Source organism: Xylanibacter caecicola (genome assembly GCF_013166515.1).
GTDB lineage: Bacteria > Bacteroidota > Bacteroidia > Bacteroidales > Bacteroidaceae > Prevotella > Prevotella caecicola.
The window spans coordinates 57,672-173,014 of sequence record NZ_JABKKJ010000005.1 but is presented as its reverse complement, the minus strand read 5'-3'; the positions used below and the strand labels follow the sequence as shown (position 1 = coordinate 173,014).

At 49.7% G+C, this 115,343-nt stretch carries 78 protein-coding genes and 1 riboswitch; of the genes, 50 read left to right on the top strand and 28 right to left on the bottom strand.

Features of this window, described 5'->3' with window-relative positions:
- Positions 1-54 precede the first annotated feature (54 nt).
- The 21 genes from HPS54_RS05090 to HPS54_RS04990 all read left to right on the top strand — a co-directional run bounded on the left by HPS54_RS05090 (position 55) and on the right by HPS54_RS04990 (position 32,066).
- On the top strand, positions 55-798 hold the full coding sequence (locus HPS54_RS05090) for an SGNH/GDSL hydrolase family protein (RefSeq protein ID WP_172344382.1): 744 nt from the start codon (positions 55-57) through the stop codon (positions 796-798).
- A gap of 7 nt (positions 799-805) precedes the next feature.
- Positions 806-4,054: a SusC/RagA family TonB-linked outer membrane protein gene (locus HPS54_RS05085; protein ID WP_172344381.1), complete on the top strand. Its 3,249-nt coding sequence runs from the start codon at positions 806-808 to the stop codon at positions 4,052-4,054.
- Between the two features lie 33 nt (positions 4,055-4,087).
- The gene (locus HPS54_RS05080; RefSeq protein WP_253951938.1) at positions 4,088-5,890 is read left to right on the top strand and encodes a RagB/SusD family nutrient uptake outer membrane protein; all 1,803 of its coding nucleotides are present in this window, start codon (positions 4,088-4,090) and stop codon (positions 5,888-5,890) included.
- A gap of 75 nt (positions 5,891-5,965) precedes the next feature.
- On the top strand, positions 5,966-7,126 hold the full coding sequence (locus HPS54_RS05075; RefSeq protein WP_253951937.1) for a glycan-binding surface protein: 1,161 nt from the start codon (positions 5,966-5,968) through the stop codon (positions 7,124-7,126).
- A gap of 6 nt (positions 7,127-7,132) precedes the next feature.
- A complete protein-coding gene (locus tag HPS54_RS05070) occupies positions 7,133-8,245 on the top strand; it encodes a glycoside hydrolase family 5 protein (protein ID WP_253951936.1) in 1,113 nt (370 codons plus the stop codon).
- A 2-nt stretch (positions 8,246-8,247) separates the two neighbouring features.
- On the top strand, positions 8,248-9,210 hold the full coding sequence (locus HPS54_RS05065) for a glycoside hydrolase family 5 protein (protein WP_420907313.1): 963 nt from the start codon (positions 8,248-8,250) through the stop codon (positions 9,208-9,210).
- 23 nt (positions 9,211-9,233) lie between these two features.
- A complete protein-coding gene (locus tag HPS54_RS05060; protein ID WP_172344378.1) occupies positions 9,234-11,774 on the top strand; it encodes a glycoside hydrolase family 2 protein in 2,541 nt (846 codons plus the stop codon).
- 4 nt (positions 11,775-11,778) lie between these two features.
- Entirely contained in the window at positions 11,779-12,789 is a 1,011-nt protein-coding gene (locus tag HPS54_RS05055; RefSeq protein ID WP_172344377.1) for a glycoside hydrolase family 5 protein, read from the top strand.
- 49 nt (positions 12,790-12,838) lie between these two features.
- Positions 12,839-14,179 carry a glycoside hydrolase family 140 protein gene (locus tag HPS54_RS05050; RefSeq protein WP_172344376.1) on the top strand — a complete coding sequence of 447 codons (1,341 nt, stop codon included), beginning with the start codon at positions 12,839-12,841 and terminating at the stop codon, positions 14,177-14,179.
- Positions 14,180-14,192: 13 nt separating this feature from the next.
- Positions 14,193-15,365, top strand: a complete 1,173-nt coding sequence (locus HPS54_RS05045; protein WP_172344375.1) for a glycoside hydrolase family 130 protein — start codon at positions 14,193-14,195, stop codon at positions 15,363-15,365.
- A gap of 3 nt (positions 15,366-15,368) precedes the next feature.
- The gene (locus tag HPS54_RS05040) at positions 15,369-16,718 is read left to right on the top strand and encodes an MFS transporter (RefSeq protein WP_172344374.1); all 1,350 of its coding nucleotides are present in this window, start codon (positions 15,369-15,371) and stop codon (positions 16,716-16,718) included.
- Between the two features lie 20 nt (positions 16,719-16,738).
- Complete coding sequence (locus HPS54_RS05035) at positions 16,739-19,324, top strand: alpha-L-rhamnosidase (RefSeq protein ID WP_172344373.1); 2,586 nt, start codon at positions 16,739-16,741, stop codon at positions 19,322-19,324.
- Complete coding sequence (locus HPS54_RS05030) at positions 19,321-21,252, top strand: sialate O-acetylesterase (RefSeq protein WP_172344372.1); 1,932 nt, start codon at positions 19,321-19,323, stop codon at positions 21,250-21,252. Before HPS54_RS05035 ends, HPS54_RS05030 begins: the two co-directional genes overlap by 4 nt.
- A 46-nt stretch (positions 21,253-21,298) precedes the next feature.
- Complete coding sequence (locus HPS54_RS05025) at positions 21,299-22,273, top strand: type I phosphomannose isomerase catalytic subunit (protein WP_172344371.1); 975 nt, start codon at positions 21,299-21,301, stop codon at positions 22,271-22,273.
- A 26-nt stretch (positions 22,274-22,299) separates the two neighbouring features.
- Complete coding sequence (locus HPS54_RS05020) at positions 22,300-24,261, top strand: DUF2961 domain-containing protein (RefSeq protein ID WP_172344370.1); 1,962 nt, start codon at positions 22,300-22,302, stop codon at positions 24,259-24,261.
- Between the two features lie 1,237 nt (positions 24,262-25,498).
- A complete protein-coding gene (locus tag HPS54_RS05015; protein WP_172344369.1) occupies positions 25,499-26,440 on the top strand; it encodes a PorP/SprF family type IX secretion system membrane protein in 942 nt (313 codons plus the stop codon).
- A 6-nt stretch (positions 26,441-26,446) separates the two neighbouring features.
- Positions 26,447-27,904 carry a T9SS ring complex lipoprotein PorK/GldK gene (gene porK, locus HPS54_RS05010; protein WP_216653035.1) on the top strand — a complete coding sequence of 486 codons (1,458 nt, stop codon included), beginning with the start codon at positions 26,447-26,449 and terminating at the stop codon, positions 27,902-27,904.
- Entirely contained in the window at positions 27,901-28,683 is a 783-nt protein-coding gene (gene porL, locus HPS54_RS05005) for a type IX secretion system motor protein PorL/GldL (RefSeq protein WP_172344368.1), read from the top strand. The genes porK and porL overlap by 4 nt, the downstream gene beginning before the upstream one ends.
- A 13-nt stretch (positions 28,684-28,696) precedes the next feature.
- On the top strand, positions 28,697-30,247 hold the full coding sequence (porM, locus tag HPS54_RS05000) for a type IX secretion system motor protein PorM/GldM (RefSeq protein WP_172344367.1): 1,551 nt from the start codon (positions 28,697-28,699) through the stop codon (positions 30,245-30,247).
- Positions 30,248-30,298: 51 nt separating this feature from the next.
- On the top strand, positions 30,299-31,339 hold the full coding sequence (gene porN, locus HPS54_RS04995; protein ID WP_172344366.1) for a type IX secretion system ring subunit PorN/GldN: 1,041 nt from the start codon (positions 30,299-30,301) through the stop codon (positions 31,337-31,339).
- A 112-nt stretch (positions 31,340-31,451) separates the two neighbouring features.
- The gene (locus HPS54_RS04990) at positions 31,452-32,066 is read left to right on the top strand and encodes a porin family protein (protein ID WP_172344365.1); all 615 of its coding nucleotides are present in this window, start codon (positions 31,452-31,454) and stop codon (positions 32,064-32,066) included.
- Positions 32,067-32,080: 14 nt separating this feature from the next.
- On the opposite strand, the gene HPS54_RS04985 is transcribed toward HPS54_RS04990, so the two are convergent.
- The 8 genes from HPS54_RS04985 to HPS54_RS04950 form a co-directional block, all read right to left on the bottom strand.
- On the bottom strand, positions 32,081-33,160 hold the full coding sequence (locus HPS54_RS04985; RefSeq protein WP_172344364.1) for a sensor histidine kinase: 1,080 nt from the start codon (positions 33,158-33,160) through the stop codon (positions 32,081-32,083).
- Between the two features lie 30 nt (positions 33,161-33,190).
- The gene (locus tag HPS54_RS04980; protein ID WP_172344363.1) at positions 33,191-33,865 is read right to left on the bottom strand and encodes a response regulator transcription factor; all 675 of its coding nucleotides are present in this window, start codon (positions 33,863-33,865) and stop codon (positions 33,191-33,193) included.
- Positions 33,866-33,899: 34 nt separating this feature from the next.
- Positions 33,900-34,559, bottom strand: coding sequence for a lipid-A-disaccharide synthase N-terminal domain-containing protein (locus HPS54_RS04975; protein ID WP_172344362.1), 660 nt, complete (start codon positions 34,557-34,559; stop codon positions 33,900-33,902).
- On the bottom strand, positions 34,556-35,284 hold the full coding sequence (locus HPS54_RS04970) for a glycosyltransferase family 2 protein (protein ID WP_172344361.1): 729 nt from the start codon (positions 35,282-35,284) through the stop codon (positions 34,556-34,558). The genes HPS54_RS04975 and HPS54_RS04970 overlap by 4 nt, the downstream gene beginning before the upstream one ends.
- Positions 35,262-36,890 carry an ArnT family glycosyltransferase gene (locus tag HPS54_RS04965; protein WP_172344360.1) on the bottom strand — a complete coding sequence of 543 codons (1,629 nt, stop codon included), beginning with the start codon at positions 36,888-36,890 and terminating at the stop codon, positions 35,262-35,264. The genes HPS54_RS04970 and HPS54_RS04965 overlap by 23 nt, the downstream gene beginning before the upstream one ends.
- Positions 36,890-37,933, bottom strand: coding sequence for an NAD-dependent epimerase/dehydratase family protein (locus HPS54_RS04960; RefSeq protein WP_172344359.1), 1,044 nt, complete (start codon positions 37,931-37,933; stop codon positions 36,890-36,892). The genes HPS54_RS04965 and HPS54_RS04960 overlap by 1 nt, the downstream gene beginning before the upstream one ends.
- 24 nt (positions 37,934-37,957) lie before the next feature.
- Entirely contained in the window at positions 37,958-38,593 is a 636-nt protein-coding gene (locus HPS54_RS04955; RefSeq protein WP_172344358.1) for a phosphatase PAP2 family protein, read from the bottom strand.
- Between the two features lie 105 nt (positions 38,594-38,698).
- Positions 38,699-41,005: a carboxypeptidase-like regulatory domain-containing protein gene (locus HPS54_RS04950; protein ID WP_172344357.1), complete on the bottom strand. Its 2,307-nt coding sequence runs from the start codon at positions 41,003-41,005 to the stop codon at positions 38,699-38,701.
- Between the two features lie 234 nt (positions 41,006-41,239).
- On the opposite strand from HPS54_RS04950, the gene priA reads away from it, so the two are divergent.
- The gene (gene priA, locus HPS54_RS04945; protein ID WP_172344356.1) at positions 41,240-43,510 is read left to right on the top strand and encodes a replication restart helicase PriA; all 2,271 of its coding nucleotides are present in this window, start codon (positions 41,240-41,242) and stop codon (positions 43,508-43,510) included.
- Positions 43,511-44,101: 591 nt separating this feature from the next.
- On the opposite strand, the gene HPS54_RS04940 is transcribed toward priA, so the two are convergent.
- Both HPS54_RS04940 and HPS54_RS04935 read right to left on the bottom strand, forming a co-directional pair.
- A complete protein-coding gene (locus tag HPS54_RS04940) occupies positions 44,102-45,604 on the bottom strand; it encodes an OmpP1/FadL family transporter (protein WP_172344355.1) in 1,503 nt (500 codons plus the stop codon).
- 425 nt (positions 45,605-46,029) lie between these two features.
- The gene (locus HPS54_RS04935; protein WP_172344354.1) at positions 46,030-48,084 is read right to left on the bottom strand and encodes an HD family phosphohydrolase; all 2,055 of its coding nucleotides are present in this window, start codon (positions 48,082-48,084) and stop codon (positions 46,030-46,032) included.
- A gap of 104 nt (positions 48,085-48,188) precedes the next feature.
- On the opposite strand from HPS54_RS04935, the gene gltX reads away from it, so the two are divergent.
- Positions 48,189-49,706, top strand: a complete 1,518-nt coding sequence (gene gltX, locus HPS54_RS04930; RefSeq protein ID WP_172344353.1) for a glutamate--tRNA ligase — start codon at positions 48,189-48,191, stop codon at positions 49,704-49,706.
- Between the two features lie 85 nt (positions 49,707-49,791).
- Entirely contained in the window at positions 49,792-51,009 is a 1,218-nt protein-coding gene (locus HPS54_RS04925; RefSeq protein ID WP_172344352.1) for a 3-deoxy-D-manno-octulosonic acid transferase, read from the top strand.
- 209 nt (positions 51,010-51,218) lie between these two features.
- Here HPS54_RS04925 and HPS54_RS04920 read toward each other — a convergent pair whose 3' ends face one another.
- Together HPS54_RS04920 and HPS54_RS04915 are read right to left on the bottom strand one after the other, a co-directional pair.
- A complete protein-coding gene (locus HPS54_RS04920) occupies positions 51,219-52,256 on the bottom strand; it encodes a DUF4435 domain-containing protein (RefSeq protein ID WP_172344351.1) in 1,038 nt (345 codons plus the stop codon).
- Positions 52,257-52,295: 39 nt separating this feature from the next.
- Positions 52,296-53,111 (bottom strand): AAA family ATPase, encoded by an 816-nt coding sequence (locus HPS54_RS04915; RefSeq protein ID WP_172344392.1) that lies wholly within the window; start codon positions 53,109-53,111, stop codon positions 52,296-52,298.
- A 623-nt stretch (positions 53,112-53,734) separates the two neighbouring features.
- Here HPS54_RS04915 and nadB point away from each other — a divergent pair.
- From nadB to HPS54_RS04890, 5 genes are all read left to right on the top strand, one after another.
- Positions 53,735-55,324 carry an L-aspartate oxidase gene (nadB, locus tag HPS54_RS04910; RefSeq protein WP_172344350.1) on the top strand — a complete coding sequence of 530 codons (1,590 nt, stop codon included), beginning with the start codon at positions 53,735-53,737 and terminating at the stop codon, positions 55,322-55,324.
- 210 nt (positions 55,325-55,534) lie between these two features.
- Entirely contained in the window at positions 55,535-56,461 is a 927-nt protein-coding gene (locus tag HPS54_RS04905) for a DMT family transporter (protein ID WP_172344349.1), read from the top strand.
- A gap of 88 nt (positions 56,462-56,549) precedes the next feature.
- Positions 56,550-57,716 (top strand): mechanosensitive ion channel domain-containing protein, encoded by a 1,167-nt coding sequence (locus HPS54_RS04900; protein ID WP_172344348.1) that lies wholly within the window; start codon positions 56,550-56,552, stop codon positions 57,714-57,716.
- Positions 57,717-57,996: 280 nt separating this feature from the next.
- The gene (locus HPS54_RS04895) at positions 57,997-60,576 is read left to right on the top strand and encodes a hypothetical protein (protein ID WP_172344347.1); all 2,580 of its coding nucleotides are present in this window, start codon (positions 57,997-57,999) and stop codon (positions 60,574-60,576) included.
- A gap of 23 nt (positions 60,577-60,599) precedes the next feature.
- Complete coding sequence (locus HPS54_RS04890) at positions 60,600-60,791, top strand: hypothetical protein (protein ID WP_172344346.1); 192 nt, start codon at positions 60,600-60,602, stop codon at positions 60,789-60,791.
- A gap of 219 nt (positions 60,792-61,010) precedes the next feature.
- On the opposite strand, the gene dacB is transcribed toward HPS54_RS04890, so the two are convergent.
- The 4 genes from dacB to HPS54_RS04870 form a co-directional block, all read right to left on the bottom strand.
- A complete protein-coding gene (dacB, locus tag HPS54_RS04885; protein WP_172344345.1) occupies positions 61,011-62,294 on the bottom strand; it encodes a D-alanyl-D-alanine carboxypeptidase/D-alanyl-D-alanine endopeptidase in 1,284 nt (427 codons plus the stop codon).
- A 121-nt stretch (positions 62,295-62,415) separates the two neighbouring features.
- Complete coding sequence (locus HPS54_RS04880; protein WP_172344344.1) at positions 62,416-62,610, bottom strand: hypothetical protein; 195 nt, start codon at positions 62,608-62,610, stop codon at positions 62,416-62,418.
- 20 nt (positions 62,611-62,630) lie between these two features.
- Complete coding sequence (locus tag HPS54_RS04875; RefSeq protein WP_172344343.1) at positions 62,631-64,361, bottom strand: hypothetical protein; 1,731 nt, start codon at positions 64,359-64,361, stop codon at positions 62,631-62,633.
- 131 nt (positions 64,362-64,492) lie between these two features.
- Entirely contained in the window at positions 64,493-64,765 is a 273-nt protein-coding gene (locus HPS54_RS04870) for a hypothetical protein (RefSeq protein WP_172344342.1), read from the bottom strand.
- A gap of 367 nt (positions 64,766-65,132) precedes the next feature.
- Between HPS54_RS04870 and HPS54_RS04865 the strand changes: the two genes are divergently transcribed.
- The 4 genes from HPS54_RS04865 to HPS54_RS04850 all read left to right on the top strand — a co-directional run bounded on the left by HPS54_RS04865 (position 65,133) and on the right by HPS54_RS04850 (position 69,319).
- Positions 65,133-65,687, top strand: coding sequence for a DUF3332 domain-containing protein (locus HPS54_RS04865; protein ID WP_172344341.1), 555 nt, complete (start codon positions 65,133-65,135; stop codon positions 65,685-65,687).
- Positions 65,688-66,045: 358 nt separating this feature from the next.
- Positions 66,046-67,980 carry a molecular chaperone DnaK gene (dnaK, locus tag HPS54_RS04860; protein ID WP_172344340.1) on the top strand — a complete coding sequence of 645 codons (1,935 nt, stop codon included), beginning with the start codon at positions 66,046-66,048 and terminating at the stop codon, positions 67,978-67,980.
- Between the two features lie 447 nt (positions 67,981-68,427).
- Entirely contained in the window at positions 68,428-68,790 is a 363-nt protein-coding gene (locus HPS54_RS12830) for a hypothetical protein (protein ID WP_216653033.1), read from the top strand.
- A complete protein-coding gene (locus HPS54_RS04850; RefSeq protein ID WP_172344338.1) occupies positions 68,771-69,319 on the top strand; it encodes an RNA polymerase sigma factor in 549 nt (182 codons plus the stop codon). Before HPS54_RS12830 ends, HPS54_RS04850 begins: the two co-directional genes overlap by 20 nt.
- A gap of 94 nt (positions 69,320-69,413) precedes the next feature.
- On the opposite strand, the gene HPS54_RS04845 is transcribed toward HPS54_RS04850, so the two are convergent.
- The 4 genes from HPS54_RS04845 to HPS54_RS04830 form a co-directional block, all read right to left on the bottom strand.
- A complete protein-coding gene (locus HPS54_RS04845) occupies positions 69,414-70,220 on the bottom strand; it encodes a TrmH family RNA methyltransferase (protein ID WP_172344337.1) in 807 nt (268 codons plus the stop codon).
- A gap of 54 nt (positions 70,221-70,274) precedes the next feature.
- Positions 70,275-71,702 carry an MATE family efflux transporter gene (locus tag HPS54_RS04840; RefSeq protein WP_172344336.1) on the bottom strand — a complete coding sequence of 476 codons (1,428 nt, stop codon included), beginning with the start codon at positions 71,700-71,702 and terminating at the stop codon, positions 70,275-70,277.
- A 545-nt stretch (positions 71,703-72,247) separates the two neighbouring features.
- Positions 72,248-72,883, bottom strand: a complete 636-nt coding sequence (locus HPS54_RS04835) for a BamJ family beta-barrel-assembly machinery protein (RefSeq protein WP_172344335.1) — start codon at positions 72,881-72,883, stop codon at positions 72,248-72,250.
- Positions 72,884-74,425, bottom strand: coding sequence for a glycine--tRNA ligase (locus HPS54_RS04830; RefSeq protein WP_172344334.1), 1,542 nt, complete (start codon positions 74,423-74,425; stop codon positions 72,884-72,886).
- Positions 74,426-75,204: 779 nt separating this feature from the next.
- Positions 75,205-75,300: riboswitch (TPP riboswitch) on the top strand.
- A gap of 69 nt (positions 75,301-75,369) precedes the next feature.
- Between HPS54_RS04830 and HPS54_RS04825 the strand changes: the two genes are divergently transcribed.
- The 4 genes from HPS54_RS04825 to HPS54_RS04810 all read left to right on the top strand — a co-directional run bounded on the left by HPS54_RS04825 (position 75,370) and on the right by HPS54_RS04810 (position 80,293).
- The gene (locus tag HPS54_RS04825) at positions 75,370-77,688 is read left to right on the top strand and encodes a TonB-dependent receptor (RefSeq protein ID WP_172344333.1); all 2,319 of its coding nucleotides are present in this window, start codon (positions 75,370-75,372) and stop codon (positions 77,686-77,688) included.
- Positions 77,689-77,934: 246 nt separating this feature from the next.
- Positions 77,935-78,534 (top strand): nicotinamide riboside transporter PnuC, encoded by a 600-nt coding sequence (gene pnuC, locus HPS54_RS04820; RefSeq protein WP_253951935.1) that lies wholly within the window; start codon positions 77,935-77,937, stop codon positions 78,532-78,534.
- A gap of 22 nt (positions 78,535-78,556) precedes the next feature.
- Positions 78,557-79,213 (top strand): thiamine diphosphokinase, encoded by a 657-nt coding sequence (locus HPS54_RS04815; RefSeq protein ID WP_172344332.1) that lies wholly within the window; start codon positions 78,557-78,559, stop codon positions 79,211-79,213.
- Positions 79,214-79,393: 180 nt separating this feature from the next.
- Entirely contained in the window at positions 79,394-80,293 is a 900-nt protein-coding gene (locus HPS54_RS04810) for a diaminopimelate dehydrogenase (protein ID WP_172344331.1), read from the top strand.
- Between the two features lie 181 nt (positions 80,294-80,474).
- Here HPS54_RS04810 and HPS54_RS04805 read toward each other — a convergent pair whose 3' ends face one another.
- On the bottom strand, positions 80,475-81,869 hold the full coding sequence (locus HPS54_RS04805) for a C1 family peptidase (protein WP_172344390.1): 1,395 nt from the start codon (positions 81,867-81,869) through the stop codon (positions 80,475-80,477).
- A 746-nt stretch (positions 81,870-82,615) separates the two neighbouring features.
- On the opposite strand from HPS54_RS04805, the gene dxs reads away from it, so the two are divergent.
- The 5 genes from dxs (at position 82,616) to HPS54_RS04780 (ending at position 90,659) form a co-directional block, all read left to right on the top strand.
- Positions 82,616-84,547: a 1-deoxy-D-xylulose-5-phosphate synthase gene (dxs, locus tag HPS54_RS04800; protein WP_420907312.1), complete on the top strand. Its 1,932-nt coding sequence runs from the start codon at positions 82,616-82,618 to the stop codon at positions 84,545-84,547.
- Between the two features lie 21 nt (positions 84,548-84,568).
- A complete protein-coding gene (gene trkA, locus HPS54_RS04795; protein ID WP_172344329.1) occupies positions 84,569-85,912 on the top strand; it encodes a Trk system potassium transporter TrkA in 1,344 nt (447 codons plus the stop codon).
- Between the two features lie 16 nt (positions 85,913-85,928).
- Positions 85,929-87,386 carry a TrkH family potassium uptake protein gene (locus HPS54_RS04790; RefSeq protein ID WP_172344328.1) on the top strand — a complete coding sequence of 486 codons (1,458 nt, stop codon included), beginning with the start codon at positions 85,929-85,931 and terminating at the stop codon, positions 87,384-87,386.
- 109 nt (positions 87,387-87,495) lie between these two features.
- A complete protein-coding gene (locus HPS54_RS04785) occupies positions 87,496-88,458 on the top strand; it encodes a type I phosphomannose isomerase catalytic subunit (protein ID WP_172344327.1) in 963 nt (320 codons plus the stop codon).
- Positions 88,459-88,505: 47 nt separating this feature from the next.
- On the top strand, positions 88,506-90,659 hold the full coding sequence (locus HPS54_RS04780) for an HRDC domain-containing protein (RefSeq protein ID WP_172344326.1): 2,154 nt from the start codon (positions 88,506-88,508) through the stop codon (positions 90,657-90,659).
- Between the two features lie 61 nt (positions 90,660-90,720).
- Here the strand turns inward: HPS54_RS04780 and HPS54_RS04775 are convergent, their stop codons facing one another.
- Genes HPS54_RS04775 through HPS54_RS04760 form a run of 4 tightly spaced genes read right to left on the bottom strand, consistent with a single transcriptional unit; the run spans position 90,721 to position 96,111 of the window.
- The gene (locus HPS54_RS04775; RefSeq protein ID WP_172344325.1) at positions 90,721-91,491 is read right to left on the bottom strand and encodes an ABC transporter ATP-binding protein; all 771 of its coding nucleotides are present in this window, start codon (positions 91,489-91,491) and stop codon (positions 90,721-90,723) included.
- A 30-nt stretch (positions 91,492-91,521) separates the two neighbouring features.
- Entirely contained in the window at positions 91,522-92,535 is a 1,014-nt protein-coding gene (locus HPS54_RS04770) for a S41 family peptidase (protein WP_172344324.1), read from the bottom strand.
- Positions 92,532-93,416: a DUF3316 domain-containing protein gene (locus tag HPS54_RS04765; protein ID WP_253951934.1), complete on the bottom strand. Its 885-nt coding sequence runs from the start codon at positions 93,414-93,416 to the stop codon at positions 92,532-92,534. The genes HPS54_RS04770 and HPS54_RS04765 overlap by 4 nt, the downstream gene beginning before the upstream one ends.
- Positions 93,403-96,111 (bottom strand): DNA gyrase/topoisomerase IV subunit A, encoded by a 2,709-nt coding sequence (locus tag HPS54_RS04760; protein ID WP_172344323.1) that lies wholly within the window; start codon positions 96,109-96,111, stop codon positions 93,403-93,405. The genes HPS54_RS04765 and HPS54_RS04760 overlap by 14 nt, the downstream gene beginning before the upstream one ends.
- A 713-nt stretch (positions 96,112-96,824) precedes the next feature.
- Between HPS54_RS04760 and ruvA the strand changes: the two genes are divergently transcribed.
- The 3 genes from ruvA (at position 96,825) to HPS54_RS04745 (ending at position 106,599) form a co-directional block, all read left to right on the top strand.
- Positions 96,825-97,430, top strand: coding sequence for a Holliday junction branch migration protein RuvA (gene ruvA, locus HPS54_RS04755; RefSeq protein WP_172344322.1), 606 nt, complete (start codon positions 96,825-96,827; stop codon positions 97,428-97,430).
- Between the two features lie 72 nt (positions 97,431-97,502).
- On the top strand, positions 97,503-104,996 hold the full coding sequence (gene sov, locus HPS54_RS04750) for a T9SS outer membrane translocon Sov/SprA (RefSeq protein WP_479272369.1): 7,494 nt from the start codon (positions 97,503-97,505) through the stop codon (positions 104,994-104,996).
- A 115-nt stretch (positions 104,997-105,111) separates the two neighbouring features.
- Positions 105,112-106,599: an alkaline phosphatase family protein gene (locus HPS54_RS04745; protein WP_172344320.1), complete on the top strand. Its 1,488-nt coding sequence runs from the start codon at positions 105,112-105,114 to the stop codon at positions 106,597-106,599.
- 321 nt (positions 106,600-106,920) lie between these two features.
- Here the strand turns inward: HPS54_RS04745 and HPS54_RS04740 are convergent, their stop codons facing one another.
- From HPS54_RS04740 to HPS54_RS04730, 3 genes are read right to left on the bottom strand one after another with little or no spacing between them, the layout of a single operon-like run.
- Positions 106,921-107,454 carry an RsmD family RNA methyltransferase gene (locus HPS54_RS04740; protein WP_172344319.1) on the bottom strand — a complete coding sequence of 178 codons (534 nt, stop codon included), beginning with the start codon at positions 107,452-107,454 and terminating at the stop codon, positions 106,921-106,923.
- 18 nt (positions 107,455-107,472) lie between these two features.
- Positions 107,473-108,315 carry a DUF3822 family protein gene (locus HPS54_RS04735; RefSeq protein WP_172344318.1) on the bottom strand — a complete coding sequence of 281 codons (843 nt, stop codon included), beginning with the start codon at positions 108,313-108,315 and terminating at the stop codon, positions 107,473-107,475.
- A complete protein-coding gene (locus HPS54_RS04730) occupies positions 108,278-108,757 on the bottom strand; it encodes a hypothetical protein (protein ID WP_172344317.1) in 480 nt (159 codons plus the stop codon). Before HPS54_RS04730 ends, HPS54_RS04735 begins: the two co-directional genes overlap by 38 nt.
- Before the next feature lie 108 nt (positions 108,758-108,865).
- On the opposite strand from HPS54_RS04730, the gene HPS54_RS04725 reads away from it, so the two are divergent.
- The 5 genes from HPS54_RS04725 (at position 108,866) to HPS54_RS04705 (ending at position 115,273) form a co-directional block, all read left to right on the top strand.
- A complete protein-coding gene (locus HPS54_RS04725; protein WP_172344316.1) occupies positions 108,866-110,311 on the top strand; it encodes an ATP-dependent DNA helicase in 1,446 nt (481 codons plus the stop codon).
- Between the two features lie 38 nt (positions 110,312-110,349).
- Complete coding sequence (locus HPS54_RS04720) at positions 110,350-111,756, top strand: DNA recombination protein RmuC (RefSeq protein WP_172344315.1); 1,407 nt, start codon at positions 110,350-110,352, stop codon at positions 111,754-111,756.
- 31 nt (positions 111,757-111,787) lie between these two features.
- Positions 111,788-113,083 carry an NCS2 family permease gene (locus HPS54_RS04715; RefSeq protein WP_172344314.1) on the top strand — a complete coding sequence of 432 codons (1,296 nt, stop codon included), beginning with the start codon at positions 111,788-111,790 and terminating at the stop codon, positions 113,081-113,083.
- A gap of 82 nt (positions 113,084-113,165) precedes the next feature.
- Complete coding sequence (locus HPS54_RS04710; protein ID WP_172344313.1) at positions 113,166-113,855, top strand: response regulator transcription factor; 690 nt, start codon at positions 113,166-113,168, stop codon at positions 113,853-113,855.
- A gap of 5 nt (positions 113,856-113,860) precedes the next feature.
- Positions 113,861-115,273 (top strand): sensor histidine kinase, encoded by a 1,413-nt coding sequence (locus HPS54_RS04705; protein ID WP_172344312.1) that lies wholly within the window; start codon positions 113,861-113,863, stop codon positions 115,271-115,273.
- Positions 115,274-115,343: the final 70 nt, after the last annotated feature.

Genomic DNA, 115,343 nt, shown 5'->3' with positions numbered 1-115,343 from the left:
TGATTTGAATTGTCATCGGGGAAAACACTTAAAAGTATATCAACCGTAACAACAATGATGCCACGAATATCACATATTATCGTCACTCTGATACTGTCGTTGTTTTTTGCATCGGGTGTAGAAGCCCGGAAGCGTATTGTAGTACTTGGTTCGTCGACAGCTGCCGGTGCCGGAGTGAGTTCACCGGATAAGGCATGGACGTCACGCGTGTCGGCATGGCTTGAAGAGAACCATCCCGGATGCACATTGATAAATCTTGCAAAGGGAGGATATACCACGTGCCGTATAATGCCGACGGGCACACCGTGCTATCAGGCACGTGAGCATCTGCTCTGTGTCGACACCCTGCGGAATATAGACAAGGCTTTGTCCCTGCATCCGGATATACTTATTATCAATATGCCGACAAATGACACTTCGCACGGTATAAGCGTGAAAACGCAGATGAAACATTTCCGGACAATTGTGCAGAAGGCGCGTAAGGCGGGCGTGGAGGTCTTCATTACAACGTCGCAGCCTCACAATTTCGGTGAAAAATATCAACCTCCGTATGTCGGAGGCAATAAGCCCGATGCCTCAAAACAGTATTACCGCAATTGGTTTGATGAACTGTCACGGAAAATAAAGTACAGATATGGCAGGCATGCCATAGACTTCTATACCAACATTGCCAGCCCGGACGGATTAGGATTCATATCTCCGGCATACGATTCGGGCGATGGGGTTCATCTGAACGATGCGGCTCATTATATATTTGCAAGGCGTGTGATAGACAAATTAATATATTCTATAAAATGAAAAACCTATGAACAAGAAACCAGAATTATTGTCTTTGTGCAGACGAGGTCTGTTTGAAGGCAAGCAGAGAATTCTCCTCGTGCTTTTGGTCATGATACTGAGCGTTACCGCAAGTTTCGCCCAGAGTATCAATGTCCAGGGACGGGTTATTGACAAAAACGGTGATCCGGTAATCGGTGCAAGTGTCATCGAGGTCGGAAGCAAAGGTAACGGTACTGTCACGGACATTGACGGAAAGTACAGTATTTCATTGAAGAGCCGTTCTTCGCAGATCTCATTCTCGGCAATAGGATATGAGACGGTGAAGGTAAGTGTGAAAGGACGTGCGGCTATCGATATCGAGATGAGAGACGATGTCAATATGATAGACGAACTTGTCGTTGTCGGTTATGGAAAGTTGCGCAAGAGCGACCTTACCGGTGCCATGGCTTCCATAAGTTCGGAAGAACTTATGCGTGGAACGCCGACTGACTTCGGAAGCGGACTGCAGGGAAAGATTGCCGGTGTACAGGTTAACCGCAACGATGGTGCTCCGGGTGCCGGTATCAGTATAACGATACGTGGTGCCAACTCTACAAGTACGAGTACACAGCCTCTGTATGTAATCGACGGTATACCGTTTGAGACGAGCGGAACTCCGAAGAGTGATGCCAATTCAGGTAACAATACCGTTGACAACCCGCTGTCTATGATTAACCCGAACGATATTGAGAATATCGAAGTGCTCAAGGATGCGTCTGCCACTGCCATTTATGGCTCGCGCGGTGCTAACGGAGTTGTCCTCGTTACAACCAAACAGGGTAAGGCAGGTGCACAGCGCATAGAGTTTTCAGCCAACTGGGGCGTCATGAAAATTTCCAAGAAAATAAAGATGCTCGATGCCTATACATACGCAAACTATGTAAATGAAGGTGTTGTCAACGGCAGCATATACGACGGTCTTGTTGCCGGCAACCCTGCCTATTCCGGCAAGTGGAGCTATCGTTATGACTCGGATAACAATCTTATTCCCGAGTCTGGAAGCTATCATCCGCTTCCCGAGGACTTCCTCACGCCCGGTTGGCATACAGACGGATATGGCAATACCGAGTGGGTTGAAGGTACGAACTGGCTCGACGAGGTTACACAGACAGGAACAGACCAGACATATAACCTCAGTATTTCAGGCGGAAGTGACAAGAGCAACTATGCTATATCCGGAAACTATACAAATCAGGAAGGTGTCATCAAGAATTCCGGCTATGAGCGTTATACATTCCGTACGAATGTAAACTCCAATCCGCTTAAGTGGCTTAAGGCTGGCTTGAACATAAACTTTACACATTCTGAAAACAAATTCTCAAAAACAAATTCATACGATTACAGTATAATCCGTTCTGCACTTATTTATCTTCCGACAATATATGTAGGTGACAAGTCGGATGCGGATACATATGCGTGGCTGTCTGCCAACCCGCGTACATACGTCAATACGGCAAAAGACGAGATGGTCACGACAAACATATTTACATCGGCATATCTCGAGGCGCGCCTCGCACCCTCTCTCTCGTTCCGCCAGAATCTCGGTATAAGCAACATAAACCGTGAGCGTGACACCTATTATAATAGGGAGACCGGTGAGGGTAAGACAGCCAAAGGACGTGCAGGAAAGGCTGACAACTGGAATACTCACATCACGTTGGAATCCATGCTTACTTTTGATAAGACTTTCGGAAAGCATCACCGCCTTAATGCTGTTGCCGCATTTACATACGAACGTAGCAATTGGGGAGGCAAGTCTATCACGGCAAGTAATTTCCCGACAGACCTTACACAGGATTATGACATGAGCGCAGCCATGACCATTGACACTCCGACGAGTGACCGCGGACGCTCTACCATGGTGTCTTTGCTCGGACGTGTGAACTATACTCTCATGGACAGATATATCGCGACACTCTCGTATCGTCGTGACGGTTCAAGCAAATTTGCCGAAGGCAACAAGTTCGCAAACTTCGCATCAGGCGCGTTGGCATGGAATATATCAGAAGAGAAGTTCATCAAGGATCTTAATATTTTCTCTAATCTTAAGCTCCGTGTCAGCTATGGACAGACCGGTAACCAGGCCTTGTCGGACTATATGACTATGGACAGGGTACGCGTGGCAAACTATCCGTTGGCCGGTTCTCTGAACGGTGGTTACACGTATGATACGGGAAGTGGTCCGCGAAACACCAAACTGCGCTGGGAGACAACAGATCAGTTTAATGTTGGTCTTGACATGGGCTTCATGCGTAACCGCTTGAGCATGAGCATGAACTGGTATCTCAAGGAAACAAACGACCTGCTTCAGACCATTTCAATTCCTACCAATACCGGATACAGAACGATGTGGACGAATAGCGGAAGCGTGCGTAACACCGGTTTCGAACTGTCCGGTAACTTCGTAGTAGTTGACACCCGTGATTGGGGACTGGAAGTGGATGCAAACATATCATGGAACCGCAACAGGCTATTTAACCTTCCTGCCGACCAGTATGCGTCACAGTTGTGGTACGGTGCAAGCCAGGTATTCATACAGCGTAACGACATGCCTATAGGGGCGATATACGGATATGTGGAGGATGGTTTCTATGACAATATAGCCGAGGTTCGTGCAGATCCGATGTACCGTACGGTATCGGACGCTGAAGCACAGCGCATGGTGGGTGAGATAAAATATGTAGATGTTGACGGAGACGGACAACTTACGGCAGACCGCGACCGAGTTGTCATAGGCGACACCAATCCCGATTATACCTACGGATTCAATATCAGCGGACGCTGGAAGAAACTCAGTCTTAGCATGTTCTTCCAGGGAACCCAGGGCAATGATGTCTACAACGGTAACTTGATGATGATAGGAATGTCAAGTATCGGAAATATTACAAGAGACGCGTATAATACACGCTGGACACCTGAAAATGCCTCGTTTGCAAAATGGCCTCGTGTTACGACTGCAATGACACGCAACATGCTTCTTTCAGACCGCTATGTTGAAGACGGCTCGTATTTCCGTCTTAAGACCGTAAGTCTTGAATACGACTTCGGACGTATAGCAAGAACGGTTGGATTGAGAGCATATTTCACGGCATCTAATCTCTTTACGATAACCGGCTATAGTTGGTTTGACCCGGATGTAAACGCTTTTGGTACCGATGCTTCACGTCGTGGCGTGGATATAAATTCATACCCGAATAACAGGAGCTTCTCTTTCGGTGTTAAGCTGACCTTATAATATACACCTGTACTAATCAATATAAAAATGATTATGAAAAGCAAAATATTTCTATCAGCCATGGCCTTTGCGCTTATGTCAGTTCCTGTATTTACTTCGTGTGAGGACTGGCTTGAAGAAAAGGCATATACGTTTGTCACGACAGATGACATTCCAAATAGTAATGAAGGTGCCGACTCGTGGACGCTCGGTGTCTATAACTCGTTGTTCTCGGACATGTTCATGTATGGTTCGTTTCCGCGCCCGTTGGATTACGACTGTGACTATATCTCAGGCGCAGTGTGGCAATTCTCGGAGTTTGGCAGCGGAAACTTTCAGGGCGGTACGTCACAGGCAGATGCCATGTGGAACGGCATGTATGCCCTAATTAACAAGGCTAATAAGGCTATTACCAACGTGAAAGCTCTTGACGGGGCAACGGAACTGCATCGTAACAATTGTCTCGGAGAACTTTATTTCCTTAAGGCATGGGCATATTTCATGCTGACGAGAGCCTATGGAGACATTCCTGTGCATTCTGTAAGTGTGGACGAGGAAGGTACGTATGACAACTTCCCGCGTATTCCGATAAAGGATGTATACGAGAAGACCATAATACCGCTTCTTGACGATGCCCGCACAATGCTCTATAAAAATACCACCGGAGCTTATACCCCCGGACGTGTCAATGCGGCTTCTGCTGCCGGGCTTGAGGCAAAAGTGTATGCAACGATGGCTGCCGGTGCAACTGCTGATGGTGAGGATATTGTGGTGAAGACGGGAGTACCTTATGTGGTACAGAATATAAACGGAACAGCCACTAAAGTATATACCGACCCTGTCAAGACATTGATGCACAAACGCGTTGTTGCCGGATATGAGAACTTTGACGCAAGAGAGTGCTGGCAGAAAGCATACGACCTTGCAAAGGCTGTGAAAGCCGGTGACTATGGCAAAATAGAACTTTCCGATTATGCAAACTTGTGGAGCAATTCAGGAAAGACAGCATCGGAGCACCTCTTCTCCTTGCAGACAATATCCGGAGACAATATGTATGGCACGTTGTTCTCTTATCACTACTGCGGCATGACAAATGCAGCCGGTCATATCGTAAACAGCCTTACGGTGGGTATGCGCTGGCACTGGTATATGCTGTTTGAAGAAATGGATCATCGTATCTATGAAGGAGTTCTTCACGCCTGGATACGTGATGGTTCTGACACAAGCTGGGGCGGAGGCTCATATTTCCCTAACTTCGGTATATGGCAGAAGAGAGTCGAAAACCGTGAAGCACCGTATGACAATACGGATGTGACGTCAAGCTGGCGTTGTGACGGTGCCGGATCAGAACAGTTCTTTGCTTTCCAGACAAAGTATCTTCAGCAGATCAGCGACCGTTCTCTGAGCCGTACAGATGCCAACTATCCGTTCTTACGCTATGCGGATGTGCTTCTTATTCTTGCTGAGGCTGCCAATGAGCTTAACGGTCCGACACAGGAAGCTGTTAACGCGCTTAATCTTGTGCGTGAGCGCAGTAATGCTACACCGCGTGATATAGAACAGTTTGAGGAAGGAACAATAGTGAAGGTTGACGGCGTTAATACAAAGATTTCTCCTAAGGCTTCGTTACGCTCCTCAATCATAGAGGAACGTGCAATGGAACTTGCCCTTGAGGGAGACCGTCGTTGGGACCTCATACGTTGGGGTATATATCTTCCTGCCATGAATGCTTTGGGCGGCGCCGATGAACCGGGAAACGTGAAAGAGCGTTCGGAAAAGCATCTTCTTTTCCCGATTCCTACTCTTGAAGTGCTGACGAACAAGGGTATTAAAGCCAATAATCCGGGCTGGAACTAATTAATGAAACGATTAAGTAAAACAAAACACGACAGAAGTATGAAATGTATATCATTTTCTATTATATGTGCCTGTATGATGTTTGGGTGTATTGCATGTGACGACATAACACAAGTGGATGAAGTCCTTGCAGGTGAGAATATCCCGAGTACCGGCGCTCCTGCCATTACGAAGATTGTGATGGCAAACGACACTACCGGAACGCCGATAGAGACGGCGGCATTTACTCAGGTGGTGCGCATAGAAGGAACAAATCTCGGCAACGTTACGTCGTTGAAGTTTAATGATGTTGATGTAGACCTGAGTGAAGTGTATTCAAGTTACGATGCAGTGCTTGCGAAGGTTCCGAGAGTGCTTCCCGAGACGGTTACAGACCGTGTATATGTATCAACAAAATTAGGCGAGACATCGGCTCCGCTGAAAGTAACGATACCCGAACTGAAGATACAGGGACTGTATTGTGAATTTGCACAGCCCGGAGATACTACGTATATACAGGGAAACGACTATGACCTTTACGGAATAACGGCAGAAGATGCTGTCGTTAAAGTGGGTGATAAGGATGTAAATGTGCTTGCAGCTTCGGAAACAGAACTTATGATACAGATACCCGGTAATGCAAGAATGGGCGACCCTGTAACTGTTCAGGGCAGTAAGATGGCAGAGCCTGTAACCTTAGACTATGCCAAACCGGGTGTTTCGGAACTGTTTGACTTTAATAACTGGCCGGGTGTAGGTGCATTTACCCATGCAAGCAAATATCCGTGGGCACCGAAGAACTTCTTGTACAGCAAGTTCTCTGCTGGACCTGATGACCCCAAACCTTTAGGTAGTGACGGTAAGTACATACGTTTTAAAGATCAGGTGAACGCTTGGGGATGGATGGTGTTCTGGGCCGGATACATCGATTTGCCTGCCGATGTGGCTGCCAATCCTCAGGATTATCAGATGCGCTTTGAGTTCTGGAATGATCAGAAATATCCTCTGAACTCCAATTACAGGATTATTTTCGGCAACTATCAGTGGTATCCGGGTGGTGACGGTATTGCTTTGAATACGAAAAATCAGTGGAAAACCATACGAATAGACCTTGACGAGGAAGATCCTGAGGGACATGTGCTTGTGCCGGCCGGAACCGACAGCAGCGTACGTTATTCGTTCATGATAATCTTCTCTCCAACTTCGGCGCAGACATATAATATAGCAATGACAAACTTCCGTTTCGTAAAAAAATAATCAGATATGAAGAATATTAAGTTTATCAATATAATTATGGTTCTGGCACTGATGTGTCTGGGACTGACGGCATGCGACAGTGATAATGACGGCAACGGTGAAGAAACCGGCGGAGGTACCGGTGGAGGAGGCTCTGTTGCTAAACTTGCGGAACCATATTTTGGCGTGAATATGTCCGGTGCCGAGTTTGCTGCCGTCTATCCGGGAGTGGATGGTACACATTACGGTTACCCGACCCGTTCGGATATAGAGTATTTTGCAAATAAAGGCTTTAAGCTGATACGTTTCCCGTTCAGATGGGAGCGTATACAGAGACAGCTTGGCGGTGAACTGGATCAGGTGGAACTCGCAAAAATGAAAGCTGTTGTCAGTGCGGCTCAGGAACTTGGGATTTATGTAATCCTTGATTTGCATAACTTCGGGCGTTATTGCACATACAGCAACGGTCATAACTCTGATGCCAACAATTATGCCATCTTGGGTTCCCGTACATGTTCTTCTGCTCATTTCTGCGACTTGTGGAAACGTTTGGCACAGGAGTTTATGGGATATACAAATATATGGGGCTATGATATAATGAACGAGCCTCATGATATGCTGAAGTCTTCTCCTTGGGACAAACTGGCTCAGGAATGTATAGATGCCATACGTGAAGTGGACAAGCAGACACCTATAGTTATTGAAGGCAATGAATATGCTTCGTCCAGCAAGTGGACAAACTTGAGTCAGGATCTTAAAGACCTTACAGACCCTTCGGACAAACTTATATTCCAAGCGCATGTGTATTTTGACAATGATGCCAGTGGCAAGTATGTCAAGAACTATGATCAGGAACAGGCTACGGAGAATATTGGTGTAGAGAGACTGAAGCCGTTTGTTGAGTGGTGTAAGAAATATGGCAAGCAGGGTTTTGTCGGTGAATACGGTGTGCCGGATGACGACCCGCGCTGGCTTGTCACTCTTGATAAGGCGTTGGAATATCTTTCGGAGAACGGAATAGGCGGTACATATTGGTCTGCCGGTTCGCGTTGGGGAGACTATTCTCTTGCAGTACAACCTGTAAACGGACAAGACAGACCCCAGATGTCGGTGCTTGAGAAGTATTTTAAGGCGAAATGATGATGTTTCTTATGAGCAGAATTAAGATTGTTATTATAATGTTGATGATGACTGTGGCTGCCTCTGCCGTTACTCCGGTGAAGAGGTGGGGGCAACTGCAGGTCATTGGTAATCAACTGTGTGACAGTAAGGGAGAGCCTGTCGCTCTTCGTGGTGTAAGCCTTGGCTGGCACAATCTGTGGCCTCGTTTTTACAATGCAAAATGTGTAAAATGGCTTCGGGATGACTGGAACTGTACTGTATTGCGTGCAGCCATGGGCGTCTGTATTGAAGATAACTACAAGGAGAACCCTGAGTTTGCTCTGTCGTGCATGAACAAAGTTATTAAGGCTGCCATAAGGAATGGAATTTATGTCATAATAGACTGGCACACTTATTATCCGGAAAAGGAAGAAGCCGTTAAGTTTTTCGGTATGATGGCAAAGGAATACGGCAAGTATCCTAATGTCATTTATGAAATATATAATGAACCTATGGAGGATACATGGGAGAGTGTCAGTGACTATGCGTATGCTGTAATAGCGGAGATACGCAAGTATGATAAGGACAATATAGTTCTTGTCGGTAATCCGCATTGGGATCAGGATCTGCATCTTGTAGCGGAACGTCCGTTGGAGGGACAGACAAATATAATGTATAGTCTTCATTTTTATGCTGCCACTCATGGACAAGAACTGCGCGACCGTGCTGAAGCGGCATGGAAAAAAGGAATTCCTATCTTTGTTAATGAATGTGCAGGTATGGAATGCACCGGTGACGGTCCGCTTGACATGGAAGAGTGGCAGCGTTGGACCGATTGGATGGAGGAACATCGTATAAGTTGGGTCAACTGGTCTGTTTCGGATAAGAACGAGACATGTTCCATGCTTATTCCAAGGGCACGCAAAGACGGGCATTGGACGGATGATGTGATAAAACCATACGGCAGGATTGTAAGGTCAAACCTGCGTAAATATAATCCTTGAATTTAAGAAAGAGTTGTTTGCAAATGAATAAAACGTTTCTCACGGTAATATGTCTGATGTTTGTTGCATGTGCTGTACATGCTCAGGCTTCACTTGACGAGATAGATCGCCGGGCATGGCACGATGCTGTATCGCCGCTTGATGTGGAAGCTGTCGATATGTCCGATATTCCTGTGAGAAAAATGAAACATCGTGCTTCGGATCGTTGCATGTCCTTAAACGGTTCATGGATGTTGACCGGAGCAGATAGTATAAATTCGGACATCTCTGTTCCGTGTAATGTTCCCGGAAGTATACATACGGCATTGAAAGGTGCCGGGGTTATTCCGGATCCGTGCTTGGGACGGAATGATACTATAGCGGAACGTTGTTCTTATAGGCGTTGGTATGTTACGAGGACGTTTGACTATGATGGTACGATGTCCAATCCGTTGTTGTCTTTTAAAGGTGTGGCAAATAAGTGCCGGATTTTTATAAACGGGATGCTTGCGGCTGAGCATGAGGGAATGTTCGGAGAACCGGACATTGAGGCGGAAAGATATCTGAAGCGTGGCGAGAATGTTATTAAGGTGGAGCTCTTGCCGATACCGGAGATATATAACGGAGGATGGCCGGCAACGGCAAATGAGGCTTGGAAACATACTGTAGTAGCCAATTGTGTTTATGGATGGCATTACTCAAAGATACCTTCAATGGGTATATGGAGTGATGTACAGATTTTAGACAGACCTGATTTAAGGATAGAGACCCCGTTCTTTATTACTCGCTCTGTAGAAGGTGACATGCGGATGCAGATCACATTTCCGAATGTGACTACAGGAGAAATACGTTTGTTGATAAAGCCTTATAATTTTGATGGTAAGGCACAGACTTTTGCTAAAACAATAAATGAAGCTAAAGGGAATGTCGCTTTCGATTTTAAAATAAAGGAACCGAGCCTTTGGTGGCCCAATGGTGTCGGTAGCCCTAATCTATATGATGCAGAAATACAACTTTTGATTGATGGCAAAGTAAGGTCTGTTTGTGAGAGGCGTTTCGGTATCAGAACAGTAGAGATGAAGCCGTTCCCGGAAGGGAAACGTGAGGATTTATATAACTGGACGTTCTGCATCAATGGACATGACATGTTCGTAAAAGGAACAGGGTGGTGTATGATGGATGCTTTGCTTGATTTCTCAAGAGAGAAGTATGAACGGTTCTTGTCCGTTGCCCGTCAGCAAAATATCCAGCTGATAAGAGCTTGGGGAGGAGGTATGCCGGAAACGGATACGTTCTATGAACTTTGTGATGAAAAAGGCATAATGGTCATGCAGGAGTGGCCTACTGCATGGAACAGTCATGAGACACAACCGTTTGAAATGCTGAGGGAAACAGTTGTCAGCAATACCGTTCGTCTGAGAAACCATCCGTCTCTTGTTATGTGGGGAGGAGGCAATGAGTCTGAGAAACCTTATGGTCGTGCTATAGACATGATGGGACACCTTAGTGTCGAACTTGACGGATCCAGACCATTTCATCGCGCAGAAGCATGGGGCGGTAGCCGTCATAACTATAACTGCTGGTGGGATGAGATGCATCTTAATCATAATCTGAACATGACCGCACGTTTTTGGGGTGAGTTCGGTGTGCCGTCATTACCTTCAGTGGAGTCTGTTATGAAATATCTTAATGATGAGGAATATGTATGGCCGCCAAAGAAAGAGTCGGTTTTTACTCATCATACTCCAATATTCGGTACAAATGGAGAGATTAGCAGGTTGGGGCAGTATGCCGGTTATTTCACATCTTTGGAAACTTTGGATGACGTTGTGTTCGGGTCACAGATGGCACAGGTGGTAGGCGTAAGGCACACTCTTGAGCGTTCTCGTACAATGTGGCCAAATACAACAGGTGCTCTTTATTATAAGTTAAATGATAACTATCCGGGATTGTCATGGTCGAGTATAGATTATTACGGTGTAATAAAACCTTTGCATTATTTTGCTAAGCGGGCTTTTGAGCCTACAACTACTGTCTTGTTGTTTGACAGGACAAATATGGCAGGGCAAGAGGTCAGTATTCCTTATTATCTTCTTGATGATAATAATACTATTACGGACCGGAATGTAAAAGCCCGTCTTTCTGTTTGGAACCATAAGATGAAGTGCGTTCTGGATACGTTAATTACGATTAAGCCTAAAGGAAGGGTTGAGAAGATTTCGGACATTGTACTGAAGGATAACCAGACATTAAGTGAGATGCTGTATATGAAAACAGATCTTTTGAAAGATGATGGTACACTTATAGCAAGAAACTGGTACTTCTGTAATTATGAGACACGCCGTGGTGTAATGCAGGAATCGTGTGCAGCAGATGTATGTTTTGAACAGGACGGAAATACTATAACAATAAAAAATCAGTCTGATTGGCCGGCTGTAGGAGTTACTATAGATGTGCCCGGAATGTCTTCGAGTCTGCTTTTATCGGACAATTATTTATGGATTGATCCGGGTGAGACGGTAATAGTAGATGCTAATACATCGCGTCCGGCTATAGTAAAATGGTGGAATTCAAAAAATAAATGAAATTATGAATAAGATGAAGTTAAGTTTAATATCGGTGTTGATAGCATTAAGTGGTGTTATGTTTGCCGGTGAGCCTTTTGGTGTTAATCTGGCTTGTGGCGACTTTGGTTCTGTATTCCCGGGCGAATATAACAAGCATTATACATATCCCACGGATACGGATCTTATATATTGGCAACAGAAAGGGTTGATGCTTGTACGTCTTCCTTTCCGCTGGGAACGGCTTCAGCATAATCCCAATGGACCTTTATGTCAGGATGACTTGTCTAAGGTAAAAGATTTTGTCAGGGCTGCTGAGAGGCGTGGAATGAAAGTATTGTTTGACATGCATAACTATTGTCGTCGTATAGATGATGGTCGTGAGAAGATTATAGGTACCTCTGATTTGTCTTATGAGAGTTACGGACAGTTCTGGCGCATGATGGCACAGGAGTTTAGCGATTTCGGAAACATCTATGGTTACGGATTGATGAATGAGCCTCATGACCTTCCGGCAAGTGTGTCATGGCATAAGATGGCTCAGGTGGCGATAGACTCTATCCGAAGCGTGGATACAAAGACCCCTATTGTAGTAGGTGGATATCATTGGAGCTCTGCGCGTCGCTGGGTACAGATGAGCGATAATCTCAAGACGCTGAATGACCCTTCGGAAAATCTTATATTTGAGGCTCACTGCTATTTTGACTTTGACGGTTCGGGTACTTATAAGTTTACATACGAGCAGGAAGAAGGTACTCCTAAACGTGGTGTGGAACTTGTTCGTCCTTTTGTGGAATGGCTTAACAAAAACAAACTTCGTGGCATAATAGGAGAATATGGTATACCCGAGGGTGATGAACGCTGGGAGAAGACATTGGATAATTTTCTTGCATATTTGCAGAAGAATGGCGTGCCTGCACTTTATTGGGCTTCAGGTCCATGGTGGACGGATGCTGTAATGACAATTCCGACATATCGTGGCGGTAAGGAGAAGCCTCAGGTGAAGATTATGCAGAAATATAAGGAGACAAAATAATAGGGAAACCGATAAACAGTCCGTATGCTTTGTTGATAGTTTATTCCGTATGATTAATAAGTTGTTTATCATATTTGCTATGTTCTTTACTTCTGCCGTTTATGCCGGTATACCGTTTACACACGGTAATCTTAAGGTTGACGGTAGTGGGAGATATCTTGAGCATGATGACGGTACACCTTTTTTATATATGGGTGATACAGCGTGGGAAATGCTCTCAAGGCTGACGTATGAAGATGCATGTGCTTATATGGACAACAGGGTAGGGAAAGGTATAAATGTTATACAGACTGTTCTTCTTTCCGAACTGGTAGGTGTCAGGGATACGACAGCTATAGGCGTCCCGCAATTAATAGACGGAGATGTCCGCAGACCCAATCCCTGTTATCTGGCACATGTTGATTCCGTTCTTGCATACGCAGAACGTATAGGGCTGTATCTTGCAATATTGCCTACATGGGGTGATAAGGTTGATAAGCAATGGGGCAACGGTCCGGAGATCTTTGACGAGCATAATGCCGAGACGTATGGTAAACTGTTGGGTAACAGATGGGCTTCACGTCCTAATATTATATGGATAATAGGGGGTGACCGTGGAGGAGACGGCAAGAACCGTGCAATATGGAATGCAATGGCAAGAGGCATAAAGTCTGTTGATAAGATACATCTTATGACGTATCATCCGCATGGAGAGCATTCGTCTTCCATGTGGTTTCATAATGAAGACTGGCTCGACTTCAATATGATACAGACCGGTCATTGCCAAGGTAGGTATGATATATATCGCCGTATGATGTTGAATGACATGTCTCTGAGACCTGTAAAGCCCGTTATGGACGGTGAGCCGCGTTATGAAGATATACCGCGCAATTTTAAGTTGGAAGACGGCAGGTTTGCGGCAATAGACGTAAGGCATACATTATATCAGAGCATGCTTACGGGGGCATGTGGATATACTTACGGTAATAACAATCTCTGGCAGATGTATGCCCCCGGGCGGGAACCTAAATGCAATGCACAAACCTATTGGTATAATGCCATGGACATGGAGGCTGAATGCCAGCTTATACATTTTGTGAGGCTTTGGAATGAGATTCCTTTCAGGGGCGGTACTAACATTCCTTGTTGTGCAACCCCGACAGATGAATACGCCTCGGATGAGGCTGTAGGGTTTATGACAGAAGATTATATGTTGTGCTATTTCCCCGGAGGGAACAAATGGAACATGAAGATACCCGATAAGTTTGCTTCTTGCTATACGATAGAGTGGATGAATCCCCGTACCGGACAGCGTATAGTTAAAGGCAAGTCCGGAGGATGTGAACTTGACATAAATCTGCCTGAGGGCGGCAATAATGACTGGCTTTTGATATTGAAAAAAGAAAAATAATATTAATACCATTATGAAGTTAAAGAATATAAAGGAACTTACACGTGACTATGAGGAACTTATAACCCGTCATAATGAGGTGGGAACCAGTGTTAATGGCATTTATTGCCGTTATAAGAACCCGGTGCTTACAGCAGAGCATGCCCCGTTGATTTGGCGGTATGACATGAGTGAAAATGATAATCCCCTGTGTGAGGAGCGCATAGGAATAAATGCAGTAATGAACTCCGGTGCAATAAAACTGGATGGTAAGTATTACCTTATGGCGCGCGTTGAAGGTGCTGACCGTAAGTCTTTTTTTGCCATTGCAGAGAGTGATAGTCCCACAGAAGGTTTCCGCTTTTGGGATTATCCTGTTTTGATGCCTGAAACACCGGGTACAATAGATACGAATATGTATGATGCCAGATTGACCAAGCACGAGGACGGATACATCTATGCCGTGTTCTGTGCCGAGCGTAAAGACCCGTGTGCCGAGCCGGGCGATCTTTCTTCAGCGGTGGCTGCAGCGGCAATAGCGAGGACAAAAGACCTGAAGACATGGGAACGTCTTGATGATGTAAAGACAGATACACAACAGCGTAACGTAGTTCTTCATCCTGAATTTGTCGATGGCAAGTATGTACTTTACACACGACCGCAGGATGGCTTTATCGATACCGGTAATGGTGGCGGAATAGGCTGGGCGCTTATTGATGATATATGTCATGCCGAAATACGTGATGAAAAGATTATCAATGTGCGTGAGTATCATACGATAAAAGAAGTAAAGAACGGTGAAGGTCCTCATCCTATAAAGACTTCACGTGGCTGGCTGCATCTTGCCCATGGCGTGCGTGGTTGTGCGGCAGGGTTGCGCTATGTGCTCTATCTTTATGTTACGTCTTTGGAAAATCCGGCTCATGTAATAGCAGAGCCTGCAGGATATTTTATGGCTCCTGTCGGTGAGGAGCGTATCGGCGATGTAAGCAATGTGCTTTTTTCCAATGGCTGGATTGAAGATAATGGTAAAGTCTTTATATATTACGCATCGAGTGACACGCGTCTACATGTAGCAGAGTCTACTGTTGAGCGACTTCTGGACTACTGTTTCAATACGCCTTCCGACGGGCTTCGCTCGATAGAGTCTGTAAAAGCTATCTACAATCTTGTTGATAAGAACAGGAAGTGCAAGGTTAAATTATAGTTTATGGCTAAGTTAAGAGAGAAAATAGGATATGGGCTTGGCGATATGTCATCGTCAATGTTCTGGAAAATATTCAGCTATTACCTTCCGATATTTTACAGTGATGTCTTCGGGCTTAGCCTTGGAGCGACGGCGGTGCTGATGCTTGTGACACGTATATGGGATACTGTCTCGGATCCGATGATGGGCATTATAGCCGACCGTATCGATACAAGGTGGGGTAAGTATCGTCCTTGGCTGTTGTGGATGGCTTTGCCGTTTGTATTGGCAGGTTGTCTGTTGTTTACCACTCCGCAGTGGGACGAAACATGGCGTCTTGTCTGGGCTTATGTCACATATATCCTTATGATGACCGTATATACGGCTATCAATGTGCCTTATGGCTCGATGCTCGGTGTGGTTACGGATAATTCCGATGAGAAAACAGTGTTTTCCAGTTTCCGTATGTTCTTTGCTTATGCCGGCTCTTTCGTAGCTGTTTTTGCATGGGAACCGTTGGTTAAGTTCTTTACCGATTTATGCGGTGGCGAAACTCCGCTCATTGCATTGCAGAACGGATGGCAATATGCCATGTTCGTTATTGCGACGGTTACGTTTATACTTTTCCTCCTTTGTTTCCGCATGACGCGTGAGAATGTACGCCCGTCCAAAACCGGTTCTGTCTGGGACGACCTGAAGGCTCTTGCTTCAAATTCTCCGTGGTGGTTGCTTACGTCTGCAGCTCTTTGCACCAATCTTTTTAATACGCTTCGCGGTTCTGTTGCTGCATATTACTTTAAATATTATATAGGAGAGACGGCACAGATAGACTTGGGCTTTGTGTCTTTTCTGTTCTTTGCGGGTATATTCCTTGCCGTAGGTGAAGTGTGCAATATGATAGGTGTTGTACTTGCCGTTCCGATGTCACTTCGTTTGGGCAAGAGAAAGACGTTTATTGTTTCTGCGGCGTTGCTGGCACTCTTGTCTGTAGCATTCTTTTATGTTCCGATGACCAATAACGGTTTTCTGATGATACTTTTCTTGCAGGTGCTCATAAGCATACTTACCGGTGTCGTATCGCCGCTTGTATGGTCTATGTATGCCGATGTCGCCGACTACTCGGCAAAAAAACACGGAACATCATCCACCGGTTTGATATTCTCCTCCGGTTCCATGGCTCAGAAGTTCGGCGGTGCAGTAGCCGGTGCGGCAGTTCTGTGGATATTGGCGGCTTTCGGTCTTGTACCTAATGCTGCCCGGCAAAGCGACACAGCCATGCTTGGCATACGTCTTGTAATGAGCTACATACCTGCTGCCGTGGCTGTTCTTGAAATCGTTATTCTTCTGGCTTACCCGTTGGGAAAGAAGCCGTAAACAGGTAACAGATGTTTGGAATGAGAATATTTGCATTATATCTTAGAACTTTACTGACGGTGCTTGCCGTTGTGTTTTCGCTTACTTTATATGCGGAAGTGGACAATCTGCGTTGTGAGTATATGAAAAATCCGGTAGGCGTGGATGCGGTTCATCCGCGTCTCAGTTGGACTTTGCCGGAACTTAAGGGCAAGATACGTGTCATAATTTCAGAAGACAGTCTTGCCATATCGGAATTCAGATATGGACGCACGTCAGACCGTTCGGGACATATACGTGTATATGATCTTGCTCCTGCGACGCAGGAGTTTTCCGTTACAGGAATGAAACTGGAACCTGCCCGTAGATATTACTGGCGTGTGTTTGCAGGAAAGCATGGCTCGGCTGTTGCAAGTTTCGTTACAAATCTGCCTCTCGGCAGTGCGCGTTGGATTACCGACGGCAACGATGTCGCTTACCGTCCCTTGGCTTTATATCGTCATACTGTGAACGTAGCCAAACCGGTGAGGGAAGCTTTCATTACCATTGCCTCTGCCGGTCTGCACGAGATTATGTTGAATGGCGCGAAAGTCGGTGACCATTGTCTTGACCCTATGTTCACACGTTTCGACCGTCGTGTTCTTTCCGTTATGCACGATGTTACCGGACTTCTCCGTGAGGGCTGCAACGTTGTAACGGTTGAGCTTGGCAACGGATGGTACAATCACCAGTCTACGGCAGTGTGGTTCTTCCATGAGGCATCGTGGCGCAACCGTCCGCGATTTGCCGCAAACCTGCTCATACGATATATGGACGGCACCGAGGAGAATGTCGTGACGGATGCCAGTTGGCAGACGGCTGAAAGCAGCACGGTCTTTTCAAGTATATATACTGCAGAACATTATGATGCCCGAATAGTTCGGAGCGAGTCGTCATGGCATAGTGTTAAGGAGGTTGATTCTCCAACGCGTATCGTTTCTTCTCAGGTTATGCACCCTATAAGGCGTACGGCTGTTTTCAGGGCTGATAAGATAGACCGACTGTCCGATACCCTTGCCGTTTATCATTTTCCAAAGAATATGGCAGGTGTTACGCGGCTTCGTGTACGTGGTCCGCGCGGTGCGGTGGTTAGGCTTAAGCATGGTGAGATGCTTTATGCCGACGGAAGGGTAAATCTGGGGAATATAGATTATCATTATCGTCCGACAGACGACAGCGACCCGTTTCAGACAGACATTGTTACGCTTAGCGGAGGTGATGACGAGTTTGCCGCACGGTTCGGGTATAAAGGCTTCCAGTATGTAGAGGTAAGTTCTTCCGTACCATTGGAACTTACAGCGGAGAGTCTTGTGGCTGAGGAAATGCACAGCGATGTGCCACGCACGGGATATTGGCATTCATCGTCGGAATATCTTAATAAACTTCTTGAAGCTACGGAGAATTCTTATCTCTGTAATCTTTTCGGTTATCCTACCGACTGCCCTCAACGTGAAAAGAACGGATGGACGGCAGATGCCTATCTTGCACTTGAGACAGGAATGGCATATTATGACGTTGTGACCATCTATGAGAAGTGGATGGCAGATTTCCGCGACGAGCAGCGCCCTGACGGTACGTTGTCCTGCATAGTGCCTACGGACAAATGGGGATATGACTGGGCTAACGGCGTTGACTGGACAAGTGCTACGGTTATCATACCATGGCAGATTTACTGCTGGTATGGCGACAGACAAATTCTTGAACGTCACTACGACTGCATGGACAGGTATGTACGCCATATAGAGACCGTTGCCAAGGAAAACCTGACAGACTGGGGACTTGGCGACTGGATACCCGTAAAGACAAAGAGCGACTTATGCTATACCACGTCCGTATACTATTATGTAGATGCGGTTATAATGTCCAAGATTGCAAGGCTTCTTGGAAAGTCCGGCGATGCCGCTCATTATTCACGTCTGGCGGATGACATACGCTCGGCTATAAACCTCCGTTTCCTCAATCCGGAAAACGGATTGTATGCAGGCGGTACGCAGACTGAACTGTCCATGGCTTTGTATTGGGATGTCGTTCCGGATGAGTTTCGTGCCAAAACGGCATCACGCCTTAACGAGCGTGTTGTTGCAGACGGTTTCCATCTTGATGTAGGCGTGCACGGATGCAAGGCTCTGCTGGGAGCCTTGTCCGACAACGGATATGCTGATACGGCATACAAGGTCGTATGCCAGAAGACGTATCCTTCGTGGGGATATTGGATAAGCCGGGGCGCCACTACGCTGCATGAGAACTGGAAAACAGATGTTATAATAGACAATTCGCTCAATCACATAATGTTCGGAGAGGTAGGTGCATGGCTGTTCAAGTCGCTGGCAGGCATAACCCCCGATGAGACGGTGCCGGGATTCAGGCTCGTCAATCTTCGTCCTTACTTTCCGTCGGGGCTCGACAGTCTCAATGTGAGCCGTGAGACATCCTACGGCAGGCTTGAGACATCCTGGAAGCGTGACGGCGGCGTGATAATATATACTGTAAATGTACCTGCTGCAATGACGGCAAAACTATTATTGCCCGATGGCAGGAGATATATAATAAGAGGTGAAAGTAAAACATTTAAGATAAAATCAAAATGACAAAGAGAATAAGAATAATGCTGCTGCTTTTGGTTGCCGTGCTTCCGGCAGCGGCTCAACTGAGGCTTCCGGCGATAATGTCCGACCACATGGTCATACAGCGTAACGAGAAAATATGCTTTTGGGGCTGGGCGGACAAGGGCGCCAAGATTACTGTTTCCATTGCCGGGAACACTGCCTCTGTCAAGGCGGGCAGGGACGGGCGATGGAGTGTCGAACTGCCGCCGCTTCCGGCAGGCGGACCACATACGGTGACCGTGAAGACAAAGAAAGAGACATTGACCTTGAACGATATTCTTGTGGGCGAGGTCTGGATATGCAGCGGACAGTCGAATATGGAGTTCAGGATGAGGTCCATAAACAATGCCGATGAGGAAATACGTACTGCAAACAACGCCAACATCCGTTCGTTCGACGTACAGAAAGACATGGCACGCTTTCCGAAGGACGACCTTAAGGGAGACTGGAAAATCTGCTCTCCGCAGACCGCCGGCAATTTTTCCGCCGTCGGATATCTTTTCTGTCGCGAGATTGCAGAACGTCTCAATGTCCCTGTGGGACTGATAAACACGTCGTGGGGCGGCACCGACATAGAAAGCTGGATGAGCATGGAGGCGATAGATGCCTTTCCTAAATACAAGCGCCTTATGACAAGGCTCCGTTCCGAGGAGCTTGAAGCTTATCTCGCCCGTGGCAAGGAGGTAGAAGCAGCCTTTCTGAAGGCAATAGCCGAAGAGCCGGGCGAAAAGGAGCAGTGGTATCTCCCGTCGTATTCCAAGGAAGACTGGAAACCTCTGCGCGTTCCGGGACTGTGGACCGACGATGCCTTGTCGGGTGTGGACGGCGTGGTGTGGACCACGGTTGAGTTCACCGTGCCCGAGGCGCTTGCCGGACAGCAGGCCGTGCTCAGTCTTGGGATGATAGATGATGACGACGTTACATGGATAAACGGCACGAAGGTAGGTTCTACCGTAGGCTACGACATAAAGCGCCGCTACGTGGTGCCCGCAGGCGTGCTGAAAGGCGGCAAGAACGAGCTTACGGTGAAGATCGTGGACAATCATGCCGGCGGCGGATGCTACGGCTCGAGCGATCTGTTCTTCCTGCAGGTGGGACAGGAGCGCCTGTCGATACTCGGCGACGGGTGGAAATACAAGATAGCCGTGGACAACGAGGCGTTCGAGTATGTGGAGGACGGACCTAACGCCTTCCCTTCACGCCTGTTCAATGCCATGGTGGCGCCTATAGCCGGCTATCCGGCGCGCGGCTTCGTATGGTATCAGGGCGAGAACAATGCGCCGAGGGCAGAAGAGTATTACCGTCTGTTCCCCGCGATGATAAACGACTGGCGCAAACACTGGAACCGTGGCGACATGCCGTTCTACTGGGTTCAGCTTGCCAACTACATGCCTGCCGACGACCATCCTGCTGCAAGCAACTGGGCGGTGCTGCGCGATGCGCAGAACTCCGCACGCAGTCTTCCGCACACCGGACAGGCGGTGACGATAGACGTAGGCGATGCAAACGACATACATCCGCGCGACAAGCAGACGGTGGGACACCGCCTTGCGCGTCTTGCCCTTCACAACGACTACGGAATGGCGGACGTATACTGCGAGAGTCCGCAGGCGCTCAAGGCCGTGAGGAAAGGAAACGACGTGCTCGTGACTTTCGGCAACGTGGCGGGAGGGCTTAAGGCAAAGAGCCGTTACGGATATGTATGCGGATTTGCGGTTGCGGGAGCCGACGGCAAGTACCGCTGGGTTAAGGCGGTGGTGTCAGGAACCGACGGCGTGCTGCTCGATTGCAGCGGTATGGACGCGCCGAAGTCCGTGCGTTATGCCTGGGCGGACAATCCCGACGACGCCAACTTGTATAACAGTGCCGGGCTGCCCGCCGTGCCGTTCGAGAAAGCCGTTGAGGAGTGAGCGGAATGCACGGACAGCAGAAAAGCATTAAGTAAAGGATAAAGCAATGAAGCCATATAAGTTTGAGCCGTATCTCAAGACGACAATCTGGGGCGGCTACCGCATAGCGCCGTTCAAGGGTATATACACCGCGCAGCCCAACATAGGGGAGTCGTGGGAGATATCCGGCGTGCCCGGGCACGAGAGCGTTGCCGTGGAGCGCGGTCTGATAAACGACGTGGACGTGGGGCTGAACCTCACGCAACTTATCGAGAAGTACAAGGGGCTGCTTGTGGGCGAGAAGGTATACAGAAAGTACGGCGGCAAGTTTCCGCTGCTTGTGAAGTTCATCGACTCGCGGCAAGACCTCTCCGTGCAGGTTCATCCCGACGACAAGCTCGCCATGGAGCGTCACGGCTGTGCCGGGAAGACAGAGATGTGGTATGTGATAAAGAGCGACGTCGGCGCGAAGATATACGCCGGACTGAAGGAGAGCATAACGCCCGAAGACTACGAGCGGATGGCGACGGCGGAGCCTGTGGGCGGGCGCTCGCCGATGCAGGATGTCATAGCGACGCACGAGGCGCATCAGGGCGACCTTTTCTTTCTTCCTGCCGGGCGCCTGCATGCCATAGGCGCCGGCAACTTCCTTGCGGAGATACAGCAGACGAGCGATATAACGTATCGTGTGTACGATTTCGGAAGGAAAGACGCCCACGGCAATCCGCGCGAGCTGCACATAGCCGAGGCGAAGGATGCCATCGATTATCAGGTATGGCCCGAGTACCGCACGTCGTACGACTCTACGAAGCCAACGTCGCAGCTCATAAACTGCCCGTACTTCAACGTCAACCGCGTGGTGGTGCAGGTGGCGGCGGAGATAGACTTCAAGGTCGACTCGTTCGTCGTCGTGGTGTGCCTGTGGGGCGAGGCTAACATCAACGGCGTGCGTGTGCGCCGCGGTGAGACGCTGCTCGTGCCGGCTTGCGAGAATGTTTTATATATATTCGGTAACGCGACGTTCCTCACAGCGACCATGTGAGGGATGTCCGGAAAAAACAAATGTTTATGAAAAGAATGATTTGCGGCGCCGCGATGTCGCTGCTTTTGTGGCAGAGCATCGCCGCGCAGCACGGGCTTATCGACAATGCCGTGAGAAATCTTCCGCTGCTGGCTCCGGCGGGCACGGAGATACACTATCAGGGGAGCATAGACAAGACAGGCGGAAACGCCGACTGGGACTGGTATCTGTATGAAGACGCCAATCGCGAGTGGGTGGTGCTCGACGTGGACGGTCCCGGCTGTATCCAAAACCTTACGCAGCACCGCTATCTCACGTGCAGCGACCCACTGTTCCGCTTCTATCTCGACGGCAGCAGCGAGGCGCAGTATGAAGTGAGGTTGTCTGAGCTTGGGACGAAGTTCCCTTTCTGCCGTCCGCTTGCCGACAGCTACATAGGTCCTTACGACAACGGGCGCGGACCCATACGCGTGGCGCGCAGCTTCGTTCCCCTTCAGTTCAACAAGGGCTGCAAGGTGACTACCGACGTGCGCCTTTTCGGCAACGACCGCATGCGCGGCGAGAGCGGCTGGGGGCACATCGTGTATCACACGTACGCCTCTCCGCAGGCAGATACGCTTGCCGTATATAAAGAGAGCCTCGAGAACGCGAGGCAGCTGAAAAGCCGCGGGCTTGTCGTGGGCGCGGATGAAAGGGCGGACACCGTCACCGTGCCGCGCACCGACCTGCAACCGGGCGGCACGTGCCTGCTGGCGCGCGTGGACGGGGGCGGCGTGCTCTCGGCGGTGCGCCTCTTTGCCGACAGGGCAGACGCCGAGGCCCTGCAGACGGTGTGGGTGGAGATAACGTTCGACGGGCACGACGCGCCCGACGTGCTATGTCCCATCGGAGCGTTCTTCGGCAATTCCTTCGGCTACAACTCCACGGAGTATCTGCTTATGGGCGTTGCAGAGGGCGGCATGATGTACAACACGTTCCCTATGCCGTTCTGGCAGGGAGCGTCGCTGAGCCTGCACAATCGCGGACGACGTCCGTTTGCGCTTGCCGGCGGTGCGGTGGTGACATCGGCGAACGGCTATGACAGGGCTTCGGCGGGCTATTTCCGCAATACACCTTATTATATACGTCGCCACGTGGAAGGAGAGGACAGCCGCATAGGCACCGCGACGGGCAGCGGAAAGATGGTTGCCGCACACGTCACCTGCTGGGCGGAGCGCCCGAACGTGATAAGCTGCGAGGGCGACGTGCATGTGTACATCGACGACGAGCGGACGCCCCGTGTGCAGAGCGACGGTTCGGAGAGTTTCGTGTCCTACGGCTGGGGCTTTCCCACGCCGCCCGAGACGCATCCCTTCGGCGGATACGACGGGCTGGCGGACAATCCGTGGTCGATGACGCGCCTGTGCATACTCGACAGCTATCCCTTCGACAGGAACATCAGCTTCAACATAGAGAGCGGCGAGCGCAATGACCAGTATCTGGAGCACGCCGGCACGATATTCTACTACGGTCAGGACGCGCCGCGCGCCGTTCTCACCGACTCGCTACTGACGGCGGACAGCCGCTCGCGCCGCCGCCACTCGTGCCGCGTGTCGGGTCCTCACGCCGTGGAGACCGCCACGTCGGTCTACGAGGGCACATATAACAATGTGAAGCTCACGCGCAGCTTCGTCTCCTACGGCGAAGGTTCCGAACTCTCGTTCGGCGTGCGCATAAATCCCGACAACGACGGCGTGCGCCTGCTCCGCACGAGCAACCAGAGGGCGGCGCGCCAGCTGGCAGAGGTGTACGTGGACGGCAGCAGGGTGGAGGAGCGCAACTGGTATCATGCCGACGGCAATCCGCACATGCAGTGGCTCGACGACAGCTTTGTGATTCCGGCGCGTTATACCCGCGGCAAGAGCAGCGTGAAGATACGCATCGTGCCCAAGGCGGCGGGTGCGGCGGTGGCATGGACGGACTCTGCATACCGTGTATATTCGCTGCGCGCAGGTGGCGGCGGCGAATGACGGGACTTTCCACGTAGAGTGTCACAATGACGGATTTTCCCCGTTTTTGCTTTCACCGTGATTTTCCGTAACCTCTCATTTTCGCGTTCTTTTCGCGAGCGTGTACAGGTGGCGGGGAAAACGCCCTAAAATACGTGTGCAGCCGTAACGTGCATTATATCCGTGCGTTACGGTTGCACACCGTGCTTTTGTGCATCGCAATGGAGCGTCTTTTCGCACCGTATATGGCGTCTTTGGGCGCAAAACGGTGCTTTTTTTGCTGTAAAAGGAGCGTTTTTCCATCTTTGAAGAGCGTTTTTTCATTATAAAAGGTACATTTTTCCGCGCAAAACGGTGCTCGGGAGGATTTTCCGGATGCTCCGCAAGAATTTTTGAACGTGCCGGGCGGAATTTTTGAACGTGCCGGAGAAAAATTTGGAATATGCCGGAGAAAATTTTGGAATATGCCGGAGAAAAATTTGGAATATGCCGGAGAAAAAAATCTCACGTTCGATAGAAAAAAATCTCACGTTCGATAGAAAAAAATCTCACGTTCGATGGAAAAAAATCTCACGTTCGATAGAAAAGAATCTAACGTTCGATAGAAAAGAATCTAACGTTCGATAGAAAAAAATCTCACGTTCGATGGAAAAAATCTCACGTTCGATAGAAAAGAATCTAACGTTCGATAGAAAAGAATCTAACGTTCGATGGAAAAAAATCTCACGTGCGATAGAAAAGAATTGAACGTGCGATTTTTCCGCACGGCGCCTCCGTATGTTCAAAAAGCGCCTCCGCAGGCACGCAAAGCGCGTCCGCAGCACTCTCCGGGCGCTCTGTTTCGCACAAAACGACGGGAGTTTTTATTCTGACACATTGTCACGATTTCCGCCCGAAAGCTCTCACCGTGATTTTCCGCGGCGCATGCGGACGCAGAAACAGCATCTTACGCGAGTTCGGGATAACGGACATCCGAACATATCCTCGAGAGTAGGGACACATTCTTGTATCTGTCCGCACGCATCGAAGAGGCGTTCAGATTAGGAATTAACGCTTTCAAGGCAAAAGTTTTGTTCATTATTACTTTAATTCATGCAGATACAACAACGAACGCCTCTTCGATGCGTGCGGACAGATACAAGAATGTGTCCCTACTCTTTGGAGAAACTTGATAAAAACTATTGCTTCTTATCCCGAACTCACGCATCTTAATTTTCCACAACGTACAATAAAAGACGTAAAGCCGCGTTATACAGAAGTGTTTAGACATCTTTTTATTATAATATCGGCGCTTGCCGTCCTTGTCTGCATGCCGGCGAGGGCGCAGTATGACGTGGCTTTCAGCCATTACTGGGACATGGAGCCTTATTACAACCCCGCCGCCGTGGGAAAAGATACCAAGCTGAATGTAGTGGGGGCGTACGCCCTCGACTTTGCAGGCTTCGAGAACAATCCGCGCTCGATGTATCTCGGCGCAGACATGCCCCTCTACGCCCTCAAGGCGTATCACGGCGTGGGAGTGTCGCTGCTCAACGACCAGATAGGACTGTTCACCCACCAGCGCATGGCGTTGCAGTATGCCTACAGGCACCGCCTCTTCGGCGGTAGGATTGCCGCCGGCGTGCAGTTGGGCTTCATCAACGAGAAGTTCGACGGCTCGAAGGCAGATCTCGAGGACCCCAGCGACCCGGCGTTCACGCGCTCGGACATCAACGGAAACGCCCTTGACGTGGCGTTCGGACTATATTACACCCGCGGACCGTGGTATGTGGGCGTGTCGGCGCAGCACCTCAACGCACCGCTCGTGGAACTTGGCGAGACAAACGAGCTGCAGGTGGACCCCACGTATTATTTGACCGGAGGATACAATATAAAGCTCCGTAATCCGTTTCTAACAATACATCCCTCGGTGCTTGTGCGCACCGACGGGTCGGCATACAGGGCAGACGTGAGCACCCGCGTGGTCTATACCAACGAGAAGCGGATGATGTATGCCGGAGTATCCTACAGCCCCACCAACTCCGTGACCGTACTCATCGGCGGCAGGATTAAAGGCATACATCTGGGCTACAGCTACGAGATGTACACGTCAGCCATACAGCCGGGAAACGGCAGCCACGAACTGGTGGTGGGATACCAGACAACGCTAAACCTGTATAAAAAAGGAAAGAACAAACATAAAAGTGTGAGACTACTGTAAAAGATTATGAAGAGAAAAAGTATCATAGCCCTTTGCATCGCCGCCACGGCGCTGCTCTCCGCGTGCTTCGGCGGTCGCATGTCGTCGACGGCAGGCAGGGGAGGCGAGGTGGTAGGCGTCGGCGGAGGCAAAGGATTCACCGAGCCGACACCATTCGGCATGACCATGATAAAAAGAGGCTTCCTTAAAATGGGAATAGACAAGCAGGACAGCCTGTGGGGCAAGCAGACACCGGTGAGAGAAATATCCGTGGACGGCTTCTGGATGGACGACACCGAGGTGACGAACTCCGAGTACAAGCAATTCGTCTTCTGGGTGCGCGACTCCATACTCCGCACGCGCCTTGCCGACCCCTCGTACGGCGGAGACGAGACATACATGATAACCGAAGACAAGAACGGAGACCCCGTGACGCCGCACCTCAACTGGAAAAAGCCCCTCCCGCGCAAGCCCAACGAGGACGAGCAGCGCGCTTTCGAGAGCCTCTACACCGTAAACCCCGTCACCGGCGAGAAGATGCTCGACGCCGCGCAGATGAACTACCGCTATGAAGTCTACGACTACACCGCCGCAGCACTGCGCCGCAACCGTCTGAACCCCGCCGAGCGCAACCTCAACACCGACATCGAGGTGAACCCCGACGAGGTGGTGATGATATCCAAAGACACCGCATACATCGACGACGAGGGACGCATCGTCCGCGAGACGATTGACCGACCGTTGAGCGGACCGTGGGACTTCCTCAACACGTACATCGTGAACATCTATCCCGACACGACGTGCTGGGTGAACGATTTCCGCAATTCCGACAACGAGACATACATGCGACTGTACTTCAGCAGCCCGACATACAACAACTATCCCGTCGTGGGCGTAACCTGGGAACAGGCAAACGCTTTCTGCGCATGGCGCACCGACTACCTGCTTAAGGGGCTCGGACGCGAGGCGCGCTACATGCAGCGCTACCGCCTGCCCACAGAGGCCGAATGGGAGTACGCCGCACGTGGCAAGGACGGCACCGAGTTCCCGTGGGACAACGCTGACGTGAAGAACGACCGCGGATGCTTCTACGCCAACTTCAAACCCGACCGCGGCAACTATACCCAGGACGGAAACCTCATCACCAGCAGCGTGGGAATATTCTCGGCAAACTCTAACGGACTGTACGACATGGCAGGAAACGTGGCAGAGTGGACCAGCACCATATACACCGAAGCCGGAGTGGAGGCGATGAACGACCTCAACCCGCAGCTCTCCTACAACGCCGCAAAGGAAGACCCGTATAAAATGAAGAAGAAGAGCGTGCGCGGAGGCTCGTGGAAAGACCCCGAGTCGTACATCCGCTCGGCATGGCGCACCTGGGAATACCAGAACCAGCCCCGCTCGTACATAGGCTTCCGCTGTGTAAGAAGCATGGCGAGCACAAGCAGTACTAAACAGAAACCAAGCAAGAAAAGAAAATGACAGAATACAGCAGATACAACGTTGTCTACCGCCTGCAGAAATGGCTCGACAGCGTGCCCGGGCAGACTTTCCTCAACTACGCATACAGTTGGGGAGCATCAATCGTGATCCTCGGAACATTGTTCAAACTCACTCACCTGCCGGGAGCGAACCTCATGCTCTATCTCGGTATGGGTACGGAGGTGATAGTGTTCTTCATCTCGGCGTTCGACCGTCCCTTCGACAAGACGGCGATAGGCAAGGATATACCTACACATGTGGGCGAGGACGAAGAGGAAGAGCTTGAAACGGAAGAGGAGACGGCGGAAGACATGCAGGAACAGCTCCCCGGAATGGCAGCCGCAGGATTTGTACAAGGCGGAAACATCGTCTTCGGCGGTCAGACGGCAGCATCTGCCGACGGTACGGTTATTCCAGCCGACGCCGCATCGTGGCTTGCCGCACAGCAACAGCAGGCACCCGAGATGGAAGAGGCGACAAGCAATTATGTCGACGAGCTTCGCAAGCTGACGGACATGCTCGCCAAGGTATCGGAGCAGAGCGCACGCCTCACACGCGACTCGGAGGAAATGGAAAACCTCAACCGCACGCTCACCGGAATATGCAAGGTCTACGAGATGCAGCTTAAGAGCGCAAGCTCGCAGATAGGCACCATCGACGAGATAAACGAGCAGTCGCGCAAGATGGCGGCACAGATAGAGCAGCTCAACGGCATTTACGCACGCATGATAGAGGCGATGACCGTAAACATGAGGGCTGCCGCACCAATAAAAGAATAGAACTTAAGAACGTATGGCTATAAAGAAAAGACCGGTTTCCCCGCGCCAGAAGATGATCAACCTCATGTACGTCGTCCTCATGGCGATGCTTGCGCTGAACGTCTCCACCGAGGTGCTCGACGGATTCTCCATCGTTGAAGAGAGCCTGAGGCGCACCACGGCGAACTCTACAAAGGAAAACCGCTCCATATACGACGGCTTTGAAGCACAGATGAAGTCAAATCCCGAGAAAGTTCGCGCATGGTTCGCCAAGGCTACCGAGGTGAAGAGCACGAGCGACTCGCTATACGACTTCGTACAGCAGTTAAAAGTCGAAATCGTCATGGAGGCGGACGGGGCACACGGCGACATAGACAACATAAAGCGGAAAGACGACCTTGAAGCGGCAAGCCAGGTGATGCTTGCACCCGGAACGGGCAAGGGCAAGACCCTTTACAACATGATAAACTCTTTCCGCAACCGCATACTTTCCATGATTACCGACGAGCATCAGCGCTCCGTGATAAGCAGCAACCTCACCACGGAACTGCCAAAGAACGCCGTTACCATGGGAAAGAACTGGCAGGAATACATGTTCGAGGATATGCCCGTGGCTGCTGCAGTGACATTGCTGTCCAAACTACAGAGCGACATACGCTATGCCGAGGGAGAAGTGTTGCACACTCTCGTGTCGAACATTGACATGAAGGACATCCGCGTCAACAAGCTCAGTGCATTCGTCATACCGAACGCGCAGACCGTGGTGCGTGGCGACAAGTTCTCCGCACAGATTGTGATGGCTGCCGTGGACACCACGCAGACACCGCAGATATACATCGGTGGCAGACAGATGAATCTGAAGAACAACACATACGAGTTCATCGCAGGACGCACCGGCGACTTCAACCTTACGGGATATATCACCATGCAGAACGGCAGGGGCGACGTGATACGTCGCGACTTCTCGCAGAAGTATACGGTGGTTGACCCCAGTGCGACGGTTTCCGCCGACCTTATGAACGTGCTCTACGCAGGTTACAGCAACCCGATGAGCGTCAGCATTCCCGGCGTTCCGCTCAACAAAGTATCGGCGACGATGAGCGGCGGCACTCTGCAGCCCGTAGGACCGGGCAAATACATAGCGCGTCCGGCGGCGGTGGGCAAGGACGTCACCATTACAGTGTCGTCTTTACAGACCGGCAGTCCGAAGCAAATGGGACAGTTCACTTTCCACGTGCGCAAGCTTCCCGACCCGACGGCATACATCGCCCTTGGCGACAACCGCTTCCGCGGCGGTGGCATGGCTAAGGCATCGCTCATGTCGGCAGGCGGCATAAAGGCTGCGATAGACGACGGACTGCTTGATATAGAGTTCCGTGTGACCGGCTTTGAGACCGTGTTCTTCGACAATATGGGAAACGCCGTACCGATGGCATCTGCCGGAGCATCGTTCTCGCAAAGGCAGCGTGATGCCTTCCGTGGGCTGTCACGCAACAAGCGTTTCTATATAACGCGCATCTCAGCGGTGGGACCTGATGGCATCACGCGCAATCTGCCTGCATCGATGGAGGTCATCGTAAAATAGGTTTTGCGCTTGAACGGATAAGAAAAGATAACAAAGAAATAATACAGATATATGAAAAGAATATTGTTCATACTATTGGTGGCTTGCCTCGCCGAGACTCTCTCCGCCCAGCCGGCGGCACGCAGGAGGGAACAGCAGCAGAAAAAACAGACGTCTGCACAGACGCTGACCACGCGTGCGCAGATAGCTTTCCCCACGGCGGCGCCCATGTCCGAGGACGTTGTCTGGAGGCGCGACATCTACCGTGAACTGAACCTGAACGACGATGCCAACGCCGGACTTTACTATCCGGTAGAACCCGTCGGCTCGCAGATGAACCTGTTTACATATATATTCAGGCTGGTGATGCGCGGTGCCGTGAAGGCTTACGAGTATCGTTTGGACGGTAACGAGGTGTTCACCGACTCGGCAAGGGTCAAGCTTCTGGCTTTTCTCGACAACTATCATATCTTTTATGAGAGGGTCAACGGTCGTGTGCGCATCGACAACAGCGATATACCGTCGCGCGAGGTGAAGTCGTATTATATAAAGGAGAGCGCATATTACGACCAGGCAACATCTACGTTCCATACCAAGGTCGTTGCCCTTTGTCCGATAATGACGCGCGACGACGACTTCGGTGATGTCTCGCAGTCGTACCCGCTGTTTTGGATAAGGTATGACGACATAGCCCCGTATCTGAGCAAACAGATTATAATGACGAGCAATCTCAACAATGCCGCTACGATGAGCGTGGATGATTATTTCACGAAGAACATGTACAAGGGCAAGATATATAAGACCACAAACATGCTCGGAAAGACCTTGCGACAGTATTGTGAGACCGACTCTGCGCTTACCAAGGAGCAGAAGAGGATTGAAGGTGAGCTGGAAGCGTTCGAAAAGAACATTTGGGGCGACCAGGCGCGCAAGGATTCTCTCGACAGCATTGCCAAGGCAAACATCAACGTCAAGGGCAAGAAGGCGCGTACCAACAGAAACCGCCGTGCAGGCGGAACATCTTCGACTGTCAAGAAGAGTTCCGGAAAATCTTCGTCACGTGGAGGCGGCTCGTCTGCAGCAAGGGTGTCGGTGAGAAGACAGAGGCATTAATGGGGTTATCCCAAAGCCCTCGAAGGGCTTTGGGATAACTGAGAACTCTGAGGGCTCGGAGCTCTCAGAGACCTCGGAGCTCTCCGATAAGATAACAATAAATCAAAAAGATATGAGAAAAGTATTAAGCTTGGTATTTGCCGTTGCGATGATGTGCGTGGCAATGCCTTCAAATGCACAGGTAAAGCTTGGTGTAAAGGGCGGTCTTAACATCTCGGACATGTCTATAGACAAGAAAGTGTTCGACTCTTCAAACCAGACAGGATTCTTCATCGGTCCGACCCTTAAGGTGTCTCTTCCCCTTACAGGACTTGGAGTGGATATTGCGGCACTCTATGACCAGCGCTCTGCTAAGGTCAGTGCTGCCGAGGAGAACGACGGTAAGGAGACGCTGAAGCAGCAGGCAATAAACATTCCGATAAACTTGCGTTACGGTATAGGACTTGGAAGTCTGGCAAGTGTTTACTTCGCTGCCGGTCCGCAGTTCGGCTTCAACGTTGGCGACAAGGACAAGAAGATATTCGACGAGGCTACATGGCAGCTCAAGAAGTCCACTTTCAGCATAAATCTTGGTGCAGGTGTGTCACTTATAAAGCACATCGAAGTTGGTGCCAACTATAATATCGCCTGCGGAAAGACGGGTGAGGTTACGTTTACCGACGGCGTGAAGCATGTCATCAAGGGACGTAACAGTGCATGGCAGATTTATGCCGCATACTATTTCTGATAACATTCAGACAATCATAAACGAAATCCCTTGCCTTTATCACAGGTAAGGGCTTTTTTATTTGTATCCTGTCCGAATGCTACTGTGAATGTGTGGCGTCCCTTATCGTATGTATATGTTATGTCCCAACCGTAGTAGTCGCATATCTGTTTTACGATTGCAAGTCCCAGACCGTTGCCGCTTTTGTTGCACGTGCGGTTGTTGAATCGGCTGAAAAGAGTCTTGCGGTCAAGTCCGCCGGTTTCCGACATGTTGCTTATTGAAAGTGTCTTTCTGTTGATACTCATTTCCACTGGTATTCCTGCCGTAGTGTTACGCAGCGCATTTATGGCGAGGTTGTTCACAAGAGTCTCCAACAGAGCCTTGTTTGCGCTTATATCAAGGCCGTTGCAGCTTGTCAGCGTTATGCTGTTAGTGTATATTTTTGCATATTCCGGTAAGAGCATTTGTATGAAGTCATGAAGAACGATGTGTTCTTTTTCCTCATACTGACTGTTTTCTATTTTTGCAAGTAGCAGCAGGCTGTGGTTCAATTGCTCAAGTCTTCGTGTCACGTCATACATGTTGTCCACAATCTTCAGCTCTCTGGCATTTAGATCTTCTTGAAGAAGCATGTCCAGATCGGCACGTATTATGGCTATCGGGGTTTGCAGTTCGTGTGATGCGTTCTCGGTAAATTCTTTCTGTATCTTATAACTATCTATGTTGCGGTGCAGCAGTTTTGCGAGTGTTTCGTTAAGTCTTGCAAATTCTCTGATGTCCGTGTGGGCGAATTCCGGTATTTTGTCTTTACCCAATTTAAAGTGTTCGATTTTTCCGAGCGTATCGTCAAATGTTTTCCACAGCCGTTTTGTAAGCCGTCTTGTGGTAAAGAACACCGTTACGCTTATCACCGATGCAATGAGAATGTACTGAAGCATCATTCCCTCGATAACATCCTGTTCCAGGTCGAGATCGTCTTCAATCTTTCCCGTCATGCGGTAGTCTTCCACAACGTCTATGAGGTCTTCGGCGTAGAAACGCGTAGTTAGGAAATAGAACACGGGAGCGCATAGCAGCATTACTGCCGCCAGTGTCAGCGACAGGTGTTTCATTGTTTTTTTTAGGAGAGTTTCTTTCATTGTTTATTCAATCCATTTATATCCTGTGCCGTAGAGCGTCTTAATCCTGTCCCGGCATCCTGTGGCTTCCAGCTTCTTCTTCAAGTTCTTTATGTGAGTGAACACAACGTTGAAGTTGTCCATAAGGTCGGCAATCTCACCGACGATATGTTCGGCTATTGCAGTTTTCGATACAACCTTGTTACGGTTGCATATCATGAACACCAACAGATCGTATTCCGTTTTTGTGAGCATTACCGCCTGTCCATCAACGATCACAGTCTTACTTTGCATGTCCACCTCTACGTTGCTGCTCACCAGTCGGTTGTTACCCTTTGAATATCTGCGCCGCATCAGTGCAAAAATCCTTATTTTCAGTTCTGACAGGTTGTATGGCTTTGATATGTAGTCGTCAGCGCCTATCTGCAGCCCTTCAATCTTGTCATCGATGCTGTCTTTTGCTGAAACTATTATCACCCCGGTGTCGGGCTTGCGCTTTTTCAGCCTGCGAAGCACATCCAGTCCGCTACCGTCGGGCAGCATAAGGTCAAGGAGTACACAGTCGTAATCGTATACACTTACGCGCATCAGTGCGTCGCTTGCGGTGAAAGTCTGTTCGCAAAGATAGTTGTCGGCGGCAAGGAATTTGACAATGTTGTCTGAAAGTTGTTTCTCGTCCTCTACTATAAGTATCTTCATAGTTGGTATATGTATTATTATAAAACGGTAAAAATCAGTGTTTATGAGGTCTTTTACATCTTTTAAGTCCTGCGGCACGGCTTTTTTGATGAAGCATGATGTTGCGTATGTATGCCACAAGTCCTACAGACTGTCCGAGTATCAGTACCGGGTCTGAGCGCACAATGCCGTATGTGACAATTATTGCCGAGCCGGTAAGGCTGATAATCCAGAAACCTACAGGCAGTACGGAAGCATGCCGACGGTAGGAATAATGCCACTGATAGACGAAGCGGAGAGTGAGGATTATCTGTCCCGCCGAGCCGAATAACAGCAGTAGGGGAGGCACGTCGCCGTTGTGGAGAAACCTGCTGACAAACGCTGTGCCCTCGGATGCGGTCATCATCAATGCCGCCACGGGGAGCGCGGCAATGCCAATGCGTGCCGGGCGGCATACTTTCTGCCACACACCCTTGATGTTAAGGTTCCATATATATATGTAGTACGAGATGAGTTGTCCGAGTATTATCGGGAAGTCATCGCGCATCCAACCGTATATATACAGCAGTATGCTGCCCACAAGGCTCAGTATCCAGAAAACATCGGGCGACAGCACGCGCCTTGCACGCTCCGACATAATCCATTGTATAAGTATTCTTGCTGAGAAAAGCCCCTGTGCAAGAAAACCCACGGCAAACATCCACCAGTTGCTCATAGCTCTTTTTCGTTTATCTCATATCTTATATAGCGGTTTTTCATCCATCTGAAGGCAATGCAGTCGGCAAACGGTTTTCTCAGTCTGTTCCACAAGTGATACTTCGATTTGCCTGCCGTGCGCGGATAATGTCGTACCGGAACTTCCTTGAAATTAGCTCCCTCAAGCGAGAACAGAGCCGGCAGAAAGCGGTGCATGCCGTCGAAAAACTGTATGCGCCGTGCATATTCGGTCCACATAACCTTGAGCGGGCACCCCGTATCGGTTGCCGTGTCGCCCGTCATCCGTCGTCTGAAACTGTTTGCAATCTTCGACTGCATGCGCTTGAAACCCGTATCCTTGCGTCTTGCCCTTATGCCCGTGACAATCTGATTGCTGCCGATGTGCTGCAGCAACAGGTCAAAGTCTTCCGCATCTGTCTGCATGTCGGCGTCCATGTATCCTAAATAGCGGCTCTCGGTATTGTCTATTCCTGCATTCAGCGCAGTACTGAGACCACGGTTACTGTCGTATGATATATAAAAGAAATCCGTGTTGCGTTCGCATATATCCTTTATGCGACCAAGGCTCCCGTCAGTGGAACCATCGTTCACCAACAGCACGCACGTTTTCATTCTTGCCTTGTTTATATATCCGGTCAGCTTCTTTTCCAACCTCTCCATGTTCTCGTATTCGTTATACATGGGTATGATAATAGTGAGATCATAGTTCTTTGTCTTGTTCATGATGTGTTTTTTCTTTTATGATTGTTACGTTGTTGATAAATTCATTGGTGTAATGCCTGTTGCCGCGAGGATGTTTGTTGTCATCAAAAATACCTATTCGTGTTGTGTCCACATTGTCAATAATACCCTTAGGCATCACCTCATGCACATTGCCGTTGCTCACAAGCACGAATGGTAGTCGTGCCTTTATGGCATTGCTGTCGGCGAGGTCGAGCGGCAGTATCTTGCGTCCGGCTTCGTATACAAGCTCAATACGCAGCGGTTCATGTGCGGGATGGTACATTCTCATGCCGTTTAGTGCCTTCATTTTTCGAGTCTCGTGTATGCTGTATCTATCCTTGTTACCGAACAGTCCGCCTATTCCTCCGAGCAAGAAACATTCCGTAAGCATAAATACACATCCCACACCGGCTGCAAAGCGCATGACGTTATGTTTTGTCACCTCGCGCATTATAAATACGGCAAGTATGGCGAACAGAGGACAGAGTATTATCAGCAGCTTTTCGTCAATCATCTTTGTGTCATACAATATTACAGGCAGCAAGATCGTGACAGACGCTGTAAGCATGCCGTTGGCACGGAACAGTAACCTGCCGGCTTTGTCGGCAGCAGTGTGTAAGTGCATAAGCAGGCTTGCAGTACACATTGAACATGGCACCATCATGGGCAGCAGGTAGCGCATTTTCTTCTCCGGCAGCAATGAGAGAAGTATAAGTGCGGTCACCATCCATGTAACGGAGAACAGATAGGGACGTACGTCCTTTATCGTCTTTTTCCAATATGGAATGGCAAGAGATGCAAGTACCGGAATCGTCCAGATGCCTGTTTCGGTAAAGAAACGCCAGTAATACCACCACGGTCGCACGTTGTGTCCTGTCCATGCTCCTGTTTCCTTGGTCATTACGACTGTCATTTCATGATGGTGAAATGTGAACAGCCAAGCGTACCACCAACCTCCTGTCACTATGCAGAGCAGTATCATGACAGCTGCTGCATCCCATTTGCCCTTGAGCGAGAAGCCCGGCATTGCCATCGATGTTATGAGCATGGGCAACAGCATGGCGTAAAACGACACCGGTCCCTTGCTCAGGAACGACAATCCCATCATTGTCCCGGCTGCCGGAAGCCAGAACCATTTCTTTCCGCCATCGTTCATAAGACCTTTTGTAAGGAAATATATGGCGCCGGTCATGAAGGCATGGCAATAAATGTCCCACGTAGCCGTGCGTCCCATTAACACGACTTGATAGCACGTCAGGAGTACTATTACGGAGAGCAGTGACAGGTCTTCATTCTTGCTTATTGTTTTTACTAATAAAAAGAAGAATATCGTCCAGATTGTACCCATTATGCCCGCGACGGCACGCTGTGCGGCAAGACTGTCGGGCATGACTGTCTCCACTGTCGCCGCCACCCATGTGGGCAATGGCGGTTTCTCCAGCCGTAGTGTGCCGTTCATTGTAGGTACGAGCCAGTTCCCCTCGTCTGCAATCTCGCGTGCGGTAACCATGTTGCGAGCTTCCATTATGTCTGTGGGTAATGCCGTGTTGTTCATGAAGAACGATACGGCGGCAAGCAGAATTACGAAAATATACTTTTTATACATTATAATATGTCTCTTAAAGGGTTCTTGTCAGACTTGTACCACTCTGCAAAACGTCCTATGCCCTCGTGCAGCGGTGTCTTGGGCAGTTTGCCCAGTTCTTTTTCAAATTTAGACGTGTCGGCGAATGTGTTGCATACGTCGCCCGGCTGCATAGGCATAATTTCCTTTATGGCGGTGCGAGCAAGTGCTTTTTCCATTTCATCGATAAATTCTGTCAGTCGGACAGGATGCGAACAGCCTATATTGTAGATCTCGTAGAGCAGATTGTCTTTACCGTCTGCTTTACTGTCGTTGCAATCGAGAACCCTTATGGTGCCTTCCACAATGTCGTCTATATAGGTGAAGTCGCGTGTCATGTATCCTCCATTGAACATCTTTATCGGCTTTCCGTGACTAATGGCATCGGCAAAAAGCATCGGTGCCATGTCCGGTCTGCCCCAAGGTCCGTATACGGTGAAATATCGCAGCCCGGTGGTTCTCAACCCGTAGAGGTTGCTGTAGCAATGTGCCATCAGCTCGTCCGACTTCTTGCTGGCGGCATATAGGCTCATCGGCGTGTCCGTCCTGTCGCTCTCGCAGAAAGGTGTCTTGTTGTTCTTTCCGTATACCGAACTTGATGATGCGTATACCAAGTGCTTTACTTTGTGATGACTGCAGCACTCAAGTATGTTAAGGAAACCGTCAAGATTGCTCCGCATATATGCTGCCGGGTTGTCTATCGAGTAGCGTACTCCAGCCTGTGCCGCCAGGTTTATGACCTTGTCGAAGCCGAATTTTCTGAAAAGCATGTCCAGTCTTTCCGTGTCTTCTATTTGCATGCGTATGAAACGGAGGTTGGAAAACTGACTGCTCGTGGTGATATTCATATCCCATTCCGCGTCTTCCCGTCTTATTCCGCATTCGTTGAGACGGGCATATTTCAGTCTTGTGTCATAATAGTCGTTGATGCTGTCGATGCCTGTCACGTCGTCACCTCTCATTGCCAAACGTCTGATGACATACGAGCCGATAAAACCTGCAGCTCCTGTAACCAATACCTTCATAATGTCTTGTGTTTCTTATAATAGTTATCTGTTCATATTCTTGGAATATGATTGCCTCTTTTTCTTCATCGAAGAGGAAACATAATGCTTTGTCAGGGAAGAGTGAATACGTATGTCCGCAGTGTTTCTGGCGCAGAAAATACCAATGGCAATGCCTGTCGCGACGTCTCCCGGATAATGTACGCCGAGGTATATTCTTGAATAGCAGATTATAAGTGACCATGTCACAAGTACGTATCCGATGAATTTTCGTTGTTTTGTGAATATCCAATAAAAAGCAAGACAAAAACTGTTTGCGGCATGACTTGAGGCAAATCCGTGGCTGCCGCCACGATAACCGTAAACAATATGTATGTATTCTGATATGGGATTGTCAAGATTGGAAGGGCGCAACCGTCCCACTAACGGTTTCAGTATGCCTGATGTAATTTGGTCGGATATTGTTATGGCGAGTATGAGAAACAGCAACCACACGGTTGCCTTTCGCAATCCCAAGTCTTTTATGACAACAAAAAAGAGCATCATGTACATCGGTATCCATATCAGTTTGTTGCTTGCCGTGTACATGATACTGTCGAGAACAGCGTTGTGGTGCCCGTTTATTGCAAGTAACAGGCTGCTGTCCATGGAGCTTAATGTATCACATATAAGAGTAACCATACACTTTTGCTTTTGTACGGATGCAAAAGTATATGGTTATTCTGTATGAAATCTGAAGATTTTGAAGATTGTCTGTTAACTTGATTTAAAAGATAATGAACGTAATCAAATGTCTTCCTCTCTCTCAAAACGCCTGTTCTTTGACTTCGTTTGCTTGCCGAAGGATATGTTGTATGTTGCCTTCAGGATAAAGAGTCGGTGTGCCGCGTCAAGTCTTATATGCTCTTTCTTTGCGGCATAGCGGTTCAGTTCCTCCGTTTCCATCCTGAGGTTGTCGAACGGGAAGAACATCATTGCGCCGAACATCCATTTCTTGTATCTGTACATGGCAGTCAGTGCCTGAAAGTTCTCATAACTGCTGACGGTCTCTCCGCGCAGTGTTTTCACGCTGTTCTTCATCTCCCACATCAGTGAAGCGTTCTTGTAGTTTGCCGAAACGGACATGTTGTAGAAAAAGTCGGTAATGCCGTGAGAGTAATTGTTGCCTTTGCTGAGATAACGAGCCACGCCTCCCGTCAGCGACATTTGCAGCATGTCGCGTATCGGTCCTACCTTTATTGTCGCCATTCCCCGCAGTCGCTGCCAACTTTTCTGGTTGTCTATTGTCTTCATGACCTTGTCATCGTAAAGGCTCTTTTCCTCCATTATGCTGTTCGGTTCGCAGTCGTATGTCCCTCCCAAGCCTACATAGAATATTCCTTTCTGCCAGTCGTAGTTCAGTTGAGTGTGGTAACGCATGTACGATTTCAGTCCGGCGTTACCCTGTTTCAGCTGCATCGAGTCTACAAACTGTATCACCTCGTCAAGGTCGTCGTATCCCGGTGATGCGTTCTTTGCCGTTCCTTTAAACCTTATTTTTGAGCTTTCCGAAATCTTGTATTGTATGTTGAGGCGCGGGTTTACGGCATACATCGTTTCCTCGTCTTCTCCCTTGTTGCTGTGGAAAGACCGTGTCACGCCCATTCCCAACGTATAGTCCAGCCTGCCTGCCCGTTTCTTGTATTCTCCGAACAGATACGTATATCCTTGGCGACTGTCCGTTTTCCTTCCGTTCAGCAGGTGCTTGTTCTCTGCAAAGGTGTGAGAGTGCTTTATTCCGGTGTTCACAACCTGCTTTCTTGCCAGTTTCTTTTCGTAAATCATCTCTCCGCTTATGGTGTATCTTTTGCCTTGCACCCGGTTGTCATTGGACGTAAGAATCTCGCTATCGGTCTCTTCCATATACAGACGGTTGTCTTTGTTTGCCTGATAAGTGCCCACTATGTTCAAGGCAAGTGTCTGATCTTTAGGCATCATGCGCTGCCAGTATATGTCGAGTACCGGTTTTATGCTGCCGGAATGGTACATGTTCGTGCGATACACGAAATCCTTCGGGTTGGCGGCATTGTACACCATGCTCTTGTTGTCCATGTGCGGCATGTTGTTGAACATCATCCTGAAACGCACGTTGAAATAAGACTTGTCGTCGGGCATGTAGCTGTAGTGTGTGTTAATTTGGTTGTTGAACTGCTCTATTTGCGACGGCATACCCGTCTCTATGCGTTTCAGCGTCTTGCCGCCGGCAAGGTTAAATGTCTCGGTTGTGTTGCTTATAAGGCTCTCCGTGTCGGATAATCCGCTGAATACGTTGATGCCCAATTCCGACTTACGCATGTTTATCTTTCCCGATACACGATAGTTTCCCCACATGGCGTTGACGCCCTGCATAATGTCGGTGCTGAAGTTTCCGCCCGACGTGCGCCGCTTTACAATGAAGTTCAGCACTACCTCCGCATTGCCGTACCGCATTCCGGGACTGTCGAGATACTCAACCCTCTTCACTTCTCCCGGTTGCAGCGCCATGATGTCCTGTATCGTAGCCTCCGCATCGTTTATGCGCAGCTGCACATCTCCTCCGTCTATGGTGGCTATTGTATTGCGGAAGCTGTTCACCTCAATTCTCGGTATCATCATTTCGCGCAGCAGACTCACACCGTTGTCCGCCAGTTTCACCTGTCTCGAGGTGGGATACAACAGCTTGCGGTCCGAAAAACCGGTCTGTCCCGATGCAGTGACGGTGATGCCGTCAAGTTCCGTCCGGGCGGCAGTAAGATATATGTCTCCTGCGGATATTACCTTTCCTGTGCCTTTCAGACTTGTTGTCGCGGTGTTGTATCCAATACATGAAATCTTCAGCAGATACGTGTCTCTTCCTTTTGTGTCGTATAACACGAAGTTGCCTTTCTTGTCCGTGGTTGTGCCCGATATGAAAACCGAGTCGGCGGTCATCATCGTGACGTTTGCAAATTCCACCGGCAGCCTGGTCTCTCCGTCTTTTATGACACCCCTTGCAGATGTTCCCTGTGCCAGTGCTTCCATTAACGTGCATGCGACAAGCAGCATGGTGACGGCTAATATTCTAATTGTGTGCATGTTTCTTACTGTTTTTTAGTATTGTCAAGGCGCCTTGTATGTTTGTTGTTTACCCGTTAGACGCAATGCGCCGGGAAAAAGTTGCGGTGCCGCATGTTTTTTTGCAGATTATGTGCCGGTACTCCTTTTGTAAATGGAAAAATACTTCCTCCCGTCATATAAATTATAAATTATAAATTATAAATTGTATAATTAACTCATTACCTTTGCATACATAATATAAATAATATCATCATGAAATACGTCGACGTTGTCCTTCCACTTCCTCTTGAAGACCGTTTCACATACTCCGTGCCGTCCTCGTTTGAATCCGTAGTGGTGCCGGGAATGCGTGTCACGGTGGATTTCCGTCGCAAGAAGACCATGGCTCTCGTGGCAGCCGTTCATGAAACGAAGCCCCCGTTCGAGTGTAAAGACATTCTCGACGTGCCCGATATCGTTCCGGTTGTCACCCCACAGCAGTTCCGCCTGTGGCAATGGATTGCCGACTATTACATGGCTCCGTTCGGCGAAGTGTACAACGTGGCTTTGCCCGGAGGACTGAAGGCACCCGGAGTTTACAGACCGAAGACCGAGACATGTCTTGCGCTCGCACCCGAATACCGCGACGGCAGGGCGCTGCGTGTGGCAATGGAGATACTGAAGAGGGCAAAGGCACAGGCAAAGGCTTTTGCCGTTTTCCTCGAACTGTCGCACAATGATACCCTTATAACCGATGGAGCGGCAGCCGGAACATCTGTCGAAATAACCCGTGACGAACTGATGAACTCCGCCCACTGCACCGCGGCTGTGGTGAAAAGCCTTGTAGACAGGAAACTGCTTGTGACATACGAGCGCGAAGTAGGGCGTCTGAATTGCGACACGCAACCCTGTCTTGAGAATATAAAGAGGCTTAACGAGGCACAGCAGGATGCCTACAACCGTATCCTCATGTCGTTCATGAAGAAAAACGTCGTGCTTCTCCACGGTGTAACATCCAGCGGAAAGACAGAGATATACATACATCTTATAAAACAGGCAATGGAGCAACACCGGCAGGTACTTTATCTCCTGCCCGAGATTGCACTCACAGTCCAGATACGCGAGCGGCTCCAGCGTGTCTTCGGAAACCGTCTCGGCATATACCACTCAAAATATTCCGATGCCGAGAGGGTGGAGATATGGAAGAAGCAGCTGTCCGACAATCCTTACGATGTGATACTTGGCGCGCGCTCTGCCGTGTTCCTTCCGTTTACACGTCTGGGACTTGTCATTGTCGATGAGGAACACGAGACATCGTTCAAACAGCAGGATCCCGCTCCGCGTTATCATGCCCGCAGTGTGGCGATAATGCTGGCACAGGCGTGCGGGGCAAAGACGCTGCTTGGCACCGCCACACCCTCGGCAGAGACATATCACAATGCCACGACCGGAAAATACGGGCTTGTGACACTCAACCGCCGCTATAAAGATATACAGTTGCCCGAGATACGGGTGGTGGACATTCGTGACATGCAGCGTCGTAAGATGATGAACGGACCGTTCTCGCCGGTGCTTGTGAAGAGCGTCAGGGAGGTTCTTGAGGGCGGTGGACAGGCTATTCTTTTCCAGAACCGTCGCGGATTTGCACCGATGATGGAATGCAAGGTGTGCGGATGGGTGCCGCGGTGCACCAACTGCGACGTCAGTCTTACCTATCACAAGAACATGAACCAGCTTACATGCCACTATTGCGGTTATACATACAAACTGCCTGAGGCGTGCCCGTGTTGCGGAAACACTGACCTCAAGGGGCGTGGCTACGGCACGGAGAAAATAGAAGACAAGGTCATGGAGGTGTTTCCCGAAGCACGTGTGGCGCGTATGGATCTTGATACGACACGCACGCGCACGGCATACGAACGCATTATATCCGACTTCTCCGCAGGGCGTACCAACCTGCTCATAGGCACTCAGATGATAAGCAAGGGACTCGACTTCGGCGGAGTAGGGGTGGTGGGCATCCTCAATGCCGACTCCATGCTTAACTATCCCGACTTCCGTGCATACGAGCATGCCTTCACCATGATGTCGCAGGTGGCAGGCAGGGCGGGGCGTAAGGGGCGGCGTGGACTGGTGATATTGCAGACCAAAAGTCCGGAACTGCCCGTTATAAGTCATGTGGTACACAACAACACGTCCGCGTTCTATGCCGGTTTGTTTGAGGAGCGTTCTCTCTTTTGCTATCCTCCGTTTTATAATGTGATCTATATATTCCTCAATCATCGTGACGAAAACCGTGTTTCAACAGCCGCCCATGAGCTTGGCAACAGGTTGCGCAGCCTTCTCGGCAACCGTGTGCTCGGTCCCGACAGACCGGCTGTTGCCAAGGTGAAGACAATGAACATACGCAAGATTGTGTTGAAACTCGAGAAGACCATAGACATGGGCAAGGTGAGGCGGTGTCTGCGTTCGGAGATCGGACGGTTGGAGAGCGACACTCGTTATAACTCGCTTAAGGTTTATTGTGACGTCGACCCACTTTAAGAGAGGGCATAATAAGAAGATAGAGGGAGGACGAATAATTTACTGCCGCGCAATATTGAACCAATAGGCTATATAATGCTTATAGGATTTATAAGACCTGTAAGCCTTATAGAATCTAAAATAATTGAACTATCGTGCAGCAAATTCCCCTATCTCCTCTTGTCTCCTTGTTCTATTGTCTTCTATCTTCTGTGGCACAAGCCGCATATCTTCTTTTATCTTCCCTTATCTCCTTGTTCTCTAAAATGCATTATGTGACCTTTAACGTTCTAAGAGGTGGCTTTTTAGGCTCTGAAAGAGCATCTCTTGGCGTCTAAAAAGCCACCTTTTGGAATGCAAAAGGTATCGTTCTGTTTATCAATGTGTTACAGCATGGTATAATAACGTGGATTTTATATAACGTATAAAGGCAGATAAAAGACGTATGTTTTGTCGTTTCATATACAAGTATTGTCCTTTATCTTCCGTGGCGCAAGCCACATAACTTCTTCTGACTTCCCTTAACTTCGTATTATAAAAAAACGGGGCAATGTCAAAACAGACACAGCCCCGATAAATAAAGGTCTTCAATGTTATCTTGAAAAATCTTTTTTAGAATGTCATGTCCACACCGACACCGAGCACGCGGTTTGTGCGTGTAAAACTGTCGGACACTTTCATGCTGCCCATGTCCTGGACTTTGTTGTAGTCTTCGTAATTTGTCTGGAAATAGGCAAGGTTCACTTTTACGTTCTTTGCAACGTTTACACCGACGCCGAAACCGAACGAATAAGAACTAACGTTGAAACTTATGTCGTTAATGCCGTTGTCCTTAAGGTCGTAGTCGGTCTTTTGCATACCGCCGCTAACCTGTACATATTTGTTTATGTCGTACTCCGCGCCAATGAGATATTCGTTCGTATCACCCAGCATGTCTTTGGTATACTGTTTTGTATCGACGTCGAAATAGTGGTGCCAGCCTGCCATAAGACGCAATGAGGGCAGCACCTCGTATTGTGCTCCCACTGTGAGCAGTGCGGGAGAGTCTTCCGCCACCTTCTTGCCGTTGGCATATTTGTCGAGCATGGATATTGCTTTGGCACTCTCGCTGTTTGCCGACTCGTTCTTGAGACGCATGCGTGTCTTGAACTCGTATTTGGCTGCAAGGTTCAGTTTGCCGGTTTTATAGTCTATGCCTATTATCGGAGCAATACCCCAACCCGTCTGGTCGCAATTCAGTTCTATGTCCTGTGTCATGGCAGCATAGCCAGTCATCTCGGCTGCCTTTTGCTTCAGTGCCGCCGCCATTTCTGCTTGTCCTGCCATTTCAAGCTGTCCTGCCTGCTGGTTCAGCGCCCCTGCCAGACCGGTGAAGAATGTCGGTGCGGCAACCATTGACAGGTTTCCGCCCGCGCTTTGCTGAAAAGCAATGTTCTTTACGTATCCGAAATAGTTGGCGGAACCATAAAGCAGACGTATGCCTCCGTATACAGAGAGGTTCTTGTTTATCTTATATGCACTTCCCAAAGTGAAGCCGTAGTAATATTGGCGTCCGCGCATGTACGGGTCGAAAGAGTATCCTCCGGTGAGCTGTGTGCCCATTGCTTGCAGGCTGTTATTGATACCGCCTGCTATGAGCTGTGCCGGAATAGACGCCACTACACCTTCAAATGAGCCGAGACCGTTGTCGAACTCGCATTTGCCGCCACCGCCCATGATGGCAAAACCAAACTGAAAACTCCATTTGTCTTTGTTGTATGCAGCCTGTATGGAGGGGATTATCGGAGCATTTGCCTTGCCCTTGAACTTGCGGACAAAGTTGTTCTCGGCTGTGGCAGGGTTGTTTACATTGTACTGAAACAGGTTGCCGTAGCCGGTAAGCACCTCGCGCGTCTGGCGTGCGTTCTGTATGTTAAGCGAAAGATGAAAACCTTCGCTCAGAAAAGCCACGCCGGCGGGGTTGCTGTATACACCGTCTATGCCTATTGCGGCATCGCGTGCCGGGTTGCGGAGGAAGATGATGTTCTGGTTGGTGTTGGTCAGAAGACCGCCGGCAAACGAAGTGCTTGCCACTGTAAAGATAAGTGCCGTAATGGCAAATTTTAATTTATTCATTTTAAAAATACTTATTTAAATTGTCCGCAAAGGTATTTATATTGTTCTATATTTCCATTTAGGTACTTTTATGTTTAATATTCATTAACACAAAAGATGTCTTTTGTTGCTCATTTATGATGTTTTGTGCAATAAAATAATGTGAGTCCGGATGTAATTCTAAGAGGATGTGACAAGTCGTGAAGTTAGAAGAAACCATGGTAAGTTATAGTGTTTAAACTGTGGAAGATAAAAGACGATATAATAAGAATATAGAAATATGCAGAGGAAGATATGCGGTTTGCGCCACAGAAGATAAAGGACAACGGTCTTGGATTAAACAACAAGGCATTTGTCTTTTATCTTCTTTTATCTTCTCTTATCTCCCTCTATCTTCTTTATTTACTTTAGTTTTTCAACCTTGTGACGGTGGATAACAAGAGAAATCAGTTCTTTTTCAACTCAGGATAACTGATGCGTGTATGGTATATAGCCTTAAGTCTTTCTATGAGTACCTGCTTGGCGATGGCAATGTCGTGGAATGTTATGGGGCAGTATTCAAAGAACCCTTCGGCCACCTGTTGGTCTATCAGCTTGTTTACAAGCGCGCTGATGCTTTCCGGTGTATACTCCGGCAGGGAGCGCGAGGCGGCTTCTATGGTGTCTGCCATCATCAGTATAGCCTGTTCGCGTGTGAAAGGATTGGAACCGGGGTATGTAAACAGGGCTTCGTTTATCGGTTCGTCCGGATGTTCGTTCTTATATGATATGTAGAAAAACTTTGTCTTTCCGTTGCCATGGTGCGTGGTTATGAAATCTTTTATCGTCTTCGGCAGGTTGTATTTCTCGGCAAGTTTCAGTCCTTCGGTGACGTGGCTGATGACAATCTGTGCCGCTTCTTCGCGCGGTAAGTTGTTCAGCGGGTTTACACCCACCTGGTTTTCGGTGAAAAAAGCCGGTTCTTTCATTTTCCCTATGTCGTGATAGAGCGCTCCCGTTCTTACCAGTTGTGCCTTGGCTCCGATTTTGTTGGCTATCTCGGCAGCAAGGTTGCTTACCATTATCGAGTGTTGAAATGTTCCGGGAGCAACCTCGCTGAGTGCCCGCAGCAAGTCTTTGCTGGTGTTTGAAAGTTCGATGAGTGTGACATTCGACGTAAAACCGAACATCTTTTCTATGACAAGCATCAGCGGATAGGCGAAGAGCAGAAGAACACCGTTTACTATTATATATTTATAAAGGCTGTTGTCCATGTCGTCAAAACTCTTGTCCTGCATCAGTTGTAGTGCGCAATAGACGGCACATCCGGACAGTGTTATCAGTAATACCGTGCGGAACAACTGTGCACGCTGTGACAGTTCGCGCAGCGAGTATATGGCAACTATGCCTGCTGTAAGCTGTACAAGGATGAACTCATACTGATATCTCACCACGGCGGCGCACAGCAGTATCATTATCGTATGTGACACGAAAGCTGTACGTGAGTCCATGAATACTCTGATGAAAATAGGTACGATAGCAAACGGAAGAACGTATACGTTCATGATATTGTTTTCTATCATCAGCGATACAAGTATGGGGAAAATGGTTATTAGCACGTACAGCATGGCTATGCTTCTCGGCTTGTCAAAATAGTCCTTGCGGTAAAGTCCGAGATAAAGTGTGAACAGCACTATGATGATTGTTACGAAAATAACCTGTCCTACAATGGTAGACGTGATTGTGTTCACCGTGGAGTTGCGGCGCTGTGTCTCACGTTCAAAAGAGCTTAGCACCCTGAACGTATATTCATCGACAATCTCGCCGCGGTCTATGATTTTCTGTCCTGTAAGTACCATACCGCTTGCCAAGGGTACGCTTCCGAGCAAGTCGTTCAGTTCGGTCTCGCTTCTTTCCCTATCGTATATCAGGTTCGGTTCTATATATTCGTTGAGATTGCACCTTTGAAGTATCTGTTTGTGCGGCGCAAGTTTCTCGTCCTGAAACAGTTTCTCGTAGGCTCCTATCATCGAGTAGAAGCATCCTATCTGTACGCTGCTTGCGTTTTTACCGTTCACTACACGCACCATGTTGGACGAATCTTTCACTATCTCACTGAAATCCTGTGTCTTCATTATTCCCGTCTGGTACAGGCGGTGCAGGCGGTCGGCTATTATTGCGGTGTAGTTGCCTTGCAGTCCCGGTATGCCGGCTTTAAAGTCGTTGAGGAAACGGGCTGTTATCCGTTTCTCCACCTCGGTGTCGTAGTTGTAATAAGGTTCGAAGATCTTCCGTATGCTGTCCTGTTCTTTCTTTACGGCTTCATCGGTCTTGTATATCGGAAAGTCGAATTTAGCAATCAGCGAACTGTACATCCATGGCTTGCCTATGTCATATCGGTATTGAGGCCCCGTGGCACGGGGCATGAACCATACCATTATTACTACGGAGATGACAATCAGTGCCATGCGTGAAAATACGTTTTGCCAGTAGTGATTGTCTGTTATGTTGAATTTGTTCATTTTGTACGGCGTTACAGGGTTTAACTTTGCGAAAATACAAAAAAAATATGCCATATTGCCGAAAATGTATTAAATTTGCACAAAATTTTATCTTCATTAATATAATGGCAGACAGAAAAGTAAGGGTGCGTTTTGCTCCAAGTCCTACGGGAGCATTGCACATTGGCGGTGTGAGAACTGCTTTGTATAACTATCTTTTTGCCCGTCAACATGGCGGAGAGATGGTTTTTCGAATTGAAGACACGGACTCAAGCCGTTTCGTGCCGGGAGCGGAAGAGTATATAATAGAATCTTTCAAGTGGTTAGGTATAAACTTCGACGAGGGCGTTAGCTTCGGCGGTTCTTTCGGACCGTATCGTCAGAGTGAACGGCGTGCCATATATAAAGAATATGTGGACAGGCTCCTGGCTGACGGAAAGGCATATATTGCTTTCGACACGCCGGTGGAACTTGATGCCAAACGTGCCGAGATAAAGAATTTTCAGTATGATGCCCATACGCGTATGATGATGCGCAACTCGCTCACCCTTTCTAAAGAAGAGGTGGATAGCCTTGTTGCCGACGGCGTGCAGTACGTTGTCAGGTTTAAGGTCGAGCCGGGCGAAGACATACATATACATGATATGATTCGCGGCGAGGTTGTCATCAAGAGTGACATTCTTGACGACAAGGTGCTGTATAAGAGTGCCGACGAGTTGCCGACGTATCATCTTGCGAACATCGTAGACGACCACCTGATGGAGATCTCGCATGTCATCAGAGGTGAGGAGTGGCTTCCCAGTGCTCCGTTGCACGTCCTTCTGTATCGTGCTTTCGGTTGGGCGGACACCATGCCGTCGTTTGCTCACCTGCCGCTTCTGCTCAAACCGGACGGCAAAGGCAAGCTATCGAAGCGCGACGGCGATCGTCTTGGTTTTCCGGTGTTCCCTCTTGAGTGGCACGACCCTAAGACGGGCGAGGTGAGCAGCGGCTTCCGTGAAAGCGGATATTTCCCCGAGGCGGTCATAAACTTCCTTGCTTTGTTGGGTTGGAATCCGGGTACGGAGCAGGAACTGTTCACTATAGACGAGCTTGTAGAGCAGTTTGACATTGCCAAATGCAGCAAGGCGGGAGCGCGGTTTGACTATAAGAAAGGTATATGGTTCAACCACGAGTATATCCTCCGCAAGTCCAATGAAGAGATAGCGAGCCTTTTTGCGCCGATCGTTGCAGGCAACGGCGTGGATGAAACGCTTGAGCGTGTGACACAGGTGGTGGCAATGATGAAGGACAGAGTTGACTTTGTACATGACTTGTGGGAGCTTTGTTCATTCTTCTTTATTCCTCCGACGGAGTATGATGAGAAGACTGTGCGCAAGCGTTGGAAAGACAATTCGGCTGTTGTCATGGGCGAGTTGGCAGACCTCCTTGGTTCTCTCGATGATTTCTCTATAGAAAATCAGGAGGCAAAAGTCTTTGCATGGGTGGAAGAAAAGGGCTATAAGCTTGGCGATGTTATGAACGCTTTCCGTCTTGCACTTGTCGGAATAGGCAAGGGACCGGGCATGTTCGACATTTCGGCGTTCCTCGGCAAGGATGAGACACTGCGCCGTCTGCATGCGGCAATAGATGTCCTTAAGTAATTATATTATATAAAGGTGTGGGCTGAAGGCGTCTTCTTCCCGCACCGAATATTTTTTCCAATTAACCAACTCTAATACTTTTGCCGTGTATAATCTGGTTATTTATCTCTATGTATTAGGTGTAGCCGTTGCCAGTCTGTTCGATAAGAAGATAAAAAAGATGTGGCGTGGCGGACACGAGGCATTCAGGGTGCTTGAAGAAAAGGTGGATTCGGGAGCACAGTATGTGTGGTTTCACGCTGCTTCTCTTGGCGAGTTTGAGCAGGGAAGACCGATAATGGAGCGTCTGCGCCGTGAGCATCCGGAGAAGAAGATATTGCTTACGTTCTTCTCACCCTCGGGGTATGAGGTGCGGAAAAACTATGATAGGGCAGACATAATATGCTATTTGCCGCTCGACACTCCACTCAATGCACGCCGTTTCTTGAAGCTTGTACAACCTTGTATGGCATTTTTCATAAAGTATGAGTTTTGGTGGAACTATCTCGAATTGCTCAGCAAGCGTGGCATTCCTACGTATAGCGTGAGCAGTATCTTCCGTCCTAATCAGATATTCTTCCGTTGGTACGGTCATCATTACAGACGTGTGTTGAAGTGCTTCACCAAGTTTTTTGTACAAAACGAGACAAGTCGGACTCTTCTTGCCACGCTTGGAATAACCGATGTGGCGGTTACCGGCGACACCAGATTTGACCGCGTGCTGGCTATCAAGGCGCAGGCAAAGGAACTGCCGATAGTGGATGCGTTCAAGCAGGGGCATAAGGTGTTTGTGGCAGGCAGCAGCTGGCAGCCCGACGAGGATATTTTCATACGCTTCTTCAATACCCATAAGGACTGGAAACTTATCATCGCTCCCCACGTTATAGGCGAGGATCATCTCATGCAGATACTTTCCGGACTTGAAAGAAAGGCTGTACGTTACACGCAGACCACGCCCGAGGAGGCGCGCGATGCCGACTGTCTGATAATAGACTGCTTCGGATTGCTGTCCAGCATATACCGTTATGGTGAGATATCGTATGTCGGAGGCGGTTTCGGTGTCGGTATACACAATGTTCTCGAGGCTGCCGTGTGGGGCGTTCCGGTTATCTTCGGACCTAACAACCGCCGTTTTCAGGAGGCGCAGGAACTGCTGGCATCGGGTGGCGGCATAGAGATTGGCAGTTATGATGATTTCTGCGGCGTGATGGAACGCCTTATGTCAGATGCGCCATATCTTGAGAAGTGCAGCCGGGAGGCTGGCTCCTATGTAGAAGGAAAGTCGGGGGCGACGGACGCGATACTTGCCGATGTGACTTTTTAAGGAACAGATTAAAGAATATAAAGGGAGATAGAAGAAGATATGTGGCTTACGCCACAGGAGATAGAGGACAAATGTCTTGAAACAAGCAACAAGGCATTTGTCCTTTATCTTCCCCTTATCTTCTTCTATCTCCTTTTATCTTCTTATTCTATTGTCCTTTATCTCCCGTGGTGTAAGCCACATATCTTCTTCTATCTCCCTTTATCTCCTTATTCAATCTTCCCATTGCCATTGTCTTTTTCCGATGCTTTCCGCTCCATTTCAAGAAATCTTTTGATGTCGTTTTGCAGGCGTATGAACTGCTCGGAAACCATATATCCGGTGTTTCTTTTCATCATCTGTTCGATGTTCTGCATGCTGTTGCTGTAGCATGACAGCTCGTTTCGCATCTGTGTGCCGTGCTTTGCCTGTCTGCGTATCTCGTTCTCTCGCTCCTGTATAAGCCTGCTGCATACTTTTGTAACAACGGGCTGCACGATTTTGTTGAACAGGTGGTGCCCGTGAATGTACATATAAGTTGTCTGCGGGGTAACTCCCAGCTTTATCAGTTCGCGTTTCAAGGCGAGATACGACTCTTTGGCGTGAGGGAAATGGCGCTGCAACAGATTTATTTTCTTCCTTACCTTATTCCTTACATTGTCTATTGCCACCTGCGGAGCATTCAGGTTGAAACCTCCGATGTCAATAATCTTGTTGAAGTCGGTTATTGTGAAATCTTTGTATATGCCGCGCCTGTAGTGCCATACCGACCATACGAAGAGAGGAAATACGGCTTCGCTGTACAAGCGCATGAACTCTTTAAAATCGAAAACGGCATGATCGTTGAGTGTAACCATTACGCATGTGTCGTGCAGAGACGGCGCATAACACTGGTAGTTCTCTATGGCGTATGCGTATGTGTGCAGCACGTAGGGACTGTCGAGTATCTGGCGTGACGTAGGTGTGGCGCCCTGCATGATGTAATCATAGTCGGCATCGACACATGCAATCATGCTTCTCCCCACCTTGTCGGGTATGAGGCTCATCAGTGCCGACTTCTTTCCACGTTCCAGTTTGGCACGCGAGGGAAGCATTACCTCGAAATATCGTGTCTCGTCCTCATGGCGGCTTAATGCCGTGCGCCAGAAGAAAACATCGTCGTAACTCTCCACGTATGCCACGATGCGCCGCCGCGCACTCTTTGCCCTGAGCCTGTTGGCAGCCTCAAAATATGCAGACGAGATGTTTTCCGTAAGACGTTTAGCCATGAGTCACTCTCTTTCTTGTTTTTTATCTGTGCGTTTCCGCTACATCAGAATGTCGCTCACTTCCGTCGTGTTGTCTGCCCAGCCTTTCATTATTACGGCAGGCGAGTGCGTGGCAAGTATTATCTGCACGTTGGGGTTCAGCTGCAGGATAAGCTCGATGAGCCTTCCCTGCCAGTCGATGTGCAGGCTCACTTCCGGCTCATCGAGAAACAGCACATGCGGTTCGTTGTCTTGCACGAGCACGGTGAGCAGTATTATGAGCATCTGTTTCTCGCCGCTCGACAACTGTTGCGGGAAGAGCCGTTCGCCCATCTGTTCGAAACGTATCTCGTTTTCAGTGCGTATTATTGTCTTTCCCGTTTCAGAAAACAGGTCGTCTATCATGTTTTGAAACGTCTGTTTGGGCATTGACAGCCTTTGTGCCTTCTCCGCGGCATCGGGAGTTCCGCTCTGCAATGCAGCGATTATGCGGTTGCCGATGTTCACCTGATAGTCAAGATATTTGCGTTGCAGGTTGAACAACTGCCAGTCCAGTTCTGTTGCAAGACTGATGTCCAGCTTGTTCAGCATTTCCGAGTTCATCACGGGGCGGTCGAACGAGCGTATCACGTCGTAGCGTATCCACCTGGCATCATCGGGGAACACCCTCAGATGCACCCCTTTGAGCATGTGGCTCGGAAACTCGCCTCCGGCAGCCAGTCCTTTCACCACCTTGTTTATAATGGTGCTCTTGCCGGCACCGTTCACACCGCTGAGTATGTTCACCCGCCTGTCGAGGTTCCAAACGACGTGCCGTCTGCCGCTCCACAGCGATTCAATCTCTATCTGCTCAATGTATTCCGCGTATTTCATGATGCACAATTATTATGTTAATGCAAAAACAATGCAAGCCGAACGCAATCAAACTTGTTTGTAATTGCTGAGGCGCAGCTTGTTTTATGTAAAGACAATGCAAGCCGAACGCAATCAAACCTGTTTGCAATTGCTGAGGCGCAGCTTGTTTTATGCAAAGACAATGCAAGCCGAACGCAATCAAACCTGTTTGTAATTGCTGAGGCGCAGGTTGTCTTATGCAAAGATAGTGTTTTTTTCCGAATGAACGGTGAAGATATATCAGGAAGAATTCTTTTAGTTTCAAGTCGGGCGCGGAGAGCTGTCCGGCACCCTTGATACCGCATTTTCGGATGCGTTGCAGTACCGTTGGCAGGTATAAAAACACTCCCCAAGACACAGCCTGATAACTATCTGGCAATCAGGATGATATCTTTTACGTTCCAAAAGGTGGCATTTCAGGCTCCAAAAGGGCACCTTTTACAATGCTAAAGGTGCCCTTTTGGAAGGCAAAAGACCACCTCTTGGAAACGGAGGAACCACAGGAGATATGCCCAAATATGGAAAAACGATGAAAAATCTTTATTCTTCATTCTTCATTCTTCATTCCTTTTAGTACTTTTGCAGCCGTAAAACAACGCGTTTTTATGGTATTTAAATACGACTTTCTGATTATCGGCGCAGGAGTTGCCGGTATGAGTTACGCCCTGAAAATTGCAAGAGCGCATAAAGGTAAGGTGTGTATAATATGCAAGACCACGCTCGATGAGGCCAACACATATTTTGCACAGGGAGGCGTTGCCTCGGTGACAAACACAAAAATCGACAATTTCGACAAGCACATCGAAGACACGATGATTGCCGGCGACTACATAAGCGACCGCCGTGCAGTGGAACAGGTGGTGAGAAACGCTCCCGGACAGATAGCCGAACTGGTGGAGTGGGGAGTGAACTTCGACCGTAAGGCCGACGGTTCGTTCGACCTGCACCGTGAAGGCGGGCACTCTGAGTTCCGCATATTGCACCATGCCGACGATACCGGAGCCGAGATACAGCGCGGACTGATGCACGCCGTGCGCAGCAATCCCGATATAGAGATAAAGGAAAACCACTTTGCCGTGGAGATTATAACGCAGCATCATCTGGGCATAACGGTGACGCGCCGTACTCCCGACATAGAATGCTACGGGGCATACGTGCTCAATCCCGACACGCAGAAGGTGGACACCTATCTTAGCAAGGTGACGCTGATGTGCACCGGCGGATGCGGTGCCGTGTACCAGACGACGACAAATCCGGTCATTGCCACCGGCGACGGCGAAGCCATGGTATATCGTGCCAAGGGTACGGTGCAGGACATGGAGTTCGTACAGTTTCACCCTACGGCGCTCTATCATCCCGGTGAGACACACCCCGCATATCTCATTACCGAGGCGATGCGCGGCTACGGAGGCATATTGCGCCTGCCCACGGGCGAGACGTTCATGGAGAAATACGACGAACGCTTGTCTCTCGCGCCGCGCGACATCGTTGCGCGTGCCATCGACAAGGAGATGAAGATACACGGAATAGACCATGTTTGCCTCGACGTTACGCACAAAGACGCGGAGGAGACGAAGCACCATTTCCCTAACATATACCAGAAGTGTCTCTCCATAGGCATCGACATAACAAAGGAATACATACCCGTGCGACCGGCGGCCCACTACATGTGCGGCGGCATAAAGGTGGACCTTGACGGATGTTCGAGCATAAAGCGGCTGTATGCCATAGGCGAGTGCTCGTGCACGGGACTGCATGGCGGCAATCGTCTGGCAAGCAACTCGCTCATAGAGGCTGTTGTATATGCCGACACGGCGGCAAGGCACAGTATGGCGCATGTGGACGAATACGACTTCAACACGGCGGTGCCCGAGTGGAACGATGAGGGCACGATGACCAACGAGGAGCAGGTTCTCATCACACAAAGTCTGAAAGAAGTTGGGCAGATAATGAGCAACTACGTGGGCATTGTGCGCAGCGACCTGCGTCTGAAGCGCGCCTGGGACCGCCTTGATCTGCTTTACGAGGAGACAGAAGCGCTTTTCAAGCGCGTAAAGGCAAACCGCGACATCTGCGAGTTGCGCAACGTAATAAACGTGGGATACCTCATCACGCGTCAGGCAATAGAGCGCAAGGAGTGCCGCGGACTGCATTTCACCACCGATTATGCACATCATGCGTACGATGAGAATTAAGAATTAAGAGGTAAGAATTAAGAATTTGCCGGTGAGGTTCTCCCAAAAACGTATAAGCCATATAAGTCTTATAGGTCTTATTTAGTCTATAGGGGCTATAACTTACGGCTTGTTGGTTGATATATTGCCAAAAGACATGCCATCAAATTCCTAATTCTTACCTCTTATCTCTTAATTCTTACATCTTAATTCTTAATTAAACAAGATAGTATGATAAAAGACAACAAACCCCTCATAGCCCACATCTGCCTGTTCTGCGCCTGCGCCTTTTGGGGACTTATGGCTCCGCTTGGCAAGGACGCCATGACACACGGACTGACCGGAATAGACATGGTGACATTCCGCGTGACAGGTGGTGCCGTGCTGTTTTGGATAACATCACTGTTTACGAAAAAGGAACATGTGCCGGCAAAAGACCTCCTGTTGTTTGTAGGGGCTGCCGTCTTGGGACTTGTCACAAACCAGTGTTGCTACACGATAGGACTAAGCATCACGTCGCCGATAAATGCCAGCATCGTGACAACGTCCATGCCCATATTCGCAATGATATTGGCGGCTCTCATACTGAAAGAGCCTATCACGGGAAAGAAAGCTGGAGGTGTGGCTATGGGATGCTGCGGCGCCATAATACTGATTGTTACCAGTGCGGCATCGGCAAATGCCAAGGTGGGTGACATACGCGGCGACCTGCTGTGCATGGGTGCCCAGCTGTCGTTTGCCCTGTATCTGTCGCTCTTCAGCGGTCTTATAAAGCGTTACTCGGTGTTCACCGTCAACAAGTGGATGTTTACCTATGCAACGCTGCTCATACTTCCGTTTTCATGGGGGAATGTGGCAGCTATCGACTTTGCCGCCGTACCGGTGAAGACTTGGCTTGAAACCGGCTTTGTGGTGTTTTTCGGCACATACATAAGCTATATACTCATGATGGTGGGACAGCACACACTGCGTCCTACGGTGGTGAGCATCTACAACTACGTGCAACCTCTTGTGTCGGTAACGGTAAGCATACTTACCGGCATCGGCGTGTTCAAACTCAGTCAGGGACTTGCCGTGCTGCTGGTGTTCGGAGGAGTATGGCTTGTCACAAAGTCAAAGTCGCGTGGAGATATGGAAAGACTCAAGGCAGGGAAGTGACATGCCCTTATGGGCTTTTGTAATAACATGAAATAAAGGGACGGGACGTGTATTGTTATCGGTCATGTCAGCCTGTAAAAATAATAATATGGAAGAAATCAGAACATTTGCAGACAGTATTTTCGAACTTATCGGAGTGTCGGGCACCACGGCAAACATCGCCTCATACGTGCTTATGGTGATCATCGTGTCGGCGTTGTCGTGGTTGGCAGGGTATATATGCCGCAGGGTGCTCATGCCTATGGTGCTGCGTTTGACAGCCCATACGGACGTGAAATGGGACGACAAGGTGTTCAACCGTACGGTATTGGCATCTGCATGCCGGATTGTTCCGGCAATAGTTATATGGCAGCTGCTGCCCCTCGTGTTCAGTGAAAGCCTGTTCCTGAATGAGTTTCTGAAACGTGCCACGGCGATATACATCACCGTAATGTCCGTTCGCACAATGATAGTGCTTGTAGACTCGATAAAGGATATTGAAAGCGAGAAATACGTTTCCATGCAGCAATACCTGCGTTCGTTCTGCGGCGTCTTCAAGATTGTACTGGTGTTTGTAGCCGTGATAATAGTTGTCGCCATACTTATAGACAAAAGTCCGTTAAGACTTTTTGCCGGACTGGGCGCCACCTCAGCCATTCTGATGCTTGTGTTCAAGGACACCATAGAGGGACTTGTGGCGGGAATACGTCTCACAAGCAACGACATGTTGCACAAGGGCGACTGGATAACGGTGCCCTCTACCAGTGCCAACGGCACCGTGGAGGAAATGACGTTGACAACGGTCAAGATACGTAACTTCGACAACACCATTGTCACCGTCAGCCCGCAGACACTTGTCAACGGCTCGTTCCAAAACTGGGTTGGCATGCAGCAAAGTGCCGGAAGGCGCGTCACGCGTACCTTATATTATAATATACACACTATAAAGGTGGCGGACGAGAATCTTAAAGGTAACCTTATAAAACACGGTTTCTTCACCGAAGAGGAGCTGAAAGGCGAACATGTGAACATGACTCTTTGTTGCCGATACATGGAGAAGTTCCTTTCCATGCAACCGGAAGTCAACACCTCCATGCAATTTATGGTGCGACAACTTGAACCGACCACAACCGGACTGCCCGTAGAGTTCTACTTCTTCCTGACCGAAAAGGAGTGGATACCATACGAACACCAACTTGCGGATATAATGAACCGTATATATGCCATGATTCCCGAGTTTGGATTAAAAATATATCAGCGTTATCCGAAAATCTGAAAAACCGTCTCCCTTGTTGAAAAAGACCGTCGTATGTACTTCACACCGTTGTGAAACGTTGTGTCCATCGGCTTTCTTGTTTATTTGATTAGGGATATTTATTACCTTAACTGACATTTACAGGGGAGTGAATAAAGTGTATATTTACATCTTGTTAGCTATTTTTAACTATTTGATATTAAGCTAATAAGAACATAATATGTAATTTTGCACCCGGTTTTTAAGTAATAAATAAGTAATATATTAATGATTAATCAAATAATCAAGTAATAGGTTCAAGATGAAAAAAAGTTACTTTTTAGGATTGGCTATGCTCCTCGGCGTGACGGTTGCGGGGCATGCGCAGGTGCAAATTGCAACATTTGAAGACTTAAAAAAAGTTGGCGATACTTTTGCCAATGCTCGTGAGGCAAATAGTAAATTGGCTACAGCAAACGAAGCGCTTAATGCTGCTAAGAAAGAGTTGGAGGCAGCAAATGGTGAACTTACTGCAGCAAACAACGAACTTAATACAGCGAAGACAGATCTTGCTGCGGCAAAAAGTGAGCAGTCTTCGGCAAGTACTGCTCTTAGTACAGCAAAAAACACTTTGGCTACAGCTGAAATGAATAAGAATTCTGTACAAAGAAAGTATGATGCAGCAAAGACTAATCTTGATAATGCAAAAGCAAAACTGGAACAATTAACAGAACAACTTAACGAGATTAAAACAAACGGAACAGATACAAAGGTATTATTCGGTCTTGAAGAAAAACAAAAGTACATTGATTTTCTTGAAGCAATAGAAAATGGATCTGAAGTTAAGACTATTTATTATAGTGTTAGTATATTAGGTAGATTTTCTTTTAGCGTATCAAGTAGGTCTGGTTTTAATCCAGTTACTTCTCAAGACTATTTAACAGTATTAGGAAATGCTATTTCAGGGAAAACAGTAACATCTGTAAGCTATTGGTATAATTACAAAGAAGGTTCAGATCCAACGGAAAAAAGCGAAAGTAAAACGGCAAGTATCGCAGCATCAAGTACAGCAGATGCTCTGTTAGGTGCATTTTTTGGGGTTATAGGTTCTTTTGAAGGTACAGAAAAAACAGTAAAAACAGTAAATGATGCCGATGTTGCAGTTGCACAAGAAAAAGTTGATACCCAACAGGATGTCGTTAATGAAAAGCAAACTGAATTTGATAATGCCAATTTGGATTTAAAAGATGCAACAACGGTGGTCAATAGTGCACAAAAAACAGTTAATGACGCACAGACTGCATACGAAACAGCTTCTGCGGCTGTTACTACTGCGGAAGGAACTGTTACTACTGCTCAGGGTAAAGTGACAGCAGCAAATGAAAAAATTACAGCGGCAAACACTAAGATTGCAGAACAAGAAAGCGAAATAGAGAAAATCAATGCTTCGATAAATGAAGTAAACAACTATAAGAATCTTTCCATTACAAATAACATCACTGTTACAGACGCATCCTTTACATTGGGTGACTGGGGAAATGACTATGAAATAACCGGTAATGGTAATGTCATAACTTATCCTGCAGGTGCAAGTGGAAATCTGGTTGGCAGCAACAGAGGCTACATCAGTAACATTGGTGTTGTGAACGGCAAAATAGCCAGAACAAATAACAACAGCATAAAGATTGGCTTTGAGACAACAGACCAGAGGACTTATGATTTGTATGATGCGGCAGGTACACACTCAACAGCTCCGATAAGTGGAGAGTTAGGATATAGAGTTCGCAACTATTTTGGACTTACAATCAATTCTGATGGAACATTCGGAACACTTGATAAGAAAGCAGACAATAACATTGTGTACAAGGTAGAGTGGACAAAGGCAAATACAAAGACAGCATCGACATTTTATGCAAACGTAAATGGAGGAGATTTGTCTTACAATCCTGCTGCAAACAAAAAGAACGCTTTTGTTTATGTACAGGATACAGACATAGAGGCTGAAGCATTTACCACAGGAAACAACATCGTTGTGAATGGCATTTGCCGTAATGCGGTGTTTGTTGACGATGCTGCTGAGGGTGATGACGGCTGGGTATACATTCCGTATGCGTTCACCGCTAAAGAACTGACATACGAGCGTACATTTGGTGCCAAGGCTCTTGCTACAGTTTGTCTGCCTTTTGAAGTTCCTTCAAGCAACTTCGAGTCAATGGGTCTGGAAAAGATAATGCAGTTCAGCAATGTAGAGACAGCAACAAACACATATTGGTTCCAGTATCAGGAAGGATCCATGAGGGCTAATGAACCTTATGTTCTGAAATTTAAGAACAACGGAGAGAATATTCCCAACGGTGGAAAAGTATTCCAGGCACTTACAGATATAAATGTCGCTGCAACAGGCAGTATCGACCGCTATGAGGTAGCTCCTTCAAGACCGGGTACAGGTGCTGAGTTCCTTGGAGTATTTGTATCTACAAACGCAAGCATGTTGGCTCGTGGAGGCTATAAACTGTACGGTTTCGGAGATGGCGTTTTCCGTCCGATGAAAATATCAGAGTCTGTTAAGTGCCAGGCATTCAGAACTTACGTGAAGACTCCTGAGGCAAACAGTCTCGCACCAGAGGCTAGCTTTACAATCGGTGAGCTTGACGAAATGGGCAATGTAGTAAACAATGGCGGCACAACAGGTGTCAACACAGTTGTGGCAGACGCTAACACATTCAGCGTGAAGGGTGGCAACGGTGCTATCATCGTTACAACAGGCAAGGCACAGAAAGTTAGCATTTACACTGTAGGAGGTAGTCTTGTAAAGGCATCTAATGTCGAGGCTGGAACAGAGACTATACCTGTAGGAGTTGGAGTGTACATCGTAAACGGAAAGAAAGTTGTTGTTAAATAATAATTTAGTATTAAAGACATATCATGAATAAGAAAAAATATATTAAACCGGAAGTGGCTGTCGTAAAGATTGACCTTGAGTCAACATTAATGCAGATGTCACAGAACAAAGACGGTTATGAAGGTGGAAATCCTGATACAAAGGATGAATGGGAAGGTGGCTTCGAAACGAAAGAGAACAACAACAGTGGTGAAATCTGGGGTGACGAATGGTAAATATATATTTATAAAAGCATAAACAAGAGTTCCGGCATCTGCGCTTATATAGCGTGGATGCCGGAACTCTTTTTATACTATACTACTTTTTAAACACGACATTCTCGGACAGATAACAGGCATAACAAAGTTTTTATCAATTAGTTCGTATTTAGGTTATGTCCTGTAATATTAAATTTGTGGCAGTTGATTGTAATGTGTAGTAACAAGATAAAGATACTACGGGCGGCAAAGAGCTTCGCAGACACGGTCCTGAAAGTTCCGTCCGGACGAAGAATGCCTTATGCCCATGTTTATTATGGAGAAACACAGAACGTGCCCGTTGGCTGCGGTGCAGTATCCCGCCAGTGCGCTTACACCTGTCACGGTGCCCGTCTTCGCTTTTACATTCTCATGTGCATATCCACGGCGCATGCGCTTGGAAAGAGTGCCGTCCACTCCGGCTATGGGCATGGTAGGCAGAAGATTTTCATATATGCTTTTATTTGCATAAGCATGGCGCAGGAATTGAATTTCCAGGTGTGGCGAGACGTAGTTGTATAGTGATAGTCCGCTGCCGTCTGCGATATAATAATGCGAAGGTTTTAATCCGAATTTCGTAATGAGACGGTTTACAGCCTGTCTGCCATGTCGGGCAGAAGTTACGCGTGAAGTGCTTGCATCTGCTGCCAGTTGATAGAACATGGACTCTGCATAAAGGTTGTCGCTCCTTTTCATCATACGTTTCATAATATCGCATAACAGCCTTTCCTTACGGCATATCTCATGTGTTCCGTATGGCGTATGATCTTCTTTCATTTCACCGTCTATGTATATACCTGCCTTTTCAAGTCTTGCCTTAAAATATTGCACAAACTCGTCTTTCCTGTTTATAAGCAACGGGGAGAGCACGGGATTGTCATCGTCCCAGCACCAGCCCTCGCCAAGACGGTCTTTGTCTTTCATCGTTACATCCGCATAGATGTCACCCCTTATAGTGTCGATACCAAGTTGCTTCACGGCTTCGACAAACATATCCATGTCCGAGTTGTTGAAAGCCGGATCGAAACCACCTTTGCAATAAACATCTCCGGTGAGTGTAGTACTGTCTATATCGCCTTTATAATGTAATGATGTTGTATACTTATATGAACTGCCAAGGCGGTCAAGGGCTGTCACGGCTACAATCATCTTCAGAGTGCTTGCCGGTCGCATGAGCTGGCGTTCATTATAAGTATATATCGTAGAGTCGGCTGTCAGGTCATAAATCTCCATTCCTACAGTCGACGTAGTGAATATGCTGCTTTCCATCAATTTGTCGATACGTGCCCGTATGTTCTGCGGCCATGGCAGTTCATGTTTCTCTTCTATATACTTCGTAGTATCTTCGACAAGCGTATCCGCCTCTTCATAATCTTCCACCGCTTTTATTTCCTGTGCCTCTACTCTGATGAAAGAAAATATGAATGCGAGTCCGAAAACAACTGTTGTTATCCCGTGTCTGTAAAGTACATTATTTATCATGCTTACAAAATTAAGCATTTTATTCCATAAAACTGACAAGATGCACATATAAAGAGTTCCGGCACCCATGCTATAAGCAAGGATGCCGGAATTATTTTATTCTATGAATAACTGTGGATGATTACCACTCACTGTCCCAAATACTGCCGCTATTGTCTTCTTTTCCTTCAAGTTCATGACCAGGTTCTTGAATGTCCGGATTACCACCTGCCTGCCCCGGTCTGTTCGGATCTGTCTGTGAGAAATCCATAAATGGAGACTCTATCTTAACTTCAACAACGTTTATTGTCGGTTTTATATATTCTTTCTTGTTCATAATAGATAGATCTTACTTTATTATTTAACAACTACTTTCTTGCCATTCACGATATACATTCCGGATGCTACAGGAATTGAAGTTGAACCAGCCTCAACAGTTGCGGTCTTTACAAGGCTACCGCCTACAGTATAGATATTCACTTTCTGTGACTTATCTGCCGTAATGTTTATTGTGTTATTACCACCCTTAACATTAAAGCTATTTGTATCCGCACCTGTTACTGTATCAAGACCTGTTGTGTTGCCACCTTCCACTACATTACCATTCTCATCCAACAAACCGATACGGAATTCTTTTGACTGTGCAGGGTTGCCTGTTATTGCTGCTCTTACATAAGTTCTAAAAGCCTTACAGTTAGTATCTGTAGCCATAGGACGGAATACACCACCAGAAAAGCCGTACAGTTTGTATTGACTTACAGGAGCTAATACACTGGCATTTGTCGCTGCATAAAGTCCGAGGAATTCTGCACCTGCACCCTGCTTCGAAGGAGTTACGGCATAAAGATCTTTGCTACCGGTTGCAGATATTTCCTTATTTTCAAGAGATGCAAATACTTTTCCGTCTGTTGCAGAAGGTTTATTACCATTAAATTTCAGTACATAAGGCTCATTTGCCGCCATTGTTCCGCTTTGATACATAAACCAATATGTATTTGTGTTAACGTCAACATCATTAAACTGCATTATCTTTTCAATTCCAAGGGCATTGTACTCTGTTGCAGTCAAAGAGAAAGGCAGACAAACAGTTGCCATATCTGTTGCAGAGAAAGCACGGTCATAAGAAAGTTTTACAGCTGTAAATCCTGTTGGAATGAACAGAGCATCATCATCTGCTTCAGATGTTGCATCTTCAAGAACAGCATTTGCACATTTACCATTTACGACAATATTTTTTCCGTTAGTGAATGCTGTAGCTTCAATGTCTGTATCCTGCACATATACAAAAGTATTTTTCTTGACTTTTACCGGATTATAAGATAAATTACCGTTTACTACATTTGTATAGAAATTTGTCTGTACTTTAGACTTGGCATCAGTATATTGTGCTTTATATACTATGTTTTCTGGAGTTTTCTTATCAAGAGTTCCAAAAGTTCCGTCTTCATTTATTGAAAGACCAAAAGCACTGCGAAGGCTATAACCTAATTCTTGATTCAATACGTTTGTCGTACGTGTGCCATTTGAATCATAAATATTGTATGAACTCTTATTTGTTGTTTCAAAACTTGTTGCTATACGTCCTACATTTGTAGCAGCAATTGCACCATTCTCTACACCTATGTTTGTTATAACACCTCCATTCTGGTTAAATAATACTTCAGAAGCCGATGTAGAGGGGTATATTATTTTATAGCCATTTCCATTGAAGACATAGCCACTTCCAAAATTAGCAAATTTAAAGCCACTTTCCTCTATGGTTATATTATTTAATAAACTTATAGTTTTCAATTCACCGATAGCATCAAGTGCTGAATTATAATTATCTAATTGAGTAAGAAGTGTCTCTTGCTTTTTTACCAATTCTACATATTTAGGATTAGGCTCGGAGGGATAATAACTTTCCGTTATCTTCTCAATCGCATCCAATGCCATGTAAAGAATGTCTTCATAATCAAAAGTACGTGGGCTTCTTCTCTCATTTATGGTCTGTTCTACTTTGTTCTTGTCTAAATAAAGAACACTTACAGTTGAAATCCCCCTTGTCGCACCTGCTGACTTAATTTTTTCTTCTGTCCAAGTGGTCATAATATTAGAAGTAGTAACTTCATCATATCCATCTTTTCGTTTAGTACTTATAGTTAATACAGATCCTTCAATCTTATAATATAAGCTTATTACTTCACTGCTTTCTGTATCATAGGCTGTAAAGAAATCATTTAATTGTTTTTTTCATCCTGAGCTACATAAACAGGAGTTTCAGACATCGTTTCTTTTTCTGTTGTCGCAAGTTCTGCATTAATAGAAGTCAATTGTCTATTGATAGAAGATATTTTTGTTTCAGCTTCTGTAGCTTTATCAAAAACATCTTTAACATTCTTCAATTGCTCCCATGTACTAATTTCAGGAGATAAATTTGTTGTTTCCTGCGCATGCCCCGCAACCGTCACGCCGAGGAGCATAGCTAATCCTAAAAAGTAACTTTTTTTCATCTTGAACCTATTACTTGATTATTTGTTTTGGGATATAAATATGTTTTATGTAAATGCCTGTTTAATATGTTCATACGTTTATTTGCTTTTAATAATAAATGTCCATAAGAAAGAGAATTAAAAAAGCATAGCTTTACGCCCCATAACCCATAGCTTTATGAGGCATAAAGCTATGGGTTATTATCGTTATTCCTTAAACCGTGAAATTATGTTTAGCATTTACTTGGATAAATGATGTTTAACTTGCAGATTGCTTTATTTAACTTTCCCCTGACATTTATAAAATCCAAAAGACTGTATATTTGCACTCGGCGGAGAAGGGTTACGCCACATGCTCATCTATTAATTTTAAAAGAAAAGGGAAAATATGAAAAAGAAAAGCTTTACATCTGTTGCCTGTCTGTTGCTGTCAGGCTCTATGCTGGTATCGTGTGTAGGTTCGTTCAGACTGTTCAACAAACTGGCGACATGGAACAAACAGGCTACCGGAAACAAGTTTCTTAACGAACTGATTTTTATTCTTATTTCTCCTGCCTATGCCGTTTGCGGTGTGGCAGATGTGTTGGTGCTTAATACAATAGAATTTTGGAGCGGCAAGAATCCGGTGAGGGCTGATATCGGAAAGACACGTCAGGTGGAAGGGTCGGACGGACTGATGTATGCCGTCAAGACGCTGGAAGACGGATATGAGATAACGTCTCCCGATGGTAAGATTAGCTACTTCAGGTATGATAAGAAGACAGATACGTGGTCGGTCGAAGGAAACGGCGTCAGCAGGGAACTTTTCAAATTTAACGAAGACGGAACCATACATGCGTATCTTCCGGACGGACGTTCGATGGATGTCAGCCGCGACGGTGCCGGAGTATACACCCTGCGCATGGCGGTGAACTGCGGCACGTGCTATGCCATGTGGCAATAAAGAACCGGGCGGCGGTACATTGATGCCGCCACTGATATGAACAGTTTTCCAAGAGGTGCCCTTTTACATTCCAAAAGGGCACCTCTTGGCTTCCGAAAGGCGGCATATCAGGACCCGAAATGCCACCTTTTAGAAGCCAAAAGGTATCATCTTGATTTTCAGCTTGTTGCAGATTATGATAAAAAGGGGCTTTGAAGAGTATGCAAGAAGCGGATTTCAATGAGATAAAATGGCACGTGTCATGTCAAAATGTCATGCTTGTGGCACGGCTTCCGGCGTTGGCACATCCTTTGTTATATACTCTGTGGACACAAGTCCGTAGATAAAACAGAATAGTAATAAATAAAAAATAAAGATTATGGGAAAGATTATTGGAATCGACTTAGGAACTACAAACTCGTGCGTTGCTGTATTCGAAGGCAACGAACCGGTAGTGATAACAAACAGTGAGGGCAAGCGCACCACTCCTTCTGTTGTGGGATTTGTTGACGACGGTGAGCGTAAGGTGGGCGATCCGGCAAAGCGCCAGGCTATCACCAACCCACGTAAGACCGTTTACTCGATAAAGCGCTTCATGGGCGAGACTTTCGACCAGACACAGAAAGAGATTGCACGTGTGCCGTTTGAAGTGGTAAGAGGCGACAACAACACCCCGCGTGTGAAGATTGATGACCGCTTGTACACTCCGCAGGAAATATCGGCAATGGTTCTCCAGAAGATGAAGAAGACAGCCGAGGATTATCTCGGACAGGAAGTTACGGATGCGGTGATAACCGTACCGGCATACTTCAGCGACTCTCAGCGTCAGGCAACGAAAGAAGCCGGGCAGATAGCAGGTCTCAATGTGCGCCGTATTGTGAACGAGCCTACAGCAGCTGCTCTTGCATACGGTGTGGACAAGGCTAACAAGGACATGAAGATTGCCGTGTTCGACCTCGGTGGCGGTACATTCGATATCTCTATCCTCGAGTTCGGCGGCGGAGTGTTCGAGGTGCTTTCTACAAATGGTGACACTCACCTGGGCGGCGATGACTTCGACCAGGTTATAATAGACTGGCTCATACAGGAGTTCAAGAACGATGAGGGTGCAGACCTGTCACAAGACCCGATGGCAATGCAGCGACTCAAGGAAGCTTCCGAAAAGGCGAAAATAGAACTTTCAAGCTCTGCTTCGACAGAGATTAACCTGCCATATATCATGCCTGTAGGCGGTGTGCCCAAGCACCTTGTAAAAACTCTTACACGTGCCAAGTTCGAGCAGCTTGCACACAACCTCATTCAGGCATGTCTCGTTCCTTGCCAGAATGCTATGCGTGATGCTAAACTCTCCACAGCCGATATAGACGAGGTAATCCTCGTGGGAGGTTCAAGCCGTATACCTGCCGTACAGGCATTGGTTAAGGACTACTTCGGCAAGGAGCCTTCTAAGGGTGTCAACCCCGACGAAGTTGTTGCTGTCGGCGCATCCATACAGGGCGCAATCCTCAACAAGGAAGGCGGCGTAGGCGACATCGTGCTACTCGACGTGACACCTCTTACACTCGGTATCGAAACTATGGGCGGCGTAATGACCAAGCTCATCGAGAGCAACACCACCATTCCGTGCAAGAAGAGCGAAGTGTTCTCCACCGCTGCCGACAATCAGACAGAGGTTACAATCCACGTATTACAGGGCGAACGTCCCATGGCTGCACAGAACAAAAGCATCGGTCAGTTCAACCTTACGGGCATAGCACCGGCACGTCGCGGAGTTCCTCAGATTGAGGTTACGTTCGATATCGATGCCAACGGTATCCTGAAGGTATCTGCCAAGGACAAGGCTACAGGTAAGGAGCAGGCAATCCGCATCGAGGCATCATCCGGTCTGAGCCAGGAAGAGATAGACCGTATGAAGGCAGAGGCCGAGCAGAACGCCGAGAACGACAAGAAAGAGCGTGAGCGTATAGACAAGATGAATCAGGCGGACTCGCTTATCTTCACCACGGAGAACTTCTTGAAGGACAACGGCGACAAGGTTCCGGCAGATCAGAAAGCTCCCATCGAGTCTGCCCTCCAGCAGCTCAAGGACGCTCACAAGAGTGGTGACATCGCTGCAATAGACGCAGCCACAGCTAACCTCAACAACGTTATGCAGGCTGCCAGCGCACAAATGTACCAAGGCGCACAGGGTGCACAGCCGGGTGCAGGTGCAGGCGCAGGCTTCAACGGTGCAAATGCCGGAGGTCAGCAGGCACAGGATGCTAACAAGCAAGGCGAGGATATTCAGGATGCTGACTTTGAGGAGGTCAAATGATTCCGATAAGGAAACGAATAATAAACAATAAGCAAAAGCGTGCAGCTCAATGAGCTGCACGCTTTTTGCGTTTATGGGGCTCATGGTTGCTATGTGTTTTCTATGGGCTTTTTATCTCTTGTTTGCGACATGTTTGCGATTATTATGCATTCACATCCCATTATCTATAGATAAAATCGTACTTTTATATAGTGTTTATTGATAGAGAGTAACTTGTAAATAGATGTGGCAACAGAAAAAGTGAAAAAGTATGCGAATAATGGGACTTTTATAAAATATATTCCAAGATTATACGTCTGCATAAGTGAATGGAGGTTGTTAAATACAATTTCTCATAAAACCGGACAATCGACCGACAGATTTGATATAGCATATATGAGATATACATCATTAAACATATGTCATGTCGGAGATATTGAATTTATGAATATTAATAAGATAAAAGCAATGAAAAAGATTATCGTAAGAAGTATTGTGACTGTTATTTGTGGAACAGCCGTTATCGCCATGTTGATATGGCTTGTAATGCTGTTGTGGAATGCGATTGTTCCCGAACTTACAGGATGGGAGGAGATTGATTTCTGGCAATGTGCCGGGCTGTGTGTGCTGTTTCGTCTGATTACCGGGCATATAGGGGTGTCGTTTGGAACAGATGATAAGTCGGAGGCAGGCTGTGAAGACGGGTTTGAGAATGATGGCAGTATGGAAAAACCTTGGAATAAGGTGACAAGAAAAAGCAAGAAATTTTGGAAAGATTGTGAGGTAGATGTCATATTAGAGACAAACGATAATGTCGAAAGCAAAAAATAACCTTTCTTGGATATTCACCACCTACCGTATACGGTTGCTGAATTTTATACGGAACCGTGTGGAAACAGCAGATGATGCACAGGATATTTTGCAGGATGTTTTCTTGAAGATGATAGTCAGCAGTGGGAGTAATGATATATCGCATGTCTCCGCATGGTTGTACCGTACCGCACGCAACCGGATAGCTGACCACTACAGGAAACACCGCGAAATGCGGCTGGAACAGATGCTTGAGAAGGATGTGGCTGATATGACAGAATGTCTTGCAGGCGATGAGAATGATCAGGAAAAAGATTTTATCCGCAATCTTATATGGTCGCGTTTGAACGCTTCGTTGGGGCGACTGCCTGAAAAACAACGGTGGGTCTTTATTGAGACAGAAATAAAAGGAGTGTCTTTCAAGGAACTGTCGGCGCGGACAGGTCTGTCTGTAAACACTCTTCTGTCAAGGAAACACTATGCGGTATTATATTTGCGTGAACAGTTATGCGACATTTATTATGAACTGTCCGGTGAAGACCGGCGATGAGTATCTCTCCGATCCGTGTCCGGATGCTTCCGGGGGTGTGATGAAGTGGGTATCTGTATTTTAACAAGCGACAGCCGCTGATGTTTTTATAAGATTACTCTTGTTTTATGCGCAGCTGCCAAAAAGCGACAGCGGCAGCGGCTGCTACGTTAAGAGAGTCTACGTTGTGAGACATCGGTATGCGGGCTATATAGTCGGCTTGGGAAATTGTGTGGTGCGGAAGTCCGTCGCCTTCCGTGCCCATTATGATTGCGAGACGCGGCTCTTCGTACAATAAAGGACTGTCTATTGGTATGGAGTTTTCGGTCAGTGCCATTGCCACAGTGCGGAAGCCAAGATTTCCAAGAGAGGCTATCGGTGCTTCAAGCCACGTCCACGGCACAAGGAACACGGAACCCATGGATACGCGTATGGCACGGCGGTTCAGCGGGTCACACGATGTCGGAGTGAGCAGAACGGCGTCAATGCCAAGAGCAGCTGCCGAACGGAATATTGCTCCAATGTTAGTTGTGTCTACCACACCGTCTATCACTACGATGCGACGGGCATTCTTGCAGACATCTTCAACAGCGCGCGGACATGGGCGTTTCATGGCACATAACACGCCACGTGTCAACGTATATCCTGTCAGTGAACTTAAAATCTCTCTTCCGCCGGTGTATACCGGGATGTCGCCACAACGCTTTATAATGTCCGCAGCATCACCCGTTATGTGCCTTTCCTCGCACAAAAGTGCCACAGGCTCGTATCCGGCATCAAGCGCAACGTTTATCACTTTGGGACTTTCTGCTATGAATATGCCTTTCTCCGGCTCTATACGGTTGCGGAGCTGTGCCTCCGTCAACATACTGAATATCTCCGTTCCCGGATGTGACAGTGATGTTATTCTGATTATGCTCATGCTGTTTTGTTTGTGGCTCCTTGCTTTTTAACGAACGCAGGATATTACCAGATGCTATTTTACATGGACTTTCTTTATCCATTTTCCGCTGAATATGCGGAAAAGGAATATCGCCCCACGGAACGACAGTTCTATTGCCATAGCCATCCAGACACCTTGCAGACCGTATGAAGGTGCCAGAACGGCAGCCAGTGTCAGGCGTATCATCCACATGCTGGCAAGATTCATGCCTGCCGGTATGAGCGTGTCGCCCGCTCCAAGGCAAATGCTGTAGCCCACAATGGCAGCTGCAAACATCGGTTCGGCGAACGCCTCGATGCGCAGCGCGTCTACTCCCAGCGTGCGTATTTCCTCTACAGGTGTCATAACGCCTATCATTTCAGGGGCGAAAATATACATTACAAGTCCCATCACCGCCATTACCGCCATGCCCATGAATATCGTCATGCGTGCAAAGCTCTGCGTCAGTCCGCGCTGTCCGGCTCCGATACTCTGCCCCACAAGTGTCGTGGCTGCCTCGCCTATGCCGTATCCCGGCATGTAGCACAGGCTTTCCGCCGTTATGGCAAAGGTGTGGGCGGCTATGGCGAAGTTGCCGAGCGGAGCCACAATCATGGTGCTAACGATTTGTGCACCGTTCATCATGACGTATTGCGCAGCCATCGGCAGACTTATCTTCGCCGCATTGCGCAGGTAGCCCCACATTGGTGCGAACACCCACTTCTCGCGTCTCAGCGACAATTCGGGCGACTTGTACACCGCAAACCATATCAGTATTATTCCGGTTATGAGATATGCCGATACCGTGCCGAGGGCAGCTCCCGCCACGCCAAGTCCCGCTCCGGGCATGTATATCTCTGTTCCGCCGATGGCGACGGTGCGCGACGGGAATATCAGGAAGAAGTTGAAAGCCACGTCGAGCACACACATCATAATGCTCATGATGCTCGGCACCCGCATGTTTCCCGAGCATTTGAGCATGCTCGAGGCAAGCATGCCTATCTGATATACGGGCAACGACACTGCGTACACGGCAAAATAGAGCGATGCCTCGCCCACGATGTCTTCGCCTCCGCCCAGCCATATAGGCAGCGGACGGGCTATCAGGAGACAAATGGAGGTGAGTATGGCGGTGAACACCGCCGTTGCCATGAGTCCCTGGCGGAACACCTGGCGCGCCTTGACGAAGTCGTTTGCCCCGATGAAGTGTGCCGCCTGTACGGAGAAGCCCATGGCTGCCGCCGACGTGAGTCCGCCGAAGAGCCACGTGGTAGACTCTACAAGTCCTATTGCCGCCGATGCCTGTGCTCCCAGCGAACCTACCATTGAGGCGTCTATGTAGAACATCAGCGTGGACGAAAGCTGTGCGAGAATGGACGGGATACTGAGTTGTACAATCAGACTGAGCTTCTGTCTGCCTGTCATAGTCTGCCCCGTGCGTATCATCGCAAGCAGTGCGTTGTCTTTCTTGCTTGAAAACATGATGCGAAATTAATGCTTTTATGATTAATAGCCAAATGTACCGACACAAAAACAGACGGTTATCCCCATTCCGGAAATCCGTCTGTCTTTTATCAATTCTACTCTAAAATAATTCCGAGAAACATTGCGGCGCGTTCGCGTTGTCCGTCTCCCGCCCTCCGCAAGCCTGTTGCTGAATGTTCAGCAAACAGGTTTTCAACTGTTGTCCTAAATAATCTCTTTACCTGAAACTTAACCTTATGTATAAATATTCGCGATGCCTCACGGCATGTTGTTATCCCTTATTGTCAATCTTTTGTGTCTACCTTAAAGCTAAACCTTGAACTCTTAATACCTATATCTTTTACTTTTGATGATGCAAAGATACTGTTGTGTACGCACACAGCAATGCTTTCGAGTGAAAATCTTGCGTGTTTATGGTGCTTATTTGATGTATATCAACAATCAAGACGTGTGATATAGTCTGTTTACGGCATACATATATAAATAAAAGACGGTCATGATATAGTTTATACCATGACCGCCGGATACGTTTTATGCAATCTTTATTCTTCTATCCACATTCCTTTCTTTGCCCGTACCTTATTCGGTTTCGCGCCGGGGCGATAATACGCAACGAGCGAAATGTCGAATATCAGCGTGCTGTATGCGGGAATACCCATATGCTCGGATTCTCCATAGGCAAGCTGATAAGGTACGTACACGAGCCATCTGTCGCCGATGTGCATTTGCTGTAGTGCCGTTACATAACCGTCAATCATTGATGCCACGTATTGGTTTACAGGTGTGCATGTTTTAGGATTGAACTCTCCCGAATATGTCTGTTCGAACACATATCCCTCTTCATACGACGTCGACGGTACGAGACGTCCGCGGTAGTGCACGCGCACGGAGTCGGTGTACATCGGGCATCCGCTTCCCGTTCCTTCTTCGAGCACCTTCACGGCGATGTAGTCGGCGGGTGTTCCGGGGATGGTATCCTCCTTAGACCATGTCTTGAACACTTTCCAGCTGCCGTCGGCGTTAGCCTTTGCCTTTGCATACACGTCGTTGAAGTATGCGATATTTGTCTCCTGCCAGTTGGGAAACTCCACCACGGTGTTGTCATCCTCGCTGCATGACACTACAGCTGTTGCCAGTAGCAGCAGTGCGGAGAATACGAATAAGATGTTCTTCTTCATTTATTGCAGTTTTTTAAGCAGGCTTGCGATGCTCACCTTGTCTTCTATGATGCCGTTGAGGTCGGCGATGTTCACTCTTTCCTGTTTCATGGTGTCGCGGAAACGCAGTGTCACGGTGTTGTCTTTCAGCGTGTCGTGGTCTACGGTCACACAGTAGGGCGTGCCTATGGCATCCTGACGGCGGTAACGCTTTCCGATGGAGTCCTTCTCGTCATACTGACAGTTGAAGTGGAACTTCAGTCCGTCTATTATCTCGCGTGCCTTTTCGGGCAGTCCGTCTTTCTTCAACAGCGGCATTACGGCGAGCTTCACGGGAGCCAGCACTGCCGGCAGCTTGAGCACGGTGCGTGTCTCGCCGTTCTCCAGTTTCTCCTCTTCGAACGAGTGGCACATCACCGACAGGAACATGCGGTCCACGCCGATACTTGTCTCGATGACATACGGAGTGTAGCTCTCGTTGCTCTGCGGGTCGAAGTATTTGATGCTTCTTCCCGAGAACTTCTCGTGCTGCGACAGGTCGAAGTTGGTGCGGCTGTGTATGCCCTCCACCTCTTTGAAGCCGAACGGCATGTGGAACTCGATGTCGGTTGCCGCGTTTGCATAGTGCGCCAGCTTCTCGTGGTCGTGGAAACGATAGTTCTCGGCGCCGAAGCCCAGCGCCTGATGCCATTTCATACGCGTCTCCTTCCAGTTCTTGAACCAGTCGAGTTCCGTTCCCGGCTTGACGAAGAACTGCATTTCCATCTGCTCGAACTCGCGCATGCGGAAGATGAACTGTCGTGCGACGATTTCGTTGCGGAACGCCTTTCCTATCTGCGCTATTCCGAACGGTATCTTCATGCGTCCCGTCTTCTGCACGTTCAGATAGTTCACGAAGATGCCCTGTGCCGTCTCCGGGCGCAGGTAAATCTTGCTTGCGCTCTCTGCCGTAGAGCCCATTTCGGTAGAGAACATAAGGTTGAACTGCCTCACGTCGGTCCAGTTCTTTGTTCCGCTTATGGGGCAGACAATCTCTTCGTCGATGATAATCTGCTTGAGTTCTTCCAGATTCATGGCGTTCATCGCCACGGCATAGCGCTCGTGCAGCGCGTCGCGCTTCTGTTGGTTGGCAATCACGCGCGGGTTGGTCTCGCGGAACTTCGCCTCGTCGAAGCTGTCGCCGAACTTCTTGGCAGCCTTAGCCACCTCTTTGTTTATCTTTTCCTCGTATTTCGCTATCTGGTCTTCGATGAGCACGTCGGCGCGGTAGCGCTTCTTCGAGTCGCGGTTGTCTATGAGAGGATCGTTGAAGGCATCCACGTGTCCGCTCGCCTTCCATATCGTAGGGTGCATGAATATTGCCGAGTCTATGCCCACGATGTTCTCGTGGAGCAGCACCATGCTCTTCCACCAATACTCTTTGATGTTGTTTTTCAGTTCCACTCCGTTCTGCCCGTAGTCGTATACGGCACCCAAACCGTCGTAGATGTCGCTGCTCGGGAAAACAAAACCATATTCTTTACAATGTGAAACAATCTTCTTGAAAACGTCTTCTTGTGCCATATAAATATTATAATTTCGAAATTACGGTTGCAAAGATAGTGCTTTTTCTTGATAGAAACGGTATATAAGGTATAAAACTTTGGTAAATGGCGGTATGCCGTTTATCCTTTGCCCCATTCGGAGGATATGTCCGGCGGAAAAGGGGGGGGAGACTGCCGCCGCAGGGCGTCGCCCGATGCCTGTCGTGACGAAGAGGGCGGCACGTGCGGTGACACTATGACATGTATATGAGCAAAAAACCGACATTATGGTTTTTGAAAAGTGCGGAGATTTTTCTCAAACTACGTGCGCCGCAAAGCTGCGGAGGCTCTATTCGGGTCGTAAAGAGGCTCTATAGGAAAAAATCTCACGTGAGATTTTTTTCCATAGAGGCGCTTTACGGGTGCTAAAGTGCCTCTTTACGAGTGCCAAAGTGCCTCTTTACATACCCTAAAGTGCCTCTTTTCGTGTCTCGGGAGGCTGTTTTCGCCGTTTTCGATGCTGTTTGCGTTGCACATTTATGCCATATATCATGTAACGCGTTGTTGTTCAGTGCCTTACCGCTGCACGCCGATTTTCGCGATAAATGCGCCCTCCGACGCTATATTTTGCAAACTCCGCCAAAATGAGCGGTTGTGTTTTTGCAAAGTGTAAGCATGATGCCGCTTTTCGCGACATTTGTGTCACAACGGCGCGTGCATGAGCCTCTCGCAAGCCCGTATGCCGGCGGTATGAAATAAAAATACGATTTTATTTTGCGGAAAAGAACATTTATGCTACCTTTGCCGGCGATTTGCAGACTGCAGATTAAGGGGTGGCTGAATATTGAAGCCTGAGATTAAACCCTCTGACCAGATCCGGATAATACCGGCGTTGGGATGAAAAACCGAGATACTTAGTATTAAAGTTTATCGTGTTTAAGCATGAAAAGTACCCCTTTTTATGTACTTTTAATTATTAGTTTTATGAAACAAAACATCCTGTTGCTCTCTGCGCTGGCATGCGCGGCGGCAGCAAGTGCGGCGCAACCCGAGGGAGCGGACATCGACACGCTCAAGGCTCATGCGCTGCAAGACGTGCAGGTGGTTGCCACACGCGCGTCGAAGAACACTCCCGTGGCGTTCAAGAACATCGGAAAGGAAGAAATCCGCAGCGTTAACTTCGGACACGACATTCCTTACCTGATGTCGCTCACACCTTCGGTGACAATCACCTCCGATGCGGGCAACGGCATTGGCTACACCACCCTGCGCGTGCGCGGCACCGACCCCACGCGCATCAACGTCACGGCAAACGGCATACCGCTCAACGACGCGGAAAGCTCGGCGACGTTCTGGGTGAACAACAACGACCTGATATCGAGCGTGCAGAGCATGCAGATACAGCGCGGCGTGGGCACGTCGACAAACGGAGCCGGGGCTTTCGGAGCCACGGTGAACATGCAGACCGAGAACATCGGCATGAAACCCTTCATCGGGCTCGACCTCGCCGGCGGCAGCTACTACTCGCACAAAGAGACGCTGCGCTTCGGCACAGGGCTTATAAACGACCGCTTCGGCATACAGGGGCGCCTGTCCGACATCGGTTCGAAAGGCTATCTCGACCGTGCATCAGCAAAACTCAACTCCTATTTCCTGCAAGCCGGATACTTCGGCGACAACACCATGGTGAAGTTCATAACGTGGAACTCCACCGAAGAGACCTACCACGCATGGAACTACACGTCGAAAGAGGAGCAGCGCCGGTTCGGAAGGCGGTACAACTCGTGCGGAGTGTACTACGACAAGGACGGAAAAATGTGCTACTACGACGACCAGACCGACAACTACCACCTGCAGAACTACCAGCTGCTGTGGAACCAGATGATAAACGCCGACTGGAACATGAACGTTGCCCTGCACTACTCAAAGGGTTTCGGCTATTACGAGGAGTACAAGCCCGGGCGCACATGGGCGGAATATAACCTTACAGGCGACTGGCTGATGCAGGGCGACCTGGTGCGTCAGAAAAAGATGGACAACGACTTCTACGGCGCCATAGCATCCGTAAACTATACCGGCAAGACGCTCGCGGCGACGCTCGGAGGCGGATGGAACAAGTATGACGGCGACCACTACGGCAACGTGAAGTGGACAGGCTCACCTTATTATATAATGAAGGATGCCGACGGAAACGAATACAACCAATACATCCAGGGACCGGACAACCTCGTGCCGGGCATGGAATACTATCGCAACAACGGCACAAAGACCGACTTCAACGTCTACGGAAAGGTGAACTGGACGTTCGTAAGAGGGCTGAATGCCTTCGCAGACCTGCAATACCGCCACGTGGGATACAAGATGAGAGGGCTTGACGACTCGTGGGACTGGGACAACATGAAGCAGATAGTATTCAACATGAAGGACAATTTCAACTTCTTCAACCCCAAGTTCGGACTTACATGGACGCCCGCAAAGGGACATACGGCATACGTCTCGGTGGCAATGGCGCACAAAGAGCCTACGCGCAACGACTATGAGGACAACATCGGGAAAGACCTCAAGGCAGAGAGGCTGACCGACTGGGAGGCAGGATACAAGTTCGGCGGCAAAACGTTCACCGCCGGTGTCAATCTCTATTACATGAACTACAACGACCAGTTCGTGCTGACGGGAGAACTGAACAGCATCGGCGAGATGATTGCGAGCAACGTGGGCAGCAGCTACCGCACGGGCGTAGAGCTTGAGGCGGCATGGAAACCGACAGACTGGTTCCGCTGGGACGCCAACGCCACATGGAGCCGCAACCGCGCAAAGGACTGGACGGTGACGCTCGACGACGGCACGGCGGCGACGCTCGGTGACACTCCGTTGAGCTTCTCGCCCGACTTTATCTTCAACAACATCTTCTCGTTCGGCTACAAAGGCTTCCGCGCAAACGTGCAGAGCCAGTACATCGGCGAGCAATATCTCACCAATACGGGCATGAAAGCATACACCAACTATGCCGACGACGGCGCCACGCAGCAGGTTGGCATGATGCTCGAAGACTATTTCGTGACCAATCTTCACCTTGCATACAACTTCAACATCAAGAAAGCGGGCATAAAGGACGCCACCGTCGGCATAACGCTCTACAACCTGTTCAGCGCGAAGTACGACAACAACGGTTGGGCGGCTCCGGGCTACAAGAAGGACGCTTCAGGGCGTGCCATGGCATATTGTAACAATGATTTGTACGAGGCAGGCTTCGCTCCGTCGGCTCCATTCAACTTCATGGTCAACCTGTCGCTTAACTTCTGACGGCAGGATTGTGGCGAGTCAAAATTAAATATCTGTTGTTTGTAGGGACATATTCTTGTATTTGTCCGCCCATAACAGCCTTAAAATCAATCGCTATGTACCGGACAAATACAAGAATATGTCCCTACAAACAGCAGATATCGTATTTTGACTCGCCCTCCGGGGCATCGGTACACCCCATATAATGCCCCTTCCTGATGCAATCTTTTCACGATATATGTGTTTATATATATAATAAGGTAGAAAATGAACAACGACATAACAGCTTTCATGAGCACCCACTGGCTCGACATTCTGAGCACTGTCGTAGGACTGATATACATCGCCTTGGAATACAAGGCAAGCATAGCGCTGTGGTTTGCGGGCATCGTCATGCCGGCAATAGACATATACCTGTTCTGGTCGGTGGGGCTTTACGCCGACTTCGGCATGGCTATCTACTACACCCTTGCAGCCGTATACGGCTATGCCGTGTGGCGGTTCGGAGGCGGAAAGCAACGTAACACAAATGACGAACTGCCCATATCCCATATGCGCAAATCGCAGATAATACCTTCGACAGCCGTATTCATCGTGGCGTGGGCTGCCATTTACCTCATCCTGACACGCTTTACCAACAGCGACGTGCCCGTTACCGACAGTTTCATAAACGCCCTCAGCTTCATCGGACTGTGGGCGCTGGCACGCAAGTACGTGGAGCAGTGGCTGATATGGATTGTGGTAGACGTGATAAGCTGCGCCCTCTACGCATACAAGGGCATACCTTTCAAGGGCGCGCTTTACGGGCTTTACGTCGTGATAGCCGTAATGGGCTATTACAAATGGCGGCGTATGATGAAACAATAGGACATTTCACCTTATTATATATATGACTCATCAACTTATAACTCCCGACAGCCGGTTCGATGCCGTGATACTCGGCAACGGCGACTTCCCGTCACATGCCGTGCCGCTCGGCATCCTCCGCAATGCCCCTCATATAGTGTGCTGCGACGGTGCGGGCATCTCTCTCATAGAGCGCGGCATCGTGCCGGATGCCATAATAGGCGACGGCGACTCGCTGCCGCAGAAATTCAAGGAGGAATACGGACACATCATACACATCGTAAACGAACAGGAGCACAACGACCAGACCAAGGCTACGCTCTTCTGCCGCAACCGGGGATATCGCCGCATAGCATACATCGGTGCCACGGGCAGGCGCGAAGACCACACTATAGGCAATATATCACTGCTCATGGACTATATGACCGACTACGGCATGGAACCTGTCATGGTTACGGATCACGGATATTTCATACCGTGCCGTGGCAGAAGCGAGTTCGCCACATTTGCCCGTCAGCAGGTAAGCATATTCAACTTCGGATATACGAAGATAAGTGCCGAAGGGCTGGCATGGCGCACATACGACTACCGCAACTGGTGGCAGGGAACGTTGAACGAAGCCGAGGGCGACAGCGTGACAATAGACACGGACGGCAATTACATTGTGTTCTTTACGCACAATGCAAAGATTAGGATTTGAAAACACGGTGATACCTGTTGCTTACAATGTGCGATGAAAAGCACGGAGCTTACTTATAATTATTAAATAAAGATAAAGATTAAATCAAAAAAGTAGCTTATTGACATCTTTTACGCAATAAAAGTGTAATTTTGCAACCCTGAAAGATAAAACAAACAACCTAATAACAATAAGCGGAATATGAAAAAGATAAGGGCAGCCGTTGTAGGATACGGCAATATCGGGCGCTTTACCATTGAGGCGCTTGAGGCTTCAAAGGATTTCGAAATAGCCGGAGTGGTGCGCCGCAACGGTGCGGAAAACAAACCGGCAGAGCTTGACAAGTATGCTGTGGTCAAGGACATTGCAGAGTTGAAGGATGTCGACGTGGCTATACTTGCCACCCCCACGCGCAGCTGCGAGGAGTATGCAACGAAGATTTTGGCAATGGGAATAAACACGGTAGACAGCTTTGACATACACACCGACATCGTAAAGTATCGTTCCAACCTGATGACCGTGTGCAAGGAGCACGGCACCGTGGCAGTGATAGCAGCCGGTTGGGACCCGGGTTCGGACTCAATTGTCCGCACATTGATGGAAAGTCTTGCCCCCAAAGGACTGTCATATACCAACTTCGGACCGGGAATGTCCATGGGACACAGTGTGTGCGTACGCTCGAAAGCGGGCGTGAAGAACGCTCTGTCCATGACCATTCCGAAGGGGGAGGGCATACACCGCCGCATGGTTTACGTGGAACTGGAAGACGGTGCGAGCCTCGATGAGGTGACAAAGGCGATAAAAACCGACCCGTATTTTGCCCACGACGAGACCCATGTGTTCCAAGTTGATAGCGTAGACGACGTCCGCGACATGGGGCACGGCGTAAACCTCGTCCGCAAAGGCGTTAGCGGAAAGACCCAGAACCAGCGTCTGGAGTTCAATATGAGCATAAACAACCCCGCCCTCACGGCACAGGTGCTTGTAAACGTGGCACGTGCATCGATGCGTCAGCAGTCGGGATGCTACACAATGATAGAAATACCGGTCATCGACATGCTGCCGGGCGACCGCGAGGAACTTATCAAAAAGCTTGTTTAAGCTTTTGGAATTAAGAATTAAGAGTTAAGAATTAAGAATTTGCTGCCGCGGTTCTAACAAATAAGACCTATAAGACTTATTGGCCTTATAGGTCTTATTATTTTCAGTTTGCGGATTGATAGCTTGTTAGAACAGCACCGGAAAATTCTTAACTCTTAACTCTTAATTCTTAATTAGAAAATTATTCGTCCGGCAAGAACAGCGGATCCTCAGGCATTACCATTACCGGCTTCTGCTCGTTCAGCTTCAACAGATTTTCCGGAACATACTTCTTGTCCACGACAAGGCGGAACATGAACTCGCCGAACCAGCGGTTTGACATGATGAGACAGCCTTTCTGTCCCCATGCCGCGCCCCATGAGTTCTCCACTTTCCACTTCTTCGGATTGCCCTGAGCATCGAGGTCAACCGCCGTGAGAGTCATGGCATGCGTGCTTCCGCTGTCGTATGTCATTATGCGCTGTGCCTTGTTCATGCCGAAAGTGGTGCCGAAGAGCGAGCCGTAGTCGAAGTTTTCCGTGTCGCAATATCCGCGTTTGCGGTCGAGGAACTTGCCTACATCATAGCTGCTGTACAGTTTTCTGCCGTCCTTGATAGACGCAATGGCGAGCTTTTCTATCTCTTCCATCGGCAGATTGAGGTATTTCCAGTTATGACCGTCGTAAGTGTGGCGGTCGAAATCAACCTCGTAAGTCTTGTAATACTCGCGGCGTGGGTCGTTCATAACCATTATGAAAGAGCCGTTAAGCGTCTTTTTGCCCGTCACTTCCTCGAAGAATGTCTTCGGAGTGTACTTTTTCGGCTCGCCCACCGGGCGTCCCTTGTTGTCCTTGAAGGCGTATGTGAATTCTGTCGGCGGCTCGCCCAAGGTGAGTGAGAGTATGCGGTATACGGTTGCAAGCATCTTTGTCTTTTCCGTCTCTATGGCAGCAGGCTTCTTGCCGGCATTTACCATGTCGCGCAGTTGCAGTCCGAACTCGCGCAATTTGGACTTTATAAGTCCGCTCATGCGGTTGGTGTTGTCGCTCGAGAATGTCTCGGGCATGACCGATTTGGGCACCAGTCCGTACTTTTCGGTAAGGTCTGCCACTCCGCAGAACGTGCCGCCGTCGTTCAGCGGGTGCTGGAAGAAGAAACGAACACGCTCGTCGTCCATCGGCTTCTTGGCACAGTCGATTACTCCTTGAAGGAATAGGTTCGCCTTTTCGAGCTGGTCATAGAAGAAAAGATAGTCTTGCGAGAAGTCCACCGTCAGCGAGTCGGTCTTCTTGGCGAAGTCAGCCCGCAGCACGTTCATGCCGCTGAACATCCAGCACCTGCCGCTCTGTTTTTGGTCGGTGATGCTCTGTGTCTTAGTCTCGTTGCTGAAATAAGTATCCAATTCCACGGCATTGGCATGGTTCTGTGCCAGATTGTCGATGCTGTTTGCCGCAATGGCGTTGAACAAAGCCTTGTCGGCAGTCGTCTGCACCTGAGCCTTCCTTATGTCGCGGAGCATGCTTTCGGAAATCCCTCCGTCTTTTGCCGTCTGGGCATAAGTTGTCAGAGAAAACGCGGCAACTGCCAATCCGGACATGAACAGTCTACATTTGTTTGTCATTTTACGGTTATTTTTAAATTGTTATTACGGTTTTAAAGTCTTTTTACAAAGATAGAAAGAAAATCAGGAACCTGCAAGTTGTCGCTGAAAAACTTGACGAAACGATTGCCGCGCCACACGATAACCATGCCCGAAAACGCGAAAACATCCTATGCATGCAGCCCCGTCGGAGCATGGAAAAACACCCCAAAAAGGCGTAAAAACGATCTCCGAAAACGCCGTTTGTAACCCATTGATAATCAAGATGATACCTTTTAGCTTCTAAAAGGGCACCTTTCAGCCTCCAATATGCCACCTTTTAGAGCCTGAAAGGCGGCATATTAGAAATCCAAAGGTCGCGTTTCTCCACCAAGTAGGGCTGTACCCTGGTGCAGCCGAAGTGATTTTGGATGATTATTCACCGATATTGCAAGCGACATAAGTCATGCGGTTTCGGCTGCACCAGGGTGCAGCCCTACCGGTAAACAGGCTCTATCTGCTCCCCATCCATAACAAAGCATACGTCCTTTATCTCCCTTTATCTTCCTCTATCTCCCCATATCTCCTTTTGACACATCTATATATAATAAGGTGAACATACAAAAAAGAGGCAAAGAACGGCGTTATTCGCAATAAATGATTAACTTTGCAGAACTTGGCACATGTATCCGGGGTATGAGCGGATAAGTTGTATGGCGTCCGGTGCGGAGGTCATGGTGTGCAATCATTGTAAACAACAAATGATGGAACAAGACAAATTCGACATATTAAACGATATTGAATATCCTGACGACCTGCGCCGCCTGAGCGTAGAACAGCTTCCGCAGGTGTGCGATGAACTGAGGTATGACATTCTGAAAGAACTGTCTGTCAACCCCGGACATCTGGCATCGAGTCTCGGCACGGTAGAACTGACCGTGGCGTTGCACTACGTTTTCAACACGCCCGAAGACAGGCTGGTGTGGGACGTAGGGCATCAGGCATACGGGCACAAGATATTGACAGGGCGCAAAGAGCGTTTCTGTACCAACCGCAAGCTGCACGGCATAATGCCGTTCCCGTCGCCCAAAGAGAGTGAATACGATTCTTTCGTTTGCGGACATACGTCAAATTCGATATCGGCTGCCCTCGGCATGGCTGTGGCGGCAAAGAAGACAGGCAACAAAGACAGGCACGTGGTGGCGATAATAGGCGACGGCTCGATGAGCGGAGGACTGGCATTCGAGGGGCTTAACAACGTGTCGACCACGCCGAACGACATGCTCATAATACTGAACGACAACAACATGAGCATAGACCGCAGCGTGGGAGGAATGAAGCAATACCTGCTAAAGCTCAACACCAACGAGACATACAACCGCCTGAGGTTCAAGGCGTCGCGGTGGCTGTACCGCAACGGATACCTGAACGACAACCGCCGGAAAGGTATAATACGGCTGAGCAACGCCGTGAAATCTGCCATAAGCCAGCAGCAGAACATCTTCGAGGGAATGAACATAAGATATTTCGGTCCCTTCGACGGACACAACGTTACCGAACTTGTGCGTCTGCTGAGGCAGCTTAAGGACATGAAAGGTCCCAAACTGCTGCACCTGCACACCATTAAAGGACACGGATACGAACCGGCGGAGAAGTCGGCGACACTGTGGCACGCCCCGGGAAAGTTTGATGTGGATACAGGCAAGAGGCTCGTAACGGAAAGCGACAACAAGCCCCCGAAGTATCAGGATGTGTTCGGAGAGACGCTTCTCGAACTGGCAAAGGCAAATCCGAAGATTGTAGGTGTGACGCCCGCCATGCCCACGGGATGCTCGATGAACATAATGATGAACGAGATGCCGGACAGGACGTTCGATGTCGGCATAGCCGAGGGACATGCCGTGACGTTCTCCGCCGGCATGGCAAAAGACGGTCTGCTGCCTTTCTGCAACATATACAGTGCCTTTTCGCAGCGTGCCTATGACAATATAATACATGATGTGGCGATACTCAACCTGCCGGTAGTGATATGTCTCGACCGCGCCGGACTTGTCGGCGAGGACGGAGCCACACACCACGGAGCCTTCGACATGGCAGCACTGCGCCCCATACCCAATCTTACGATATCCTCGCCCATGGACGAGCACGAGTTGCGCAGGCTGATGTTCACGGCACAACTGCCGGGAAAAGGGGCGTTTGTGATACGCTATCCGCGGGGATGCGGCGTGAAGACAGACTGGCGTTGTCCGCTCGAAGAGATAGAGACGGGTAGGGGACGCAAACTGAAAGACGGAAAAGACATTGCCGTACTGTCAATAGGTCCGTGCGGAAACGATGTGGGTTGTGCCATAGCCGAGATTGAGAAAGAGAACCCCGGAATGAGCGTGGCACACTATGACATGCGTTTCCTTAAGCCCCTTGACGAAGATATACTGCGCGAGACGGGAGAGCACTTCGGCAGGATAGTGACAGTAGAAGACGGTACGCGTAACGGAGGACTCGGAACTGCGGTGACCGAATGGATGAACGACAACGGATATAGTCCGCGGATAACGCGCATGGGGCTGCCCGACAGGTTTGTCGAGCACGGCACGGTGGAGGAACTGAGACACCTCACGGGTATAGACAAGGACGGAATAAAGAGAGTGTTTGCGGAGGCGCTGTGCAGTGCCGGAAACGGTAAGGACATTCAATAACATGCCATTTTATTTTATATTATGAAGATTATCATAGCGGGAGCATATGCCATAGGAACCCATTTGGCAAAACTTCTGTCGCGTAACAATCAGGATATTGTGCTTATCGACGAGGACGAGGAGCGGCTTGCAAACATAAGCAGTGACTACGACCTGATGACCATGAACGCATCGCCGTCGAGCCTGAAAACACTGAAGAACGCCGGAGCGGAGGATGCCGACCTGTATATTGCGGTGACACCCGACGAGAATATGAACATGAACAGCTGTATGATTGCCAAAGCATTAGGTACGAAGAAAACCGTGGCTAAAATAAACAACAACGAGTTCATGGAGCCTAAATTGGGCGATTTCTTTGAAAATCTCGGCATCAGTTCGCTCATATATCCGGAGAACCTTGCAGCGCGCGACATAGTAAACGGGTTGAAGATGAGCTGGGTAAGACAGCGCTGGGACGTGCACGACGGGGCGCTGATAATGCTTGGCATAAAGCTGCGCGAAACATGCGAGATACTCAATGAGCCGCTGAAAGACCTTTGCAAGCCCGAATCGCCTTATCATATCGTTGCCATAAAGCGCGGCGACGACACTATCATACCGCGCGGTGACGACGAACTGAAGATGTACGACCTTGCTTATTTCATGACGACGCGCAACTACATCCCCTACATACGCAAGATTGTAGGAAAGGAACACTATGTCGATGTGAAGAACGTAATGATAATGGGAGGAGGCAACACGGGCGTAAGGACGGCTCAGACCATGCCCGAATATATGAACGCGAAGGTTATCGACAACGACGAAAGCCGTTGTGAGCGCATAAACGAGCTGGTTGATACGGACCGGGTAATGGTGATCAACGGCGACGGACGCGACTTGCCGCTACTGATAGAAGAGGGTATAAGGACCACACAGGCTTTCGTCGCGCTGACGGGAAACGCCGAGACGAACATTCTGGCATGTCTCACGGCAAAGCGGCTCGGCGTGCGCAAGACCGTGGCAATGGTGGAGAACTTCGACTATGTGAGAATGGCGGAAAGCCTGGACATAGGAACTATCGTGAACAAAAAGGCGCTGGCGGCAAGTCATATATATCAGATGATGCTCGATACGGAGGTAAGCAACATCCGTTTCCTTATGACGGCAAATGCCGATGTGGCGGAGTTTGTTGCTCATCAGGACTCTAAGGTGACGCGCAAAAAAGTCTATGAGCTGGGTCTGCCGCAGGGTGCGACAATCGGAGGACTGGTACGTCACGGTGAGGGGCACCTTGTTTCGGGCGGCACGCAGATTGAGGCAGGCGACATAGTAGTGGTGTTCTGTCATAACATCAACATGAACAAGATAGAGAAGTTCTTCAAGTAAAGAACGGTAACGGTCGATGATTAATACAAAACTCATATACAAGATAATAGGCTCGTTGCTCTTCATAGAGGCGACGATGATGTGTTACTGTCTTGCCGTGGCACTATATTACAAGGAGGACGACCTTGTGGCGTTCGGCGTGTCGATACTTCTGATTGCCATGTCGGGTGTGGCAATGAAATACATCGGTCATGAAGCAGAGAACAGCATGGGGCGTCGCGATGCCTATCTGCTTGTGACCCTGACGTGGATCATATTCAGTTTTTTCGGCGCTCTGCCGTTCTATATAAGCGGATATGTGCCGAGTTTCACCAACGCATACTTCGAAACAATGTCAGGTTTCACCACAACGGGTGCCTCGGTGATAGACGATGTGGAGGCTTTGCCTCACGGACTGCTGTTCTGGCGGTCGATGACCCAGTGGATAGGAGGTCTTGGAATAGCCTTTTTCACGATAGCCGTCCTGCCGTCGTTGGTGGGTGGAAGCGTGAAGGTTTTCTCTGCCGAGGCAACCGGACCGATACGTACAAAGATGCATCCGCGGCTCAGTTCCAACGCAAAATATATCTGGATGGTATATCTTCTGCTCACGGCGGGATGTGCGGTGTGCTTTTATCTTGGCGGAATGAGTGTATTTGACTGTGTAAATTATGCTATGGGAATAACCGCTACAGGCGGTTTTACCCCTCACAACGAAAGTTCCGGCTATTTCAACTCGGCGGCGATAGACTATACGTCGATAATTTTCATGTTCCTTTCGGGTGTTAATTTCACCTTATTATATATATCGCTGTTAAAGGGAAAGATAAAGGCTATAGTGAGAGATTCGGAGTTCAGGCTCTATATATCGCTCGTCAGTCTTGCCACAGTGGCAATACTTGTACTCCTGATGAATAACAACGGCTACGACTTTGCATACGCGTTTCGGTGTGCATTGTTTCAGGTGGTGTCGTTTATCACCACCACAGGTGTTTTCAATGACGATGCGGGGAAGTGGCCTCACATAACTTGGGTGATACTGAGTGTCTGCATGTTCTTCGGCGCTTGTGCCGGAAGCACCAGCGGAGGCTTTAAGTGCGTGCGCGGAGTGATGGTTCTCAAGATTGTGCGTAACGAACTGAAGCACATCCTTCATCCCAAAGCCGTGCTGCCGGTGAAGGTCAACGACAATAATGTATCTTATCCGCAGCAGGTGCGTCTCATGGCGTTTTTCGCGTTGTACATGATGCTCTGCCTCTTCGCATACTTCTGTCTGATATGTATGGGAGTGGACAGCACCAACTCGATAACCGTGGCTATAAGCTGCGCCAGTAACGTAGGACCGACACTGGGGCTTGAGATCGGTCCCACGATGTCGTGGAACGTATTGCCCGATGTGGGCAAGTGGATATGCTCGGTGCTGATGCTTATGGGGCGACTCGAGATATTCAGTGTGATAGTTCTGTTCACGCCAGCGTTCTGGAAGGACAATTAAGACATGTGATTAATTTATAATTGACAATTGATATTTATAATTTAGACGTGTGATTACCGCAGGCAGCGGCACATAAGTACTAATTCAAACAACCGGATTAAATAAAACGATGAGACCGATAAAGTTCAATCCCGTCCTGAAACAGACGTTGTGGGGCGGCGACAAGATAATACCTTTCAAGAAGCTGGGCTGCTCAATGGAGCAGGTTGGCGAGAGTTGGGAAATCTCCGGAGTGGAGGGGAGCGAGACAACAGCTTGTGGCGGGCGCTATGACGGTATGACTCTGACGGAAATTGTACACGAACTGAAAGACAAAATGGTGGGAGCGGAGAACTATCGACGCTTCGGCGACACGTTCCCGCTGCTCGTCAAGTTTCTCGATGCACGTCAGGATCTGTCCATACAGGTACATCCGGACGACAGTTATGCTGTGGCGCACGGCATGAAAAACGGAAAAACGGAAATGTGGTACATGCTTAAGTCAGACCCGGGGGCAAGCCTTCTCAGCGGACTGCGCCATAAGATAACTCCCGAGGAGTATGCGACGATGATAGCCGACGGCACGATTTGCGATGTCATAGACAGATACGAAGTGGCTGAGGGAGACTGTTTCTTCATACCGGCAGGGCGCATTCACAGTACGGGAGCAGGCTGTTTTTGGACGGAAATACAGCAGACGTCGGACGCAACGTACCGCATTTACGACTATAACCGCAAGGACAAGGACGGCAAGTGCCGCCGTCTGCACACGAAAGAGGCATCGGAGTGCATCGACTATAGCGTGGAACCAACCTATCGCACGGACTATACGCCTGAGAAAAACGCGTGCGTGCCGTTGGTAAACTGTCCGCAGTTCTGTGTCGGACTGTACGATCTTGATGAGCCTATGACTATAGATTACAGTGATCTTGACAGCTTTGTTATACTTGTATGTGTGGATGGCGAGGGCACCGTTGTCGACGATGAGGGTGGTGAAACATCCATGTGTGCCGGCGATACGTTGCTGATACCGGCGGTCACCGCAGGTATATATGTAAGTGGGACGGTGAAGTTTCTCGAGGCATACGTTTGATGTTGTTTCTCCATTATTAATCAGACTAAAACATTCGGAACAACGATATGAAAGCGGAACACAACGCCGCAATGGAGCTTGCGCGTGAACTTGTAGAGACAACGGGCACACATCTGTTCCTTACCGGACGGGCGGGAACGGGCAAAACCACGTTTCTCCGCAGGCTGAAGAGCGACTGTCCCAAGCGCATGGTGGTGCTTGCTCCCACGGGAATAGCTGCCATCAATGCCGGAGGCGTAACCATTCACTCGTTCTTTCAACTCCCCTTTGCACCTTACCTGCCGGGAAATTCGTTTGCAGCCGACGGCAAGGTGGCATACCGTTTCCGCTTTGGCAAGGAGAAGATAAACATCATCCGCAGTATGGATCTGCTTGTTATCGATGAGATAAGCATGGTGCGTGCCGACCTGCTCGATGCCGTTGACGCCGTGATGCGCCGCTACCGTGACCGCTTCAAGCCGTTCGGCGGGGTGCAACTGCTTATGATTGGCGACCTTCGGCAGTTGGCTCCCGTAGTAAAAGACGACGAGTGGCAGCTGCTGTCGAGATACTACGATACTCCTTACTTCTTCTCTTCGTCGGCGCTAAAGGATACCGAATACTGCACGGTGGAGCTTACCGAGGTTTACCGCCAAAGCGATCACCGCTTTCTTGAGTTGCTCAACAGCATACGAGAAAACCGCATTACGCCCGATGTCCTTGCATCTCTTAACAGCAGATATATACCAGATTTCCATCCCTCAAAGGATGAGGGATACATCCGTCTTGTTACCCATAACCACACGGCACACGACATAAATGCCGACGAGTTGTCACGATTGCCGGGACCGTCGTTTACATTCAGTGCCCGTATAGAGGGCAAATTCCCCGAATACTCATATCCCACCGACCCGCAACTGGAACTTAAGCGCGGTGCACAGGTGATGTTTGTGAAGAACGACACAAGCGGCGAGCATCGTTATTGCAATGGTACGATTGGCGAAGTGACCGCCGTTGCGAAGGGAATGATAGAGGTGAGGTGTAACGACAGCGGAGAGGTCGTTGACGTGAAGCCCGAGGAATGGGCTAACGCACGTTATGTTCTCGATGACAGCAGCAGGGAGATAAGGGAAGAGATTGATGGCGTTTTCGTGCAATATCCGCTTAAAACGGCATGGGCAATCACTATACACAAGAGTCAGGGACTTACTTTTGACCGTGCAATAATAGACGCCGGCGGAGCCTTTGCGCACGGTCAGACATACGTGGCATTGAGCCGTTGCCGCACTCTCGAGGGGCTTGTGCTCAGCATGCCACTGACGGAGAGGGCAGTGATAACCGACAGCAAAGTGGAGACCTTCACCCGCGAGGCACGCCAAAGCACTCCCGACGCCGTTCGGCTCGACACCCTCCGTCGCACGTTTTATATCTCGACACTCGGTTCGCTTTTCGATTTTGCCTCAGCAGAGACGGCATTTGCCGTGCTTACGCGCATAGTTGACGAACATCTCTACAGGCTTTATCCACGTCAGTTGGCGGCACTCAAGGCTGAGATGGAGCGTTTTAAGGAGAATATTACGGCTGTGGCAACACGCTTTGCCCTACAGTATACGCGGCTGATAGATGCCTCGAAACACTATGAAGACGACCCTGTCATACGTCAAAGGGTGCATGCCGGTGCCGAATACTTCAAGGAACAGCTTGTCCCGGCACTTGTTTTGATGGGCAAAATGCGCCTTGAGACAGACAACAAAGAGATAAAAAAACGTCTAAAGGATGCTCTCGCAGAACTTGACATGCAACTTTCCGTAAAGGATGCGTTGCTTTCATATATCATCGAAACGGGTTTCAGTCCCGTCGATTTCATGCGGCAGAAGGCTTTGCTTGCCATCGACGGTGCTGCACCTTCGGCTGTAAAAAAGAATAAGACGGCAAGGAAAAGTAAATCGGAGGACACTTTAAAGCAAACAGTTGCGGCTGATACGGGTGATGTGGACAATCCTCAGCTGTATCAGAAACTGACCGAATGGCGCCGTGCCGAGGCTGCACGTTTGGGTATTCCGGCGTATATGGTGCTACAGCAGAAAGCCCTACTGGGTATATGCCGCCATGTTCCGCGCACCGCGGAGATGCTGTCACGCATACCATACATAGGCAAGAAGGGAGTGGAAAAATACGGGGAAGATATACTGCGCATTGTCCGTGAGGCGGAGGATGCCTGATATCCGGCGACGTATAAACGCTTCTGCTGCTACAAACGTATATGTTTTACAAATAATAGGATCACTTGACTCTTATCGACATCGTATCGGTATCAAACCTGATACCGGCACGACTGATGAACGCAGACAGCGAACCGTTGTCCGACAATTCGCGCGGAGTACCTACATGAAGCGTTCCTTCCTGTGTCATAAGCCATATCCTGTCGGCTATTTGCAGTGTAAGTTCAATGTCGTGTGTCGACATGAATATGATTCTGTCGGTGCCGGTTGCCATATTGCGTAGCATCTGCATTATCTCCACCTTGCTCGGATAGTCGAGAAACGCGGTAGGTTCGTCAAGATATATCACGCCCGTCTGCTGTGCCAAAGCCTTTGCAATCATCATCTTCTGTCTCTCTCCGTCGCTTAGCGAACCTATCATCCGGCTTGCAAGATGCTCTATTCCTGTTTGCTTGAGGCTTTCCCTTACAATCTCTCTGTCGGTATCTTTTAGTGTTCCCCAGAAGCCCGTGTAAGGGCTGCGACCGAGTGCAACCAGTTCTTCCACAGTCAGATTACCCGTGTCGGGACGGTCTGTCAACACCACACTTATCATTCTTGACAACTGCGAAGGCGTATGGCTGTTCATCCTTTTGCCGTCTATATAAATGTCACCTGCCAGCGGTGACTGAAAACCCGACAATGTTCTGAGCAACGTCGACTTGCCTACACCGTTCGCACCGATAAGACATGTCATCTCACCGCTGTGTAATGATGCGTTCAGTCCAGCCGCCACTGTTCGTGTATTGTTGCCCGAGGCATATCCGACGGTAAGGTTCTCTATTCTTATCATTCTCAAACAAAACTTCTGTTACTTGCTTTTTCAACTGTTAAGCAGCGTCCGTGCAAATTCTATTATAGTGTCGCGACCGCGTCGGAAATCCTCGTCCGTTATCCCCACGGCGTGATCCGGTTCTATGCCAAACTCCGTGCATTGCCCTTCGCGGTCATACATCGGGCAGGCGCTGAACCTCACACTCCACCCGTTGGGCATCTCGCTGCTGAACGGCATACCCGCTCCGCCGCCCGTGCGGTCGCCCACCACTGTCACGCCGGGGCAACACTTCATGTACTTCACAAACTCGTTGGTGGCGCTGTATACGCTTCTGTTGGTCAGCACCACCACCTTCTTCTGCCACCGTATGCCCACCGAAGGCTTCAGCCGCTGCTCCTCCATGCCCGAGAAATCAGAACGTCCGCGCCCCGTCTTGTGGCGCATGTATCCCACAAGAATGTCCTTGTTAGTGAAACGTGCCGCCAGTTTGGATGCCGCCGTGAGCTGTCCGCCGCCGTTGTCGCGCACGTCCAATATCAGTCCGTTGCACGTCGCAAGTGCCAGCATCACCTCGTCGAGATTGCCGTCGCCGAACGATGTGTTGAACGTTCCGCAGTAAATATATCCTATGTTGTCGTCGAGTTTGCGGTATTTCAGTCCCGATGCAATCATGTAGTCGGTGTCGAGATACCGCCGTTGCAGCGTGTCGCTGAAGTTGGCGGGAAAGTCTTCGTGCCAGCTCCAGTATCTCGAGAGGTCGAAAGGAGCATACATGTTCACATGACCGTCGCGCAGTTCGCCGAGCATATTGCCCAAAACCTCGAACATCTGTTCTTCTGTCATGCCGTCGTTCACCTGCCGCGAGTAGCGTTCATACACCTCGTCCCAGTCCAGTCCGTAAGTCTCGTGCTTGTAGTCGAAGAAACAATAGTGCTCGTCTATTATGCGCCAGAGCGCCTCGAAGTTGCCGCGCGGACTGTCTGCATACTCCTCTTCGTCTATGCACGACACAAGACCGGATGCCAGAAACACCGTACATATAAACAAAACTGTCTTTTTCATGGGGATACACGAGTTGTCTTAAAACTCCTTACGATGCCCACCACGAACATGTTGGAGTATGAATGATATTTCAGATTGTTTACTTCCGCCTGCTGCCAGTCGCCAATCCAGCCCACACGCAACGTGGTGCGGTGCAGCGTAAAGTCGAGTGTCAGCATCTGTCTTAGCGACGGAGTGGATGCTATAGTGGTAGGAACAACGTTGTGGTCGTAGTCCCCACGCGAGAATATTTCATAGTATGACTGTCCGTAGTTGGGACTGAACATAACCCCGACGAGCGGTGCTCCCACCTCATAGCGCAGCGTAAAAGGACGTTTCCATGCACGAAAGCGCCATTCGGCTATTGCCGACGGCGATACCGCCAGCGACAACCGAGCCTGTGCCGGGTTGTTGCTGTTGCGCGTGTTGTATAGAAAACCGATGTCGGCATCAAGCGTTCCGCCCACTTTGACTGTGAGACTGCCGCCGCACAAAGCCATGTTGTAATGCGCTCCGTAGCTGAAACAATACATTCCGGCAATCTCGTCACCGTCGCCCGAGCGGTTTTCCGTGTGCGATACGTAGCCCTGATGAACAATTTGCCGCGACACCCTCGTGCCCCACTCGCGCATGCGTGTGGTATGAGAGATGTAGCGCAACTCCGTGCCGCGATACTTTTCGGGCGATATATACGTGTCGAGGATATTCACGCCGCCCACCCCCAGCATCCTTGCATTGGTGATTATTTTCTGTGGCGACGGGCTTTCCTGTTTCCCCTCGAGCATTGCCGCCGCCCTGCCCGCTGCGTAGCCGCGCATGTATTCGGTGCTGTCCGTCTGTCCGCCGGCGGCGACAGACACTGTAAGCAGTGCCATGCAGAGTGCCGTTCTAAAGATCTTCATCGTTGAAAAGACTTAACTGTCCCGTTATTTCGTCTATTACCTGCTGCTGTGTCTTGCCTGCGTCAGGATCCAGATTCTCAGGTTTCGGCTCTTCTGCGACGGTGGATTTATCTTCCTCCGTGCCTCCCTCCGCATTCACGGCGGCATCTTCGGGCACTTTCTTCGGCTCAAGCATCTCCACGTTCTCTACCTGCCATATTCCTATGCGCTTGCCTTTTGCCTTGAACCCCTTCACTGCGATGAAGCTCTCCACGTCTATTTCCAATGTGCTGTTCTGCGGGTCGCGCCCGGCAAAGGTTATCTTCAGCCTCGGGTACGGTTCGTCCGTGAGCAGCAGTCGGCGGCTCTTCGGGTTGTCGCCGAGATAACTCTGCTTGCGCCGCGTGGCGTCCATGAGGAAACGTTTGATATACGGCAACCCGTTCTGGTCGGCATCGTGCAACACCGCTGTCCACACCTTGTCGCGGTCGAACTTCTCTATTATGCTGATGTTGTCCTCATAGTGGTTGTTGGCATCGAAGTTCGTAATGTAAAACTCGCCCGTGTCTAATACCACAAGTATGCTGTCTGTCTCGTTGAACTCGCCCAACAGCCGTCCGTGTTCGTCGTAGTTCAGACGGTTCACGTCGGGGTCGAACCACACCTTGCGACCGCCCAATGTGCTGTGTCCGTGGCTTTTCAGCGATATGCGGTGCACCACGTTGCGGGTCAGGACGTTGCCCTTTGCCGTACGTCCCTTCACCGAAAGTTCGGAGAAGTCCTTCTCCATAAATATCCTTTTCAGTTTCGGCGTCGGTTCAAGTGTCACCTTTATCACCTCCGCCTCGCCGTTGGGGTTGGCTGTGAAGTATACCACGCGCGAGCCGGGTGTGCCCTGGGTCAGGTCATACTCTTTGTCGCGCATCATCGACGATACGTCAAATCGCTTGATGTAGTATGCCCCCTGCTTGCCGTCGCGGTACACCACGTTGTATATTGTGCGCTTGTCGTTCTTCTTGAACACGGCAATGTGCATTATGTTCTTGCCCACAAACACCTTCTCGGCAACCCTTATCACCTTGTATTTGCCGTCCCTGTAGAATATTATTATGTCGTCTATGTCAGAGCAGTTGCATACAAACTCGTCCTTGCGCAGCGCCGTGCCGATAAAGCCGTCCTGTCTATTTATGTACAGTTTTTCGTTTGCCTCGACGACCTTTGCCGCCTCTATGGTGTCAAAGTTCCTTATTTCCGTGAGTCGCGGGTGGTCGGCACCGTACTTGTTCTTAAGGTATGTGAACCATTCGGCGGTCACTTCCACCATGTTGGCGAGTTTCCGTTCGATGTCGTCGATATCCGCCTTGATCCTTGCCATGCGCTCGTCTGCCTTGTCCTTGTTGAACTTCAGTATGCGCTGCATCTTTATTTCCATGAGCCGAAGGATGTCGTCTTTGGTCACCTCGCGTATCATCTGCGGGTAGAACGGTGTCAGACGGTCGTCTATATGCTCGCATGCGGCGTCCATGGTGGCAGCCTGTTCAAACTTGCGGTCCTTGTATATACGCTCCTCGATGAATATCTTTTCGAGCGATGCGAAGTGCAGTTGCTCGAGCAGTTCGCCCTTCTGGATTTCCAGTTCCGTGCGTATAAGATCCTTGGTACGGTCCACCGACCGGCGCAGCACGTCCGACACGGTGAGGAACTTGGGTTTGTTGTCCTCGATCACACAGCAGTTGGGCGAGATGTTTATCTCGCAGTCCGAGAAGGCATACAGAGCGTCAAGCGTTTTGTCCGACGACACGCCGGGAGCCAGATGCACCTGTATCTCCACCTGTGCCGCAGTGTTGTCGTCTACCTTACGCACCTTTATCTTGCCCTTTTCTATGGCGCGCAGTATCGAGTCTATGAGCGTTGTTGTTGTCTTTCCGTAAGGTATCTCGCGTATTACGAGAGTCTTGTTGTCAAGCTTCTCTATCTTTGCACGCACTTTCAGTGCGCCTCCGCGCTGTCCGTCGTTATATCTTCCCACGTCGATGCTGCCTCCCGTGGGGAAGTCCGGATAGAGTACGAACGGCTCGCCGTGCAGATAACTGACGGCTGCATCGCATATATCGTTGAAGTTGTGCGGAAGTATTTTCGACGAAAGCCCCACGGCTATGCCCTCCGCTCCCTGTGCAAGGAGCAGCGGAAACTTTGCCGGCAGTGTTATAGGTTCCTTGTTACGCCCGTCGTAACTCAGTTGCCACTCCGTTGTCTTGGGGTTGAACACCACGTCAAGCGCAAACTTCGACAGGCGCGCCTCTATGTAACGCGGCGCCGCGGCACGGTCGCCCGTGAGAATGTTGCCCCAGTTTCCCTGACAGTCAACAAGCAGGTCTTTCTGTCCCAGTTGCACGAGAGCGTCGCCTATCGAGGCATCGCCGTGCGGATGGAACTGCATGGTGTGTCCTACGATGTTAGCTACCTTGTTGTAGCGCCCGTCGTCCATTCTCTTCATCGAGTGCAGTATGCGCCGCTGCACCGGCTTCAGTCCGTCGCCGATATGCGGCACCGCCCTTTCAAGTATCACGTATGAGGCATAGTCGAGAAACCAACTCTGATACATGCCGCTAAGGTGGTGCACAGCCGATGCGTCGAAACGGTTCACCGGCTTGTAGTCAGAGTGTTCCTCGTTACCGCCCGTTTCCTGTGACATTTCCTTTATTTCGTCGTCCATTTTGATGTCGTATGTCTTCCGTTTACATTATATATGATGAGGCATTGTCAAAAATACGAAGTTAAAAGAAGTTATGAACAGTTATGTGGCTGAAGCCACGGAAGATAGAGAACAATGGCGTATATGAAACGACAAACATACGTCTTCTATCTCCCTTTATCTCCTTTTATCTTCCCTTATCTCCTTTTGAGACACCCTCAATCTGCAAAGATAATAAAAAAAACGTATATTGCAAAGGCACTGAGGCGTTTGTTGAAACTTTCCTTCGGTCGTCGGTCGGTTGCGGACAGATGAGGCGTTAAATTCCGATATGCCACCTTTTGCTTTTCAAAAGGTGCTCTTTTAGCTTCCAATATGCCGCCTTTTAGAGCCTGAAAGGGCACCTTTTAGAACTCAAAAGGTATCATCTTGATTTTCAGACAGATACAAGACACCCTCCAAACGGCTTTTCCAGAGTCTCCAAAATACCTCCTTTTATCTTCCTTTACCTCATTCCCGCCCATTCAAAACATTTGTCCTTTATCTCCCCTTTATCTTCTCTTATCTCCCCATATCTCCTTTTCACCACCTTATTATATTATAATATCTCGCCCGCGCTGCCTGTCATAAGATAACAGATAATGCCATGGCGGCAATATAAAAACTCGCGGCGGATGCAATAAAACATGCCCGACACTCGTTTTAAGAAATGTATATATACAAACAACAGACAGATGATAGAATACGTAAAGGGTGAACTTGTTGATGTCACCCCTGCCTTTGCCGTTGTCGATACGGGCGGTGTGGGCTATGGACTTAATATTTCGCTGAATACATATACTGCCATACAGGGCAAGAAGGAAGTGCGCCTGTATGTATTTGAGAGTATACGTGAGGATGCGTATACACTTTACGGATTTGCCGGCAAGCAGGAGCGCGACATGTTTCTTATGCTTATCAGCGTTTCCGGTGTGGGTGCGAATACGGCAAGGATGATACTTTCCGAACTTACGTCTGCCGAGCTTTGCGAGGTGATAGTGTCCGGCAACGAGCGCGTGCTCAAAGGTGTAAAGGGCATTGGCATGCGCACTGCACAGCGCATAATAGTGGATCTGAAAGACAAGGTGGCTGCAAGCGGACTGTCACAGGACGTGCCGGAGAGCGGAATGCAGGCAGCACAGAATGTCAACAACGAGGTGAGAGACGAGGCGGTGGGAGCACTCACCATGCTCGGATTTGCTCCAGCGCCCACGGCGAAGGTCGTTGCGGCGATATTGAAGGAAAACCCTGACACTCCGGTGGAGCAGGTCGTAAAACTGGCATTGAAGCAAATCAAATAAATGAGGCATCTGAAGCATATATTGGGAACGGCGGTGGTGTTGCTCAGCATAAACGTGCTGGCAGTGGTAACCGTGCCCGGACTTCAGAACAACAGGACGCGGCAGCAGGCGAACCGCATGCAGGATACGGCGCGCACAGTCAAGGGCGACACGAAAACAGGCAACGTGGTGAAAGCACAGCCCGTGATTGTGGCGGAAGAGGATACTATTCCGGACTCGCTGCTGAACGCAAGGTGGAAAGTGCAGCGCACGTTCCCCATAACCTACGGCGACCTTGACAGGAAAATGGCAGACCTCGACTGGCCCGAGAACATGAAGCAGGAAGCGGTGTATAACGATACGCTCGACACCTATTTCATAGGCTCCAAGTTGGGTGGGGGATACCTTTCCGCACCTATAATGATGTCGCCCGAAGAATACAGAAAGTGGAGCGAGAAACGCGAGTTCGACCGTTTCTTCCGTTCAAAGAACGACGAGATAGTAAAGGAAAAAGGCAAGGAGAAGTTCTCTTTCACGGATATGCACTTCGACCTTGGTCCCGCCGAGAAGATATTCGGTCCCGGCGGAGTGCGCATAAAGACACAGGGAACGGCGGAACTGCGTATTGGCGCCACGCTGAAGAACATTGAAAACCCTTCGCTGCCGATACGTAACCGTAAGACGACGGCGATAAACTTTGACGAGAAGATAAACCTGAGCGTCAACGGAAAGGTTGGCGACAAGGTGAACATGAACCTTAACTACAACACCGATGCCACCTTCGACTTCGACGCCCAGAACATAAAACTGAAATACGAGGGCAAAGAAGACGAGATAATAAAGCTTGTGGAGGGAGGCAACATCTCGTTTCCGAGCAACTCTTCGCTTGTAAAGGGAGCCAGTTCGCTTTTCGGTATACGCACCGACATGCAGTTCGGAAGACTCAAATTGCAGACAGTCGTGTCGCAGAAGAAGTCGTCCACAAAGAGCGTGTCGTCGCGCGGCGGCGTGCAGCTGACACCGTTTGAGATAAACGTGGCAGACTATGAGGAGAACCGTCACTTCTTTCTTTCGCATTATTTCCGTGAGAAATACGACGACGCAATGAAGACATTGCCCAACATCACCACCGGCATTCACATCAACAGGGTGGAGATTTGGGTTACGAACAAGACCGGAAGCACTTCGAACACGCGCAACATAGTGGCTCTTACCGACTTGGGTGAAAACACGAAGATAAACAATCCTATATGGGGAGGCGGCGGACTGCCGGTTCCCGGCAACAATGCCAACGGCGAATACGGGGCAATGGTGAGCAGTTACGTTGCTGCCCGAGACATTGATCAGACCAATACCGTGCTTGACGGTATACCCGGTTTCGTGGGAGGAGCCGACTACGAGAAACTTGAGAGCGCCCGCTTGCTCAACAGTTCGGAATATACCGTGAACCAGTCTTTGGGCTATGTGTCGCTGAAAACATCCTTGCAGACCGACCAGGTGCTTGCCGTGGCATATGAGTATACGTATGGCGGAGTGACATATCAGGTGGGAGAGTTCGCCTCGGACATTCTCGACGTTAGTCAGGCACTCTTTGTCAAATCGCTGAAAAACACCAGCAACAATCCGAGACAGGGCAACTGGGACCTCATGATGAAGAATGTCTATTATCTGGCTTCGTCTGTAGAGAAAGACAAGTTTCGTCTCGACGTGAAGTTCCAGAGCGATACCGCCGGCGTATATCTTTCGTATATACCCGAAGCACAGGTCAAGGATCAGCCTATAATAAAACTACTCGGCTCCGACAGGCTTGACAACAATAACAAGGTTCACAGCAACGGATATTTCGACTACGTGCCCGGTTATACTGTAAACAACGGTCGTGTGTTCTTTCCCGAAGCCGAACCGTTCGGCGAATACATGTATAAGGCGCTGACGGGGAAGGGCGTGGCACACGACGTTGCGTTGAAATACTGTTTCAACGAGCTGTATGACTCGACGAAGACGACAGCCAAGCAGATTGCCGAGAAGAACAAATACCAGCTTATGGGACAGTATCGCGGAACGTCTGCCAATGTCATTTCGCTTGGCGCATACAATGTTCCGCGCGGCTCGGTGGTCGTTACGGCGGGCGGTGTGACGCTGACCGAAGGGTCGGACTACAGTGTCGACTACTCGGCGGGCGAGGTGACGATACTCAACCAGAGCATCATCGATGCCGGAACAGCCGTCAACGTGTCGCTCGAGAGCAACACCGACTATGCTCAGGAGCGCAAGACCATGCTCGGTGTGAACTGGGAGTATGAGTTTTCAAAGAACTTGCTGTTGAGTGGAACCGTGCAGCACTTGTCCGAACAGGCGCTGACCACAAAGGTGACAATGGGGTCGGAACCGCTGAACAACACCCTGTGGGGACTCAACATCAACTGGAAGAAGGAGAGCCAGTGGCTCACCAACATGCTCAACAAACTGCCTTTCCTGCATTGCACGCAGCCCTCGCACATATCGTTCACGGGCGAGTTTGCACAGCTTATTGCCGGACAGGCAAGCGGAACGCAGGACAACGCGTCTTATCTCGACGACTTCGAGAATACGAAGAATGCCATAGACGTGTCGGCACCGACGTCCTGGATAATTTCAAGTGTGCCGACAATGTTTCCCGACCACAATGACAAGACAACGCTGAAGAGCGGCTTCAGGCGTGCGCTTATGGCGTGGTACAACATCGACCCCCTCTTTACGCGCCGCAGCTCGTCGTTGACGCCAGGACATATCAAGAGCGACTTGACACAGCTCAGCAACCACTATGTACGCGAGATACCCGTAAGGGAGCTTTATCCGCAGCGTAATGTCAACAGCTATTCTGGTGCAATGGCGACACTGCCGATACTGAACATTGCATATTATCCTTCCGAACGCGGACCGTACAACTTCAATCCCGAACTTAATTACGACGGAACCCTGCCTGCGCCGAAGCAGCAGTGGGGAGGCATGATGCGCAAACTCGATACGAACGACTTTGAGACTGCGAACATAGAATATATAGAGTTCTGGATGCTCGACCCGTTTATCTATACCAACAGGCAGGCTGATGCCAACCGCTATGGCGGCGACTTCTACATTAATCTTGGTGAGGTGAGCGAGGATATATTGCGCGACGGCAAGAAGTTTTACGAGAGCGGAATGCCCGTGGACGGTTCTTCCGCATTCACTACGACACAGTGGGGAAAGATACCTACGCAGCCCAACGTGACATATGCCTTTGCAACTTCGGGCGGTTCGAGGGCGTTGCAGGATGTGGGATACAACGGACTGACCGACGAGGAGGAGCGCGCCTTCGGTTCGTATCAGGAGTTCCTCACTGCCATACAGGGCAAGGTGTCCGCGGCGCAGTTCGATTCTATCATGAACGACCCCGCCAACGACGACTATCATTACTTCCGCGGCTCTGACTTCGACCGTATACAGGCTTCTATCCTGCACCGTTATAAACGCATAAACAATCCGCAGGGCAACTCACCGGACAGCGACAGCCGCAACGAAAGCTACGACACGTCGTACAAGACAACTCCCGACGTGGAAGATATAAACCAGGACTACACTCTGAACGAGTATGAGAAGTACTACCAGTATCACGTGAGCATACGTCCGGAAGACATGGTTGTGGGGCAGAACTTCATCGTGGACAAGCGCGAGACCACGGCTTCGCTTCGCAACGGAACAACGGATCAGGTGACGTGGTATCAGTTCCGCATACCCATACGCGACTATGAGGAGCGCGTGGGGGCTATCAACGACTTTACTTCCATACGTTTCATGCGTATGTTCATGACAAACTTCGAGATGCCGATAGTGATGCGTTTCGCCACGCTCGACCTTGTCCGCGGCGAATGGCGTGTCTACGAACAGCCGCTGAACAACGCTGTCAACGAGACTGGCAAGATGTCGGTGAGTGCCGTAAGCATCGAGGAGAACAGCGACAAGACACCTGTCAACTATATCCTGCCGCCCGGAATACGTCGCGACCAGGACCCTACGCAGCCGCAACTTGTCGAGAGCAACGAGCAGGCGTTGGACATCGTGGTTACAAATCTTTCCAACGGAGAGGCTAAGGCGGTGTATAAGAACATGACGTTGGATATCCGTCAGTACAAGAGACTTGAGATGTTTGTACATGCCAATGCCATGGAGCAGAACTCAACGGGGCTTGGTGACAACCAGCTGGCGCTGTTCGTGAGGTTGGGAAGCGACTATAAGAGCAATTATTACGAGTATGAGATACCGCTGAAGCTTACCGCTCCCGGAAAGTACAGCCTCTACTCTCCGTCGGACAAACGCATCGTGTGGCCCGAGGAGAACATGCTCGACGTTCCGCTCACCATGTTCACCGCTTTGAAGAAAGCCCGCAACAAGGCAAAGGCGCAGGGCATGGCATCGTATAACAATGTCTTCAGCGTGTACGACGAGAGCAAGCCGAACAACAAGGTGAGCATAATGGGTAATCCGTCGCTCGGCGAGATCAAGACGATGATTATCGGAGTGCGCAACCTTTCGGGCGACGCCAAGTCGGGCGAAGTGTGGGTAAACGAGCTGAGGCTTAAGGAATACAACAACGAAGGAGGCTGGGCGGCACAGGGCGCTCTGAACATACAGCTGTCTGATGTGGGAACGCTCAACGCCACGGGAAAGATTGTCACCGAAGGCTTCGGCGGACTGGAGGAGGGTGTGTCCGAACGCACCACGGACAATTATCACACCTATAGCCTGACGGCAAACGTGGAACTGGGCAAGTTCTTCCCCGACAAGGCAAAGGTGACGGCACCGCTTTACTATTCGGTGACGCGTGAGAAAACCAGTCCGAAGTACAATCCGCTCGATACGGACATGCTTCTCGACGATGCCCTCGATGCTGCGGCAGACGCTCACGAGCGTGACTCCATAGAGAGCATCGCCGTGACGAAGACGACCAACACCAACTTTTCTCTGTCAAACGTGCGCTTCGGCATACAGACCAAACGTCACCCCATGCCTTACGACCCGGCAAACTTCTCGTTCAGCTACAGTCACAGCCATCGTCACACCAGCGGCGAGACAACCGTCTACGAGAACGAGGACAACTGGCGAGGAGCGATAAACTACAGCTACACGCCGGTGTACAAGCCGTGGGAACCGTTCAAGAAACTGATAAAGAGCAAGAGCAAATGGTTTGACATACTCAAGCGTTTCGGCTTGAACTGGCTGCCGCAGAACGTGGCGTTCAACACGGAGATGATACGCAACTACTATGAACTGCAGGAGCGCGACATGGAGAACCTGGGCGGAAGCGACATTCCGCTGAGCTTCAGCGAGCAGTTCCTGTGGAACCGCGACTTCTCGATAAGGTGGGACCTGACGCGCAACCTGCACATGAACTTCAACAGTGCGACGCATGCACAGATAGAAGAACCGTACACACCGATAAACAAAGACCTCTATCCCGACCAGTATTCGGCATGGAAGGACTCTGTGTGGACGAGCATAAAGGACTTCGGTACACCGCTTGACTACAACCAGTCGTTCAGCCTGTCGTATCAGGCACCGCTCAATCTGATACCTATCTTCGACTGGGTCAACGCCGACGCCAACTACAACGCCACGTACAACTGGACACGCGGAACGGACCTTGAAGACGGAACGTCGCTCGGCAACGTCATCTCGAACAACCGCACGCTGAACGTAAACGGAACTTTCAACCTCGAACGCCTGTACAACCATATCCCGTTCTTGAAGAAGACAAACGAGCGTTTCAACAAGACAACGCGCTATGTGAAGCCCGTAAACAAGAGCAAGAAGAACGCGGCGGCACAGAAGGAGGCGAAGGTGCTGCCGAAGAACAAGCGCAGTTTCGAGAAAGAGATAACGCTTCTGCCCGATACCTCGCTCATCGTGAGCCACGGCAAGAACTCGAAGAAGCTCATTGTGCTTGCCAAGACAAAGGAGGGAAAGGCGTTCAAGCTAAAATACAAGTCGCTCGACAACAACCGTATAAAGATAGTGTCTAAGGTGGACAGCGCGCTGACGCTGAAACTGACGGTGTCGCAGAAGACGCCGCCCGACGACAAGTCGTGGTACAAGACGGCGCAGTGCATCGCCCGCGGACTGATGCTCGTGCGCAATGCAAGCTTCTCTTACCGCAACCAGTACAGCATGTCGCTGCCCGGCTTCCTGCCGAACATAGGCGATGTGTTCGGTCAGCGGCGCGGCGATATCATGTCGCCGGGACTCGACTTCGCGTTCGGTCTGATAGACGACAGTTACATAGACAAGAGTATTGAGCGCGGCTGGCTGCTCATGGACGGCGACGTTGCCACGCCGGCAACGACAAGTCTTACCGAAGACCTGCAGCTGCGCATGACGCTCGAGCCGGTGAAGGCTCTTAAGATAGACCTTAACGCGAGCCGCACGAAGACGACGGCGAAGAGCATACAGTATATGTACGAGGGAAAGCCCACCACGCAGAGCGGAACGTTCACGATGACGACGATAAGCCTTGGCAGTGCCTTCGAGAGCATGGGCGATGCCGGCAGCGGTTATCACTCGGCGTCGTTCGACAAGTTCTGCCGCTCGCTCGACGGTTTCCGCGACCGTGTGGAGGCGCAGTATGCCGGTGCCGAATATCCGGCGGGAAGCGCATTGGCGGGCAACAAGTTCGACCCTGCCAACGGTACGGTGAACAAGTACAGCGCCGACGTGATGATACCCGCCTTCCTGTCAACCTACACGAGCATGGGCGGAAGCTCGCTCGGACTGTTCCCCGCCCTGTCGCGCCTTCTGCCAAACTGGACGGTGCGCTACAGCGGACTGTCTCAGCTGCCGTGGTTCCGCGACGTGTTCAAGAGCGTGAACCTCAACCACTCTTACAAGAGCATCTATGCCGTAGGCTCATACAGTTCGTTCAGCAGCTACATGGAATACATGAACGGTCTGGGCTTCGTCAACGACGCCACCACGGGCAATCCCGTGCCGAGCAGCATGTACAACGTGAGCACGGTGAGCATCAACGAGGCGTTCTCGCCGCTGCTGGGCATAGACATGACGTTCAGGAACAACCTTACGTGCAAGTTGGAGTACCGTTCCACGCGCGTGCTCAGTCTCAGCATGACGAGCGTGCAGGTAAACGAGGCGAGCAGCCACGACTGGGTGCTGGGCATGGGATACAAGATAAACAACTTCGACTTCTTCGGGCTTCTCGCCGACAAGAAGACGCGCCGCGTGAAGAGCCGCAAGAAGGGTGCCGCCGACACGGAGAACAAGAAACCGGCGCCGGCAACGGGCAGGGGCGGCTTTAACAGCGACCTTAACCTCCGCCTCGACCTGTCTTACCGCAAGCAGGCCGCCATCTGCCGCGACATAGCGTCGATGACAAGTTCGGCGAGCAGTGGCAACACGGCGTTCAAGATGTCGTTCTCGGCAGACTACAGCCTGTCGCGCCTGCTCACGATGAGCTTCTATTACGACCGCCAGACAAACACGCCGCTGCTGAGCAGCAACAGCTATCCGACGACGACGCAGGACTTCGGGCTGAGCATGAAGTTCTCGCTGACGAGATAACGGGGATTGGAGTTCTCGGAGCACTCGGAGGGCTCTGAGGTCTCCGAGATCTCTGAGAACTCTGAGCGCTCCGAGACCTCTGAGACCTCCGAGAAACCATTAAAAACCAAAGACAATGATACTAAAAAGAACTTTCGCATGCCTATGCCTTCTGCTGGCAGGGCTTGCCGTCACGGCGCAAGAGCGCCCCAGACTCGTGGTGGGCGTTGTAGTGGACCAGATGCGGTGGGACTATCTCTACCGCTATTACGACCTTTACGGCGAGGGCGGCTTCAAGCGGTTGATGAACGAGGGCTTCAACTGCGAGAATACGATGATAAACTACATCCCCTCCATTACGGCGGTGGGGCACACGTCGGTATATACCGGCTCTGTGCCGTCGATACACGGCATCGTGGGCAACCACTTCTTTGTAGACGGCAAGTACGGATACTGCGCTGCCGACTCCACAGTGAAGACCGTCGGCAGCAATTCGACTGTGGGACAGATGTCGCCGCGTAAACTGCTTGCGACGACAATCGGCGACGAGCTGAAGATTGCCACCGGTTTTAAGTCGAAGGTGGTGGGCGTTGCGCTGAAAGACCGTGCCGCCATAATGCCGGCGGGGCACTCTGCCGATGCGGCATACTGGATTGACGGCAAGGCGGGGCGCTTTGTCACCAGCACATATTACATGCAGGAACTGCCGGCGTGGGCGGAACGGTTCAACAGCACCATCGGGAACGTTACGAACGAGGATATATGGAACACGTCGCTCGGCAACAGACTCACCGCGGGCATGGCGCAGGCTGCCGTGGAGGGCGAGCGTCTGGGCATGGGCGAGGGTACGGACATGCTGACGGTGAGCTTCTCGTGCACGGACGTGCTGGGGCACCGGTACGGCACGCACAGCGACAAGGTGCGCGACATATATTTAGACGTAGACCGTCGCCTTGCCGGCTTCATGTCGTTCCTCGACGAGAAAGTGGGCAAGGGGCAATACCTGCTGTTTCTCACCGCCGACCACGGAGCCGCCAACGGCATAAAGATGCTGCAGAGCCGCAAGATACCTGCCGACGGGTTTATGATTAAGAGCGAGATGAAAGCGATAAACGACCACCTTGCCGTGCGTTTCGCCACGCAGGAGCGGCTCGTCAGCATGATAATGGACTATAAGGTGTGCATAGACCGCGAGGCGGCGGCGCGCGCCGGGGCGTCATACGCCGATGTGAAAGCGGAGATAATGCGCTTTTATGCAGGGCGGAAGAACATCGCATACGTGATAGACCTCGAAAACGTCGCGGCGGCGACCGTTCCCGCCGTTATTCGCGAGAAGACAATCAACGGGTACAACCGTCTGCGCGGTGGCGATGTGCAGCTGATAATGCTGCCCGCGCACTACGATGTATGGGATGACGAGATAGACGACGGTACCACCCACGGCACGTGGAACCCCTACGATGCCCACATACCGTTCCTTCTTACCGGTTGGAACGTGCCTCACGGCAGCACCACGGCGCAGACCTACATCACCGACATCGCCGCCACCGTCTGCGCGCTGATACATGTGCAGATGCCGAACGGCTGCATTGGCACTCCGGTGACGCGGATAACCGACCGCTAAGTGGCTGTATAACGCCTGTGCGGCGCCGCCCTGCGGATGCAGCGACGCCCCGTGCGGATGCCGGGAGCGGCAGGATGAAACGAATGGATGCTATATACGAAAATTTGGACCGTTCCAAAAAAAATTTTGGATCGATCCAAAATTTTCTCCGGAACGTTCGAATTTTTCTTGTGGAACGTTCCAAAATTCCGCAGACATGCTTTATGTATCTTTCGCCATGCGTTCCGGCTTTGCGCAAAGCGCCTCCGTGCGCCTCTTAAAGCACGTTCCGCTTTATTATGCGGATGCCCTTTTACGCCTGCAGATGCGGCTGTTTCCGGCTCAGATGCCGAAGATGGAGAAGTTGACGCTGCCGTATACGCGGCGTTCGATGAAGCGCGGGTCGGCAGAGAAGTCGTTCTCCTTGCCATGCTCGAACACGAAGATGCCGCCGTCGGCAAGAAGACCCCCGTCGAGCACCGCCGCCGGTATCTGCGGCAGTTCGGGCAGGGCGTAGGGAGGGTCGGCGAAGATGAAGTCGTACTTCCTTTTGCAGCTCTTGAGATATCTGAACACGTCGCCGCGCACCGCCATGCACTTGTCTGTGCCCAGCGTCTTGAGGCAACGGAGGATGAAAGCGTGATGTGCGCGGTCTGCCTCCACCGCCGTGACATGCCTGCATCCGCGCGACACCAGCTCCAGCGATATGCTGCCCGTGCCGGCAAACAGGTCGAGCGCGTCGGCATCCTCCAGATCGATGTATCCGTTGAGCACGTTGAAGATGTTTTCCTTGGCAAAGTCGGTCGTCGGTCGTGCCTTGAAAGTGCGGGGCACGTCAAAGTGGCGCCCCTTGTATATTCCTGTGATTATCCTCATAGTCCGTTCTCCTTGTCTTCAGCCTTTCAGCGAGTTGTGATAGTATGCCATGAGGTCGTATGGCATCCCTTCGATATCGGCTATTGGCGAGCGGTTGAACTCCGCCTTCGCGCTTATCCTGCACACGTTCCTCACATATCTGTGCAGTTCTCTCACGAGCATGTCCTCGTCTGCCGTGCTGCCGGTGATGTGCAGCTCGTCTTTCAGCCTGTCGAATGCCAGCTGTTGCCACACATGCAGGATGAAATACACCGCATCGCGCGGCGACGGCACCTCGTAGCTGTTGGCAAACCTCATCCTGTTCTGCCTGAAGGCGTAGACGTCGAGCCGCATGCCGTGGAAGTGGCAGAACAGTCTGCGCCCGGCGCCGGCTGAGAAGTTACGGCGGTGGAGCGCCTTGAGCACCGCCGCGCAGGTGTGCGTGAACCTTACGTCCTCGAAGTTGTCTTCCATCACCAGCTTCATGTCCTTGCTCACCGCGTATGCCGCCACCACGTTCAGTTCGGGTATGCGCGCGCAGAGCACCGCGCTGCCCTCCTGTCCCGTTATCGTGGCGGTGTAGAGCGCCGCCGCGCTGTCCTCGTCGAACTCGTCGGCGGGTATGAACACCGGCGGCGTGTCGGCAATGAGCGTTGCCCGCCGCCTCTGTTCCAGCGAGAAGGGCAGCACCTTCAGCGCCTCGCGCAGATTTGCTGCCATCGCTATTCCGTTCTTCACGCCGTAAGGTTCGTATCTCACGCTGTTACCGTCGGGCGCGGCAATCGAGAACGACAGACTGTCGTTCCCCGCCCTCACCGTGAGCCTCTGTCCCGTTGCAACCGTATTATTCCCAGTTTCCTGCATTTCCGTTGTCTTTTTCAATGTCACCTATCTTAAGTCCGGGAAACCTTCCCGCGTTTCCCGCCTCCTCGGCCAGCGCCGCCACCGACGCTTCGTCCAGTCCGGCAAGATACTCGTCGAACGTGGCGCCGCATTCCATCACGGGCACCTCCCTGCCCGAAGCCGTCGTCACCGTGGCCGTTCGCAGTTGGAAAATCCTGCCGCCCGAGTGGGGGACAAATCTAAGCGAGTCTGCCAGCAGTCCGCGCGCCGTCAGCTCCGCGAAACTGCCGCAGTATGCGCCCGTCTGCACGCGGTATGCCTCCTGCGCACGCCTTATCGCAGCCAGCCGCAACCTCACGGCGCGCTCCCTTGCCCCTCGCTCGTTGTCGAAGTGCACCGGCGCATACACGCTCCTTATGCACACGAAGACAAGTATCGCCGCAAATGCGGCGAGTATGTGATTATTAATGCGCTTTTTCATTGTCCTCTTGATTTCTTTTCTTATCTTTGCATAAGCCGGAGACGGCATATGATGTATGCAAAAATACATTAAATAATCCGTAAAATCAAACCTTTATCCTAAAAACTGATGATAGCCCGTGAACTGTCGCGCCTCGTAACGTCCGCCTTCGGATTTGAACCTACGCCCGACCAGGCTGGCGCTCTTGACGTCTTCTGCCGCTTTACCCTGGCAGGCGGCGGGCGCTCCGCCATGATACTGTGCGGTTCGGCAGGAACGGGAAAGACATCGCTGGCAGGCGCAATGGTGCGCACGATGCTCAAACTCGGGAGCCGCGTGGTGCTCCTCGCGCCCACGGGCAGGGCGGCGAAGGTGCTCTCGCTCAATGCCGGTGCGCCGGCGTCGACGATACACCGCAAGATTTATCGTCAGAAGGCGTTCACGGGCGACATGACGGGCTTCATGCTCGCCGACAACCTGCACCGCGACACCCTCTTTATCATCGACGAGGCATCTATGATATCCAACGGCGCCGGCACCGGCATCGCCGCATTCGGCTCGGGACGCCTGCTCGACGACCTTGTGCAGTATGTCTATGCCGGCGGGCGCGGCTGCCGCATGATGCTCATAGGCGACAAGGCACAGCTGCCGCCTGTGGGCGAGGAGGAGTCGCCCGCGCTGAGCACCGGTGTGATAGAGGGCTACGGGCTCGATGTCTACAGGGCGGACCTGACGGAGGTGATGCGCCAGGCGGTGCACTCGGGCATACTGTGGAATGCCGCACGCATAAGGACGATGGTCGTGCGCGATGAGGCGACGGCGCTGCCGAAGATAAGGCTGCGCGGCTTTGCAGACGTGAGCGTGGTGCGGGGCGACGCGCTCGTGGAACAGCTCGCGGGAAGCTATGCCGAGGTGGGCACCGACGAGACGATAGTGGTGACGAGAAGCAACAAGACAGCAAACATATACAACCGCGGCATACGTGCCATGGTCCTGGGATGCGAAGAAGAGCTGTCTTCGGGCGATATGCTCATGATTGTGCGCAACAACTACTACTGGGCGGAGCGCGAGAAACCCGACGGACTTACGTTCATTGCCAACGGCGACCGGGCGGTGGTGCGGCGCGTGAGAAACGTTAGGGAGATGCACGGTTTCAGGTTTGCCGACGTACGCGTGTCGTTCCCCGATTATGACGATAGCGAGTTGCAGGCAACCGTAATCCTCGACACCCTCGGCAGCGAAGAGGCGGCATTGACGCGCGCGCAGGGCGAGCGACTGTTCGCATCCGTGCTCGAAGACTATTCGGACATTCCGCGCAAGGCGGAGCGCATGGACCGCATAAAGCATGACATATACTACAATGCGCTGCAGGTGAAGTATGCCTACGCCGTGACGTGCCACAAGGCACAGGGAGGGCAGTGGGCGCATGTGTACATAGACCAGGGATACATGACGGACGACATGCTCACGCCGGGATACATACACTGGTTGTACACGGCGTTCACGCGCGCATCGGAAAAACTGTTTCTCGTAAACTGGAGCGGCAGGCAGACGGAGACCGACGCTGACCGTTGATAATGTTCAATCGGAAAAAGAACTGTTTTCTATAGATTATGGAAGTACTATTATATATAATGTGTGGCGCTCTTGCCGGCATGCTGGCATGTGCCGCCTTTTATCAGCGCCGCGTCGCGCAGGCAAACGCCGACAACGCGCGTCTGAAGAACGATGTCGTTGAATACCGTGGCAGGGCTGACGCTGCAAACATACGTGCGGAGGAAATCAGAAACGGATTTGAAAAGCAGCTTGCAGAACTAAGGGCGGCGCATGCCGGACAGATGAAAGACATAGACTGTCGGCACGCCCGGCAGACCGAAGACCTGAAGGAGCAGCACGCCGCCATGATGAAGGAAATGGCGGCACGGCATGAGCGCGAGATTACCGAGCACCGCAATCTGACGGAAAAGCAGCTTGCCGAACGGCTCGACCTCGTGCAGGAACGTCTCAAGACCGCAACCGAACAGCTCCTGAAGCAGCGGGCGGAGGAGCTGGACGTGACGAACCGCACGCAGATGGGCGCGATAATAGCTCCGCTCAGGGCGGTGATGACCGAAATGAAGAAGTCTATGGACGACAACCGCGAGTCGTTCACACGCAGCACGGCATCGCTCGGCGAGCAGCTCAAGATGATGTACGAGACGACGGCAACGCTTGGCGCCGAGGCGGAAAAGCTGTCCAAAGCGTTGCAGGCGGGTCCAAAGATGCAGGGAGACTTCGGCGAGATGAAGCTGAACGACCTCCTTGACAAGTTCGGGTTTACCAAAGGAATAGAATACGATGTGCAATACACCATGCGCGACGCAAAGGGGAACGTGATACGCAATGACGACACGAACGACATGATGCGCCCCGACGTGGTGCTGCACTATCCCGATCGCAAGGATGTTGTGATAGACTCAAAGGCTTCGCTGACGGCGTTCGTAAACTACATGAACGCCGATAACGACGGGGAGCGCAGGCATTGGCTGGACGAGCATGTGAGGAGCGTGCGGCGGCATGTCGAGGAACTGGCTGCGAAAAACTACTGTAAGTATTCCATGGAGGGAGGCACGACGCTCGATTTTGTGGTGATGTTTGTTCCACACGAGGCTGCCATGCAGCTTGCCGTGTATGGCGATGCCGCACTGTGGAACTATGCCTTTGAGCGCAAGGTGCTGATAACGGGCGAGCAGAATCTGTTCGCGTTGCTGCGCATGTTCCAGATAGCGTGGACACAGCAGCGGCAGGCTGAAAACCAGGAACATGTTTTCGGACTGGCAAACAAGCTGGTAGACCGTGTGGGACTGTTTGCCGAGCGCTTCGAGAAGATAGGCAAGGATCTGACGACTGCCGCCGCCTCGTTCGACAAGGCAAGTCTTGTACTGAAAGGCAATCAGAGCCTGTTTGTTCCGGCAAAGGAACTTATTAAGATGGGAGCGAAGGAAAATCCCAAGCATCCTGTTCCTGAAATAGAAGAATGACATATTATACAGAACATAGGAGACAACGATTATGAAGATATTCTCTTTGCTCGGTTTTGACAGCGCGTCGCACAGCGTGCGTACGGAAGTGACATCCGGAGTGACGGCATTTCTTACCGTTTGTTATATACTTGCCGTCGTCCCGTCGGTGTTGGCAACCACAGGCATAGACAGGGCGGGGGCGTTTACCGCCACGGCGCTTGTTACGGGACTCACAACCTTGCTCGGGGCATTCTGGGCGCGGCAGCCGTTCATACAGGGTCCCGGACTGGGACTTAATGCTTTCTTCGCGTTTACCATAGTGCAGGCGATGGGATATTCGTATCAGGAAGCGCTTGCCATAGTGTTTGTCGAGAGTGCCGTGTTTCTTGTCCTTATTCTGGCTAATGTCCACAGGCATATAATAGAGTCTATTCCTTCGAGTCTGCGTCATGCGCTTGTTGCCGGCATAGGCATGTTCATATCCTTCATAGGACTGAAAAATGCAGGCATCATTGTCTCCAATCCGAGCACGCTTGTTCAGTTGGGCGAGTTCACCCCTGCTGCGCTGCTCGGCATGCTCAGCATACTGCTCAGCGGCATACTGACGGTGCGTAAGGTGAGCGGAGCTATGTTTTACAGCATTGCGGCGTGCACATTGATTGGTCTGCCGTTGGGCGTGACGACTGTTCCCGATGGTTTCCTGCCCTTTTCGCTGCCACATTTCGTCATGCCGGTCCATTTCCATTTTAATTTTATGAGCACGAGGTTCGTTGAGGTGGTGATAGTTATCTTCACATTACTTATAATAAACGTTTTTGATGCCCTCGGTTCGGCGATAGGCGTTTCCTCAAACACCGGAGCGATGTCGCCCGACGGCAGCATACCGCGTATAAAGGGAGCTTTGGCGGCATGCTCTATAGGTTCGTTGGTAGGAAGCATCTTCGGATTGTCTGCCGTGTCGGTCATGGCAGAGAGCACTTCGGGAGCCGCAGCCGGCGGTCGTACAGGCATGTCATCCGCCGTTACGGGACTGCTGTTTCTTGTGGCATTGTTTCTTTCTCCGTTTTTCCTCCTGATACCTCTTGCCGCTACATCGGGATGTCTTGTTCTTGTGGGGGTATATATGATATCATCCATACCATCGATAAACCTGGAAGACATATCCGAGGCGTTGCCTGCATTCATCACGATAATAATGATTGTTCTTACTTACAGCATTGCCGACGGCATTTGTTTCGGCATGATGTCGTTCGTCATAATAAAGCTCTTTGCAGGCAAGCGTTCCGAACTAAGTCTGTCGATGTATATCCTGTCGTTCCTTTTTTTGCTTAAGGAAATGCTGTAGGCGTAATTTAATGTTATTGTAACATCTTTAATAATATATATCCTTATCTTTGCAGATATGAACAATATGGTGACAACAGACAATGGAGAATAAGTATAAGGTTCTTGTCGTGGATGATGAAGAGGATCTCTGCGAGATATTGAAGTTTAATCTTTGTGCAGAAGGATATGATGTAGAGACGGCATCGTCTGCGGAAGAGGCTCTCGGGAAAGATGTGGAGAACTTTGATTTGTTGTTGCTTGATGTCATGATGGGCGGCATGTCGGGATTTGTCATGGCGAGGAAACTGAAAGAAAATCCGGCGACGGCGCATATACCGGTGATCTTCGTGACGGCAAAAGACACGGAGAATGACACGGTAACGGGCTTTGGACTGGGAGCCGATGATTATATTTCCAAACCGTTTTCCGTACGCGAGGTGATGCTGAGGATACGTGCTGTGTTGCGCAGGACATCCAAGAAACAGGTTGCCGGTCATGCCGATATATTGGAATACGACGGTCTGTTGCTTGACTTAGGCAGGAAAACAGTGTGTGTGGACGGTAAGGATGTTCCGTTTACAAGGACTGAGTTCGAGATACTGCGTCTTCTGTTGTCGGAACGCGGTCGTGTGTTCTCACGTCAGCAACTGATAGACCGTATATGGCTCAAGGATGTTATTGTGCTTGACCGTACGGTGGATGTCAATATGACAAGGGTGCGTAAGAAAATAGGACGCTTTTCGAAATGCATTGTCACGCGTCATGGTTTTGGATATATCTTTGAAGGCTGATTGTGATGAAGAGAAATTCCGTAGGGATAAAGCTGTATGTTTGCGTACTTGCCGTTTTTGTAGTGTTTGCCGTGTCGTTCATGATTTTTCAACAGTCGCGCGAGAAACATTATAAGACCGATGTTCTCGACACAAAACTTCAGGACTACAATGCACGCATGGCAGAGTCTTTGGCATATGCCGGGGCTGTGTCTGATAAGGTGCTTGATGAGTATGTAGCCAAGCATCATATCAACGGGCTTCGTGTAACGTTGACTGATACAAAAGGACACGTGTTGTATGACAATATGCGGCGTAAATATGGCGGAATGGAGTTGCATGCAGATCGCAATGAGATAAAAGACGCGCTAAAGTATGGCAAAGGGATGAACATCAGCCGCATGAGTTCTACGATGAACCATTATTACTTTTATTCGGCTACATATTTCCCGAAACAAAATATCATAATACGTACCGCATTGCCTTACGACAATAATTTGTTGAAATCGTTACAGTCGGATTCTCATTATATATGGTTTGCCGTCATTGCAATGCTGGTTCTCGTTGTAGTCCTTTATCGTTTTGTCAATCGCCTCGGTACAAATATCAACAAGTTGCGCATATTTGCCGAACGTGCCGTGAACAGCGAAAGTCTTGAAATAGAAGGCCTTGCCGCTTTCCCAAATGATGAACTTGGCGAGATTGCCGAGCGTATAATAAAAATATACAAGCGACTGGAACACACCAAAAAAGAACAGGACGAGCTGAAGCGACAACTTACACAGAACATGGCACATGAGTTGAAAACCCCCGTGGCAAGTATTCTTGGTTATATGGAGACCATAGCGGAAAATCCGGACATGGATGCAGATACGCGGATGCAGTTTGTACAACGCTGCAAGACTCAGGCAGAGCGTCTTACCATTTTGCTTGGTGATATATCCGTGCTTAACCGTCTTGACGAAGCCCCGGATATGATAGAATTTAAGTCGGTAGATGTATCGTCTGTTGTATCGGATATAGAAAGCGAAACGGCATTGATGTTATCGGACAAAGGCATGATGTTCAGAAATCTTATTCCCGATGGTATTATTGTTCGTGGAAATCATTCGCTTATTTATAGTATTTTCCGTAATCTTACAGACAATGCCATTGCGTATTCCGGGCGAGATACCGTTGTAACGTTGTCGGCAGAAGAAACAGATGCAAAATGGATTTTCACATTCAGTGATAACGGATGTGGTGTCCCGACTGAACATCTTCCACGCATATTCGAACGTTTTTATCGTGTAGATAAAGGGCGAAGCCGTAAAATGGGTGGGACGGGACTCGGACTTGCAATAGTAAAGAACGCGGTATTGTTGCACGGAGGTACAATCAATGCAATGCAGACTCCGGGCGGAGGGCTTTCTTTTGTCTTTTCAATTATGAAAAGATAACTGTTATAGAGAATGCCAAAAGGATATGGAAATAATGTCTCCGCTTATTTTCCATATCTTTCTCTGAGGT

Bases quoted from the DNA above. Each gene is read 5' to 3' on its own strand.
- HPS54_RS04810 (WP_172344331.1), top strand. From the start codon at position 79,394: ATGAAAAAGATAAGGGCAGCCGTTGTAGGATACGGCAATATCGGGCGC.
- HPS54_RS04730 (WP_172344317.1), bottom strand. From the start codon at position 108,757: ATGAAAAAGCGCATTAATAATCACATACTCGCCGCATTTGCGGCGATA.
- HPS54_RS04955 (WP_172344358.1), bottom strand. From the start codon at position 38,593: ATGGTTACTCTTATATGTGATACATTAAGCTCCATGGACAGCAGCCTG.
- HPS54_RS04905 (WP_172344349.1), top strand. From the start codon at position 55,535: ATGATAAAAGACAACAAACCCCTCATAGCCCACATCTGCCTGTTCTGC.
- HPS54_RS05020 (WP_172344370.1), top strand. From the start codon at position 22,300: ATGAAAAGAATGATTTGCGGCGCCGCGATGTCGCTGCTTTTGTGGCAG.
- HPS54_RS04960 (WP_172344359.1), bottom strand. From the start codon at position 37,933: ATGAAGGTATTGGTTACAGGAGCTGCAGGTTTTATCGGCTCGTATGTC.
- HPS54_RS04935 (WP_172344354.1), bottom strand. From the start codon at position 48,084: ATGAACAAATTCAACATAACAGACAATCACTACTGGCAAAACGTATTT.
- HPS54_RS05080 (WP_253951938.1), top strand. From the start codon at position 4,088: ATGAAAAGCAAAATATTTCTATCAGCCATGGCCTTTGCGCTTATGTCA.
- pnuC (WP_253951935.1), top strand. From the start codon at position 77,935: ATGAACAACGACATAACAGCTTTCATGAGCACCCACTGGCTCGACATT.
- HPS54_RS04775 (WP_172344325.1), bottom strand. From the start codon at position 91,491: ATGATAAGAATAGAGAACCTTACCGTCGGATATGCCTCGGGCAACAAT.
- nadB (WP_172344350.1), top strand. From the start codon at position 53,735: ATGGTATTTAAATACGACTTTCTGATTATCGGCGCAGGAGTTGCCGGT.
- HPS54_RS05060 (WP_172344378.1), top strand. From the start codon at position 9,234: ATGAATAAAACGTTTCTCACGGTAATATGTCTGATGTTTGTTGCATGT.
- HPS54_RS05065 (WP_420907313.1), top strand. From the start codon at position 8,248: ATGTTTCTTATGAGCAGAATTAAGATTGTTATTATAATGTTGATGATG.
- HPS54_RS05030 (WP_172344372.1), top strand. From the start codon at position 19,321: ATGACAAAGAGAATAAGAATAATGCTGCTGCTTTTGGTTGCCGTGCTT.
- HPS54_RS04990 (WP_172344365.1), top strand. From the start codon at position 31,452: ATGAGAAAAGTATTAAGCTTGGTATTTGCCGTTGCGATGATGTGCGTG.
- priA (WP_172344356.1), top strand. From the start codon at position 41,240: ATGAAATACGTCGACGTTGTCCTTCCACTTCCTCTTGAAGACCGTTTC.
- trkA (WP_172344329.1), top strand. From the start codon at position 84,569: ATGAAGATTATCATAGCGGGAGCATATGCCATAGGAACCCATTTGGCA.
- HPS54_RS04940 (WP_172344355.1), bottom strand. From the start codon at position 45,604: ATGAATAAATTAAAATTTGCCATTACGGCACTTATCTTTACAGTGGCA.
- HPS54_RS04790 (WP_172344328.1), top strand. From the start codon at position 85,929: ATGATTAATACAAAACTCATATACAAGATAATAGGCTCGTTGCTCTTC.
- HPS54_RS05045 (WP_172344375.1), top strand. From the start codon at position 14,193: ATGAAGTTAAAGAATATAAAGGAACTTACACGTGACTATGAGGAACTT.
- HPS54_RS05050 (WP_172344376.1), top strand. From the start codon at position 12,839: ATGATTAATAAGTTGTTTATCATATTTGCTATGTTCTTTACTTCTGCC.
- HPS54_RS04710 (WP_172344313.1), top strand. From the start codon at position 113,166: ATGGAGAATAAGTATAAGGTTCTTGTCGTGGATGATGAAGAGGATCTC.
- HPS54_RS04920 (WP_172344351.1), bottom strand. From the start codon at position 52,256: ATGGCTAAACGTCTTACGGAAAACATCTCGTCTGCATATTTTGAGGCT.
- HPS54_RS04865 (WP_172344341.1), top strand. From the start codon at position 65,133: ATGAAAAAGAAAAGCTTTACATCTGTTGCCTGTCTGTTGCTGTCAGGC.
- porN (WP_172344366.1), top strand. From the start codon at position 30,299: ATGAAAAGAATATTGTTCATACTATTGGTGGCTTGCCTCGCCGAGACT.
- HPS54_RS04845 (WP_172344337.1), bottom strand. From the start codon at position 70,220: ATGAGCATAATCAGAATAACATCACTGTCACATCCGGGAACGGAGATA.
- HPS54_RS04720 (WP_172344315.1), top strand. From the start codon at position 110,350: ATGGAAGTACTATTATATATAATGTGTGGCGCTCTTGCCGGCATGCTG.
- HPS54_RS05090 (WP_172344382.1), top strand. From the start codon at position 55: ATGATGCCACGAATATCACATATTATCGTCACTCTGATACTGTCGTTG.
- HPS54_RS05075 (WP_253951937.1), top strand. From the start codon at position 5,966: ATGATGTTTGGGTGTATTGCATGTGACGACATAACACAAGTGGATGAA.
- HPS54_RS04970 (WP_172344361.1), bottom strand. From the start codon at position 35,284: ATGAACAAGACAAAGAACTATGATCTCACTATTATCATACCCATGTAT.
- HPS54_RS12830 (WP_216653033.1), top strand. From the start codon at position 68,428: ATGAAAAAGATTATCGTAAGAAGTATTGTGACTGTTATTTGTGGAACA.
- HPS54_RS04705 (WP_172344312.1), top strand. From the start codon at position 113,861: ATGAAGAGAAATTCCGTAGGGATAAAGCTGTATGTTTGCGTACTTGCC.
- HPS54_RS04835 (WP_172344335.1), bottom strand. From the start codon at position 72,883: ATGAAGAAGAACATCTTATTCGTATTCTCCGCACTGCTGCTACTGGCA.
- HPS54_RS05055 (WP_172344377.1), top strand. From the start codon at position 11,779: ATGAATAAGATGAAGTTAAGTTTAATATCGGTGTTGATAGCATTAAGT.
- dxs (WP_420907312.1), top strand. From the start codon at position 82,616: ATGGAACAAGACAAATTCGACATATTAAACGATATTGAATATCCTGAC.
- HPS54_RS04715 (WP_172344314.1), top strand. From the start codon at position 111,788: ATGAAGATATTCTCTTTGCTCGGTTTTGACAGCGCGTCGCACAGCGTG.
- HPS54_RS04825 (WP_172344333.1), top strand. From the start codon at position 75,370: ATGAAACAAAACATCCTGTTGCTCTCTGCGCTGGCATGCGCGGCGGCA.
- HPS54_RS05085 (WP_172344381.1), top strand. From the start codon at position 806: ATGAACAAGAAACCAGAATTATTGTCTTTGTGCAGACGAGGTCTGTTT.
- HPS54_RS04890 (WP_172344346.1), top strand. From the start codon at position 60,600: ATGAATAAGAAAAAATATATTAAACCGGAAGTGGCTGTCGTAAAGATT.
- gltX (WP_172344353.1), top strand. From the start codon at position 48,189: ATGGCAGACAGAAAAGTAAGGGTGCGTTTTGCTCCAAGTCCTACGGGA.
- HPS54_RS05035 (WP_172344373.1), top strand. From the start codon at position 16,739: ATGAGAATATTTGCATTATATCTTAGAACTTTACTGACGGTGCTTGCC.
- HPS54_RS04985 (WP_172344364.1), bottom strand. From the start codon at position 33,160: ATGAAACACCTGTCGCTGACACTGGCGGCAGTAATGCTGCTATGCGCT.
- HPS54_RS04765 (WP_253951934.1), bottom strand. From the start codon at position 93,416: ATGAAGATCTTTAGAACGGCACTCTGCATGGCACTGCTTACAGTGTCT.
- HPS54_RS04875 (WP_172344343.1), bottom strand. From the start codon at position 64,361: ATGACCACTTGGACAGAAGAAAAAATTAAGTCAGCAGGTGCGACAAGG.
- HPS54_RS04780 (WP_172344326.1), top strand. From the start codon at position 88,506: ATGAAAGCGGAACACAACGCCGCAATGGAGCTTGCGCGTGAACTTGTA.
- HPS54_RS04980 (WP_172344363.1), bottom strand. From the start codon at position 33,865: ATGAAGATACTTATAGTAGAGGACGAGAAACAACTTTCAGACAACATT.
- porL (WP_172344368.1), top strand. From the start codon at position 27,901: ATGACAGAATACAGCAGATACAACGTTGTCTACCGCCTGCAGAAATGG.
- HPS54_RS04770 (WP_172344324.1), bottom strand. From the start codon at position 92,535: ATGAAAAAGACAGTTTTGTTTATATGTACGGTGTTTCTGGCATCCGGT.
- porK (WP_216653035.1), top strand. From the start codon at position 26,447: ATGAAGAGAAAAAGTATCATAGCCCTTTGCATCGCCGCCACGGCGCTG.
- HPS54_RS04740 (WP_172344319.1), bottom strand. From the start codon at position 107,454: ATGAGGATAATCACAGGAATATACAAGGGGCGCCACTTTGACGTGCCC.
- HPS54_RS04880 (WP_172344344.1), bottom strand. From the start codon at position 62,610: ATGAACAAGAAAGAATATATAAAACCGACAATAAACGTTGTTGAAGTT.
- HPS54_RS05025 (WP_172344371.1), top strand. From the start codon at position 21,299: ATGAAGCCATATAAGTTTGAGCCGTATCTCAAGACGACAATCTGGGGC.
- HPS54_RS04745 (WP_172344320.1), top strand. From the start codon at position 105,112: ATGATACTAAAAAGAACTTTCGCATGCCTATGCCTTCTGCTGGCAGGG.
- HPS54_RS04975 (WP_172344362.1), bottom strand. From the start codon at position 34,559: ATGAGCAACTGGTGGATGTTTGCCGTGGGTTTTCTTGCACAGGGGCTT.
- dacB (WP_172344345.1), bottom strand. From the start codon at position 62,294: ATGATAAATAATGTACTTTACAGACACGGGATAACAACAGTTGTTTTC.
- porM (WP_172344367.1), top strand. From the start codon at position 28,697: ATGGCTATAAAGAAAAGACCGGTTTCCCCGCGCCAGAAGATGATCAAC.
- HPS54_RS04815 (WP_172344332.1), top strand. From the start codon at position 78,557: ATGACTCATCAACTTATAACTCCCGACAGCCGGTTCGATGCCGTGATA.
- HPS54_RS04785 (WP_172344327.1), top strand. From the start codon at position 87,496: ATGAGACCGATAAAGTTCAATCCCGTCCTGAAACAGACGTTGTGGGGC.
- HPS54_RS04900 (WP_172344348.1), top strand. From the start codon at position 56,550: ATGGAAGAAATCAGAACATTTGCAGACAGTATTTTCGAACTTATCGGA.
- HPS54_RS04850 (WP_172344338.1), top strand. From the start codon at position 68,771: ATGTCGAAAGCAAAAAATAACCTTTCTTGGATATTCACCACCTACCGT.
- ruvA (WP_172344322.1), top strand. From the start codon at position 96,825: ATGATAGAATACGTAAAGGGTGAACTTGTTGATGTCACCCCTGCCTTT.
- HPS54_RS04950 (WP_172344357.1), bottom strand. From the start codon at position 41,005: ATGCACACAATTAGAATATTAGCCGTCACCATGCTGCTTGTCGCATGC.
- HPS54_RS05070 (WP_253951936.1), top strand. From the start codon at position 7,133: ATGAAGAATATTAAGTTTATCAATATAATTATGGTTCTGGCACTGATG.
- HPS54_RS04840 (WP_172344336.1), bottom strand. From the start codon at position 71,702: ATGTTTTCAAGCAAGAAAGACAACGCACTGCTTGCGATGATACGCACG.
- HPS54_RS04760 (WP_172344323.1), bottom strand. From the start codon at position 96,111: ATGGACGACGAAATAAAGGAAATGTCACAGGAAACGGGCGGTAACGAG.
- HPS54_RS04805 (WP_172344390.1), bottom strand. From the start codon at position 81,869: ATGTCCGGATTGGCAGTTGCCGCGTTTTCTCTGACAACTTATGCCCAG.
- HPS54_RS04965 (WP_172344360.1), bottom strand. From the start codon at position 36,890: ATGTATAAAAAGTATATTTTCGTAATTCTGCTTGCCGCCGTATCGTTC.
- HPS54_RS04870 (WP_172344342.1), bottom strand. From the start codon at position 64,765: ATGAAAAAAAGTTACTTTTTAGGATTAGCTATGCTCCTCGGCGTGACG.
- HPS54_RS04895 (WP_172344347.1), top strand. From the start codon at position 57,997: ATGAAAAAAAGTTACTTTTTAGGATTGGCTATGCTCCTCGGCGTGACG.
- HPS54_RS05040 (WP_172344374.1), top strand. From the start codon at position 15,369: ATGGCTAAGTTAAGAGAGAAAATAGGATATGGGCTTGGCGATATGTCA.
- HPS54_RS04725 (WP_172344316.1), top strand. From the start codon at position 108,866: ATGATAGCCCGTGAACTGTCGCGCCTCGTAACGTCCGCCTTCGGATTT.
- HPS54_RS04830 (WP_172344334.1), bottom strand. From the start codon at position 74,425: ATGGCACAAGAAGACGTTTTCAAGAAGATTGTTTCACATTGTAAAGAA.
- dnaK (WP_172344340.1), top strand. From the start codon at position 66,046: ATGGGAAAGATTATTGGAATCGACTTAGGAACTACAAACTCGTGCGTT.